The 115,343-nt window shown below is 42.4% G+C and carries 91 protein-coding genes, 2 tRNA genes, 1 other RNA gene and 1 riboswitch (2 of these 95 running past the window's edge); of the genes, 58 read left to right on the forward strand and 36 right to left on the reverse strand.

Going from position 1 to position 115,343, the window contains the following annotated elements:
• A protein-coding gene (locus tag QZ407_RS00710) for an MFS transporter (RefSeq protein ID WP_295767144.1) crosses the window boundary here: on the forward strand, positions 1 to 483 show its 3' end. Its footprint begins 834 nt before the window's first position; only the last 483 of its 1,317 coding nucleotides appear in the window; its start codon lies off the left edge, out of view; the stop codon is at positions 481 to 483.
• A 21-nt stretch (positions 484 to 504) separates the two neighbouring features.
• Here the strand turns inward: QZ407_RS00710 and QZ407_RS00715 are convergent, their stop codons facing one another.
• From QZ407_RS00715 to QZ407_RS00735, 5 genes are read right to left on the reverse strand one after another with little or no spacing between them, the layout of a single operon-like run.
• Positions 505 to 1,338 carry a glycosyltransferase gene (locus QZ407_RS00715; protein WP_295767145.1) on the reverse strand — a complete coding sequence of 278 codons (834 nt, stop codon included), beginning with the start codon at positions 1,336 to 1,338 and terminating at the stop codon, positions 505 to 507.
• Entirely contained in the window at positions 1,331 to 2,356 is a 1,026-nt protein-coding gene (locus QZ407_RS00720) for a glycosyltransferase (protein WP_295767146.1), read from the reverse strand. Before QZ407_RS00720 ends, QZ407_RS00715 begins: the two co-directional genes overlap by 8 nt.
• Positions 2,353 to 3,414, reverse strand: a complete 1,062-nt coding sequence (locus QZ407_RS00725; RefSeq protein WP_295767147.1) for a glycosyltransferase — start codon at positions 3,412 to 3,414, stop codon at positions 2,353 to 2,355. Before QZ407_RS00725 ends, QZ407_RS00720 begins: the two co-directional genes overlap by 4 nt.
• Positions 3,411 to 4,433: a glycosyltransferase gene (locus QZ407_RS00730; RefSeq protein WP_295767148.1), complete on the reverse strand. Its 1,023-nt coding sequence runs from the start codon at positions 4,431 to 4,433 to the stop codon at positions 3,411 to 3,413. Before QZ407_RS00730 ends, QZ407_RS00725 begins: the two co-directional genes overlap by 4 nt.
• 8 nt (positions 4,434 to 4,441) lie before the next feature.
• A complete protein-coding gene (locus QZ407_RS00735; protein ID WP_295767149.1) occupies positions 4,442 to 5,545 on the reverse strand; it encodes a glycosyltransferase in 1,104 nt (367 codons plus the stop codon).
• A gap of 322 nt (positions 5,546 to 5,867) precedes the next feature.
• Between QZ407_RS00735 and QZ407_RS00740 the strand changes: the two genes are divergently transcribed.
• Complete coding sequence (locus QZ407_RS00740) at positions 5,868 to 6,968, forward strand: formylglycine-generating enzyme family protein (RefSeq protein ID WP_295767150.1); 1,101 nt, start codon at positions 5,868 to 5,870, stop codon at positions 6,966 to 6,968.
• Positions 6,969 to 7,036: 68 nt separating this feature from the next.
• On the opposite strand, the gene QZ407_RS00745 is transcribed toward QZ407_RS00740, so the two are convergent.
• A complete protein-coding gene (locus tag QZ407_RS00745; protein WP_295767151.1) occupies positions 7,037 to 7,630 on the reverse strand; it encodes an RNA polymerase sigma-70 factor in 594 nt (197 codons plus the stop codon).
• 127 nt (positions 7,631 to 7,757) lie between these two features.
• Between QZ407_RS00745 and QZ407_RS00750 the strand changes: the two genes are divergently transcribed.
• The 19 genes from QZ407_RS00750 to QZ407_RS00840 all read left to right on the forward strand — a co-directional run bounded on the left by QZ407_RS00750 (position 7,758) and on the right by QZ407_RS00840 (position 34,216).
• Positions 7,758 to 8,897 (forward strand): FecR family protein, encoded by a 1,140-nt coding sequence (locus QZ407_RS00750; protein ID WP_295767152.1) that lies wholly within the window; start codon positions 7,758 to 7,760, stop codon positions 8,895 to 8,897.
• 184 nt (positions 8,898 to 9,081) lie between these two features.
• Entirely contained in the window at positions 9,082 to 9,411 is a 330-nt protein-coding gene (locus tag QZ407_RS00755) for an STN domain-containing protein (RefSeq protein ID WP_295767153.1), read from the forward strand.
• Complete coding sequence (locus QZ407_RS00760; RefSeq protein ID WP_295767154.1) at positions 9,386 to 9,523, forward strand: hypothetical protein; 138 nt, start codon at positions 9,386 to 9,388, stop codon at positions 9,521 to 9,523. The genes QZ407_RS00755 and QZ407_RS00760 overlap by 26 nt, the downstream gene beginning before the upstream one ends.
• Positions 9,524 to 9,559: 36 nt before the next feature.
• Positions 9,560 to 11,767, forward strand: a complete 2,208-nt coding sequence (locus tag QZ407_RS00765) for a GH92 family glycosyl hydrolase (RefSeq protein ID WP_295767155.1) — start codon at positions 9,560 to 9,562, stop codon at positions 11,765 to 11,767.
• Between the two features lie 13 nt (positions 11,768 to 11,780).
• Positions 11,781 to 12,485 (forward strand): SGNH/GDSL hydrolase family protein, encoded by a 705-nt coding sequence (locus QZ407_RS00770; RefSeq protein WP_295767156.1) that lies wholly within the window; start codon positions 11,781 to 11,783, stop codon positions 12,483 to 12,485.
• 5 nt (positions 12,486 to 12,490) lie between these two features.
• On the forward strand, positions 12,491 to 14,557 hold the full coding sequence (locus QZ407_RS00775) for a glycoside hydrolase family 97 protein (RefSeq protein WP_295767157.1): 2,067 nt from the start codon (positions 12,491 to 12,493) through the stop codon (positions 14,555 to 14,557).
• Positions 14,558 to 14,588: 31 nt separating this feature from the next.
• Complete coding sequence (locus QZ407_RS00780) at positions 14,589 to 15,371, forward strand: rhamnogalacturonan acetylesterase (RefSeq protein WP_295767158.1); 783 nt, start codon at positions 14,589 to 14,591, stop codon at positions 15,369 to 15,371.
• A 26-nt stretch (positions 15,372 to 15,397) separates the two neighbouring features.
• Positions 15,398 to 16,792 carry a glycosyl hydrolase family 28 protein gene (locus QZ407_RS00785; protein WP_295767159.1) on the forward strand — a complete coding sequence of 465 codons (1,395 nt, stop codon included), beginning with the start codon at positions 15,398 to 15,400 and terminating at the stop codon, positions 16,790 to 16,792.
• Positions 16,793 to 16,816: 24 nt separating this feature from the next.
• On the forward strand, positions 16,817 to 19,015 hold the full coding sequence (locus QZ407_RS00790) for a prolyl oligopeptidase family serine peptidase (protein ID WP_295767160.1): 2,199 nt from the start codon (positions 16,817 to 16,819) through the stop codon (positions 19,013 to 19,015).
• A 73-nt stretch (positions 19,016 to 19,088) separates the two neighbouring features.
• On the forward strand, positions 19,089 to 20,903 hold the full coding sequence (locus tag QZ407_RS00795) for a hypothetical protein (protein ID WP_295767161.1): 1,815 nt from the start codon (positions 19,089 to 19,091) through the stop codon (positions 20,901 to 20,903).
• Between the two features lie 184 nt (positions 20,904 to 21,087).
• Positions 21,088 to 22,359, forward strand: a complete 1,272-nt coding sequence (locus tag QZ407_RS00800; protein WP_295767162.1) for a sialate O-acetylesterase — start codon at positions 21,088 to 21,090, stop codon at positions 22,357 to 22,359.
• Between the two features lie 381 nt (positions 22,360 to 22,740).
• Positions 22,741 to 23,310 (forward strand): sigma-70 family RNA polymerase sigma factor, encoded by a 570-nt coding sequence (locus tag QZ407_RS00805; RefSeq protein ID WP_295767163.1) that lies wholly within the window; start codon positions 22,741 to 22,743, stop codon positions 23,308 to 23,310.
• Between the two features lie 315 nt (positions 23,311 to 23,625).
• The gene (locus tag QZ407_RS00810) at positions 23,626 to 24,765 is read left to right on the forward strand and encodes a FecR family protein (RefSeq protein ID WP_295767164.1); all 1,140 of its coding nucleotides are present in this window, start codon (positions 23,626 to 23,628) and stop codon (positions 24,763 to 24,765) included.
• 210 nt (positions 24,766 to 24,975) lie between these two features.
• The gene (locus QZ407_RS00815) at positions 24,976 to 28,311 is read left to right on the forward strand and encodes a TonB-dependent receptor (RefSeq protein WP_295767165.1); all 3,336 of its coding nucleotides are present in this window, start codon (positions 24,976 to 24,978) and stop codon (positions 28,309 to 28,311) included.
• Positions 28,312 to 28,321: 10 nt separating this feature from the next.
• A complete protein-coding gene (locus tag QZ407_RS00820) occupies positions 28,322 to 29,740 on the forward strand; it encodes a RagB/SusD family nutrient uptake outer membrane protein (protein WP_295767166.1) in 1,419 nt (472 codons plus the stop codon).
• Between the two features lie 18 nt (positions 29,741 to 29,758).
• Positions 29,759 to 30,241 carry a hypothetical protein gene (locus QZ407_RS00825; protein WP_295767167.1) on the forward strand — a complete coding sequence of 161 codons (483 nt, stop codon included), beginning with the start codon at positions 29,759 to 29,761 and terminating at the stop codon, positions 30,239 to 30,241.
• A 1-nt stretch (position 30,242) separates the two neighbouring features.
• On the forward strand, positions 30,243 to 32,255 hold the full coding sequence (locus QZ407_RS00830; RefSeq protein ID WP_295767168.1) for an FAD-dependent oxidoreductase: 2,013 nt from the start codon (positions 30,243 to 30,245) through the stop codon (positions 32,253 to 32,255).
• Positions 32,242 to 33,009 carry an SGNH/GDSL hydrolase family protein gene (locus QZ407_RS00835; RefSeq protein WP_295767169.1) on the forward strand — a complete coding sequence of 256 codons (768 nt, stop codon included), beginning with the start codon at positions 32,242 to 32,244 and terminating at the stop codon, positions 33,007 to 33,009. Before QZ407_RS00830 ends, QZ407_RS00835 begins: the two co-directional genes overlap by 14 nt.
• A gap of 115 nt (positions 33,010 to 33,124) precedes the next feature.
• On the forward strand, positions 33,125 to 34,216 hold the full coding sequence (locus QZ407_RS00840; RefSeq protein ID WP_295767170.1) for an SGNH/GDSL hydrolase family protein: 1,092 nt from the start codon (positions 33,125 to 33,127) through the stop codon (positions 34,214 to 34,216).
• A gap of 53 nt (positions 34,217 to 34,269) precedes the next feature.
• Here QZ407_RS00840 and QZ407_RS00845 read toward each other — a convergent pair whose 3' ends face one another.
• Entirely contained in the window at positions 34,270 to 35,217 is a 948-nt protein-coding gene (locus tag QZ407_RS00845) for an aldo/keto reductase (protein ID WP_295767171.1), read from the reverse strand.
• A 626-nt stretch (positions 35,218 to 35,843) separates the two neighbouring features.
• Here QZ407_RS00845 and QZ407_RS00850 point away from each other — a divergent pair.
• The 6 genes from QZ407_RS00850 (at position 35,844) to QZ407_RS00875 (ending at position 49,511) form a co-directional block, all read left to right on the forward strand.
• Complete coding sequence (locus QZ407_RS00850) at positions 35,844 to 37,199, forward strand: Gfo/Idh/MocA family oxidoreductase (protein WP_295767172.1); 1,356 nt, start codon at positions 35,844 to 35,846, stop codon at positions 37,197 to 37,199.
• Between the two features lie 569 nt (positions 37,200 to 37,768).
• On the forward strand, positions 37,769 to 41,086 hold the full coding sequence (locus tag QZ407_RS00855; RefSeq protein ID WP_295767173.1) for a TonB-dependent receptor: 3,318 nt from the start codon (positions 37,769 to 37,771) through the stop codon (positions 41,084 to 41,086).
• Between the two features lie 11 nt (positions 41,087 to 41,097).
• Positions 41,098 to 42,786: a RagB/SusD family nutrient uptake outer membrane protein gene (locus QZ407_RS00860; RefSeq protein WP_295767174.1), complete on the forward strand. Its 1,689-nt coding sequence runs from the start codon at positions 41,098 to 41,100 to the stop codon at positions 42,784 to 42,786.
• 43 nt (positions 42,787 to 42,829) lie between these two features.
• Positions 42,830 to 45,853, forward strand: coding sequence for a SusC/RagA family TonB-linked outer membrane protein (locus QZ407_RS00865; RefSeq protein WP_295767175.1), 3,024 nt, complete (start codon positions 42,830 to 42,832; stop codon positions 45,851 to 45,853).
• A gap of 26 nt (positions 45,854 to 45,879) precedes the next feature.
• Complete coding sequence (locus QZ407_RS00870) at positions 45,880 to 47,538, forward strand: RagB/SusD family nutrient uptake outer membrane protein (protein WP_295767176.1); 1,659 nt, start codon at positions 45,880 to 45,882, stop codon at positions 47,536 to 47,538.
• A gap of 407 nt (positions 47,539 to 47,945) precedes the next feature.
• Positions 47,946 to 49,511 (forward strand): family 43 glycosylhydrolase, encoded by a 1,566-nt coding sequence (locus tag QZ407_RS00875; RefSeq protein ID WP_295767177.1) that lies wholly within the window; start codon positions 47,946 to 47,948, stop codon positions 49,509 to 49,511.
• A gap of 113 nt (positions 49,512 to 49,624) precedes the next feature.
• On the opposite strand, the gene QZ407_RS00880 is transcribed toward QZ407_RS00875, so the two are convergent.
• From QZ407_RS00880 to QZ407_RS00890, 3 genes are all read right to left on the reverse strand, one after another.
• Complete coding sequence (locus QZ407_RS00880) at positions 49,625 to 50,779, reverse strand: glycoside hydrolase family 130 protein (RefSeq protein WP_295767178.1); 1,155 nt, start codon at positions 50,777 to 50,779, stop codon at positions 49,625 to 49,627.
• Positions 50,780 to 50,799: 20 nt separating this feature from the next.
• Positions 50,800 to 53,523 carry a glycoside hydrolase family 2 protein gene (locus tag QZ407_RS00885; protein ID WP_295767179.1) on the reverse strand — a complete coding sequence of 908 codons (2,724 nt, stop codon included), beginning with the start codon at positions 53,521 to 53,523 and terminating at the stop codon, positions 50,800 to 50,802.
• A gap of 135 nt (positions 53,524 to 53,658) precedes the next feature.
• A complete protein-coding gene (locus QZ407_RS00890) occupies positions 53,659 to 54,246 on the reverse strand; it encodes a sigma-70 family RNA polymerase sigma factor (RefSeq protein WP_295767180.1) in 588 nt (195 codons plus the stop codon).
• A gap of 242 nt (positions 54,247 to 54,488) precedes the next feature.
• Here QZ407_RS00890 and QZ407_RS00895 point away from each other — a divergent pair, with 242 nt between their 5' ends.
• The 4 genes from QZ407_RS00895 (at position 54,489) to QZ407_RS00910 (ending at position 61,941) form a co-directional block, all read left to right on the forward strand.
• Positions 54,489 to 55,646: a FecR family protein gene (locus QZ407_RS00895; RefSeq protein ID WP_295767181.1), complete on the forward strand. Its 1,158-nt coding sequence runs from the start codon at positions 54,489 to 54,491 to the stop codon at positions 55,644 to 55,646.
• Between the two features lie 141 nt (positions 55,647 to 55,787).
• Complete coding sequence (locus QZ407_RS00900; RefSeq protein WP_295767182.1) at positions 55,788 to 59,183, forward strand: TonB-dependent receptor; 3,396 nt, start codon at positions 55,788 to 55,790, stop codon at positions 59,181 to 59,183.
• A gap of 12 nt (positions 59,184 to 59,195) precedes the next feature.
• Complete coding sequence (locus tag QZ407_RS00905; protein ID WP_295767183.1) at positions 59,196 to 60,845, forward strand: RagB/SusD family nutrient uptake outer membrane protein; 1,650 nt, start codon at positions 59,196 to 59,198, stop codon at positions 60,843 to 60,845.
• 304 nt (positions 60,846 to 61,149) lie between these two features.
• Complete coding sequence (locus tag QZ407_RS00910) at positions 61,150 to 61,941, forward strand: DNA-binding response regulator (RefSeq protein WP_295767184.1); 792 nt, start codon at positions 61,150 to 61,152, stop codon at positions 61,939 to 61,941.
• A gap of 16 nt (positions 61,942 to 61,957) precedes the next feature.
• On the opposite strand, the gene QZ407_RS00915 is transcribed toward QZ407_RS00910, so the two are convergent.
• Positions 61,958 to 62,836 carry a sugar phosphate isomerase/epimerase gene (locus QZ407_RS00915; protein WP_295767185.1) on the reverse strand — a complete coding sequence of 293 codons (879 nt, stop codon included), beginning with the start codon at positions 62,834 to 62,836 and terminating at the stop codon, positions 61,958 to 61,960.
• A gap of 466 nt (positions 62,837 to 63,302) precedes the next feature.
• A riboswitch (SAM riboswitch) is annotated at positions 63,303 to 63,411 on the forward strand.
• Positions 63,412 to 63,511: 100 nt separating this feature from the next.
• Between QZ407_RS00915 and QZ407_RS00920 the strand changes: the two genes are divergently transcribed.
• From QZ407_RS00920 to QZ407_RS00985, 14 genes are all read left to right on the forward strand, one after another.
• Positions 63,512 to 64,123, forward strand: coding sequence for a TlpA disulfide reductase family protein (locus tag QZ407_RS00920; protein ID WP_295767186.1), 612 nt, complete (start codon positions 63,512 to 63,514; stop codon positions 64,121 to 64,123).
• Between the two features lie 7 nt (positions 64,124 to 64,130).
• Positions 64,131 to 64,202 (forward strand) — tRNA-Cys (locus QZ407_RS00925).
• Between the two features lie 276 nt (positions 64,203 to 64,478).
• On the forward strand, positions 64,479 to 66,707 hold the full coding sequence (locus tag QZ407_RS00930) for a transferrin receptor-like dimerization domain-containing protein (RefSeq protein WP_295767187.1): 2,229 nt from the start codon (positions 64,479 to 64,481) through the stop codon (positions 66,705 to 66,707).
• Positions 66,708 to 66,722: 15 nt separating this feature from the next.
• Positions 66,723 to 69,854 (forward strand): TonB-dependent receptor, encoded by a 3,132-nt coding sequence (locus QZ407_RS00935; protein ID WP_295767188.1) that lies wholly within the window; start codon positions 66,723 to 66,725, stop codon positions 69,852 to 69,854.
• Positions 69,855 to 69,866: 12 nt separating this feature from the next.
• Complete coding sequence (locus tag QZ407_RS00940; RefSeq protein ID WP_295767189.1) at positions 69,867 to 71,345, forward strand: RagB/SusD family nutrient uptake outer membrane protein; 1,479 nt, start codon at positions 69,867 to 69,869, stop codon at positions 71,343 to 71,345.
• Between the two features lie 523 nt (positions 71,346 to 71,868).
• Entirely contained in the window at positions 71,869 to 72,111 is a 243-nt protein-coding gene (locus QZ407_RS00945; protein ID WP_295767190.1) for a hypothetical protein, read from the forward strand.
• A gap of 492 nt (positions 72,112 to 72,603) precedes the next feature.
• Complete coding sequence (locus QZ407_RS00950; RefSeq protein WP_295767191.1) at positions 72,604 to 72,855, forward strand: hypothetical protein; 252 nt, start codon at positions 72,604 to 72,606, stop codon at positions 72,853 to 72,855.
• A 10-nt stretch (positions 72,856 to 72,865) separates the two neighbouring features.
• Entirely contained in the window at positions 72,866 to 73,129 is a 264-nt protein-coding gene (locus QZ407_RS00955; RefSeq protein WP_295767192.1) for a SemiSWEET transporter, read from the forward strand.
• Positions 73,130 to 73,147: 18 nt separating this feature from the next.
• Complete coding sequence (locus QZ407_RS00960) at positions 73,148 to 74,146, forward strand: TIGR03885 family FMN-dependent LLM class oxidoreductase (RefSeq protein WP_295767193.1); 999 nt, start codon at positions 73,148 to 73,150, stop codon at positions 74,144 to 74,146.
• Between the two features lie 25 nt (positions 74,147 to 74,171).
• Complete coding sequence (locus QZ407_RS00965; RefSeq protein ID WP_295767194.1) at positions 74,172 to 74,588, forward strand: DUF1810 domain-containing protein; 417 nt, start codon at positions 74,172 to 74,174, stop codon at positions 74,586 to 74,588.
• A gap of 175 nt (positions 74,589 to 74,763) precedes the next feature.
• Entirely contained in the window at positions 74,764 to 75,645 is an 882-nt protein-coding gene (locus QZ407_RS00970; protein WP_295767195.1) for a manganese catalase family protein, read from the forward strand.
• Positions 75,646 to 75,705: 60 nt separating this feature from the next.
• On the forward strand, positions 75,706 to 76,095 hold the full coding sequence (locus QZ407_RS00975) for a hypothetical protein (protein ID WP_295767196.1): 390 nt from the start codon (positions 75,706 to 75,708) through the stop codon (positions 76,093 to 76,095).
• A gap of 344 nt (positions 76,096 to 76,439) precedes the next feature.
• Positions 76,440 to 76,682 carry a hypothetical protein gene (locus QZ407_RS00980; RefSeq protein ID WP_295767197.1) on the forward strand — a complete coding sequence of 81 codons (243 nt, stop codon included), beginning with the start codon at positions 76,440 to 76,442 and terminating at the stop codon, positions 76,680 to 76,682.
• A gap of 125 nt (positions 76,683 to 76,807) precedes the next feature.
• A complete protein-coding gene (locus tag QZ407_RS00985; RefSeq protein WP_295767198.1) occupies positions 76,808 to 77,044 on the forward strand; it encodes a hypothetical protein in 237 nt (78 codons plus the stop codon).
• A 594-nt stretch (positions 77,045 to 77,638) separates the two neighbouring features.
• Here QZ407_RS00985 and QZ407_RS00990 read toward each other — a convergent pair.
• The 8 genes from QZ407_RS00990 to QZ407_RS01025 all read right to left on the reverse strand — a co-directional run bounded on the left by QZ407_RS00990 (position 77,639) and on the right by QZ407_RS01025 (position 83,828).
• A tRNA-Ser gene (locus QZ407_RS00990) sits at positions 77,639 to 77,723 on the reverse strand.
• Between the two features lie 104 nt (positions 77,724 to 77,827).
• On the reverse strand, positions 77,828 to 78,805 hold the full coding sequence (locus tag QZ407_RS00995) for a YihY/virulence factor BrkB family protein (protein WP_295767199.1): 978 nt from the start codon (positions 78,803 to 78,805) through the stop codon (positions 77,828 to 77,830).
• A 9-nt stretch (positions 78,806 to 78,814) separates the two neighbouring features.
• Complete coding sequence (locus QZ407_RS01000; protein WP_295767200.1) at positions 78,815 to 79,222, reverse strand: thioesterase family protein; 408 nt, start codon at positions 79,220 to 79,222, stop codon at positions 78,815 to 78,817.
• On the reverse strand, positions 79,222 to 80,277 hold the full coding sequence (gene mltG, locus QZ407_RS01005; RefSeq protein ID WP_295767201.1) for an endolytic transglycosylase MltG: 1,056 nt from the start codon (positions 80,275 to 80,277) through the stop codon (positions 79,222 to 79,224). The genes QZ407_RS01000 and mltG overlap by 1 nt, the downstream gene beginning before the upstream one ends.
• A gap of 19 nt (positions 80,278 to 80,296) precedes the next feature.
• Positions 80,297 to 80,629 (reverse strand): rhodanese-like domain-containing protein, encoded by a 333-nt coding sequence (locus QZ407_RS01010; protein ID WP_295767202.1) that lies wholly within the window; start codon positions 80,627 to 80,629, stop codon positions 80,297 to 80,299.
• Positions 80,592 to 81,401 (reverse strand): PASTA domain-containing protein, encoded by an 810-nt coding sequence (locus QZ407_RS01015; RefSeq protein ID WP_295767203.1) that lies wholly within the window; start codon positions 81,399 to 81,401, stop codon positions 80,592 to 80,594. The genes QZ407_RS01010 and QZ407_RS01015 overlap by 38 nt, the downstream gene beginning before the upstream one ends.
• Positions 81,402 to 81,571: 170 nt before the next feature.
• Positions 81,572 to 82,489: a methionyl-tRNA formyltransferase gene (fmt, locus tag QZ407_RS01020; protein WP_295767204.1), complete on the reverse strand. Its 918-nt coding sequence runs from the start codon at positions 82,487 to 82,489 to the stop codon at positions 81,572 to 81,574.
• A gap of 82 nt (positions 82,490 to 82,571) precedes the next feature.
• Positions 82,572 to 83,828, reverse strand: coding sequence for a DUF1343 domain-containing protein (locus QZ407_RS01025; protein ID WP_295767205.1), 1,257 nt, complete (start codon positions 83,826 to 83,828; stop codon positions 82,572 to 82,574).
• A gap of 89 nt (positions 83,829 to 83,917) precedes the next feature.
• Between QZ407_RS01025 and QZ407_RS01030 the strand changes: the two genes are divergently transcribed.
• Positions 83,918 to 85,138 (forward strand): FtsX-like permease family protein, encoded by a 1,221-nt coding sequence (locus tag QZ407_RS01030; RefSeq protein ID WP_295767206.1) that lies wholly within the window; start codon positions 83,918 to 83,920, stop codon positions 85,136 to 85,138.
• 5 nt (positions 85,139 to 85,143) lie between these two features.
• On the opposite strand, the gene QZ407_RS01035 is transcribed toward QZ407_RS01030, so the two are convergent.
• The 6 genes from QZ407_RS01035 to QZ407_RS01060 form a co-directional block, all read right to left on the reverse strand.
• A complete protein-coding gene (locus tag QZ407_RS01035; RefSeq protein WP_295767207.1) occupies positions 85,144 to 86,619 on the reverse strand; it encodes an outer membrane beta-barrel protein in 1,476 nt (491 codons plus the stop codon).
• Complete coding sequence (locus tag QZ407_RS01040) at positions 86,612 to 87,166, reverse strand: RNA polymerase sigma factor (protein ID WP_295767208.1); 555 nt, start codon at positions 87,164 to 87,166, stop codon at positions 86,612 to 86,614. Before QZ407_RS01040 ends, QZ407_RS01035 begins: the two co-directional genes overlap by 8 nt.
• A gap of 41 nt (positions 87,167 to 87,207) precedes the next feature.
• Positions 87,208 to 87,645: a hypothetical protein gene (locus QZ407_RS01045; protein ID WP_295767209.1), complete on the reverse strand. Its 438-nt coding sequence runs from the start codon at positions 87,643 to 87,645 to the stop codon at positions 87,208 to 87,210.
• Between the two features lie 68 nt (positions 87,646 to 87,713).
• Entirely contained in the window at positions 87,714 to 88,517 is an 804-nt protein-coding gene (gene mazG / locus QZ407_RS01050) for a nucleoside triphosphate pyrophosphohydrolase (RefSeq protein WP_295767210.1), read from the reverse strand.
• A 74-nt stretch (positions 88,518 to 88,591) separates the two neighbouring features.
• A complete protein-coding gene (gene mnmD, locus QZ407_RS01055; RefSeq protein ID WP_295767211.1) occupies positions 88,592 to 89,269 on the reverse strand; it encodes a tRNA (5-methylaminomethyl-2-thiouridine)(34)-methyltransferase MnmD in 678 nt (225 codons plus the stop codon).
• Positions 89,269 to 90,603 (reverse strand): rhodanese-like domain-containing protein, encoded by a 1,335-nt coding sequence (locus tag QZ407_RS01060; protein ID WP_295767212.1) that lies wholly within the window; start codon positions 90,601 to 90,603, stop codon positions 89,269 to 89,271. The genes mnmD and QZ407_RS01060 overlap by 1 nt, the downstream gene beginning before the upstream one ends.
• 169 nt (positions 90,604 to 90,772) lie before the next feature.
• Between QZ407_RS01060 and QZ407_RS01065 the strand changes: the two genes are divergently transcribed.
• Entirely contained in the window at positions 90,773 to 91,285 is a 513-nt protein-coding gene (locus tag QZ407_RS01065; protein WP_295767213.1) for a hypothetical protein, read from the forward strand.
• 87 nt (positions 91,286 to 91,372) lie between these two features.
• Positions 91,373 to 92,251: a DUF808 family protein gene (locus QZ407_RS01070; protein WP_295767214.1), complete on the forward strand. Its 879-nt coding sequence runs from the start codon at positions 91,373 to 91,375 to the stop codon at positions 92,249 to 92,251.
• Here the strand turns inward: QZ407_RS01070 and QZ407_RS01075 are convergent.
• Positions 92,244 to 92,636 carry a group III truncated hemoglobin gene (locus QZ407_RS01075; RefSeq protein WP_295767215.1) on the reverse strand — a complete coding sequence of 131 codons (393 nt, stop codon included), beginning with the start codon at positions 92,634 to 92,636 and terminating at the stop codon, positions 92,244 to 92,246. The two genes, QZ407_RS01070 and QZ407_RS01075, sit on opposite strands and share 8 nt — an antisense overlap.
• A gap of 141 nt (positions 92,637 to 92,777) precedes the next feature.
• On the opposite strand from QZ407_RS01075, the gene QZ407_RS01080 reads away from it, so the two are divergent.
• The gene (locus QZ407_RS01080; protein ID WP_295767216.1) at positions 92,778 to 93,317 is read left to right on the forward strand and encodes a DUF4142 domain-containing protein; all 540 of its coding nucleotides are present in this window, start codon (positions 92,778 to 92,780) and stop codon (positions 93,315 to 93,317) included.
• Positions 93,318 to 93,419: 102 nt separating this feature from the next.
• On the opposite strand, the gene QZ407_RS01085 is transcribed toward QZ407_RS01080, so the two are convergent.
• Positions 93,420 to 93,665 carry a hypothetical protein gene (locus QZ407_RS01085; RefSeq protein ID WP_295767217.1) on the reverse strand — a complete coding sequence of 82 codons (246 nt, stop codon included), beginning with the start codon at positions 93,663 to 93,665 and terminating at the stop codon, positions 93,420 to 93,422.
• An 81-nt stretch (positions 93,666 to 93,746) separates the two neighbouring features.
• On the opposite strand from QZ407_RS01085, the gene QZ407_RS01090 reads away from it, so the two are divergent.
• Both QZ407_RS01090 and QZ407_RS01095 read left to right on the forward strand, forming a co-directional pair.
• Positions 93,747 to 94,508: a helix-turn-helix transcriptional regulator gene (locus QZ407_RS01090; RefSeq protein ID WP_295767218.1), complete on the forward strand. Its 762-nt coding sequence runs from the start codon at positions 93,747 to 93,749 to the stop codon at positions 94,506 to 94,508.
• 95 nt (positions 94,509 to 94,603) lie between these two features.
• Positions 94,604 to 95,008, forward strand: a complete 405-nt coding sequence (locus tag QZ407_RS01095) for an energy transducer TonB (RefSeq protein WP_295767219.1) — start codon at positions 94,604 to 94,606, stop codon at positions 95,006 to 95,008.
• Positions 95,009 to 95,028: 20 nt separating this feature from the next.
• Here the strand turns inward: QZ407_RS01095 and QZ407_RS01100 are convergent, their stop codons facing one another.
• Positions 95,029 to 95,424, reverse strand: a complete 396-nt coding sequence (locus tag QZ407_RS01100; RefSeq protein WP_295767220.1) for a hypothetical protein — start codon at positions 95,422 to 95,424, stop codon at positions 95,029 to 95,031.
• Positions 95,425 to 95,650: 226 nt separating this feature from the next.
• Positions 95,651 to 97,717, reverse strand: a complete 2,067-nt coding sequence (locus QZ407_RS01105; protein WP_295767221.1) for a M13 family metallopeptidase — start codon at positions 97,715 to 97,717, stop codon at positions 95,651 to 95,653.
• 404 nt (positions 97,718 to 98,121) lie between these two features.
• Between QZ407_RS01105 and ssrA the strand changes: the two genes are divergently transcribed.
• Positions 98,122 to 98,489, forward strand: a transfer-messenger RNA (tmRNA) gene (gene ssrA, locus QZ407_RS01110).
• A 178-nt stretch (positions 98,490 to 98,667) separates the two neighbouring features.
• Here ssrA and QZ407_RS01115 read toward each other — a convergent pair.
• From QZ407_RS01115 to QZ407_RS01135, 5 genes are all read right to left on the reverse strand, one after another.
• The gene (locus tag QZ407_RS01115) at positions 98,668 to 101,862 is read right to left on the reverse strand and encodes an error-prone DNA polymerase (RefSeq protein WP_295767222.1); all 3,195 of its coding nucleotides are present in this window, start codon (positions 101,860 to 101,862) and stop codon (positions 98,668 to 98,670) included.
• Positions 101,863 to 101,874: 12 nt separating this feature from the next.
• Positions 101,875 to 103,359 (reverse strand): DNA polymerase Y family protein, encoded by a 1,485-nt coding sequence (locus QZ407_RS01120; RefSeq protein ID WP_295767223.1) that lies wholly within the window; start codon positions 103,357 to 103,359, stop codon positions 101,875 to 101,877.
• A gap of 19 nt (positions 103,360 to 103,378) precedes the next feature.
• Positions 103,379 to 104,113, reverse strand: a complete 735-nt coding sequence (locus QZ407_RS01125; protein WP_295767224.1) for an Error-prone repair protein ImuA — start codon at positions 104,111 to 104,113, stop codon at positions 103,379 to 103,381.
• A 16-nt stretch (positions 104,114 to 104,129) separates the two neighbouring features.
• Positions 104,130 to 104,507: a hypothetical protein gene (locus QZ407_RS01130; protein ID WP_295767225.1), complete on the reverse strand. Its 378-nt coding sequence runs from the start codon at positions 104,505 to 104,507 to the stop codon at positions 104,130 to 104,132.
• A 187-nt stretch (positions 104,508 to 104,694) separates the two neighbouring features.
• Positions 104,695 to 104,994, reverse strand: a complete 300-nt coding sequence (locus QZ407_RS01135) for a CHC2 zinc finger domain-containing protein (protein WP_295767226.1) — start codon at positions 104,992 to 104,994, stop codon at positions 104,695 to 104,697.
• A 190-nt stretch (positions 104,995 to 105,184) separates the two neighbouring features.
• Between QZ407_RS01135 and QZ407_RS01140 the strand changes: the two genes are divergently transcribed.
• From QZ407_RS01140 to QZ407_RS01150, 3 genes are all read left to right on the forward strand, one after another.
• Entirely contained in the window at positions 105,185 to 106,375 is a 1,191-nt protein-coding gene (locus tag QZ407_RS01140) for a PAS domain-containing sensor histidine kinase (protein WP_295767227.1), read from the forward strand.
• Positions 106,372 to 107,421 (forward strand): response regulator, encoded by a 1,050-nt coding sequence (locus QZ407_RS01145; protein ID WP_295767228.1) that lies wholly within the window; start codon positions 106,372 to 106,374, stop codon positions 107,419 to 107,421. Before QZ407_RS01140 ends, QZ407_RS01145 begins: the two co-directional genes overlap by 4 nt.
• Before the next feature lie 81 nt (positions 107,422 to 107,502).
• Entirely contained in the window at positions 107,503 to 107,943 is a 441-nt protein-coding gene (locus QZ407_RS01150; protein ID WP_295767229.1) for a lactate dehydrogenase, read from the forward strand.
• A gap of 130 nt (positions 107,944 to 108,073) precedes the next feature.
• On the opposite strand, the gene QZ407_RS01155 is transcribed toward QZ407_RS01150, so the two are convergent.
• A complete protein-coding gene (locus QZ407_RS01155; RefSeq protein WP_295767230.1) occupies positions 108,074 to 109,867 on the reverse strand; it encodes a hypothetical protein in 1,794 nt (597 codons plus the stop codon).
• 288 nt (positions 109,868 to 110,155) lie between these two features.
• Positions 110,156 to 110,281 (reverse strand): hypothetical protein, encoded by a 126-nt coding sequence (locus tag QZ407_RS01160; RefSeq protein ID WP_295767231.1) that lies wholly within the window; start codon positions 110,279 to 110,281, stop codon positions 110,156 to 110,158.
• A 48-nt stretch (positions 110,282 to 110,329) separates the two neighbouring features.
• Between QZ407_RS01160 and QZ407_RS01165 the strand changes: the two genes are divergently transcribed.
• The 3 genes from QZ407_RS01165 to QZ407_RS01175 all read left to right on the forward strand — a co-directional run.
• The gene (locus QZ407_RS01165; RefSeq protein ID WP_295767232.1) at positions 110,330 to 112,948 is read left to right on the forward strand and encodes a TonB-dependent receptor; all 2,619 of its coding nucleotides are present in this window, start codon (positions 110,330 to 110,332) and stop codon (positions 112,946 to 112,948) included.
• A 167-nt stretch (positions 112,949 to 113,115) separates the two neighbouring features.
• The gene (locus QZ407_RS01170; RefSeq protein WP_295767233.1) at positions 113,116 to 113,469 is read left to right on the forward strand and encodes a hypothetical protein; all 354 of its coding nucleotides are present in this window, start codon (positions 113,116 to 113,118) and stop codon (positions 113,467 to 113,469) included.
• 103 nt (positions 113,470 to 113,572) lie between these two features.
• Positions 113,573 to 115,343 carry the 5' end (the start) of a CusA/CzcA family heavy metal efflux RND transporter gene (locus QZ407_RS01175; RefSeq protein ID WP_295767234.1) on the forward strand. It continues 2,588 nt past the right edge of the window, so 1,771 of the gene's 4,359 nt are visible here — the first part of the coding sequence; it begins with the start codon at positions 113,573 to 113,575; its stop codon lies off the right edge, out of view.

A 115,343-nucleotide genomic window follows, 5' to 3' on the forward strand; every position in this document is an offset into this window, starting at 1 on the left:
TATTCAAACGCATTTGCCGTGGCAGATCTTACCGGCGGCATTGCAGGTATTTTATTGGGCGGATGGCTTATTGAACGCTTTGGCATCAAGCGTATGATTTACATCTATTTCTTTTTCATCTGCGCACAAACGTTACTGCTGAGTTCACTCAGCCAATACTGGAATGACTCGAATTACCTGTACAGCTATATTATTGTTTACCGTTGGGTGAACGCCTTTGCTAAAATTGGTGTATTTGCCATTGCCATGCAATGCTGCTCAAAGCGGGTATCTGCAAGTCAGTTTACATTTTACATGACTATTGGTGCAGTTGGTTCAATGGTTGGAGCGGCGTTGATTAGTCCGGCAAAAAATAATTTTAGCTGGGAAGTATCCTTTATGTTTTTTGCTGTTATGATGGTGTTATGCGCCATAAACCTTCGCGCTTTAAACATTAAAAAGTTAGAACACCAAATTGAAGAATTGGAGCACCAGCGTAATTAGCATTGCGCCAAAGTGGGCTTATTAATACGGATTTTGCGAAATGCTGTGTCTTAATTGCTCATCAGTGGGTTTTTGGATGACGGTAATTTTATCTGCCTGGTCTATATTGATTAAGCCCATTTTTTGAAACGCTTTAAGCCAGCGTTGCATGGGCAAAAAATTCCATTTTTGGCGGTACCGCCTGGCGTTTTCAATGATGGATTGAAAGTAATTTACAGGTGGGTCATACTTATCATGGTACTGGTGCAATACATAATCACCAGCAAAAAGTAGCTTAATGCCCTGCTGTTTAAACATCATGGCAAAATCAGTATCCTCGGCCCCATAACCCATAAAGGATTCATCAAAGCCTCCAATTTTTTTAAACGTTTGCTTTTGAATACCAAAAATCAACGACCAGAACTGCAGATGCTCAACCGGCTCGCCCACCGGTATATGTTCCCGGGCAGGGTGGCTTATTGCTTCCTGTTTTAGTGCTGCATAATTGCCTGTTTCCGGAACAAACGGCAAATATAAAGGATAAGCTGCAATAATATTTTGAGATTGTAGCTGCGCCAGCATGCTCTCAAATAAGGTTGGCGATACAATGCAGTCTACATCAATAAAAATAATATTGTCTGTTTTTGCAGCCTTTATGCCTGCATTGCGTGCGGCAGCTAATGGCAGCTTTTGCGAATTACCCATTACGTGAATACTCACATTTAAACCGGTAGGAGGTTTTATGTCATTAGCATTGTCCATACAAACAACCTGTACATCATAGGGTAGGAGCGTTGAGGCCTGTACAGAATGAAGCAGGTTAGCTAATTGCTTACGCCTTCCTTTAACAATAGTCACAATACTAAATTCAGGCATACCACTCTTTCATTTGTTGCGCTATCAATTGGGTCGATGATGTACTCGTTAGGTTTTTTTCAGGTTCGAAAGTTTTAGCTTTTGCTATTACTTCCTGCCACTGCTGTGCGCTAAAGATATCTTCAGCCAAAAGGGCAATACCCTTATTTGCTAAAACGCTGGCATGTACTGCCTGCTCATTGTAAGGCCGAGGTTCAGGCAGTAAAATCAAACGTTTGTTAAGCGACAGCAGTTCGGCAATGGTGTTTTGTCCGGCTGCAGTTACTACTACCTCTCCAACAATAGCTTCGCTGATATTATCCACTTTACCGAGCAGTGTGCAATTGTTACCTAAACTATAGTTTTGTTTATTGCCAATGATGGTAAAATGGGTGTTCTCATCTTGGGTGATGTTTTTAAGTATATGTTCGTTATAGTTATCGTAGCCTAATAGTACGGTCACATTACCAATTTCGGATAGTGAGTTTTGGTCTATATCACGTCCGGCATACTTTGAGATATATCCGCTGTAAAAAGTTTTAAATGCAAATTGATATTCTTCCTGTTCAATACATGAAGGGAAGTGAGCTATAATATGGTCTGCAAGTTGATGTGCAAACACCTGGGTGGGGTCGTTCATAATATCACCGTGCAAATGGACTAAGACAACGGGTACGCCCATGCCTCTTACCATAATGGCTAGCTCAGGAACGCCATCGCAATAAAATGCTTTTGGTCTATAACGTTCTATCGCTTCGGCAAGTGCTTTGGCACGCTGCGCGGGCTCAACAGCATAAGGTGTAACTTCAAACGCTTTGGAAAAGGTATGCTCAGGCATGATATAGTCATCGGGATATTTAGGGGGAAGCTCCAAAACTTTAACACTATGCATACAGCGAAGATAGCCGGTTATTTCATTGTTTGTGGTTACTGCTATTACTTCAAAAAATTCTAATAATGCAGGGTATAGCATATTGAACGTTGCCCTATGCCCGTTGCCGTGTGCATGTACAAAGTAAAATAGGGTAGGCTTGCTCATAATTGCGCCTCTTTCGTTAAGCGTTCGTAAACCCTAACATAGGCCGCGGTAGTTTTTGCCATATCAAATGATGCTGCGAAGTTTCTGCAGGCTTCATGAGTCGATTTTTTAGCAACCTCCAGCGGTTCTATCAAATCCTGCCAGTTGTGAGAATCAACAGTAACTGAAACTTGCGGATCTCGGAGTTCAGCTGGTATAGCAGTGCTGAACCCCACAACAGGTAAACCGCTGGCAAGCATCTCTATGGTGGCTAAACCAAACGGCTCTTCCCAGGTTGCGGTTGCTAAAAATGCAGAGGCACCAGCCACTAATTTACGTAACTGTTGCTGTGTAACATGAGATATGTATTCTACACGCTCATTCAACTGTGGTTTAACATACTCGTTAAAATAGCTTTGGTCAAAAATAGAGCCTACTATTTTAAGCGGCTGTTGTAAATGATTTGCTAGATGAATAGCGGCTTCAACATTCTTTTCTTTGGCGATACGCCCGCTCCAAAGTAAATACCCGTCGGTATTGCGGCCGTTTACCTTCCATTTTTCAAGTGGTATTCCATTCAATATCACCTCCACATCCTGACCCAAAGATGTTTTCCATCGTTGACTCATTCTGCCTGAAATTCCAATAGGTGTAACCGGAGCGTGCTTTATAAAAAACTTATACATCAATTCAAAACGTTCGGATGGGGGTAAATGCAGGGTAAGTACTGCCGGGGTTTTAAAAAGCGCCCCCATTGAGTAAATTTCAGGTATGTATGAGTTGTAATGGATAACATCATACCCGCTAACTTCAAATGCTCCGTATTGCAATGTTTGGTAGTTTTGCTGCCCGACCTCCTCATTGGTTGGCCTGTAAGAATCGTCTTTCATGCTGAGCGCACTTTCCCGAAATTCAATTACCTGGAAAAGATTTTTTTCATCGGCATCTTTTGCTATCACATCTACGGTATGGCCGGCACGCACCAATTCGTTGGCGTGTTCAACAATAAAGGCCTCGGTACCGCCGCTATATGGTTCGCGCAGCGAAATGAATGGCCCTGCAACTATGAGTATCTTCATATTAACTTCTCAAAGTAGTTTATATAGCGCTCAGCCATAGTAGTTAAAGAGAATTTTTGTGCGTGTTGCCGTACCATTTCGCTGTCAAGTAACATAGCCGCCTTTATTGCTTTTGTAAGAGACGCTACGTTCTTTTGATCGGCAACAACTCCGCTGTTGGTATCTACAAGTTCATGAAAGGCGCCGCGATTAAAACCCGCTACAGGTACCCCTGCCGACATGGCTTCGATATTTGTAAGTCCAAACGGCTCTTCCCATCGTACAGCATTCACCATTGCTGCTGCTCCCTTCATGTTTGATAGCGTATCTGCTTGTGTTAAATGCCCAAGGTACGTATCATCAGGGGTCATGCGTGGTTTAATTTGTTCGTCAAAATACTCCACATCGTCAACCGGCCCGCCAAACTTTAAGGGCATATTTAATTCGTGCGCGGCATCTAAAACTATATCAAGTCCTTTGGCATGTACAATTCTGCCGAACCAAAATAAGTAGTTGCTGCTAGTGCGTACAAGTGGCCATTTATCAAGGTCTACACCATTATAAATAACTGTTGAACCGTTATTAGTGTACGGCGCCCAGGTGCTTTGAAAAGATTTTGAAGGTAGAATAAAGTGCAAGTTTGCTGAATGCGATGATATTTTAATTGCAGCTTTCAGCTTACTGGTTGGAGGCGTATGTATAGTAGTAACTACCGGAATTTGAGCCTTTATGCCCCATATTACAGGTAACTCATGGGTGGAGTTATTATGAACGATGTCGAAGTTTTGTTGTTCAATATCTCTTAGTATGGATAAATACTCATCATTTTCGTAAAGCTCAAACTGCTTGTCTTCCCTGTGTTCACTACCGTAAAATGCTTTAACGTTTAATTCAGGGTCACTATCGGAATGAGCATACAAGGTTATATGGTGCCCCAACTTCATAAAAGCTTTACACAGTGAATGTGTAAATGCCTCCAAGCCGCCGCGAAAGGGTTCGGCAATGGGTAATCGGGTTTTAGCTATAATGGCAATTTTCATGAGCCAGCTTAATTTAAAGGTAGGGGTTGCTCAGAGGCAATTTGCGTCACGCTGTTGCCTGTAAAAACGTCTTCTATAAATACAGCTCCATTTAGCAATGCTTTATTATAGAGGTCGAGGTATTCAACCGTCATACTTTGAACATTCATGTTTGATGCAAATTCTCTACAAGCATCTGAACTGATGATTTGGCTTTGCTCAACCAACTCTGCCAGGTCTTGCCATTTAGGGGAAGCTGTGGTTAAAACGCTTTCATGTTTCCAGTTAGGCGGTACTGCGGTGGTAAAACCCACAACGGGTACGCCGCTTGCCAGCATTTCCAGCGCCGCCAGGCCAAAAGGCTCTTGCCAGGTGGCGGTGGCAAGGTAAGCTGTCGCATTTCTGGCTAAGCTGCTAAGTTCCAGTTGTGTTATATGTCCAACATATTGAATTTGACTGTTGAGATGAGGCTTAACCATTTCATCAAAGTAATGCTGATCCGTAATCCTTCCGGCAATAATGAGCGGTAGTTGCATATGTATTGCCAGGCTAATGGCAGCGGCAACGTTTTTTTCTTGATTAATACGGGCCGACCATAGCAGGTACTTGCCACCCCTTGCGCCATTTGCAGGCCATAAGTTTATATCTATACCATTAGATATCAGTGGTATATCAAGGCCAAGCGCATAATCCCATTGTTGTTTTACTCTTTCTGATATCGCAATAAATGTAATATAGCCAAATTCAGCCAGTTCCTGATACGCTGATACGCGTTTGTGGTCTGCCGGTGAGTGCAATGTTAAAAACAAAGGTTTGTTAAATTGCAACCCAGCAGTTATCAGGTGCGGGTAAAACATATTGTAATGCACAATATCATATTTATCAGTGTTCAGTCTTTCAAACTGACTTTTTTCTTCCGCAATTTTGTTGTATTCAGATTGCTTTGAAGTGGAGGCTGAAAACGGATTTACGAGTGTGAACTTTGCATCAGCATCGGCCTCTTCAGCAACAATATCAACATTATGCCCATCATCAATAAGCTGGTTGGCGAGTGAAACCATAAACGCTTCAATACCACTATTGTATGGCTCTTTGAGTGATATGCCAGGACCTGACACCAATAAAATATTCATATTAAAAAGCACCTATCTGTGTAGCTAATTAGTTATCCGTCATAAAAGGCTACATACAGAGGTCATCAAGACTGATGTGCGTGGCTTTTCAATAAGATTGATTTATATCCTATAAAAAATAAAAGGCTTAAATGTTTAAGTAATGAAAAATATAGATGAAAATATAAAGTTTAAAAGCAGTACAAACTTGTACTTACAGCGTGGCAAACCATGAATTATTTATTGCACCCACAGATACTTATAATGAAGTTGCAGTATATTGGCTTTTTCTCTCCGCTTACTATTAATTTAAATATCCTTTGAGCTTTGCTGAATCCACTGCATGAAGTTTTTGTATTGTAAATCTGAATTTTTTATAAGCTTTATTAGCGCTGTACTTTTGCTAGGCATATTTTCATGCCATAGTCCATCAAATCAAAATAACGAGACTGGTAATAAAGCAACTGAAAATGCAGTCGAGGTTGAACATGTAAAAGCAAATAGATATACAGCTTTTGAAAACATGGTACTTATACCAGCCGGTAGCTTCATGATGGGAGGTGATGGTAGTGAAGCAGCAGACGATGAGCTACCTAAGCATAAAGTCAATTTAAAAGCTTTTTGGATGGACGAACATGAGGTAACTAACGCGCAATTTGCCAAGTTTATCAGCGCAACGGGCTATATTACAACTGCCGAACGCAAACCTCAATGGAGCCAATTAAAACAACAATTACCGCCCGGAACTCCTGAGCCACCCGATAGCCTGCTTAATCCAGCATCCCTGGTATTTACACCGCCAAACCATGCAGTTAATTTGCAAGACTACGGCCAATGGTGGAGTTGGGTGCCCGGTGCCAGCTGGAAGCACCCTGATGGAAAAAATAGTAATATACAAGGGAAAGAGAACTACCCAGTAATACATATAAGCTGGGAAGATGCTGCAGCCTATTGCAAATGGGCAGGTAAACGCTTACCAACCGAGTCCGAGTGGGAGTATGCAGCACGTGGCGGTCTGCAAAATAATATATATCCGTGGGGTAACGAGCATATTGATGCGGGTAAGCCGAAAGCCAATACCTGGCAGGGGGCATTCCCAAATAACAATACCTTGAAAGACGGATTTTTTGGTCTAGCACCTGTCAAAAGATTTAAGCCGAATGGGTATAAGCTTTATGACATGGCAGGTAACGTTTGGGAATGGTGCGCTGATTGGTATAGTGCCGTTGCGTATAAAAATTTGCCTGCAGTAGTGAATAACCCTAAAGGACCTGTAAGTAGTTATGACCCCGAGGAGCCGTACGCAAAAAAGAAAGTGACCAGAGGCGGATCATTTATGTGCAATGATAGCTATTGCTCCGGTTACCGTTCGGCACGGCGCATGAAAAGCAGCTTTGACTCGGGTATGAGTAACTTAGGCTTCAGATGCGTACGCGACAAGTAAATGTCAAGAAGTTAAGATTTAGACAAAAGCATTGTGCTGCGTTGCATAGGCAGGCATCATCCACCGTTTTAAAATACAATGAGAGTAGCTAACAGTTGTATGTAAAGCAAGTCGGTAATTTCAATATGACTTTTCAAAAAACGTGTAGCCTGGCTTATTTGATTTTCAACTGTTCTCTTTGAGATTTTAAGGCGTTCTGCAATTTCATCGTTAGACAGATCCTCCTTTTTACTTAAAATAAAAATCTCTCTGCACCTGGCAGGAAGGGGCTTGAGGTATTGTTCAAGCTTATAAAACAGCTCGTCCTTGCCATAACGGTTAACAGCAATGTTTTCTACAACAGGTAACAAGTGATCTATATCATTTTCTGATGTATCAACCAAATGCGGTTTAGCGGCATTAATTTTTAAGTGTTTGTAGCAATTAAATCGTACTGCAGTAAGCAGGTAGGCCGGGAAAGATGTAATTACCAATTGGTGCCTGCGGTTCCAGAGCGTTATAAATATGTCATGCACTATTTCCAAACTGGTATGTTCGTCATCCAGGTACTTTATAGCGGTTTTAAAAAGTTTATACCAATACTTTTCAAAAAGCTCACGAAAAGCTTGATCATCGTCAGCTTGTATAGCCGACCACAATTCAGGATCAAATAGTTTGGACATATAATTGGTTATCCCAAATAACAAAAAATAATATGACTTTTCAAAAAAAGCTTTTCCAAAAAAATATTTTCAAAAGCGTGTGAGTCAGCCATATTGATTTGGTACTCATATAACAGAACCACACCAAATGGACCGGGAAGAATACCTAAAACTTGCAGCTAAATATTTAAACGGAAAGTGCACCCTAGAAGAAGAGGCTGCATTGATGTCTTATTCTGACGGCATAACATTAGATGACGATCAACCAGATGAGATACCGGCAAAGCATTTATTTGCCTATAAGCTGTTAAAAGAAAAAATAGACCATCACATACAAAAAACTAAGGTTAGCAACAGCAACAATATTCGCTATTTTAAATGGATAGGCGCTGCTGCAGCTATGTTAGTTTTTGCCTTTGGAGCATTATTGATTTTTGATTCTCCACGCCCTGCTGAAACTACACAAATAACATACAAGCCAAAAAATCCTGTTGCAAACAAAGGCACTGCACTCATATTAGCCAATGGCGAACAAGTGGATTTAACTATCATTAAATCACAAATTTTAAACTATAAATCAGCGCAAATTGAGCAGGTAACCAAAGGTCATATCAAATATCGCGGAGGCGTTGCAACTGATGAGCAACCATTAGTTTACCATACTGTTGCCACGCCTGTTGGTGAACATTACGAGTTAGAATTATCAGACGGTAGCAAAATTTGGCTTAATGCACAATCATCGGTAAAGTTTCCGGTATTATTTAACAAATCCCATCGCGATATTGAGATTAGCGGCGAGGCCTACTTTGAGGTAGCAAAAAATAAAGCTGCACCATTTACAGTATCTGTTAACGGAACTGCTATACGCGTTTTAGGCACTCATTTCAATGTTTCTGCCTATCCGGGCGAACATACGGTGAATACCACGCTACTTGAAGGTTCGGTTGAGTTGGTTGCGGGCAACCATAAAACCTTATTATCTCCCGGCAAAATTGGTATTGTTGACCCGGTTAAGCAAAGCTTTAAGGTGGAAGATGCAGACATAGATCAAACTATGGCATGGAAGGGTGGCCTGTTCGTTTTTCGTGATGAAAATATTTGCGAAGTAATGAAAATTGCAGCCCGCTGGTACGGTGTTGATATTGAAGTTTCAGATGATGTTAAAAATAAAACCTTTGGCGGTACCGTATCGCAAAATCGCAGCCTAACCGATTTTATGGAACTCATTAAACTAACAGGGGGCATTAATTACAAAATTACAGGAAGGAAGGTAACCGTCATGAAGTAATATCCTCCGGCGGTTGAAAAAATAAAAGCCGAAAGCGCTGCAACGCTCCCGGCATTCAAAATCAGCCGTAAATAAGAATGTAATCGACACAAACCAATTACCAAACCGATTAAACCAAATGTATGCAAATTTTACTGCAAAAATTTGCAGGTGCTATTCCTATGCGCAAAAACCTTTATTAATTATGAAACCTACTTGCGCGTTGCTGCTGCTTGCTCTTTTGGAAGTGAGCGCTACTGCCATAGCTCAAAAAGTAAGTATAAAACAACGCAATGCCACCCTAAAAGTGGTGTTGGAGGAAATAAGAAAGCAGAGCGGATACGAGATTTTGTATGAGGCCGAACTGATTAAGCAAGTTAGAAACATATCAATTACAGTAAAGAAGGTTAGTGTTGATGAGACACTTAAAAAATGTCTTGAAAATCAACCGCTTACTTACGTTATTAAAAATAAAACCATTACCATTATTCCTATCCGGCCCACTCAAAATGCACCGGGGCATCTTTACAAATAAAAGTACCGTTACCGACGAAGAAAAGAAACCATTTCCGGGTGTTAACATACAACGGGTGCTTTCTTGCTCCATGCGTAAGGTGCTGTTGCCCGGCCAGTTTTATGACGAATAAAAAACGCTGTAAAAAAATGCAGCAAGCTTAAATATCATGAGAAACCTTTTTTGCCTTTTGTTTTGTATTTGCGTTGGCAAGCTTGCTTTCCCGCAACAATCACAGGTTGTTAACTACGTTGACCCTTTCATTGGTACCGGTGGTACAGGTCACACTTATCCGGGGGCCACGGTTCCAAACGGCATGGTGCAGTTAAGCCCTGAAACCGGCTACGCCGGTTGGAACTACTGTGCCGGTTACCGGCATGAAGATAGTACCATTTTAGGCTTTTCGCACACCCACCTAAGCGGAACGGGAGCGTTAGACCTGGGCGATATCTTACTCATGCCATTTACCGGCAAAGTAACGCCCCAAGAGTATTATAAAAGTTCGTTCTCTCATCAAGACGAAAAAGCAAGTGCGGGTTACTACTCAGTAAAGCTGAAAACCTTCGATGTAAAGGCCGAACTTACCGCATCGGCTCACGTGGGTATGCACCGCTATAGTTACCCTGCTAAACAAGTTGCCAATCTACTGCTCGATCTGCGCCATGGCTTAGTGGGCGAATCTCCCGGTAACCTTGACAGGCATGTGATGGAGAGTAATTTTAAAATGGAGAACCGTACCACGCTTTCAGGATATACCATTACCAACGGATGGGCTGGCCGCAAACATGTGTATTTTGTAATGCAGCTTAATCAGCCTTTTAGCAGCTACACCTGGGTGTCTGACTCTACGGCAAAACGCAACCAACGGGTAGTGTTCCAATTTAACAAGCCCGACCGGTCGCAGGTAGTTGTTAAAGTGGGCATATCCAGCGTAAGTATTGAAAACGCCCGCCAAAATCTCAAGGAGGAGGCCGGCAACTTCGATTTTGATCAATTGCAGCAACGCGCCCGCCAACAATGGGAGCGGGAACTTGCCTGCGTAGATATTGACGCTTCAAAACCGCAGAAGCAAATTTTTTATACCGCCTTGTATCACGCCTTAGTAGCGCCTAACAACATTGCGGATGTTAACGGACAATATCGCGGTGCCGATAACAAAGTGTATACATCGCCCGGTAAGGCGTATTACTCTACCTTGTCGTTATGGGATACGTTCAGGGCGCTTAACCCCCTGTACACCATATTATATCCTCAAAAAACTAATGGCATTGTTGCCAGCATGATTGATCATTACAAGGTAGTTGGCTACCTGCCTATATGGACTTTGTGGGGGCATGAAAACTTTTGTATGATAGGCAACCACGCCGTGCCGGTTATTGCCGATGCTTACCTGAAAGGCATACGCAATTATGATACCGCCAAGGCTTACGAGGCCATACGCACCAGTCTTACCGCTAATCACCGCAATTCTCAATGGGATCTTTATAACAAATATGGTTACCTGCCATCTAACCTTTATAAAGTAGAGTCTGTATCTACCACGCTCGAGAATGGGGTAGACGACTGGAGCGCAGCGCAGGTAGCTAAAGCAATGGGCAAAACGGCCGATTACCAAATGTTTACCAAACGGGCTGGCTTTTATAAAAACCTGTTTGATCGGTCAACCAACTTAATGCGGGGCAAAAACAGCGATGGCACTTGGGTTAAACCTTTTGATGCGTTCAAGATATCACACGCTTCTACATCGGGAGGTGATTACACCGAAGGCAATGCCTGGCATTACAGCTGGCACGTTATGCAGGACGTAGACGGACTGATGAACCTTTACGGAGGTAAAAAACGTTTTGTATCAAAGCTGGATAGCCTGTTTGCGCTCGATTCAAAAGTTTATGGCGATGGTGCCACTGTTGACGTAAGCGGCCTTATTGGTCAGTACGTTCAGGGTAACGAACCCAGTCATCATGTGGCTTATTTATACACCTTGGCCGGCGCGCCTCACAAAACGCAGGAAAAGATAAATACGATAGTAAACACCTTATACAGCAACCAACCCGATGGCCTGAGCGGTAACGATGACTGCGGCCAAATGAGTGCCTGGTATATATTCAGCACATTAGGGTTTTACCCTGTAAATCCTGCTTCGGGGAAATACGTTTTTGGAGTACCTGCGTTTAAAAAAGCCACTTTAAAGCTAGGCGGTAAATCGTTTATTGTTGAAGCCAGGAATCTGAGCGACCGCAACCGTTACATAGGCCGCATACAACTCAACGGCAAGCCTTATACCTTGCCTTATATCACCCACGCCGCTATCATGAAAGGCGGGCAACTTACCTTCGAGATGACCGATAGGCCATCTATAGCTTCATTAAACAATTAAACATCACTGAACGATGAACAGGATTTTTAAAATGGTAATTGCTGCAGCGGGTTTGGCTGCGCTTACGTCATTTGTAAATTATAAACCTTTTAGGCTATTTGTACTTGGCGATAGTATATCACTCCAGTACGGCACTGATTTGGGTAAGTTTTTAGGCGATAGATACACTATTGAAAGAAAGACAGGTGACTCTGTAGCGTTTAAAAACCTTGACATCCCGGTAGGTTCTAACGGTGGCGACTCGCGCATGGTGCTCAAATATCTTAAAAGCAAAGTGAACGAGCCATCTTTTAATCCCGATCTATTTGTGCTTAACTGTGGTTTGCACGATGTAAAGAAGGATCCAAACACCGGTAAAATAGCAGTTGAGGAAGCGGATTACCGCAGCAACCTGGAACAGATATATAAACTCATCTCGCAAAAAAAGATTCCGATGATGTGGGTAAGAACCACTGGTGTCATTGATTCGATACATCGAAGAAATAAGGGCTTCAATCGCTTTAATAGAGACATCAAACGGTACAATAGCATAGCCGATGAAGTGTTCACCGCCCATCATGTTCCTGAAATTGACCTTTACGCCTTTACCGAAGCACAGGGTGACAACCGTTTTGTAGATCATGCGCACTACACACCTGAGGTGCGCAAGCTACAGGCTGCCTACATAGCCGGCTCCATAAGGTTATGGAAACAAACCTCAAACTTAAAAAACAAGTAAAACTCATGCAAAATATTACCCTTCATATAATTAAAAATCAATCAACTCAACTGCCGGAACGTGCTGGGCGTTTCGTGCACTATATGTCGTGCTGCTTAGTGGCTACGGCAATGTTGCTAACGTTTGGCTACGACGCACAGGCCCAAAGCGGTAAACACTACGAGCTAAAGTCACCCGATCAAAAGATATCCGTTGCAGTTGATGCTGGCAGTGCGTTGCAGTGGTCGGTTAAGCACAACAGCACGGAGGTAATTAAACCATCGGCAATAGCCGTGCAATTGCAAGGCATGCTTTTGGGCAGTAATGTAAAGGTGACCAGCGCAAAACAGCGTGATGTAAATAATGTTATTAAAACCACCTTGTACAAAAGGGCCGAAGTGAGCGACAAGTATCGCGAACTAGTGCTTGATTGCAAAGGCGGTTACCAGGTTCAGTTCAGGGTTTATAACGAAGGCGTTGCCTACCGGTTTGTACTCAACCAAAAAGATTCGGTTAACGTACTATCTGAGCTATCAACATTTGATTTTGCTGGCAATCCTACGGCCTACATCCCTTTTATTGACCCCAAGCGTAGCGCCGCCGACAAGTATCAAACATCATTTGAAAATATATACACTCATTTGCCGCTTGCCTCAGCAGCTAAGGATTCCCTGGCTTTTTTACCCTTGTTGGTTGAACTTGCTGATGGAAAGAAAGCAGTACTTTCAGAGGCCGATTTGGAAGATTACCCGGGCATGTATCTTAAAAGAGGTAATTCGCCTAATGCCCTTATTTCAGATATGGCGCCTGCACCTAAAAAGGAAAAGCGAGGAGGGTATAACAATGTACAATCGGTAGTTACCGAGCGTGAAAATTACATTGCTAAAACTAGCGGCAAACGCACTTTGCCATGGCGCTTAATAGCTATAAGCGAGCAGGACAAAGATTTGCTGGATAACGATTTGGTTTATAACCTGGCTTCTCCGTCGCGTGTAGCCAATACCGGCTGGATTAAACCGGGCAAAGTTGCGTGGGACTGGTGGAACGACTGGAATATATCAAAGGTTGATTTCAGGGCCGGCATTAATACCACAACCTACAAGTATTACATTGATTTTGCTGCTGCTAACAAGCTGGAGTACATCATGCTTGATGAAGGTTGGTCGGAAAAGGCCGATATAATGAAGGTGATACCTGATTTAAATCTGAAGGAAATTATTGACTACGGCCGCAGTAAAAATGTTGGTGTATGGCTATGGACAGGTATGTATACCCTGAACCAAAAGATGGATGAGGCTTACGACCATTACGCTAAAATGGGTATCAAAGGTTTCAAAATAGACTTTATAAACCGCGATGACCAAAAAATGGTGGGCTTTTATTACAGGGCGGCAAAAAAAGCTGCCGAACGGAATTTACTGGTAGACTTTCATGGAGCGTACAAGCCAACCGGTTTAAACAGAACGTACCCCAACGTACTGAATTTTGAAGGAGTTTTTGGTATTGAAAGCTTCAAAGCACTGCGTAAAGAGGTTGATTTTCCGGGTTATGAAACTCTAGTGCCGTACATTAGAATGCTGGCGGGCCCGCTGGACCATACACCCGGTGCTATGCGTAACGCTACCAAAAAGCAATATGTTACATCGTACAGTATGCCTATGAGCCAGGGTACCCGTTGCCACCAGGTAGCATTGTATATTACCTATGAGGCGCCGCTTAACATGCTATCTGATAATCCTACCATTTACATGAAGGAGCAGGAAACCACCGATTTTATTGCAGCCGTACCTACCGTTTTTGATGAAACTGTACCGCTTGGCGGCAAAGTTGGCGAGTACACCGTTTTGGCGCGCCGTAAAGGCAATCAGTGGTTTGTAGCCGCACTTAACAACTGGACGGCACGCGAAATAGAGGTCGATCTTTCGCCATTGGGTAAAACTGCTTTTAACGCCGTAATTATGAAAGACGGCATAAACGCCGACCGCGATGCCACCGACTATAAAAAGGAAAACGCAACTCTAAACACCGGTGCTAAAATTAAGGTAAGCCTTGCACCTGGTGGTGGCTGGGCAGCTCGTTTAACCGCTAAATAATAAACTCCGTCAATCAATTAAAACCTATAAAATGAAAAGAATTAATTTGTTACTATGCCTGTTAACTACCGGCTTGTGCTTTATACTCATCTCTTTTATTAAACCCGATAAACCTACCATATACCTGGTAGGCGACTCGACAGTTGCAGGCGGTTGGGGAAAGCTTATGTACCGTTACTTTGATACCACCAAAGTGAGCATTCAAAACAGGGCAATATCGGGTACCAGCAGCCGCACGTTTTACACAGGCATATTTCATGATCCATTGCAGGTTAAAAACGGTATGTGGAAGCCTGTTGCAAAGCAATTAAAACGCGGCGATGTGGTTTTTATTCAGTTTGGACACAATGACGACAGTCCTGTTAGTGATACCCTGCGTGCCAGAGGCAGCATGAGGGGAACAGGTAGCGACTCAACAGTTATTCAAAATCATTTTACTAAAAGTAAAGAGGTGGTGCATACTTATGGCTGGTATTTAACGCGCATGATTGATGAAGCCAAGTCCAAAGGTGCTACAGTGGTAATTTGTTCGCCGGTACCTAAAGACAAATGGAAAGATGGCAAAATAGACAGGGTTAATGAGAGCTATGGCAAATGGAGCAAGGAAGTAGCCGAGAAAAAGGCGGCTTTATTTTTGGATTTGAACAACATTATAGGCGACAGGTACGAGAAGCAAGGACAGGAAGCCACAGCCAAATACTTTGTTAACGATCACGTGCATCCAACCACCGAAGGGGCGCAGGTAGGCGCACTTACTGTAGTTGATTATATCAAAAACAGTAGCCTCAAAATCAAAGATTATTTAACGCAATAACTATCTGCATCCAATACACATTGGTCATGAATAAAAAAATAAAATACCTACTAATTATACTGGCTCTATTTGCTTCGGCTTATAACGCTTCGGCCAAAGATTACCTCATTACCGATTTTGGTGCCAAAGCCGATGCCAAAACTGACAACACTGCCGCTATACAAAAAGCAATTGATGAGTGCAGTGCCAAAGGCGGCGGCAAGGTTGTTGTGCCGGGGGGCGAGTTCGCCTCACGGATGATTTCCCTGAAATCAAACATTAACCTGCACCTGGAGGCCGGGGCAAAAATAAGCGCCATTGCCAACGGTGCTAAGTATACCAGCCTGGTAATGGGTAACGAAGTGCAAAACGTTTCGGTTACCGGTAGCGGTACGCTTTTTGGCAACGGCGGTAAATTTACCATTGGCGAAGAAGCCCCCAACCGCCCATATATCATATTCTTTAAAAACTGTAAAAATGTGTTGGTTGAGGATGTCCATCTTTTACAATCAGCATCATGGACGCTCCGCCTGTTTGGCAGCGAGCATGTGATAGTTAGGGGTGTGTCTATTTACTCGCATGCCAATTTAAATAATGATGGCATTGATATAGACGGTAAAGACATCATCATCACAGGTTGCCATATTGACTCGGGCGATGATGCCATTTGCCTTAAAAGCGAGGATTCAACCAAACGTGTTACTGAAAATATTACCATTACCAATTGTATAGCCGCATCAAACTGTAACCTTATTAAAATGGGTACAGGGTCAATTGGCGGCTTTAAAAATATATCTATCAGCAACTGCACATTGCGTAGGGCCACCGAGTCGCCTTTTCATAAATGGGCCGATAAGGCTGATCATTACATTGGTTTGCCTATCAGCGGCATATCAGGCATTGCCTTAGAAATTGTGGATGGAGGTGTACTTGACCAGGTAAGCATAACCAACATTACCATGACGGGGGTACAAACACCTATATTTATGCGTTTAGGCAGTCGTAAAAACCCTACCGGGAGCTTTAAAAATGTGATCATATCTAACGTTACGGCTACATGTCATAGCCGCATGTCGAGCATGATTGCCGGTGTGCCGGGGTTCAATATAGAAAATGTAACCCTACGGGATATTTTGATAAACAGCCAGGGCGGCGGCACCCGTGAAGATGCCGAGCGCAAAGTGCCCGAAAAAGAAAAGGATTATCCCGAAAACCGCATTTTTGGCTGGACTGTACCTGCCTCAAGTTTGTACGTACGACATGCTAATAATATCAATATTGATAACTTTCAGGTGAGGTTAGCCGCTCCTGATGCCCGCCCTGCATTATACCTTGATGATGTAAAGCAGCTTAAAGCAACAAACGTAAAAGTTAATGGCGAGTACATAACTGATAAAGCAGTGTACAAATCCAATGCTGTTGACACTTCTGTAAACCAGTAGCTTGAAATGGTAATATTAGGCTACATGCAAAAGGTAAAATTGCATTTACGCAGAAGCATACTCGTAATTATTTTACTACACATTACAAGCTTGCTTTGCCATGCACAGCCGGAGTTTGAGGGCATTGGCAGCACACGCAAGTTTATGGCCCATACCGATGCCGCTAATGCCATGTATCATTACTTTGCCAGGCAAGCATACGGATACTTGAATGACCGCTCAACGCAGATTGGCAAGCTTTCTACCTTAAATAATTGGCAGGCCAGGCAGCAATTGATGCGTAACAAATTAAAAAAGGCAGCTGGGGCTTTCCCTCAAAAGCAAGCGCTGAAAGCTACTATAACATCAACCATTAAAAGAATCGGTTACAGGGTAGAAAACGTGGTATACCAATCGCGGCCTAGGTTTTATGTTACAGCATCCATTTTTATACCTGTCAAAGCTCAGGAAAAAGGACCGTTACCTGCCGTAGTTTATTGCAGCGGCCACATATGGGAGGGCTACCGCTCGGCGGGTTATCAGACTGCTATTCTCAATCTGGTAAAAAAAGGATTTGTTGTACTGGCATATGATCCGTTAGGACAAGGCGAAAGGCTAGGGTATTTAGATTCAGCCACTCAGCGTTCCCGACTTGTATCGCCGTCGAGCGAGCATTCATACCCCGGTGCACAACTATTTATAACCGGTAATACGCTGGCTAACTATTTTATTTGGGACGGTATAAGGGCGGTTGACTACTTGCTTACCCGCAAAGAGGTTGACCCCAATCGTATCGGCATCACCGGTCGTTCGGGCGGGGGCACGCAAAGCGCTTTCATTGCTGCTTTTGATGACAGGATAAGGGCCGTAGCACCCGAAGATTATGTAACAAGCTTTAACCGGCTGTACCAATCATTAGGTCCGCAGGATGCTGAGCAGAATTTTATGTACGGCATTAGCAGCGGTATTGATATGGCTGATTTATTGGCAGTGCGTGCACCGAAGCCCACGTTGGTAATTGCCACCAGCAGAGATATGTTTCCTATACAGGGCACCCTGGAAACAGTAGCGGAAGTTAAACCTATATATAACCTATATGGCAAACCTGATGCGTTTGCCATGGTTACTGACGACGGAGGGCATGAATCGACTAAAAAGAACCGCGAGGCTATGTACGCTTTTTTTCAAAAGGCATTAAACAACCCTGGGCCGTCAACCGAAGAACAGATTGAACTCCTGACACCAAAACAGCTTCAAGCTACTAAAACCGGCCAGGTAGCTACCTCTTACAAGGCTGAAACTGTGTTTAGTCTTAATCGCAAAGATGCTGCCGGCAGAATCGAAGGACTGGATAAAAAGCGTAAAAACTCACCGGATTATTTAAAAAGCCTTTTGCCTGTAGCCAAACGTATTTCAGGCTTTCGTAAACCACTCAAAATACCTAAACCCGTTTTTACCGGGCGCATACCGCGCAATGGCTACGTAATTGAAAAGTACATGGTGAAAGGTGAAGGCGATTATGATATCCCATACCTGCTGTTTAAGCCTAACAATGCTGGCAGCCGGGCACTTCTCTATCTCGACCCGAAGGGTAAAGCCGTTTATGGCTCAAAATTGGGCGAGTTAGAATGGTTTGTAAAACGGGGAATTGCCGTGATGGTGCCAGACATGCTTGGCAACGGCGAATTGGGACCTGGCGTATTTCAGGGCGATTCTTACATCGATAGCGTTTCCTACAATAATTGGTTTTCTGCCATGCTCATTGGCCGGAGTATCACAGGTGTGCATGCTGGTGATATTGTAATGCTGTCGCGCGTATTGAAAGCGCAAATTGGGGCTAAAAAGGTATTGGGGTTAGCTTATAGTTCTTTATCACCGGCGTTGCTGCACGCAGCTGCTTTTAGTGATGATATAGACAGGGTTGCCATGATAGAGCCATATACCTCTTACCGGTCAATTGTTGAAAATGAAAACTACAAGCCGTCGTTTCTGCATAGTACAGTCGCCGGCTCAATAGGGCAATATGATTTGCCTGACCTTGCCGCAAGCTTAGCGCCTAAAAAGTTGCTGATAATTAATCCATGCGGGGCTGATGCCAAACCGGCAAGCGCGAAGGATATTGAAAGAGAGTATAGTGTTACCAGGAAAGCATTTTCGGTTCGTAACGCTACTGCTAATTTAAGCGTTGAGCATGGCTTAGGCACTAATAGCTCCAGCTTGTTCGAAAAATGGATTAAAGATTAAATCATTTATCGTGCGCCCTTAAGTCAATTAATACACCAACCTAAACCTTATCCAATTAATTAAACCTTATACTATGGCACATAAAATATTCAAGAAACCATGGGTAGTATTGTTATTGTTATGCCTGTTTTGCGAAGCTTTCGCGCAGGAAACAATCAACATTACATCGTTTGGCGGCAGCCCCAATAGTTACTCAGATGTTATTCCTGCAATAAACAGGGCTCTTGGTTACTGCAAAGGCAAAAAGAATATTACCATACAATTTCCTAAAGGCAGGTATGATTTTTTTCCGCGTGAGGGAAGTTCAAACACGGTTGGTATAAGCGTATATAAGCAAAACGGCGTAACTATTGATGGTGGCGATTCGGAGTTTATCTTTCACGGAAAGATGCAAATTGCCAATGTAGATTCCAGCACCAATATTGCGCTGCGGAACTTTACAGTTGATTGGGACCGCCCCTTTACGTCGCAATGCCAGGTGGTTGGTGTTACCGATACCTATCTCGACGTAAAAATTGACCGCGAAGCTTACCCTTATCAAATAGAAAAAGACACTATACTGTTTACCGGCGAAGGCTGGAAGTTGCCGGTTTTAAAGATGTACGGAACGCTTTATGATAAGTTGAATAAAGAGATAGTATACAATACCTGGGATGCACCTTTGGGTAACATCTTTCAAAACAAAGCGGAGCAGCTTGCAGGCGGCGTGGTAAGGTTTCATGGTAAGCCCAGTATAAAACCCGAGATAGGGACTTATGTAGCATTATTTCATATAAGGTATGGTAATGTTGGCATTCATATTCAAAACAGTAAGGATGTATTACTGCAGGATGTTAAAATCTACTATACGTTAGGTTTCGGGTTAAGAGGCGAACGGACCGAAAATATCACCATGAGAAACGCCTCAATATGTGTAAACGATCAAAAAGGCAGGGTATTTAGCTGTACTGCCGATGCCACCAACTTTGTAAATTGCAAAGGCGTTATAAAAGTTGAGAATTGTGCTCACACAGGTCAGGGCGACGATTTTATTAACATTCACGGGCGCAATATGGCTATCACTAAAATAGCTGGCCCAAATACCCTTGAGTTTAAGGATGCCCGGTTAACTACCGTGGGCGACAGTGTGTGGTTCATCAACAAAACCACGGCGCAAAGAGGTGAAATACGCGTGGTAAGCTCTGTTAAAAAAAACAAGGATAATTATGCATTGACTTTTACTAGTCCGGTACCTGCCAATGTTAACGCCGGCGACTTTGCCGAAAATAAGACCTGGACAGCCGGCTTAGAGTTACGGCGCTGTAAAATATTAAAGCGTAACCGCGCTCGTGGTTTGTTAGTAACAACGCCTAAACGCGTAGTAATAGAGGATAACTATTTCCGTAGCGCAGGTACGGCTATTTTAATAGAAGGTGACCTGAACTTTTGGTTTGAGGCTGGCGCCACTACTAACCTGCAGATAAAAAATAACGTGTTTGAGAACTGTCTTACCTCGGGTAATAAAAATGGCAACCGTGGCGAGTGGGGAGAGGCCGTAATTACTATTACACCATCACACCAACCGCAAAATTCAAGTACCGAACCTTATCATAAAAACATACGCATTACCAACAATCAGTTTAAAGTTTTCGATGCGCCGTTAGTGAGGGCGGTATCTGTAAAGGGTTTATACTTTGATAACAACCGTGTTATTAAAACAGACAAGTATGCGCCTTACACCTGGCAAAAATCGGCATTTCTTTTAGATGGATGCCGTGAAGTAGAAATCACCCGTAACAAGCTCGACGATAAATACACAACACGTGACATAGCGATAACACACATGGAAAACACGGATATTAAAGTACCCGACGGCCTATTTAAAGTTAACCCGAACGCCACACGGTAATCATTGTCAGCAAATGAAGCTATTTAACTTTTGTACAAAACTGCTACCTGCGCTATCATTGTTAATGCTTACAGCATTGTGCACTCACGGGCGCGTTATATTGCCCGCACTGGTCAGTTCCAACATGGTGCTGCAGCAAAAAGCTACAGTTAAGCTTGGGGGTAAAAGTACCTGAAGAGGAAGTGTGCAGATCGTTACATCATGGGATAGAAAGCAGTACAAAGCTGTTATAAATAATGATAGTACCTGGTTTATTAATGTTAATACGCCCGCTGCCGGAGGGCCATATAACATAACCTTTAATGATGGTGACAAGCTTACGCTCACTAATGTTTTGATTGGGGAGGTGTGGTTTTGTTCGGGGCAATCAAATATGGAAATGCCTGTGCGGGGATGGAAAAATCAGCCGGTTACAAATTCAGCGGAGCTTTTGCTAAATGCCGGTAATCACAATATACGTTTGTTTACTGTAGCTAGAAATCCATCTTTAGTGCCATTAAATAGCTGTAGAGGAAAATGGAAGCCGGCTGATATAGAAAGCGTGGGAAGCTTTAGCGCCGTGGCTTACCAGTTTGGCTTAATGCTGCAGCAACGCCTTAAAGTGCCGGTAGGGCTAATCTTCTCCTCATGGGGAGGCACTAAAATTGAAACGTGGATGGATAAAGCATCTATAATGCAACATCCCGATATTGAATTGCCAACGCAGCTTCCGCCCCTAACGGTAGACCGCCAGCCGCCTACCGCATTATACAATGGCATGGTATACCCCGTTACTAATTACGGCATTAAAGGCTTTATTTGGTATCAGGGCGAGGCCAATAAGGATGCGCCAGACCTGTATAAAAGTTTATTCCCGCAAATGGTAGCCACATGGCGTAAGCAGTGGGGCGGCGGCGAACTGCCGTTTTATTATGTACAAATAGCACCTTATCATTATGGCCGTGATAGCACCAACAAAGGCCCGCAACGCCTGCGTGAAGTGCAGTTGAACGCAATGAAAATGATACCCAATAGCGGTATGGCTGTTACTTTGGATATTGGAGCAGAACGCTTTATACACCCGCCCGATAAGATTACCGTTGGCAAACGTTTGGCACATTGGGCATTGGCCAATACCTATCATCTTAATACGCTAACTTTTTCATGCCCTGTATACCGGTCTAAAGAAATTAATAACGGGCGCCTTCAATTGTATTTTGATTACGCACCGTTAGGTTTAACTACTTACGGAAAAGAGTTGATCAACTTTAAAATAGCGGGCGCTGACAACGTTTTTCATACTGCAAAGGCGAAGATTACCAATGAAGGCATAGAAGTTTGGAGCGACAAGGTTAAAGAACCGCTAAACGCGCGATACGCTTTTAATGAATGGGTGATTGGTGAATTGTACAACGTTGAAGGTTTCCCTGCATCCTCATTCAGGACCGACAGTTTGATGATTTCCAACAAACCTTAATGAGGTGATAAAAGGGAGCATGTTTTGTAGCGTGTTCTTATCCGTTTTTTACCAAACGGCAACTCCCTTCAAGTGGCGTTTGCCTCAAGCGTGGCAATAAATAGGCATATAATTTTTGCTGCGTGCTGTGTCACCGTTTGCTATGACGGTAACTTAGGAAACACTTATTACACGTAACTAAGCATAAGGATGCTCGTCACCTTAAAATAAGGGTTGAACCCTGCAGGTAGATTGTATCATTCTTTTGTCGATTTGTATCAAATCTCCACTTTAAAGTTACTAACCATAGCAGTAGCCCGCTTGCCAGCATTCAGCACTTGTATTTTTTAGGAATTAAACTGTATGTTTACTCGACCAATTATTTACATGCAGCTAAATTCCTTGAGTGATTCCGACTTATGGTCTTTGATCATTGGCGATAATTATCGTGCTTTCTGTGAGCTATTTGACAGGTACTGGTTAAGACTATTCAAAACGGCACAGAGATATCTTGACTGCGAAACCGCTTGTGAAGAGGCTGTGCATGACCTTTTTTTAAATTTATGGAACCGACGGAAGTTTTTGGTGATCCTCAATGTTGAACATTATTTAAAAGCCTCTATCCGATATCAGGTCTTTAAGTATCAAAAAAAGACTAAAACAGAGATTATAGCTTTCAGCGAGAATCTTGAGAATAGGACCGAGTTGGTCAGCTACAATCAGGGTAGTGAAAGGTTACAATCCAGCGAGTTAGAGCGGCAACTTGAATCGTATTTGAATGCGCTTCCGCTACGTTGCCGGCAAATATTTTTACTTAGCAGGAGAGATTATCTTTCTAACGAAGAAATTGCCGCGATGTTGAAAATCTCAAAGCGCTCGGTAGAAAATCAAATTACTATAGCATTGAAACATCTGCGTTTCAACCTGAGGGAAATAATGATATTATTGATTTTATCTGCTCACAACCTTTAAGGTCAGTCTACAACACTCCGGTAACCAAGAATTCCCTTGTTTTATTTTAAAGTTATATCCAAATAATATCTCATCAGCACACCTTGATGCCATGTTTCTATTCCTTCCAATCATAACTAAGATCGTCTTACGATAGCTACTGCAGATTCTTGCTATATCAATCAAATGCAATGAGCCTTTATGTGATTAATATAATCCAGATAAGTATCTGTAGAGACAAAGTTATTCAAACCACAATTTTTAATAAAAGTTAGTGTGTGCGGCATTCAGAAGACACTCTATAATTTTAAAGGCTTGCATCAATAGCCTAAAATTATGAAACGAAGCGAGTACCTCATTCTTTTTGAAAAATTTTTAGCGGGGGAGGCCTCTGAAGAAGAAATCGCGAAAGTGATGTCTTACAAGGACGATCTCGAATTGGCTGAAGCTGACGAAATGAATGCAGAAGAGCGTGAACGCGGGGCTCGTATCTTGTCCGGGTTAAATGAGGCCACCGGTCATGGGGTCCGTTCTGTACGTTACCTTAATACTTGGTTATATGTAGCAGCAATAATACTTGTTCTGCTGGTTACAGGTGTTTATTTGTGGAGCAACATTTCAAGCCCTAAAGAAAACAACGCTTCATACGCTCTTAAAACTAATGACGTAAAGCCCGGCATTGATAAAGCAGTATTAAAATTGGCCAATGGTGAGGAGGTCGTTCTGTCTAAAAATACTAGCGGTACTTTAATTAATCAGGGAGGCATTACCGTAAGTAAAGATAAGAATGGATCATTGAATTACAACATATCTTCAGCAGGCAAGGCAAAGGCCACATCAGGTTATAATGTACTTACCACGCCACGTGGTGCCGAGTACCGCATTACGCTTGAAGATGGTACAAACGTTTGGCTTAATTCTGCATCAACACTAAAATTTCCTGTAGCTTTTACAAATAGTGAGCGTCGTGTGCAAATTACCGGCGAGGCTTACTTTGAGGTAGCTAAGAATAAGCATAAGCCTTTTAAAGTGGTTTTTAACGATCAGGAAATAGAGGTACTGGGCACGCATTTCGATGTTAATGCATATGATGACGAGCCTGATGCCAAAACTACGCTGCTGGAAGGGTCAGTAAAGGTAACCCGTAATGGAAAAAGACAGATATTGATCCCTGGGGAGCAAGCTGTAAGTACCCGTAATCAGCGTGGTTTTGCTGTAAATAAGGTAAATATTCAAGACGTTATAGCCTGGAAAAATGGCTTTTTTCAATTTCGTAACGCAAGCCTGGTCAGCATCATGCGTCAGGCATCACGCTGGTATGATGTAGATGTAATTTACGAAAAGGGCTTTTCGCCTGATGAATATGGCGGCCGCGTAACCAAGTACAAAAACATTTCTGAATTGTTAAATAACCTTGAACTTACAGGGACTGTTCACTTTAAAGTAGTCGGAAGGAGGATCATAGTTATGAAATAACGGTACCCGTTTTATAACTGCGTCCTAAAATGATCACCGGTTACATTGCCGCGTCCCCGGTGATCCCAGCCTTGAGAAGCTGGATCAGGTCCGCATTTTTAGTAGTTCAAAAAACCAATTATACACTAACCTAACATTCAAATGTATAAAAATTTTACTGCAATAATATGCAGGGCTTGCTCCTGCATTCCACCTAAATTTCTGAGAGTAATGAAATTAACCATCGTAATATGGGCATTAGCCCTGATTCAGGTTAACGCAGCAAGCTTTGCACAGAAAGTTAATATCCGCGTTGTAAATGCGTCAATGGACGACGTTCTTACCAATTTGAGCGTACAAACCGGCTATAACTTCATCTATAATTCGGCAATGATCAAGACAGCCAAGCCCGTGAGTTTAAATATAGCCGACGGGTCATTGACTGATGCCCTTAATAGTTGTTTTAAAGATCAGCCACTGAATTTTGTAATAAACGGCAATACGGTCGTCATCAAAAAGAAAGTCACGCCCGCACCGTCGGCTGCCACTATCGCTACTCGATCAGCTGCACCAATCGTTATCACCGGAACTGTTACCGACAATAAGGGGCAACCTTTAGCAGGGGTCAGTATCTCAATTAAAGGCACAACCACCGGAACGGCTACTAACGCTGATGGTAAGTTTACCCTAAGAGTACCAGATGATAACGGCACAATGGTATTCAACTTAATGGGTTTCACCACACAGGAAATCGCTTTAAAAGGGAAGAACATTATCAATGTTGTGATGGAAGAAACTCCATCGGCGTTAAACGAAGTTGTAGTGGTGGGCTACGGTACACAACAAAAGAAAGATGTAATTTCTGCAGTATCATCCATAAAGGGTAGGGATATTGAGAACTTACCTGTAGCAACTCCTCAATCTTTAATACAAGGCCGTGCCACTGGTGTTCAGGTGATACAAAACTCTGGTTCTCCGGGTAGCGGTGTTACCGTGCGCATAAGGGGAACTACTTCAATTAACGCGGGCAACGATCCTCTTTATATTATTGATGGCGTGCCGGTAGAATCAGGCAGCTTAAGTAGTATCAGCTTATCGGGCAGTCAGCCATCAGCGCTTGCTGCTATCAATGCCGATGATATTGAATCGATGGAGGTTTTGAAAGATGCGGGTGCGTTGGCTATTTACGGATCAAGGGCTGCCAATGGTGTAGTGCTAATTACTACCAAACATGGTAAAAAGGGTAGCACCGTATTCAACCTTAATTATTACACCGGTTTTCAGCAAGACAATCCTAACCGAAGGGTTAAGTTAATGAACAGTCAGCAAGCTATTGACCTTATACAAGAAGGGCGCGCCAATGCCTTGTCTGACGGTATAACCTCTTTGTACGGTTTTTTATTGCCTGCACCTGATGGTACAGTTTCAAACACCGACTGGCAAAATGCCTTGTTTCGCACTGCACCAATATCCAATTATGAGGTATCTGTACGTGGCGGAGAAAATAAACTGAGATTTTCGGTTAGTGGTAGTTATTTGGATCAGCAGGGTATTATTATAAAGTCGGGCTTTACCCGCGGTACAGGTCGTATTAACCTTGATTATGATGCATCAAATAAATTCAAATTTGGTACTAATTTGTCATTGTCAAGGTACACCAACAACAGGGTGTCTACCGACGATGGTGCCTCTTCGCTTATACAAGTAGCTTTAAAAAAATCACCCTCTTTACCTATCTATAATCCTGATGGTACCTTTTACCAGGGAGATGTGTCGGGCTTTATAAACCCGGTGGCGTTTGCCAATAAGCTCAAATACGTGAACCAGGTAAGCACGGTAAAAGGCAATATTTATGGCGAATACACAATCATACCAAAGCTTATATTACGAAGTACAGCAGGGCTTGACTATGATGCTGTCACCGATCAGTTTTTTCAACCATCTGATGCGGTGCGGAATGGTGTTGCGGTAGGAGAGGCATTCAATTCTAACGTAACCGGCTGGATCATTGAGAATACATTAAGTTACTCTCACGATGTAGGTAAACATCACTTAACCGGGCTTTTGGGTTACAGCCAGCAGGAGCGTAGCTCATTTGCCTTGAATGGAAGGGGTACGCCTTACTCAACCAATAATATCTATACGTTAAACGCCGCTACAACACCAACCAGTGTGTCGTCAAGCACGTCGGCTTATGGATTATCATCAGCCTTTGCACGCATAGGTTACGCTTATAATGATAAGTATCTGTTGGAGGCTTCGGCACGTCGCGATGGGTCATCAAGATTTGGGGCTAATAAACGTTACTCCATATTTCCAGCCCTCTCTGCTGCGTGGCGCGTATCAAATGAAGCATTCTGGAATAAGAGCTCTGTTATAAATGATTTGAAATTCAGAGCAAGTATTGGCAAAACGGGTAACCAAACCATTGGTGATTATGTAGCTCAGGGGCAGTACTCAACCGGAGCCAACTACATAGGTCAAAGCGGTATAGCACTCACCACGCTTCCTAATCCTGATCTTACCTGGGAGACCACCCTTCAATACAATGCCGGACTTGATGTCTCGCTCTTTTCATCAAGGTTAAGTTTTACTGTAGATGCCTACGTAAAGAATACGTCCAACCTGTTGCTGCAGGTGCCTTTACCTAACACCTCAGGTTTCAGCTCTGTCCTGCAAAATATTGGTGCCACACAAAATAAAGGCCTTGAGTTTGGGCTAAACACGATCAATATCGACAACAAGAACCTATCATGGCGCAGCAACTTCAATATATCTTTCAATCGTAACAAAGTAGTACAGCTATACAGTGGGGCGGCAAACATCATCCAAACTGTAGGGGCTGGTTTGTCAGGTTCGCTTACATCGTACAACATTTTGCAGGTTGGCAGCCCTATTGGCAGTTTATATGGCTGGAGGCAGTCGGGTGTGTACCGCAATTCAACTGATAACACATCAAAAATTACCAGCACAAGCTTTGGTACCAACGGGTATGTTTTCAAAGGTGGCGATATGATTTTTCAAGACCTGAACGGTAACGGCACAATTGATATTGACGACCGGATGATTATTGGTAATGCGCAGCCGAAATTTACAGGTGGCTTTAATAATACGGTAACCTGGCGCAATTTTGACCTCAACTTATTGATGACGTTTAGCTATGGCAACGATATTGTCAACGGAACGAGGTATGCTGCAGAATCGGCTACCGGTTTTAACGGATCAGTAACGCTATTGAACCGTTGGAGAAACGAAGGTGATATCACTAACATTCCACGCGCTAACTATGTAGATCCGGCTGGTAACAGGCGGTTTTCAAACCGCTGGATAGAGGACGGCTCATACTTAAGAGCAAAGAACCTGACAATTGGCTACAAACTGCCTGCAAGCTTACTTGGGAAAGTAAAAGTAAGATCATGCCGGCTGTACGCAACCGCTCAAAACCTCTTTACACTTACCAATTATACCGGTTATGACCCTGAGGCCAGTTCTATTCAATTGGGGGTTGATCAAGGCACCTATCCTCAATACCGTGCTTACATTTTTGGAATTAACGTTGGATTTTAAATCGAAAAAAATGAAGATCAATATAATTACTGCTATCATTATGTTTTGCCTTTTCTCGGTTTCCTGTACAAAGGTAACTGATCAGGTACCTGATAGCCAGATTACCCCAGCTAACTTTTACAAAACAGCGTCAGATGCCGATAATGCAATTAACGCTTGTTATGACGTGCTACAAAAACTTCCTGTAAATTTTGAACTTTGGGGAGACGGCCGCGCTGATATTCTTGCAGCTACAGACAGACCTTTAAGTGCAGATTTGCAGGTGGTTAATGGTAATATTTCGGCCAGTAACAGTTATGTAAACGGGTGGAACGCTTTATATAGTGGCATAAATCGCTGCAATAGCGTGCTTGCCAACGTTCCTAACATTACCGATCCGTCATTGGCGGGCCGTAAAGACAGGATTATAGGCGAGGCTTATTTCTTACGCGCGTTGTTTTACTTTTATCTGGCCAGAACCTTTGAAAACGTACCGCTTATTATAAAGCCTTATGAGGATTTGAGCAATGATTTTTTCCCTAAGAATAACGATCGTGCTACAATATTTGCCCAAATAGAAAAAGACCTTAAAGCTGCCGAGCCTTTAGTACCAGATCTGCCTTTTTCTACCACTATTGAGAACAAAGGAAAAACCACTAAAGCTGCCATACGCACAGCAATGGCCGATTTTTACTTATGGAATAAAAAGTACCAGGAAGCAGCAGATGCTGCGGCACTGGTGATAAGCAGTCCGGCAGGTTATTCGCTGCTTTCAGGCGCTAATTTTAGTAACATGTTCACATTGAAAAATCAATCCGAATCTATCCTCGAGATTCAGTACAACAACGCGAACCAGGAAGGTACACCGGGAACGAACGATGTTAACGGACTAACCGAGCAGTTTCTGCCTATAGGTGGCTCGTACACTGCCGGCAACTGGCGCTACCTGCCATCCAATAAATTGTTAACAGCATTACCCGCCACTGATCTACGGGCAGGCATTACTTACAAAAACACAGGCCCTACGCCGGCCCCGTTTCGTGATGCCAACAGAATTTACATAGCTAAGTACCCTGGCACACTGGTTGGGTCTGTGCTGTTCCAGGATTCTAACTTCATCATTTACAGGTTGGCTGAGGTTATTCTTTTCCGTGCGGAGGCGCTCAACGAGCTTGGCCAAACCAACCAGGCCATTACGCTTTTAAATCAAATCAGAACAAGAGCCGGGTTAAATGGCACCACGGCCACTTCACAAGGCGATGTCCGTTTAGCAATAGAAAACGAAAGATTTACAGAGCTGGCCTTTGAAGGGAAAAGGTACTATGACCTGGTACGCACGGGCAGGTATGCTGCCGTAACGGGCTTCAATGACGTTAACTACTTGCGATGGCCGATACCTGCTAATGAAATCATTAAAAACAGAAATTTAGTTCAAAACCAAGGTTATTAAATTTATAGCATGTTTAATATGAGTAATATAACTAGAAAATACTTGCTTTTTGCTTCATTATGCCTGATGATGCTTTTAAGCTGTAAAAAAGAAGAGACAACAGGAAACGTCGTAGATGCTGTGTACATTACATCCAATGCCAATACAGGTTCTGGTACCTCAGCATCTACAACCATCACCAATTCAGCATCTGGTAAAGTTTCGGTGTCACCTGCAGTGGCCCGGGTATATGTGAATACGTTAAAAGGCTTTGACGTTAATGTTACCTACACCTTGTCGGGCACTGCTGTTGCTGGTACTAATTATACGCCACCCGCAGCATTGGCAGTAACTATACCGGCAGGTAAGTGGTATACTGATATACAGATACCGGTGATCAATAGTCCACTAAGTGGTAATCGAACTATCATCATAACTATGACCACCGCATCAAACAATGTGCAGGTGGGCATGGGTTCTGACCGTAATTACAAGGCCTTCACTTACACCCTGACTAATTAAAATGAACAGGATATTTATATCACTAATACTGTTTTGTCTCAGTTTTGAATGGGCATACGCCCGGCCCCTGGCTGTGCCAAGGGCCGACGTATGTATTTACGGCGGAACGTCTGCCGGCGTTATTGCTGCTTATACAGCAGCGAAGTCTGGCAAAAGCGTAATACTGATCGAGCCTGGCAACAGGCTGGGCGGTCTCTCCAGCGGCGGCCTGGGCTTTACGGATATTGGTAACAAATACGTAGTAACCGGGCTTGCACGCGATTTCTATCGCCACATAGGCCAATATTACGGTAAACTGGAACAATGGACATTCGAACCTAAGGTAGCCGAGGCAGTGTTTTTAAAATACGCGAAGGAAAAAAGGATAACCATCTATTATAATTGGCGCCTTAACGCTGTCACTAAGGTCGGAACCGTTATCAAAAGCATTCGGTTAGAACAGAGCCAGCATCCGCATGCTGCAAAAAGATCAGTTATTGCCAAGCAGTTCATTGATTGCTCATACGAGGGCGATCTTATGGCAAAAGCAGGTGTGAGCTATACCATAGGCCGCGAAGACAATTCGCTTTATAATGAAACGGTAAGTGGCGTACAATTAAAGAACGAACACCAATTCCCGGATAATATTGATCCGTACAAAGTTCCGGGAGACCCTAAAAGCGGTTTGCTTTGGGGCATAAGCAATGCCAAACTTGAACCCAACGGTACAGGCGATAAAAAGATACAGGCTTACAATTTTCGTATATGCCTGAGTAATGACCCTGCTAACCGCATACCCATTACCAAGCCCGAAAGGTATGATTCAAGCAAGTATGAGTTACTGCTCAGATACCTTGCTGCCAAACCGAGTAAAGATCTGTGGGCATTTTTGAAAATGAGCTTGATGCCTAACCACAAAACCGACATCAACAACAACGGGCCATTTTCCACCGATATGATTGGCATGAATTACGAATATCCAGAGGGCAGCTATCAAACCCGTGAGGCTATCCTTACTGCTCATGAGGACTACACCAAAGGCCTGTTATATTTTGCCGGTCATGATTCGCGAATGCCCGAGCATTTGCGCAACCAAATGCTGGAGTGGGGTTACCCTAAGGATGAGTATTTGGAAAGCGGGCACTTTACCAAACAATTATACGTGCGCGAAGCACGGCGGATGATAGGAGCCTATGTAATGACGCAGGCTAACTGCGAACGGAAGGTTGTAGTGCCTGATGGTGTTGGCATGGGCGCTTATAATATGGATTCGCACAATGCACAACGGTTGGTGGTAAATGGTATGGTTAAGAATGAAGGTGATGTGCAATTGCGTGGAATCAGCCCATACCCAATAGCCTATCGCTCCATTACGCCAAAGCAAAGTGAATGCAGTAATCTCACCGTTCCGGTCTGTCTTTCAGCAAGCCACATGGCTTATGGTTCTATTCGTATGGAACCGGTTTTTATGGTGCTAGGGCAATCATCGGCGGTGGCGGCTTGCCAGGCCATTGATGGCCGTTGCGCTGTACAACAAATTGATGTGACCAAATTACAAAACGAATTAAAGACCAACCCGTTGGCAGATCATAGTTTGGCAGAGGTACTGATTGACAATGATGATACACAAAACGTAACAGTAACAGGCAAGTGGGATAAGGAGAAAATTGGAGGATATGGGCCATCATTTTTAAAAGCTTCATCGGCTGGGAGTTCGGCAGTAAAATTTAGTGCCGCTATTGCCAAGCCGGGTAAGTACCAGATATATGCCTACTTTTCTAAAGTACCCAACGCGTCTGATGTTACTACGGTAAAGATTTTTAATGGTAATCAGCTTACAACCAGAAATGTAAAAAAGGATGAGATACAAATAGTTGGGCAAGCCTCGGGTGAATGGGTGGCTTTAGGATCTGCCGATTTTCAGCTTAAAAGGCGTGGCTACGTTGAGATATCAACTGAGGGCGCTAATGGTGTGGTAGTGGCCGATGCTGTATTGTTTGTGCCACAAAAAGTTAAGACTAATGAGCATCAATAGAAGACGAATGATTAAAGGAGCCGGAGCAGGTTTGGCTTTCATGACGTTATCGACACACTTACGCGCAAGCGATGAAGCTAGATTAGAAGGTGCCGATAAAGGTGATATAAATATCATCAATGCAGGTATTGGTGGCAATAACACTGCTGAAATGCTTGCGCGTATACAAAAGGATTGCCTGGCTCACAAGCCTAAGCTTACAATTTTAATGGCCGGAACCAATGATATGAATAGTGTAAAGCATATCCCGCTGGAACAATATGAGCAAAATATGCATGAGCTTTCACGACTCATTACTAAAAGTGGCAGTAAGCTGCTAATTATGACTATTTTGCCTTTGTATGAACCTTACCTGCTTACCAGGCATCCGGCATCATTTTATCAGCCGGAAGGAGTAGATTCGCGCCGCAGGCAAGTGAATGAGGTAATCAAAAAAGTAGCAAAAGCACACCATGCGCATTTGCTTGACATAGGTATGCGCTTTGAAGCCATTGGTAAGGTGGGTTTAGACAAAGATTCACTGATACAGAACGAAGCTAATACAAACAAGACCGACGGTATACATCCTACGGCCAACGGCTACCGTTTCATTGGTCTCTCGGTATATGAATACATTATAGCACATAAACTTCCTACCCAACAGATTGTATGTTTTGGCGATAGCATTACAAAAGGCGACGGTTCTAACAATAACAACAGTTATCCGGGCTTTTTATATAAACTTTTAACTGTCAACTCTAATGACCAATCATAGTAACCTGCGGCAGCTGTTATCATACCGTCAGATATTAATGCTGAATGCTTTCAACGCAGAAATATCTAAATCCCGATCACACATTAAAATAATCTTTTAAAGGACGGTAAACTCAATGAATAGGTTGATAAATTTTAGTTGCAATGTTGTATTGCTGTTATGTTTAGCATTTGTTAGTAAAGCGCAGCAATCAATAAAGTTAAATTATACCAACGCGCATGGACTCACCATGATTGGTAAGGCCGAAAAAAGTACAATGTTTTTTCATAGGCTGGATACTTCAGCTCATAAATCCATACCTCGTGTTATAAGGTCTCTGGCCACTAACTCGGCAGGGCTTGCTATAAGCTTTACTACCAACAGCTCATCTATATCTGCTAAATGGTGCACTAGCAAGCAAGCCACTGCAAATAATATGACGGGTATAGCATATGAAGGGATGGACCTTTATATAAAGCGAGACGGTCGCTGGCAGTATGCCGGGGTGGCTCGGCCTGTATCACATGACTGCTCGGAGGCAATGATTGTTGAAAATATGATGCCGGGGGAAAAGGAGTGCCTGCTTTTTCTTCCTACTTATGATGAGGTGCTTTCATTAAGTGTAGGCGTTGATCAGGGGGCCGAGCTACGCCCCGGCAATAACCCTTTCAAAAAGCAGATACTGGTATATGGGTCAAGCATCGTTCAGGGGGCATCTGCAAGCCGCCCCGGGCTTGCTTATCCGGCCAAACTCTCAAGAGAAAGTGGATATAATTTTATAAACCTTGGTTTTAGTGGTAACGCAAAACTGGAAGCATCTGTTGCTGATATGATTGCAGCTATGCCCATGGATGCCATTATATTGGATTGCGTACCCAACCCTTCGCCTGAGGAGCTTTTGGCACGAACCAATTACCTGATCAGCACAATACGCCGATTGCATCCAAAAATACCTATTGTTTGTATACAGAGCGTGGCCAGAGAGAAGGCGAACTTTGACACCGTGGTTGCGGCAAGAGTAGCCCTAAAAGATAAATACTTTAAACAAGAGGTAAATAAGCTGCAAAAGCAGGACAAAGACCTGTACCTGATTGAAGCCGACGGCCTTTTAGGAAAAGACCAGGAAGGAACAACCGACGGTATTCATCCAAATGACCTTGGGTTTGACAGGATGTTGCAAAAAATAAAACCCCGAATACTGGAAATATTGAAGCTTTACCAGATTTAATAGCATTGTTTCCCCAAGTAAGAAATGGCCAGTAAAGCAACAACGCCGAAATTCTATGTCCACTCCGGAAATTGAGAAGTATTCAGATCTAACGTTGATATTGCTTTCATTTCAGACTCACTAAGTTTAAAGTCAAAAATATTCAAATTCTCAATCATATTTGCTTTTTGAACAGTTCTGGGTATAGCAACAATACCACGCTGATAATGCCACCTTAAACTCACCTGAGCAGTGCTTTTATTGTGCTTTTTTCCAATATCAGCTAACGTTTGGTTGGTGAAAAGTCCATTCCTGCCTTCGGCAAATGGTGCCCAGGCTTCAGTTTGTACGCCGTTTTGTTTAAAATAATTATATGACTCCACCTCTTGAAAGAAAGCATGAGTTTCAATTTGGTTTACTGCGGGTTTGATTTTCGCCGCTAGCATCAATTCCTTATATTGAGCTGGAGTGAAGTTACTTATTCCTATTGCTTTAATTCTACCCTCTTTATAAAGCTCTTCCATCATCCTCCATGAGCCTTTAAAGTCTCCTCTTGGCCGGTGAATCAGATATAAATCCAAATAATCGGTATCCAGTTTTTTTAAAGAGGTTTCGAACGCTGTTTTTGTCTTTTCGTACCCAGAATCATCTACCCAAATTTTTGAGGTTATAAAAAGGTCTTTTCTATTTATTCCACTTTCTTTAATTCCCAAGCCCACAAATGTTTCGTTTGCATATCTACTTGCCGTATCTAAAAGGCGATATCCTACAGAAATAGCTTCAGCCACAGAACGTTTACATACGTTATCTCTTAATGAGTAGGTGCCAAAGCCAATGGTTGGCATAAGTAAATTGTTATTCAGTTTAACGGTTGGAATCGAACCATTACCTTTCACAGAGTTTGAGGCACTGTATGCACTATTAGCCAAAAAGGGTAAAACGACTGCTGAAGTTGCAAATACTGCACTTTTCTGTAAAAAATTTCGGCGGTTAATCTGGTTCTGTTGGTTCTTGGTTTTCATAATTTAATTGGTTAATTCAAACTTATGCATTTAAAATAATTTCCGACCACCATATGGCTACTTTGAACGTTACTGAAATAAAAGTATTTACAATAATAATCTGACTATTAAGTACTTAAACTAAATTTAGTGTTATATGTAAACTGAATTCGATACAATTAAACAAGTAAATGAGACGATTAGTGGGGTGTATCATTTCAAGACAGATATCGTAACAAATCCATTTATATATCAGTAAATACCGAGTGAATCAAGCTGCTTCTTTAAACGGTAAGCATATCTAATTAACAACTATCTATTTTGATAACCTGTGTGAGTTTAAGCTGAAATGTATCTCTAAGTACATATAAACCTTTATTAAGCCTTTTATGAGAATACCTTCAGTTTTTATGCTGGCTCATGTTAGTTGCTGCAACATAGTCTTTGCTAAAAATACGAAATGGAACAACTGGTCTATCGTCCGCGAATAGGACAAAAGTTGGTGTTGGTATGTTCAGTATCTAACCCAGCAAGTTAGAATTACTATTCGCTATAAAAATGCTTTTCGGCCCACGTTTCACAACCATCTTGAGCTTAAACTATTGTAATTATACTTCACAAATACTAACCATATATCCCTATCAACAATGGAAAAAAGAAGAGACTTTATGAAAAAAGTAGTTATTGCTACCGGAAGCTTTGCTATTGGTAACCAATCTTTTGGATTTACCGCTAAAAGTTATAACCGAATTATTGGTGCTAATGACCGTATTAACGTTTCAATAATAGGCCTTAACGGAAGAGGCGGCAGTATGTGTACCACCTTTGCAAAACAGGACAAATGTTTAGTTACCAGCGTTTGTGATGTTGACTCGCGCACTATTCCAACTACGCAAAAAAAGATTCAGAATGCAACCGGCACTACCGATGTACCTAAAGGTGAAAAGGATTTTAGAAATGTTTTACGTGATAAAGATGTCGATGCCATCTACATTGCTACTCCCGACCACTGGCATGCCCCAATGACCATTTTAGGGTGCCAGGCAGGCAAACATGTTTACGTTGAAAAACCGCTTAGCCACAATCCGCGCGAGGGCGAACTGGCTGTTGAGGCAGCGCTTAAATACAAAAGGGTAGTTCAAATGGGTGCACAACGCCGTTCATCACCCTTGGCCATACAGTGTATGGACGAATTACACAATGGCGTTATTGGCCGTATTTATTTTGCCAAATGCTGGTATACTAACGCACGCAAAGCCATGCAGTTAAAACCAGCGCCCATACCAGACTGGTTAAATTACGACCTTTGGCAAGGCCCGGCTCCGCGCCAACCTTATCAAGACGGTTTAGTACACTACAACTGGCACTGGCTTTGGGCATATGGTACCGGCGAGGCGCTTAATAACGGTACGCATGAGGTAGACTTGGCACGTTGGGGTTTAGGGGTTGATTTGCCTACACGGGTAACTTCGGTTGGCGGACGTTACCAGTTTAAGGATGCCTGGCAAACGCCCGACACGCAAATTGTTTGTATGGATTATCCGGGGCGTATATCATTGATGTGGGAGAACCGTAGTTCAAACGGACGGAAAATAGAGGGTGCAGATCGTGGAGTTATTTTTTATGGCGACAACGGAAGTTTAGATACAGACGGTGAAGATTATACCGTGTATGATTTAAACGGCAAAGTAGTAAAGCAGGTAAAAAAACAAAGCGCAGCAGAAAATGCTGCTTTGCAAGGCCGCAATACTGCCAGCCCAAGCCTGGGTTTAGATAGCCTGCATGTTGCCAACTTTTTGCAGGCCATACGCGAAAATAAAAAACCAAACAGCGACGTAGTGCAAGGACATAAAAGCGTTTTAGCTATGCAACTGGGTAATATTGCATGGAGGGTAGGGCGCGATCTGCACATCAATCCGTCGAACGGTCACATCATTAACGACCCGGAGGCTCAGAAGTTATGGAGCCGGGCCTACGAACCGGGATGGGAGCCAAAAGTTTAAAATCGTTTTGAAGATTATTGAGTTGGAAATATTTTCAGCTAGCGCATTCAAAACAGCATACTATCGATCTATAAGCTTTTGAGCATCTCCTCAATCATCTGCAGGCTCATTTACAAAAAGTACAATATTAAAATTCTCTCAGTTAGGTCCCTCATCCATGTTAATTAATTACCTGATAATACAATTATAGAAATGGTAACTAGTATTGGATGGGGGTTTTAAATCATTGTTAGTGGGCTTACTCATTGTGATTAATTGAGACACATTGGTAAGAAATTGAACAAATCGGTAGCTCTATGCGCCTAACTTTACTTCGTTGCTTAACAGGTATCAGTTCTGAGCAATAATAAAGTTATAAACCAAATTTTAAAATCTTAATGTTAAAAGGCAGCAGTACTGTGCCGGCATTTTTTAAATGCTGGGGCATGTTATGTACAGTCTTGTTTTAAATAAACGCCAATGAAATAAACTTTTACTAAACCTTAGGAAGTAACCACTGCTTCCATCGCAACCCTTTCTGTGGTAACATATTACCACTTCAATTTCCTAACCAATCAAAGCTGTAAATTATGAAAAAAGGACTTACTCAACCAGTCCATGCTATAACCCTGCGCGTTGAATTTTCTAAGTTAATTAATTATTTAAGTCTTATTATACTTGAGTTTCTCCTCATTACGCCAGTAACTGCATACTCCGTAAGCACTAAAGTTAGTTCAAAGTTTAATGGCACTTCAACCCCCGAATTATTAAGAACAAACCCCGCTTTTTACAATTACGTTGATATATATGTAAAAGGTGTGGTGGTTGATGAAAAGGGAGAACCTATACCCGGCGTAACAATTAAAGTAAAGGGAACGCAACGTGGTATAACTACCGCAGCCGACGGAACATTTAAAATTATGGTGCCAACCGGGGCGGTTTTGGTGGCGTCAATTATTGGCTATGCTACACAAGAAGTAGCTGCATCACCAAACTTAACCATCAAACTTTTAAGTTCGGCCAATAACTTGGGAGAGGTTGTTGTGTTAGGATTTGGCTCTACCCAAAAACGTAGCGAGCAAACAGCTGCTTACAGTACGTTATCCGGCAAAGAACTTATTAAATCACCGGTAAGTGATATTACCAACGCCTTAATAGGTAAAATACCTGGCGTAGTTACGCGGCAAGGTGATGGTTTACCAGGTAACAGCGCCGCTGATATCTTTATAAGGGGGCGGTCATCTGCCAATTCTTCGGCACTAATTATTGTTGATGGAGTAGAGCGAACATCATTCGGTAACATAGATCCTAATGAAGTAGAATCCATCAGTGTGTTAAAGGATGCATCTGCAACCGCTTTGTATGGTATAAAAGCGGGAAATGGCGTGATTGTGATTACCACCAAAATTGGTAAAGAAGGGCCAATCAGGATTTCCTATTCAGGTGGGGCCGGTTTGGTTAGCTTAACAGGATTGCCGCAAACGGTTAACGCATTTGATGCTGCCACCTATCAAACAGAAGGTGAAAATAATATGATTGCAGCTGGTTTGTATACACCGGCGCAGCGCACCTTTCAGGATGCAGACCTCATTAAGTTTAAGGACGGATCCGATCCTTTGCGTTTTCCTGACGTAAACTGGTATAAAACCGTTACAAAAAACAATTGGTTACGTACGCAGCACAACCTTACGTTTAGCGGCGGAAGTAAATTTGCTACCTTTTTTGTGTCGCTGGGGTACTTATTTGAGGATGGGATGTATAAAAATTTTCATCCCATTAACGGTTACAAAACATCAAATTCATTTACTCGCTATAACTTCCGCAGCAATTTAGATTTTAAGTTAACCAAGTCCACGGTGTTCAGCATTAAGTTTGGCGGAAGGCTTGAAGACACTTACGGCATTCGTGGCGGAACAGCAGGTACGGGTGATTTAGGCGGCACCACTGGTTTAATAAGCAGGATGCTTGCTATACCGGCGTGGGCTATTCCGTTTTACCCCGAGTACACCAGCCGTGCAACGCCCGAATTGGCGGCTCTTGATGATAAGTTTAATAACATTGAAAACCCCCGTATTGGAGTAAACACTTTTAACCCATACTCACAACTTACGCGCAACGGTTATTTTGATAATATCAACAATACGATTGAAACCGTATTTGTGCTTAATCAAAGGCTTGATTTAATTACCAAAGGGTTAAGCTTTAAAAGTACCCTGGGTCTTGATGCATTTATTACCGGCGTTAGGGCACAATCGGGCAGTTATGCCAAATATCAGGTTGACGCAACAACCGGAACTCTGGTGCCCTTTCCAGGTTTTTACAATGACAATTTGGGCTCTGTATTTACAAGCCGCGACGGTTATAATAAATCAAACATCCAGTTAGGATTCAATTATGACCGGTTATTTAAAGACCATCAAGTATCTGTGCTGGCGCTTGCGCAAAGAGAGGTACGCGGCGTTGCGCGCAATGTGGCCAACGCACCTTTTGCTAATCAGGGCTTGGTTTTAAGTACCAAATACAATTATAAAGGTAAGTACTTTGTTGAATTTAACGGTGCATACAATGGGTCAGAAAACTTTGCAGCCGGTAACAGATACGGTTTCTTTCCATCGGTTTCGGCGGGCTACAACCTGAGTGAAGAAACTTTCTTCAAGAATATTGAATGGCTGTCGTTTTTAAAGCTAAGGGGCTCATGGGGCAAAACCGGCTATTCAAATCCGGCGGTAACCGGAGAGACGCGCTTTTTATACAACAGTAATTTCACCAACGGCGGAGGTTCGGTAAGCGCCAATGGTGGTGCATCGTCTCCCAACAACCTGGTTTATTTTGGTAACGGAACCAGCGCAACCAGTAACCAGGTAGTTTATCAAAGCCAGTTTGGTAATCCGGATATTACATGGGAAAATTCTGTAAAACGAAATATTGGCTTTGAAGCTAACCTGTTTAAAAGCAAGCTAAAACTAACGGCTGATTTGTATGACGAAAAGCGAACCGATATAGCCTTGCGTCGTACAAACTCGGCGCCGGTAATTTACGGTGCTACGCTTCCTATTGTCAATTATGGTGCAAATTATAACCGGGGTTATGAGGTAGAGCTATCTTACAATACCCAAAATCGTGATTTTAATTATGGTATAGATATTCAGTATTCACATTACCGCAATAAAATTGAAATAGCCGATCAAGCTGTACGCCTGCCAGATTACCAGAGCCTGATAGGTACACGTTTGGGTCAATACGTGGGTTATAAATTTATAGGATTTTACCAGGATGCAGCAGACATTGCGGCAAGCCCGGTAAATAATGCCAGTGGAAACAAAGTTATACCCGGCGATTTAAAGTACCAGGATACCAACGCAGACGGTGTAATAGATGTACAAGACAGGTTAGCAATAGGTGAAACCGATATTCCTCAAACTGTATTGGGTGTGCAGCCAAGAGTAAGCTACAAGGGAGTTTCATTATCGGCCCTTTTTCAAGGTGCCTTCGATGTAAACTCTAACGTTTTGCCATTGGAAAGTGGACGTTTCCAGGTATATACTCCTATGCTTGGCAGGTGGCAGTCACCGGCCGATAACAACACCGCTACCTGGCCTGTGGCAAAACCCTCAAATTATGCCAACAACCCAAGTTATTCGCTAAACTCTTTTTTACTGCAAAACTCAAGTTATGTAAAGTTGAGAAATATAGAGGTTGCTTATCAATTACCAGCACAAATTGCAAAAAGCTTGAGAGTACAGAATATCAGGCTTTCCTTAACCGGGCAGAATTTGTACACCTGGACAAAATTTAAAGGGGGACTTGACCCGGAGATTGCAAATAATACTACGGTTAACGGAGTGGCATACTCCAATATTTACCCTTTATCTAAGGTGTATAACTTAAGTATCAACGTACAATTCTAAGCTAAACCGTTATGAGATATAAAATATTTACTTGCTGCCTGTTGCTGATTTTAATTAGCCAGGCCGGATGCAAAAAAGACTTTTTGCAGCTGGATTTTGGCACTACGCTGCCGGAAGATAAGGTTTTTTCAGACCCATTGTTAACCGTTAGGTTTGCCGATAACGCTTATAATTTCATGATTGATGATTATGCACGTTTGCAGGACGGTTATAAAGGAACAACCGGGCAGCTGACCGACGAAGCTACGGGCGCTGTTGTAGCCCTTGCCCCAATATGGTCAGGCAATTATTTGGGTGCTAACCCCGATATCATAACAACCTACTCGCGCATGTATCAGGGTATCAGAATCATCAATACCGTGTTAACCAAGCTTGACCAGGTGCCCTGGACCGGCAGCATCTATAACCCGCAAATTGTAAAAGCACAAATGCTTTTTCTGCGGGGTATGTTTTATTTTGAATTGGTCAAAAGGTACGGTGGCGTCATATTAGCCGACAGGCCTTTTACACCAACCGAAGACATCGATTTGCCCCGGAACAGCTATGAACAAACTGTTGCATTTATCCTGAAGGATTTAAGAGAAGCTGAGGATATTTTAAAAGTAGAATCTTCATTTAATTATTCACCTGTTAATGAGTGGGATGCAGGTAACTACGGGCGTCCAACCGTTGGTGCGGTTAAGGCGTTACGGGCCCGTTTACTAATGTTGGATGCAAGCCCTTTACACAATCCATCAGGAGACGCTGCAAAATGGAACGCTGCTGCATTGGCCTCCAAAGAGATTATTGATATGAATAAGTACGCTTTGCAATCTGATTACGCAAGCTTGCTTAACGTAAACACATCTCCCGAATACATCATGATTAAGGTTCGGGCACCCCGGCAACTCGGTGGCTTAATGGGCGATTTTATTATGTCTGTAGGTTCGGGTGGGGCGCAGGGCATTCTTAACCCAACTCAAAACCATGTGGATCTTTACGAGGCGGTTAAACGTGCTACGCCGTCAGGTCCAATTATCAGCAGCTCGCCAATAGCAGCTGCCGGGTCGGGTTATAACCCGCAGGATCCGTACGCTAACCGCGATCCAAGATTTTATTCCAACATCATTTACAACAATATGACTTGGCAAGGACGCCAGATACAGATGTATGAAGGTGGAACCGATTTTCAGATCGGCCCCATTTCTTACACCCGTACCCGTTATTACTGTCGTAAGCTGTGGCCCGAAATTTATAAGGCCGGGGCTACTGCGCGTTCGCTTATCAATTATATCTATTTCCGATACGCAGAAGTGCTACTCAATTATGCCGAGGCGCAAAATGAGAGTAATGGTCCTACAGCAGAAGTGTATCAATATATCAATCAAGTTAGGGCCAGGGCGGGTATGCCTGGTTTGCCTGCAGGTTTAAGTAAAACAGATATGCGCCTTAGAATACAGAATGAACGGGGCGTAGAGTTTGCTTTTGAAGACATGCGGTGGTGGGATATTATGCGGTGGAAAAAAGGCCCTGAACTGGTTTCTCAAACCCTAACTGCAATGAACGTTGTAAAAAACGGTAGCGGGTTTACCTACAATGTTGTACCGGTAGAGGCAGCTTACCAACGGAATCCATTTCAGGAGCGGCAATATCTCTACCCAATTCCACTGGTAGAAATTAATAAGTCTAGAGGGGTTCTGGTGCAAAATCCCGGCTGGTAATCTCACAGTGTCTTGTTTAATCAATAATTTCAAATTCAGTCATATGAAATTTTTTAGCAAATATTTATTGCTATGTCCTGTGCTATGTATTTTCTTCATAACCAAGGTGTTTTCCCAGCAAAATGAAGTAATTGCCGGTAGCGTTGTTTACCATGGAACTGTTGTAGACGATCAGCAGAAGCCGCTGCCTGGTGTAAGCGTTTTTATTCAGGAAAGGAGAGGGCAAACGCAAACCAATAAGAAAGGCGAATTCAATATAAAAGGAAGTAAAAATGATGTACTCGTTGTAAAGATGCCGGGGTATTTCACATCGCAAGTGGTATTGTCTATCGGCGACTCATTACGTGTTACCCTTCATTCGGCACCCGCAGATGCAGGCGAAGATGATAATGCAAACATTCCGTTTGCTGTGAGAAAGAAGCGCGAGCTTTCGGCCGCCGTTACCGTATTAAACAGCGATGCCATACCTCAATTGCCAACCAATGATTTGCGTAACCTGTTTTCGGGCCGTGTATCAGGTCTTTATCAGGCGCAGGTAGGTACGGCTCCGGGAACTACGGCTACCACCGTTATGGTTCGAAGCATGAATTCGTTATCAATAAACAACGCACGGATATTTGTTGACGGAACAGAAAGGGATTACGCCGATATGGACCTCAGCGAAATTGCCAGTGTAACTGTACTGAAAGATGCTGCTACGCTTTCATGGTATGGTTTGCGCGGTGGTAACGGCGTTGTATTGGTAAATACAAAAAAGGGTGATCCAACAAGATCATACATTCGTTTTGACTCACAGGTAGGCTTGCAGGAAGCTGTAAATCTAATAAAGCCGCTAAACTCTTATGATTATGCAAGGCTTTATAACGAAGCCGTAGTAAATGATGGAGGAACGGCGCCCTATAGCCAGACGGTGTTGGATGCTTATCGTAATGGTACATCGCCTTACCTATACCCTAATAATAATTTTGTGGCAGATTATCTTCGCAAAACCAGCCCGGTTCAGCGATATGCCTTCTCGATGGGTGGAGGTAAAAGAACCGTACGTTATTTTGCTTCGGTAAGCTATTTAAACCAAAAGGGGTTTTTAAATCATACGGAGACCCCCAGCTATAACTCCAACATCAGTTACAAAAAGTACAATTTTAGGGGTAATATTGACTTTGAAGCTAGTAAATATTTAACTGTAAGCCTTAATGCGGGTGTAAGGATTGAAAACCGGATAACACCCGGAACCGGCCTTACAGACGTAATGAACACAATTTTTAACACGCCGCCTAATGCATTTCCGGTACTTAACGCAGACGGCAGCCTTGGCGGAGCATCGCAGTTTACTAAAAACCCGCTTGGGCTGCTGCAGCAAAGCGGCTATGTAAGTGACCAGAACCGGGTTTTGCTTGCAACTTTAAACATTAAGCAGAAGTTAGATTTTTGGGTTCCGGGTTTATCTTTCAACGTGTTAGCATCATATGATGGCGTGGGTAACTACATTTCAGGCCTTTCGCAGCAATACACCGTTTCTGATCAAACACTGGCCACGCCGCAAAACTACCTTACAGCCAGCCCGGTTGGATACCGTACAACTACTTATGGCAATAATGCCTTGCAAAACGAGTTTTGGGCTGGTTTTGATTATGATAAAGAGTTTGGCAGCCACTCGCTTAAAGTGTCATTACGTGGGCAACGTTTTGCCGATAAGGCGCCCGAGCGTCTTGATTTCCGTAATCAAGGTTTGGCCGGCCGTGCAGATTATAGTTATAAGCAACGTTACTTTGCTGGTTTTACCGCCGGTTATTCTGGTTCAGAAAATTTTGCGCCCGGCAAGCGTTATGGCTTTTTCCCTGCGGGTTCTGCGGGATGGGTAATGTCCGAAGAAGACTTCCTGAAGAAACTTCCTGTAATTAGTTACCTAAAAGCCCGCGCATCGTACGGTCTTGCCGGAAACGGTGATATAGACGGGGACCGTTTTCCGTTTGAAAGTTTCTACAGCCGTAATTTAACAGGCGGAGGTTACAGCTTTGGTTCAACGCCGGCAGCTACCAACTCTGCCACCGAACTAAACCTGGGCAATCCTAATCTTACCTGGGAAACCATACGAATGCTGAATGCCGGTTTTGATGCCCGCTTTTTCAATAACACTTTAGGGCTATCGGCCGACTATTATTACACGCGTAGAAGCAACATATTAACAGGTAGCGTTTATCCAAGTCTGATTGGGCAGAGCGCAGGTCTTATTAACCTCGGTTCGGTACAAAGCAGGGGAGTGGAGATGTCAGCTTCATATACCAGGAGGATAAATAAACTCACCATTGGCCTCAATGGAAACATACTGATTTCTAAAAGCAAGGTTTTGTCTGACCGATTGGTAGGCGTGCCAACATACCAGCAAACGGTAGGGCATATTGCCGGTTCAACGCTCGTGTTCTTATCCGACGGACTTTTCCAATCACAAGCCGAGATTGACAATAGCCCAAGGCAAACGCTTTCGGGCAAAGCGGCCCCTGGTGATATAAAATACAAGGATATAGGCGGGCCTAACGGCGTTCCGGATGGCATTATTGATAATAATGATCAAGTCCGGATCGACAAATCCACTCTTCCAAACACTTACTATGGATTTGGTGGCAACTTTCGATATGGAATCTTTGACCTGGCTTTTCAATTTCAAGGTGTAATTGGTAGAACAGTCAACATACAGGGTTTGGTAAACAGCGGTCCAAGTTCTTTCAATCAATTAAGTTTAAGGCGTTTTATCCCTGAGAATGCGGCTAACGCAGAATTTCCAAGACTGGGCATAGCCGACCGCGGTAATAATACAGCAGCGTCTGACTTCTGGCTGCGATCTGGCAACTATCTTAAACTGAAAACAGCTGAAATAGGTGTGAATTTGCCTAATAACCTGTGTACAAAGTTTGGGCTAAACAATGCACGCTTTTATATAGGTGGTTTAAACCTTTTTACCACCAATGATTTGGGTATAGGGGTTGACCCGGAGATTCAAATTGCCGGTAGAGGAACCACCTATCCATATTCCAAAATTTACACACTGGGTTTGAGCGTTAATTTTTAACAATTGTAACCGGAAGATTTATAACGATGAAAACTTTAATTAGAAAATCACTCATCTTACTTTCAGTACTGATGATTTCGGTAGGCTGTAAAAAAGACTACCTGAGTTTTGACTATACAGATGGCAACATAAGAGCCGATGACGTTTGGAACTCAGATCGCAACAGCCGCGGCTTTTTAAATACAACTTATGCCGGTCTCATTAATGCATACAATGTTGACAATGACGGGGCGTTGCTTGCATCAGCATCTGACGAGGCTGTAAATTCCAATGCTAATTCATCTATCAACATTATCAACAACGGAACTTGGGGCCCTTTGCGTACTATCGACGATCAGTACGGTGCTATGTATACCGCCATACGCAGAACCAATTTGTTTTTGGAAAACAGTACTACTAGTGCTATAACGCCGGCAACAGATATTCCGAGGCTGAGAGGGGAGGCTTACTTTTTGCGTGCAATGTATCACTTCGAATTGATGAAAAGGTACGGTGCAATCATCCTGTCTACCCGGTCGTACACCACCACTGACAATCTTGATGTGCCAAGGAACACCGTAGAAGAGGTGGTAGCACAAATTGTAGCTGATTGCGACGAAGCGTTTAAAGTTTTGCCTGCTTCTCATGCAGAATGGGGCGCAGCAGACAAGGGCCGAGCCACGGGCACTGCAGCACTTGCGTTAAAGTCAAGGGTTTTGCTTTACGCAGCAAGCCCGCTTTACAACGCAACCGGCAATATTGCGAAATGGAACGCTGCAGCAACCGCCGCTAAACAACTGATTGACCTTAACAAGCATTCGTTGCTAACGCTGGCGCAGTTGGCTAACCTGTGGGACTTTTCGGTTGCTGCGTCAAATTACAGTCCGGAATTGATATTTGCCACCAGTGTAACCGCTGGTAACACAATTGAACGTAATAATGCGCCTATAAGCTATGAAGGAAAAGGCCGTACAAATCCCACCGAAGAATTAGTTAATGCGTTTGAGATGCGAGTGAGCGGCAAGCCAATAAATGATGTTACATCCGGATATTCGGCAGCTAACCCTTACTCTACAACAGGGGCAACAGCTCGCGACCCGCGCCTAGCTCTTTTTGTAATTTATAACGGCCAAAATTTTAAATCTAAGGCAGTGGAAACCTTTGTTAGCGGAAAGGATAACGTACCAACCAATGTTGATAACACCAAGACCGGGTATTATTTGCGCAAATTCTTATCAGAGAGTGCTGCCTGGGCTACCGGAACAACGGCAGTAAACCGTAACCGTCCTTGGATACTTTTCAGGTATGCCGAAACTTTGTTGAACTATGCAGAAGCACTGAACGAAGTAAACGGGCCTACGGCTGATGTATACACCTATGTTAACCAGGTGAGGCAGCGGGCCGGAATGCCAGGCTTACCGGCCGGCCTCAGTCAAGATGAAATGCGTGCCCGAATTCAAAACGAACGCAGAGTTGAGCTGTGTTTTGAGGGGCACCGGTTTTTTGATGTAAGACGATGGAAAAAGGGAGCTGAGTTTTTTAACAAGCCCGTGTCTGGTATACAAATTGTGAAAACCGGAACAAATTTCACTTACAATAAATTTACTGTCGAAAACCGGATATTCACAGATAAGAATTATTTATACCCTTTTCCACAGATAGAAATGAACAAGCTGAAGAATCTGGCACAAAATCCTGGATATTAAAATGTTTCGTTTCTTATAACATGGCAGCTTTACCGCAATACTGGGAACAAAGTAAATGCCGGGAAAAGGAAAGAAATACCATTTAAAAACATCGGGGTTTAAATCATAACGCATCCCGATGTTTTTTAGTGGTTAAGCAATCAATCGCAATTACGGCTCTGTAATTACTTCCTTTATTTTGATACAAAACCGTATGAAATTGAGATGAAAATATTTTGTTTCTTCTCTATTTTGTTTTCACCAATAGTAGCCGTGCCCATCCTTCCCCTAAGGACTCTCTATACCATTTAACGTAGCAAATTAACGTTACAAGTACTTGTTGCGTGCAATTTTCAATTTTCTATCAAGCTAAATTTAAACAGCTTACCAATAACCAATTATATTTTTTTCACTAAAAATCATTTATTATGAAAATGAAAATCTTTAATGTACTCGCGGGAGTAGCCGTTTTAAGCACGGCCTGTTTTAAAGACCGGGCGCTTGACAGCGTACCAGATGGTGCTGCAACAGCAGGTAATTATCAAATTAATGCTGCTCCGGCGCTTGGTACCCTGGTTGATAGCGGTATCTATCGTTTACGTGGCAGCGCATCTTTACCCTCAGGGCCTGTTGTCGAAGTTACGGGCAATTCAAGCGCCGAAAATCAGCAAATTCAGCAATGGAACTGGTTTCCAAACGGAGGGCAAAAGTGGAGGCTAATTAAAACAGATGCCACATACTATAAATTGGTAAACATTACCAGCAGTAAGTGCCTTAAATCGCCCGATGCAACATCAGGTTCAATATTACAGCAAGGCACAGATGACGGTACGGATTCGCAGCGATGGTTGGTTACCTATGCCGGTAGCGGAAATTTGTACACGCTTACTAACAAGGCAACAGGTATGAAGATGGTAATTGATCCGGAAACTAGTACTCCAGGATCCAAGATCAGGCAAAAAAGTACCTCAACCGGTACTCAGGACAAATTTGAGTTTCATAATTTAGAATTTCAAAATCCGGTTATCAATGCCAGTAGACCTGACCCTTACGTAACGCAAAAGGATGGAAACTACTACTTTTTATACACCAAGGGCAACAAAATTGCCATAAGCAAAACTAAGAATATGTCGTTACTGGCAAACGCCGGTGAAACTACCGTATGGACCCCACCTACTGGTACAGACCACTCTGTAAATATATGGGCCCCTGAATTATTCTTTCTTTCAGGCAAATGGTATATTTATTTTGCTGCTGCCGAGGCGGGTGTGAATGATAGCCATCACATGTTTGTTTTAGAGAATCCAAACTCAGACCCCACAACAGGAACCTGGACGTTTAAAGGCCGGATACACGATACTGATGATCAATGGGCAATTGATGGCACTGTGCTTACCATTGGAACCAGCAATTACTTTGTTTGGTCGGGTTGGGAAAGTACAGCATCAAAATATAAACAATATTTATACTTAGCTCCTATGTCTGATCCCTGGACAATTTCCGGCACGAGGGTGAAAATTTCATCGCCTACAAACAACTGGGAACGGTACGAGCCTAGCGGAAACTTGGGTGCTGGTGTAAATGAAGGGCCCGAAGCTTTGAGTAAGGATGCTAACAGCCCCGTTTTCATTATATATTCTGCCAGCAGGTATACCAGCGATAACTATTGCCTTGCGCAAATACAACTTAAAAGTGGCGGTAACCCAACTGTTGCAAGTGACTGGATAAACAAAAAGCAGGTTTTTGTTAGAAATGATGCAAATTCGGTATATGCTCCGGGGCATAACGGGTTTTTTACAAGTAGTTATACTGATGGTAATGGCAACTTCAAATCTGAAAATTGGTTTATTTACCATGCCCGAAGTGTAGCAAATACCTCTAACGGCGGACGTATGCCACGAATGCAAAAGTTGAGTTGGAATAGCGATGGCTCGCCAAATTTTGGTGTAGCGGTAGCTTTAGGTACTAAGTTAGGTGTGCCAATTGGCGAATAACTATAAGTAATAAAAAAGGTTCTTGCCGTTTATACCGGCAAGAACCTTTTTTATTAAGATTTACATGATTTTTTATCCAATACGGCGTTTGTCTTTCAAATAATCATTTGGATTTAATTAGTAATTGGGTCTGGTGGAGTTGGTTTTTTAGGATCGTAAACAGCTACGCAAACTCTTGAATCGGCACTGCCATAATACAAGTACCATTTGTGTTTAAACCAAACCAATCCTTCAATAAAAACGGTGCCGCTGGCATATTGCCCTTTTCTTTCAAATGGTTCCATTGGGCGGAAAAATGGAACGTCTAAGCGTTCAAGTAATTTTGTTGGGTCGGCTTTGTCAAACAACATTTGCCCGGCCGAGTATGTGCCACCATTAAATCTTTTGTCGCCCCTTTCTCCATTGTTGTTTCTGCCGTTATATAACAGTACAATGCCTTTTTCGGTCATAACTGCGGGAGGGCCGCACTCCGTAAAGTCGCTGTCAAAATATCCCTTTCTTGGAGCTGCCAACACAAGTAATTTTCCTTGAGCATCCACAAGCGGCGTCCAATCTACCAGGTTGGCAGATGTTGCTGCATACACATTCCTTTCACCCCAGTACATAAAATACTGACCATTTAATTTTACTATTACTTGCTTGTTGTTTTTTACCTGGGTTAAAATAGATGCTGATTTTGTGGGCATGTTTAAAAATCTGCCCTCATAAGCATCTTGAAATATAGGGCCATGTTTTTTCCAGTGAATCATGTCTTTTGAGGTAGCGGCACCTAGACGTGGAACTTTGCGGTTCCACTGTGTGTATAAAACAACGTACGTACCATCTTCAGTAACTGCAGCGCGCGGATCTTCGCAACCACCAGGCCATTCAAATTCCTTTTGATCATCATTATCAGGATAAAGAACAGGTTGGGTTTTTCGTTTAAAATGCAGGCCGTCTTTGCTTATTGCATAGCCTAATCTCGATGTGCGTGTACTGATCTTAACGCCACTTCTATCTTCTGATCGGTATAAAAGAATCACCTTCCCGTTTTTAACCACGGCCGCAGGATTAAAGGTGTCATTATCTTCCCATCGGGTTTTTTTGCCCGACATGGGATCAAGGAATAAAGAATTTGTATCAGGGGCAATAATTGGATTTATATTAGCTGGCCTTACAAACCCTCCCAGTGCCCATTCTGGAAGCGAGTTTTTTGTTTGAGCCTTTAATGTTTCATTAACAAAAAAGGAGAATAGCAAGGCAAATAATAAACGATAAGCATTTTTCATAATTGTAAATAATGGGCTTGCTAGTTTGAAACAGGTGTAACAGACTCAATTGAGTTAAGTGCCGAGCTCACTAATACCAGTTTGGTTTTATTGGCCGATTCGGGAATTTCAATAGTTACTGATTTCTCTTCTCCTGGTAACAGTGAAAAGAAATTGTCGGAGTAATATACAGGCGCGTAGGTTTGGCCGTTTACTCCCCGCAACTGTAACTGGGTAAAAAATGCCAGGTTTTCAGATGGATTTTTTACCACTACCTTAGCTAATTGTTTACCTGCAGTTGCCTGCTTTTTTGCCGATATACTCAAACTGGCTTTAGGTAATTGATTAATATCCTTAAATCCCGATACTGCAGGCCCGGTCAAAGTCCATGCGCCTTTATAAGTATCTTTCGAGCGCCAATAAAAGGCATCGTTTACCAGTTTGCCATCTGCGTTAAGCAACCTCAGTTTAACAAAGTGAATTTGACTGATACTTGGAGGGAAGCTGATGGTTATCGCATCTTTAACTACTCCATCTTCAGGAATGTCTACTGTGGCAGACTTTGTCCATACAGGTTTACTGTTGAAATCGTAAACGGTTGCCTCTACGCGGTAACCCTTAAACGCTTTGCGGTAATCGTTGTAAACAGATACCGTATTTTTTAAATAATCAAATTGAGCATGTAACGGCGCAAGTCCGTTTTGCGAATAGTAAAGTGCTGCAGTTGGTTCCAAATACCAATCATACATTCTAGATGCAGTTTGAGGCAACGGACTGTTATGATACCAAAATAAAAACCCTGATGCCCAACGGTCGCCATAGTTAAACTTATTATAGTTCCATACTTCCCATATGGCTCTGAAATTAAGCGCTCCAACAAGCTGCGCTTTTTGAGCATACTCTTTTATAGATGATGACCGGCCAAATTCATTTACCGCCTGATTGTATTTGCCGGTTACTCCATGAAACCCGTTTCCATCAAGATAGTTCCAAACCGAATCATTAATAGGCCATAAGTCTTTGGCGGGCATCATTTTTTGTAACGACGATAGAACCGGCGTTGATAATGTACCATATTCCGGATTAAAGCCATCAACACGGCTTCCCCGGGGCGATGCCGTGTTTTCGAAGTACTGCATCGGGTTTTCGTATTTATACGGGCTGCCATCGTGTACACCACAGCATTCAGATTGTTCCTGGTAGCCGCGTGTAGGGTCTAGCTGATTAATTAGAATGCCAGTACCCGGAACCTCTTTACCTTCATTGGCATCAACGTAATAAGCCAGCGAGGCATGGTTGCGAATACGCTTAACAGTGCTCACCACGTTTTTAAAATAAAGTGCCGTATCTGTCGGTAACTTAGTGTCGGCAGTTACCCAAAATTCGGTCCACACCAAAATTCCGTATTCATCACACAACTGATAGAAGTAGTCTGATTCGGCTATCCCTCCACCCCAAAGGCGTAAGAAATTAAGGCCGGATTGCCTAGTGTATCGCAGTTCGGCTTTTGTCCTTGCTTCGCTGTTTTTCAGCATCGCTTCCGGAATCCAGTTAGTTCCCCTTATAAATATGGGAACTCCGTTAACCAGAAACCGCCGGGATTTGTCGGGCGTATTTTGATCTGAAGTTATTTCACGGATGCCGAATTTGGCATCAAGCGAATGCGTTACTACGTTTTTTGATGTAACAAATTTTAATGACAGCGTGTAAAGTGCTTGGTTTCCCTTGTTAATTGGCCACCAAAGCTTAGGGCGGCTAATATTTAACGCAGCGTATTCGGCAGGTGAAAAAGTTACCGTCTTGGTTTCATGAGGCAATAAGGTGAGGCTTTTTTTAAATGTCTTTCTGGTTTCGTTTATTGTGCCTAAAATGTAACCGGTTTGTTTAGTGTCAGATGCATTTTTTACCTCCACACTTACCGTTTCTTTGGCGGTTGTGGTATCGGGCAGTGGGAGCTTGGTTTTTATAAAAGCGTTTTCTAAAGTTACATCACCGGTAGCAAAAAGTTCAACATCTCGCCAAATGCCGGTATTGCGGTCGCGAATGCCGTCGTGAGTGGTAAAATCCCAGCCTACACTCATTAGCATGGTTACATCTTTACCAATTTCACCATCGCCTCCGTTATGATTTTCACCCACGGCACCAGTTTTGGTTTTGCCCGGTTTAAAGGTAGAACCCGGATGGTCAACAGGTTCAATATTCACTGCGAGAACATTGTTGCCACTTAAATTTACAATTTTACTGATGTCAAAACTTTCACTGTTAAACATGCCTTTCATCTGCCCTAAACGCCTACCGTTAAGCCAAATGGTGCTATGGTAATTAATGCCGTGAAACTTTAACCACAGCCGCTTTCCTTTAAAAGATGCGGGAACTTTAAAACCTGTACGGAACCAATAGTGGTAAAACTCTCTTCCCGCATCGCTGATGTCCGGTATCAGTTTACGTGTTTTGCGGTTGTTATCGCTATAATAAGGCTCGGGGTAAACCTTATTGGCAACAAGGCTTGTTAATACAGTTCCAGGCACTATTGCAGCTTTCCAATTTGTTGCATGGTATGCTGATGTTGAAATGATGTTTCCGTCAGTGCCTGCCTCTGAGGCTTTAATCATTTGCCAGTTGTAAGCGCCCTGATGGTTTTTTAGAGAGCGCAGAAAAACTGAATTTACGGATGATGGTGATGCCAAAGAGGCGTTTTTGTTTTGAGCCGAAGTTATATTACAAAACGCAATACCGGCCAGCATTAATAGGAAAAATATTCTCATTAGGTTTAACAATTGGCTTATATACTCCTAGAGTGCAACTGTTAGCCTGAACGCACATATGTTACGATAATAAAAATGAATACAATACGCAAATTGCACTTGCCGGCGCTTTCAGGGTGCAACAAAAAAGCATATTTACTGTAAAAGGAAGGTTGCCAAAATACTCAGCGCAATATTTTTAGAGTTTTGTTGAACAAACCTTTGAGCAATAGATATTTGGTTTTCAACAGTTCTTTTAGAAATAGAAAGCTTTTCAGCTATTTCAGTATTGGTAAGGTTGCCCAGCCGACTTAATAAAAAGATTTCACGGCAACGGGCAGGCAGGGCTGATAAGAGGGCCTCAATCTCGCTTTGCAAATTCAGGTACCTGATTTTTTCTTCCCCTGTATTAACTGATACATTTACCGGTGATAGGTTTTCGTGATCGGCCACGTATGCAAGTTTAAGTGCTTTTTTGGCTTTAAGTACCTTGTAAACATGGTAGCGTGCGCTAGTTGTAAGATAGCTTTTAAAAGTGCCTATATCCAATACGTGCTTTTTTTGCCATATATTAAGGAAGGTGTCATTTGCAATTTCCATTGCTATTTCTTTATCCCGAAGGTAGGAAAATGCGGTTGTATAAACAGCCTCCCAGTACCGTTTTACCAGAATTTCGAACGCAGGAATACTTTCAGATTTTATGGCTCGCCACAAATCATCATCAGGGGAATTTTTATCAAGCATATAATTGGTTTCATAAAATTAGAATTTTTATTGCTATATAAAAACTTCTAACAGCTCAAAATTTGCTGAGTAACTTATTTGCGAGGATAAAAGATAGTTAATATGTAGGTTTCAAACAATCATTTGTGCTTGTAAAAAAAAACTTTTTTTATTGTATGCGTTGAGGCCGGTAAAAAGTCTCTATGTTGATAGAACCAGTTATAGTTGAGCTTAGCCAATTATTGTCGTAACCGACTATTTTAATGACTAATGATGAATTTTTAGCACTTTATGAAAAGTGCCAAACGGGGAAATGTACAGCTGAAGATATTCAACGGCTGGAACATTATAAAGATGAATTTGAACTTAAGGAGTTGCCATGGTTACCAGAGATGGGTGACCGGGACGAGGTGAGAACTGAACTTTTGAATACCCTTCGCTCAAGGATAACACCTGATGACATAAGCCCTAGGAAATTTCCGTTCAGATGGGTTATTGCTGCATCTTTACTCGTCTTTCTTTCGGTTGGCCTTGTTGTGCTATTTAACAAAGAACAGAAGCAGGTTACCGTGGCCGATCATTTTGCCCAGAAGACGGCTGTTAAAACTGCTATTACACCGGGAAGTAATAAGGCTATACTCATACTAGCCAATGGCAACATGGTTGATTTAGATGGTTCTGACAAAGGGTTGGTGTCAAAGCAAGGCGCGGCAGAAGTCAGGAAACTGTCTAAAGGAAAATTAGTATACAATGCCGAACCAAAAGCCAAAAACGGAAGCCAGGTTGCATACAATACGATAGCTACCCCACGTGGAGGACAATACCAACTCACTTTGGCAGACGGTACAATGGTTTGGCTTAATGCAGCATCGTCTTTAAAATTCCCAACCACTTTTAGCGGCAAGGAACGATTGGTTGAGTTAACCGGGGAAGCTTATTTTGAAGTAGCCAAAAATAAGAGCATGCCATTTAAAGTAGTGGCTAATGGAGTTAACGTAAATGTTTTAGGTACACATTTTAATGTAATGGCCTATCAGGATGAAAGTGTTGTTAAAACCACTCTTTTAGAGGGATCTGTAAGGCTTGAAAAAGACGAAATCACAGCTATGCTCATTCCGGGCGAACAGGGGCTGATTAAGCAGGGGGGGAATGCCTTTAAAGTCCGCGAGGTTAAGGTTGATGATATTGTAGCATGGAAAAACGGATTGTTCAGCTTTGAGAATGAAAATATACGAACCATTATGCGACAAGTGTCCAGATGGTATGATGTAGATATTGACTACGAAGGTCAGCTAAGTAAACAAAACTTTGGCGGTTCGGTATCCAGGTTTAAAGATATTTCCTACCTATTAAAAACCTTGGAATTAACCGGAACGGTTCATTTTAAAGTTAATGGGAGGAGGATAACCGTTATGCCGTGACTTCTACAATAAATAGCCAATTGGATTTGTAAAATGAACGATAACCAGGAGCGTTGGAGCGCCCCCGGTAATCTGCCGTTAGGCCATAAGCAATCCAATTAATCGTAGCAACAATCAATTATAAATTAACTCATTAACCAAATGTATAAATTTTCCCATGCATTTTCATGCAGGAAACTTTCCTGTGTACCTTATAAAATCAGTCGAATAGTGAAACTTGTGGTTATTCTTATTGTAGCCTGCTTTATGCAGGTAAGCGCGGCAACATTTGCACAGATGGTCAGCATTTCAGTCAAGAATACTCCTCTTAACAAAGTGTTTGACAAACTAAAGCAGCAAACCGGGTACAATTTTGTTTATAACTCTGATATGCTCAGCGAGGCAAAGCCGGTTACGCTATATGTAAAAGAGGTTGAGCTTAAAGATGCACTCAATGAAATATTTGCTAATGAGCCGCTCACTTATGTAATTTATCAGAAAACAGTAGTTGTTCAAAAAAAGAATATTGTAGCTGTACCCAATGTTATAACGGTAACAGGCACGGTTAAAGATACCAAGGGCCAGCCATTACCCGGTATAACCGTGAGCATAAAAGGAGCTAACGGTGGTACTATTACCAGCCCGAACGGAACTTATTCACTTAAACTACCGGATGGTAATCAAACCCTTGTGTTTACGGCAATTGGATATGAATTGCTTGAAGTGCCGGTAAACAACCAAACCAAAATTGACGTAACGCTTAAAGAAAAAGTATCTGCCATGAACGAAGTGGTTGTGGTTGGTTATGGTTCGCAAAAAAAGGCTGATGTAACCGGTTCCATAGCTTCGGTAAATGAAGAAGCATTGAAGAGTGTGCCGGTAAGCAACCTGGTAAGTGCGTTGCAAGGCCAGGCTCCCGGCCTGGATATTCAAAAAAGCGGTGGTAACAGTCATCCGGGTTCAACACCTTCTATTGCCATACGCGGGCAACGTTCCTTACAGGGAGGTGCAACCAACGATGTGCTTTACGTTGTTGATGGCATTCCTTACAACGGAACTTACATTAATGACCTTAACCAGGATGATGTAGTATCTGTTCAAATACTAAAAGATGCTTCGGCAACGGCAATTTACGGATCAAGGGGCGCCAATGGTGTTATCTTAATTTCAACGAGGCGTGGTAAAACCGGCGCACCGGTTATCTCCTACAGCGGCTACGCCGGGGTAATGAAACCTTTGGGTTATTACGATGTAATGCAACCACAGGAGTATGAGGTATATAAAAAATGGGGAAGTTATAATGCAAATAACCCCAATGTTATAAACGCGCCTAACCCATATAGCGGAATTGACGATCCGCGGTTTTATACCGATGGCATTACCTTTTTGCCGGCTGAGCTTGCCGGCAGGCAAAACGGAACCAATACCAACTGGCAAAAGTTAATCTTTAAAAACGGTTTACGAACCAATCACCAGTTAGGTGTTTCGGGTGGTACCGAACAAACCAAGTATGCAATTTCTGCAGGTTATTTTAATGAAACCGGTGTATTTCCCGGGCTTTCTTTTCAGCGCTATAGCTTTAAAATAAGTGTAGACCAGCAATTGGGCAAAATTTTCAAAGTTGGAGTAAGCTCTCTTAATTCGGTGAGCAGAACCAACGGCGAAGGAATTAACCCGGTTTCTCAGGCGTTACAATCAAGCCCGTTAACCGTTCCGTATGATGCTGCAGGTAACTTAATCCCCTTTCCTGGTGGTGGATCACTAATATATAATCCGTTGGCTAACCTGGTTCCGGGGGCAGTGGTACAAAACCGTACCCGTTACAATACGTTTACCACCGCTTACGCAGAAGCGCAATTTACGCCGCATTTAAAGTACCGGTTTAATGGTGGTGTTGAGTTAACGCCGGAAACCTATGGCGACTTCTTCGGGAGCGCAACCTTCCAGAATTTAAGCGGACCGTCGACAGCCAGAAACACCAATTATGATTACCGGAACTTTACATTGGAAAATCTTATTGTTTACGAAAATACTTTCGCTAAAAACCATCATGTTACAGGTACAGGGCTGTTTAGTTACCAGCAGGATAACAAGTATTCTACAACCTTAACTTACAATAACATACTGGCCGATTATGTGCAGTACTACAACCCCGAGCTAGGCGCTAATTTTAAAGGAACCGGAAGTTATTCCAAGTTTTCAATAGTGTCATTTATGGGGCGCGTTAATTACGATTATAAAAGTAAATACCTGCTTACAGTTACTATGCGCTCTGACGGATCTTCTACGCTTGCTCCCGGAAATAAGTATCATTTATTCCCGAGTGCCGCCGTTGGCTGGAACATTTCTGAAGAAAACTTCATGAAAAGTATCAACGCCGTATCCAGTTTAAAACTTCGCCTCGGTTATGGTTCTGTAGGTAATGCAGCTGTTAGCCCTTACCAAACACTTGGAGGCCTTACCATATTCAATTATAACTATGGCACAACTAATGTAACGGGTACTTATCCTAACAGCGTGCCTAATCCGCAACTTGGCTGGGAGTACACCTCTACGTTAAATATTGGATTAGATTTTGGCTTGTTTAAAGACCGTATAACCGGTACGGTTGATGTTTATCATCAAAAAACCAATGATCTCATACTTCCTCAAAATTTGCCAATTACTACCGGCTATACCTCGCAGTTTTTGGCCAACGTTGGAAAAACCGAGAACAAAGGTTTGGAGATAACTATAAGCTCAGTTAACGTTAAGGCAAAAACCCGGAAAGATTTTGGCTGGACCAGCAACGTCAATGTATCATTTAACCGTAACAAAATAACCGCTTTGCAAAATGGTGTTACGCAAGACGTTGGTAGTAACAGGTTTGTGGGCTCGCCAATCAACGCTTTGTATAACTATCAACAAGTGGGCATATGGCAAAACACTAAAGCCGATTCGGCCGAAGCCAAACGACTTAACCTGACGATGACAGGGGCCGGCTCAGTTATAGGTACCATCAGAGTAGCAGACTTAAATGGTGATGGCGTCATCAATTCTAACGACCGTGCCGTTATAGGTAGCAGGCAGCCCAAATTCTTTGGCGGTTTTACCAACCGCTTCAGTTACCGCGGCATTGATCTGGCCGTGGTTGCATCATACCGGGTAGGGGGAACGCAAATAGCCACATGGTTGCAGCCAAGCAGTAACGTAAACGTATTAAACGGAAAGGCAAACAACCTTAATGTTAACTACTGGACTCCATATAACAATGCCAACAAATATCCAAAACCCAATTTCAACGTTGGGTCGCCTGCCTTTGGTGATTTGTTAGGTTACTATAACGCATCCTATTTGAAAATCCGGACAATTAGCCTGGGTTATACGTTCCCTTCGGCAATAGCAACAAAAATCAAGGCAAAGTCTTTAAGGCTTCATGCTTCTTTAAACGATGCCATTATTTTATTCTCTCCGTTGCATAACCAGTTCAATGGAGCTGACCCTGAATCGGCAGGGACACTGGGCGTTGATACGCCGCCGGTTAAATCATTATTGTTCGGTTTAAATGTTTCCTTTTAATTGATTATAAAAATGAAATCATATTTATATCAAATCATCATACTGGCTTCAGTTGCCATTGTTACTTCGGGTTGCAGTAAGCAACTGATCGAAGAACCAAAATCATCCCTTACTCCACAGTTTTTTAATACAGCTCAAGGTTTTCAATCCGGACTGGATGCTGCCTATGCTGGTAACCGTAATTTGTGGGGAACCGAAAACCTGATGACCATGACCGTTCCCGGAACCGATGAATTTAAATCCGGCGGAGGTGGCAATTCCAACTTTAATATCTACGCGAGTAGTTATGATGCCAGCAGCGGATTTTTATCCGGCGTTTGGAATCCATGCTATACCTTCATCAATACCTGTAACGGCGTAATTGATAATGGCGCTACGGTAACCGGTCTTGACGCCAACACGGTTAAGCAAAAGGTTGCCGAAGCTAAATTCCTTCGTGCCAACTATTATTTTTTATTGGTGAGGTTTTTTGGGCCGGTAACGCTAAGTAAGAACTTTATTAGCGAACCCAGCACCAGCGCCAGTAGAGCACCCATTGCCGAGGTGTATGATTTTATCGTGCAGGATTTGAAGGATGCCATTGCCGGATTGCCGGCAAGCCCAACTCAAACCGGTGTATTACCAGGTAAAGCAACAGCAGCAGCGGCATCGCACCTGTTGGCAAAAGTTTATCTTACCCGTGCTTACTCTTCGGCGAAGCAACCAGATGATTTTCAAAACGCTTACAATACGGCAAAGGGAGTAATTGATAACGCAGGAACATGGAATATTGGTTTGCTGCCTGATTTTGCTTCGGTATACGCCGAAGGCAACGAAGCCAACAAAGAAGTGCTTTGGAGCGTTCAACACACACCCAATTTAACGTACAATGCTGTTAGCAACGAACTTAACTTTCATTACGTAATGGGGTATGAAAATTTCCCGGGCCTGGTTAGGTCTATGGCATACGGCAGACCTTACGCAAGGGTGCAATTAACCAGTTGGTTAGGGAACGTTTGTTTTGCCGATAAAACAAACGATACCCGCTACTACAAAACATTCCAGTCTGTATGGTTATCCAACTCTGCCGACAAAATACCTAAGGTGAACGGCGTACCTAAATACGCTTTAGGCGATACAGCCATTTACATGCCGGGTGTAGATGTTACCAATGCCAAAATCAATGCATCCCGGTATTTACTGGTGCCGCCACGTAATTATACGCTGCAATTGTTTCCTACCATGACCAAATATCAGGATACTAAAAGGGCCGGTATCAATGATCCGTCGGTAAGGCCAATTATTGTATACAGGCTGGCGGAAACTTATTTAATTGCTGCCGAAGCTGCCTTAAATTTGAATGATAATTTTAACGCTGCAAAATATATTAACGTAGTGCGCCAGCGGGCCGCCTTTCCAACCGGCAATGCTGATGCGATGATTATAACACCGGCTCAGGTTACGCTCGACTATATTTTAGATGAACGTGCCCGTGAATTATGCGGAGAGCAAACCAGGTGGCTTGACCTGGTAAGGACAAATAAACTTGTAGAGCGCGTAAAACTTTACAACCCCGACGCTGCAAACAACATACAAGACAGGCATATTTTAAGGCCTATACCGCAAAGTCAGATAGATCGGATTATTACTGGACCTAAGTACCCTCAAAACCTTGGTTTTTAATGTGCGCCAAAACAGCAATAAGGGTGTACATACTTGTGCACTTTTATTGCTGTTTGTTGTAGCAATGGGCTATCGTATATAAGTTCATCTAACAATTATATTATAAAAAATGCGCTAAGTAAGGTTAACGGCTTAAGCGTATTTACCTGCTTCTGGAAACAAATATTGAAACCGACACTTGGGGTGGGCGGTCGTAGCGCAATTTTTAACGTTGCTATACCAGTGGGCACGTCTGTGTTTTTTTTGCAGCGGCCATGATCATGAGCTTTAGTTTATCATTTGTGAAATGAAATTTTAAAAAGATATGATTGACAGTGTTTTAATTATCGACGATAACGAAGATATTTTAGAGTTTTTATCGGAAGTGTTAAGCGATACTTACACCGTATATATTGCCGAAAGCGGCGAAAAGGCTCAGGAAATATTGGCTACAAAGACCGTTAGCCTCATCGTTTCGGATATTATGATGCCTGGTATTGATGGCTTTGAGCTCTGCGCACTCCTGAAATCAGACGTTGCTTACTGCCATATACCTATTATTCTTCTTACTGCTAAAAATACTCAGAATGCGTTTATAGAAGGGTTGGAGGTAGGGGCTGATGCTTATGTGCAAAAGCCGTTTTCACCTGAGCTGCTCCAGCTCCATATTGCCAATTTGCTCAAGAACAGAATGAAAATAAAAGTTCACTTTTCTAGCTCGCCATTTGAAGATTTCCGGGTAAACGCACAATCTAAAACAGAAGAAGCATTTCTTAAAAAACTCAGTGACTATATTCAAAAAAACCTGAATGATCCGCATTTGGATATTGATAACCTTGCTGACTATATGAATATGAGCCGGCCAACTTTTTATCGTAAAATCAAGTCCATTTCTTCGTTATCACCCAAAGAGCTTATTGATACTACACGTGTTAAAAGTGCGGCAAGACTTATAGGTGAAGATTTATACAGATTCTCGGAGATAGCAAGAATAGTTGGATACAATACACCCGGCTTATTTAGCCGAAATTTTAAAAAATATTTTAAAATGACGCCTATCGAGTATCGTAATAGCCTGCATAAAAAGCAAACCGGAAGTGCGCCTGTTGAACAATAGTGAGCAAGCTGAAAATTTATTGTTTTAAAGATTGCAGATATTCAATGCTTCGCGGTATCTGTTCAACCGCAAACTGGCTTTCATCTTCAAGATAATAGTGTTTGATTTTTGCACGCTTGGCAGCTTTAATAACGGCTGGAATGTTAATTTGTCCCTGCCCCAGTACCACATTGTTATTATGATCGGTTTTGCCCGAATTGTTCGTAGCGATGCCTTTTTTAAGATCTTTTACATGTAGCGCCTTAATTCGTGCAGGGTATTTGTCAGTTAACTGAGCCGGATCATGACCCGGCAAAAATGCCCATAGGATATCTAACTCAAAGCTTACATATTTGGGGTTCGTGCGCTGAATTAGATAATCGTAAAGCGTACCATTCTCATAAGGCACAAACTCTACACCATGGTTATGGCAAAGTAATTCAAGTCCGTACTCGTCTTTTAAAATTTTACCAACCCTGTTCAATTCCGCAACAGCAAATTCTGCATCCTGTAAAGTAAACGTTTTGCCAGCTTGCGGAACACTGCCCAAATGTATAAAGTGTGCGCCGAGTGCTTTGGCGGCATTTGCAACCTCGGCAGTTTTATGCATAATATTATTCCACCCCGTCCCAAATGAAGAACATTGTAAACTTCGTTCATCAAGTAATTTGCGGAGAGCTTCAGGGCTCAAATTAAATAAGCTCGAAAACTCAATATCCTTAATGCCATTATCTTTTATCAAATTTAAAGTTGCCGGCACATCCTTCGAAAAATTAGTCCGATAAGTGTATGACTCAATCCCCGGAGCATAAGGAAATAGCAACTTTTTGCTTTGTGCAAAAGCTACCGCAAATGCAAAATTTAAAGCAAATATTGAACAGCTGGTAAATATTAATTTATTGAGGAAATTTTTCATTTACTTATTGAAGATGGTTTATTATCTATTTATGATTGAGCGCTATTTTCCGCGCCTCGGTTCGGCTGAGGTGGTCTTAAAGTGATTTTATAAGTAGCGGGGGGTAAATTTCTTCTCTCATAAATTGATGAGTTATGGCGTTAAAAATTGATGATTAAAAAGGCCGATAAAATTTATAGATAATTGCTTCGCTACTGAACAAAGTAAACGGTTACGCATCATAAAATGCTATCATTTTCTGGCCGATTTGTATCAATTACTAGGGAAGACGCTCATTGTTTAGAGACATCTAAGTTCGATTTGCTAATAGTCGAAGTTTTGTATTTTCTTTACTGCTGTTACTTCGATGACATACAACGTCCAGGATCATATAAATCCTAACTTAATTTAAATTAATCTACTAAATCTATAGACTTTATAAAATATATCTTTTATATTTGTACTGTTTAATAAATGTTCTTTGTGATATTTATCCAGAAAGACTGAGGGAAAGGCCCTGTGAAGTCTTAGCAACCTATACTACTCTTAAGGTAAAAGGTGCTAATTCCTGCTCCAAATATGGAGAAAGATAATACGGCAAGTTCTGCTTGCTCAACAAGGCCTTCTAACTTCTTTCCGGTATAAGTATTTCAAAAAATCAAATTAGTAATACAATTGAACTCAACTTATACGCTCATGAAAAGCAACACATTACTCAATTTTTCGAAAGCTTTATTTGCTGCTGCAGTTATTGTAGCTGCCTCAAGTTCATCAAATGCACAAACACAAACCGCGGCGCCAAATGCAGCTATAGCCAAAGTTGCCGATGCTGACCGTGGTTACTTAGTTAAGGTTGGTGACCAGGCACCCGATGATTTTGAATTGGTGTTGGATAATGGACAAAAAACATCCTTAAAGCAACTAAGGGGCAAAGTAGTGGTTTTACAGTTCACCGCCAGCTGGTGCAGCGTATGCCGTAAAGAAATGCCCCACCTGGAAACTGACGTTTGGAAAGCTTATCAAAATAAAAATGTGGTGCTGATAGGGGTAGACCGGGATGAGCCGCTTGAAAAAGTTCAAAAATTCCGTCAGGATATACAAGTAACTTACCCGCTGGCCTTAGACCCGGGTGCCGAAATATTTGGCAAGTTTGCTAACAAAAAAGCCGGTGTAACCCGCAACGTGGTTATTGATGCTAACGGCAAAATTGTTTACCTCACCCGATTGTATGATGTAAACGAATTTAACGAAATGGTAAAAGTAATTGATGGCCTGGCAAGTAAAGCTTCGTTAAAGGCATCGCTTTAAAAGCATTGGTGGAGTGGCCGAGTGGTTAGGTGAAGGTACGCAAAACCTTTTACGGTGGTTCGAATCCATCCTCCCGCCTCAACTGACCTTAATAAAATAGCAAATTAACTTGGCTAACCGGTGGCCGTTTTAATTTGCATACTTTACCCTTAACATGAACTATATCTGCAACTAAATGAAACTGGAAACTTACTTTAAAATGCTTTTGTCCAACTTACCTTGGCTGGGTGCTACGCGCCACCAATCAGTCTTCGTATGGTGTTGTTGCTAGTTTAGCGCCTCAAATTATAGTAGTCGCGGCACGTCTGCATGCCGGTTTACTACCCCAACTTTTATTGAAAACTAAAATTTCTTTATGAAAAAAATAGAGATACTGGCTGTGCTGTGCCTGGCTGGTTATACAACATCATATGCACAAAATGCGGCTGTTAAGGGGTTTACGACTGAAACGGCCACCAAACAATTACAAACCGAAAAAGAGTTTGACAAGCACCTGAGCAATGTGCGCGTTGGTCAAAATATAAAAGAACTGGCCGCTCGTCCGCATCATTTAGGTTCGCCCGGAGGTAAGGCGGTTGCACAAGCTGTATTGCAAAAGTTTAAAGAGTACGGCTGGGACGCCCAAATTGAAACCTACCAAGTGCTATTCCCTACACCTAAAGCACGTTTGCTGGAGCTTACTTATCCAACCCGGTACGTGGCCAAGCTAAAAGAGCCTGCTTTTGCCGAGGATGCCACATCAGGGCAGGATGGGCAGTTGCCAACTTATAATGCCTGGGGTGCCGATGGCGATGTTACCGGCGAATTGGTATTTGTAAACTACGGTTTGCCTGATGATTATACACAGCTCGAAAAACTGGGCATCGATGTAAAAGGCAAAATAGTGATAGCCAAATACGGCCGTTCGTGGCGTGGAATTAAACCCAAGGTAGCCTATGAGCATGGCGCTATTGGCTGCATAATTTATTCTGATCCAAAAGATGATGGCTTCTACCAGGGCGAAGTATACCCCAAAGGTCCTTACAAGAATGACCAAACGGTGCAGCGTGGGTCAGTAATGGATATGGTAATTTACCCGGGCGACCCACTAACCCCCAACGTTGGGGCAACAGCTAAAGCGAAACGTTTGGATAGGAGTGAGGCGCAAACCATCTTGAAAATCCCGGTGCTGCCTATTAGTTATGGCGATGCCCAGCCCCTGCTGGCTGCCTTAGGGGGTCCGGTGGCTCCGGCCGAGTGGCGCGGTGCGCTGCCCATCACTTACCATGTTGGCCCGGGTAAGGCTAAAGTGCATTTAAAAATTGAACATAACTGGGATTTGGTTCCGGCTTATAACGTAATAGCTAAAATAAAAGGCAGCCAATACCCTAACCAATGGGTAGTACGCGGCAATCATCATGATGCCTGGGTGAACGGCGCAGACGACCCGGTAAGCGGTTTGGCTGCCCAGTTAGAGGAGGCAAGGGCTATTGGCTTGCTGGTAAAAGCAGGTTACAAACCTAAGCGTACGTTAGTTTATGCCGCCTGGGATGGCGAAGAGCCTTCTTTATTAGGTTCGACAGAATGGGTAGAAGACCATGCCGCCGAGCTGAAAGAAAAAGCGGTTGCTTACATCAATTCTGATGGTAACAGTCGTGGCTTTTTAGGTGCGGGAGGTTCGCACGCGCTTGAAGTGTTTACCAGTGAGATTGCCAAAAACGTTATTGACCCGCTAACGGGTGTAAGTGTTTTTGAACGCAAAAGAGCTAATGATGCCGTAAAAGCGGCATCGGCCAAATCACAAAGAGCAATACTTAAACAGGATACCCTGTCACTCGGGGCGTTAGGTACTGGGTCTGATTACTCTGCCTTTCTGCAGCACTTAGGCATTCCCACCCTTAATTTAGGTTACGGTGGCGAAGATGGTGGCGGCGATTATCATTCTATTTACGATTCGTATGATGATTATGTGCGGTTTAAAGATAGCAGCTTTGTTTACGGAGTAGCGTTAGCGCAAACTGCAGGTCGTGCCGTATTGCGTTTGGCTAACGCCGATGTGCTTCCATTTGATTTTGCAAGCTTGGGCAAAGTAATAAACCAGTACCAAACGGAAGTAAAACAACTGGCCGATGGGTTGCGCGAAAAATACAATGCCGAAAACCAACTTATTAAAAGCAACAGCTATAAACTGGCTGCCGACCCAAAAGACAAATTCATTGCAACGGCTTTAAAACCTGAGGTGCCTGCGTTTGACTTTGCCGGGTTTGATAAAGCTATACAGCGACTCAAGCAATGCGCAGCGGCACTAAATGGCATAAGCGCTAAAGCTTTGACTAATTTCAAACTTGCGGCAAAATTCAACAACGCCGTTTACCAGGCCGAAAAGAGCTTGTTGATTGCGGAAGGTTTGCCTAAACGCCCATGGTATCGACATAGTATATATGCGCCGGGCTTTTATACCGGGTATGGCGTAAAAACTTTGCCGGGTGTACGCGAGGCTATTGAGCAAAACAACTGGGACGAAGCCCGTCAGCAAATAACCATAGCCACCAAAGCTGTGGACCAATTAAGCACACAACTTGAAAACATAACACAAGGACAATAACCACCTCATCATTTTATGAAATTCAGATTTTTACTATTCCTGTTTTTAACGGGCTGGATAGCCCTTGCCCATGCACAGGAACGCAAGGTAACCGGAACAGTTACCCAGGAGGGTAGCACAACGGCCTTGCCCGGCGTAAACGTTAACATTAAAGGACAACGAAAAAGCACTCAAACCGACCCCGACGGTAAGTTTAGTATCACCCTTCAAGGAGCCGAAAATACACTGGTATTTACTTACGTAGGGTTTGAAGCTAAAGAAGTACCGGTGAGCGGTAACACCTTGTCGGTACAATTAAAGGCCGCCAATAACAACCTTAACGAGGTGGTTGTGGTGGCTTACGGTACTGCTAACAAGGCTACCTACACAGGTTCGGCATCGGTGGTAAACGCTGCCGATTTGGAAAAACGCCAGGTGTCAAATATTAGCCGTACGCTGCAAGGTGTAGTACCGGGTGTTCAATCGGTAGCACCAGCCGGGCAGCCAGGTAGTGAGGCCAGCATTCGCATTAGGGGTATTGGTTCTGTTAATGCATCGAGCGATCCGCTTTATGTGGTTGATGGTATTCCGTTTTCGGGTAATATCAATGCTATCAATACGGCCGATGTCGAGTCTATCTCAGTATTAAAAGATGCTTCGGCGAGTGCGCTTTATGGATCGCGTGGTGCAAATGGTGTAATTATTATCACTACAAAGCGCGGTAAGTATAACGCTAAGCCTACGGTAACATTAAACTCTAACATAGGATATTCATCACGTGCGGTTAAAGATTATGATTTTGTAAGCACCAATGATTATTTCCAGCTACAATGGGAAGCCTTGCGCAACAACCGGCTCGATCAGGGCAACACTGCAGCACAGGCTGCGCAATATGCCACCAGCGAACTGGTAAGCAACCTAAAAATCAATCCTTATGGTTCTGCGTTCCCAAACCCGGTTGGGTTAGATGGCAAATTGGTAGCCGGCGCAACCCCGCTTTGGGATGATGACTGGAGCAAATCATTAAGTCGTACCGGTGTGCGCCAGCAGGTAGATTTAGGTATAAGTGGAGGCGGCGCCGACTCGCGTTACTTTGTATCGGGCGGGTATTTGGATGATAAAGGCTTCATCATCGGATCACACTTTCGCCGCTATAATACGCGTGTTAATTATAATACTAAGGTTAACAAGTGGTTTGAGGCAGGTGTAAACGTAGCTGCATCAAGCACCAGTCAGGATTCACCACCACAAACCGATAGCAGCCAGGGTAACTTCGCCAACTTCGGTCGTTTGGTGTCAGACATTTACCCGGTGTATGAGCGTAACGCTGATGGTACCCTTAAATTAGATGCCAGCGGCAACCGTGTTTACGATTTTGGTAACTACCGCCCAAGCGCTGCCGCGACAGGCAACAACCTGCTGGGCATAGCCGAGCTGAACAAGTACAGCAACAAGCAAGACGCATTAATACTGCGCGGAAACATACAAATAAACATACTTGACGGGCTTAAACTTAAAAGCAGCGTTAACACCGATTATAACAATCGTAGTGGTTTGTCATACACGAATCCAACCTTCGGCTCGGGCGTAACAGGTAGTGGGTCGGTTAGTAAAAATTCATCGCGCACGGTGGGTTATACCATTAACAATCTGTTAGATTATACTTTTAATGTAGCCAACGTCCACCACTTTAATATACTGGCAGGGCAGGAGGTTTACGTGCTTAACATTTCCAGCCTATCGGGAAGCCGGAGTAATTTCGGTTTTTCGGACAAGATTGAGCCGGCGGCGGCATCGCTACTCAATAGCTTTACCGGTAATGCCGATGAATACAAACTAGCCAGCTTTTTAGGGAAAATAGATTATAACTTTAATCAGAAGTACTACTTGTCGGCAAGTTTTCGTAGAGATGGATCATCCCGTTTTAGCCCGGAGTCGCGATGGGGCAACTTCTGGTCGGTTGGTGCATCGTGGAATGCCAAGTCAGAATCTTTTTTAAAGGATGTATCATGGTTGAACAGCTTAACCGTACGTAGTAGCTACGGTGCACAGGGGAACGATAACCTGGGTAGCTACTATGCGTACCAGGATTTGTATTCTATTTATAATAGCTTAGGCCAGGCTGGTTTGGTTACTTCAAGACTGCCAACGTCTGGTCTAAAGTGGGAAACCAACCTCAATTTTAATTCGGGTGTAGACTTTGCCATTCTTGATAACCGCATCAGCGGCAGCTTTGAGGTGTATCAGCGCCGTTCAAAAGATTTGTTATTCAGCCGTCCGCTGGCACCATCATTGGGTTATACAGCCATTGACGACAATATTGGGTCGATGCGTAACAATGGTTACGAAGGCCAGATTAACCTGGTGCCTGTTGTAAGCAAAGATGTAAAATGGACGCTTGGCTTCAACTTTGGTCACTACAACAACAAGATTACCAAGCTTCCGCAAAAAGAAATCATCGCCGGAAATGTGGGCCAGTTAGGTTCAACCAAAAAAATGATCGTGGGTAGCTCGGTATATGATTTTTATATACGCGAATGGGCAGGTGTTGAGCAGGCAAATGGTAAACCATTATGGTACAAAAATATTTATGCTGTTGATGCTGCTGGCAACCGTACCATTACAGGGCGTACCACAACCAGCGTATACGCTGAGGCCGATCAGTATTTTCAAGGCAGTGCTTTGCCAAAGCTCTATGGCGGCGCTAACACCACCATTAAGTACAAACAGTTTGAATTGTATGCTTTAGTGGCTTACAACATTGGCGGTAAAATTTTGGACTTAGACGAGGTGATGATTTTGCACACCGGCGAAAATACGGGCCGGACCTGGGGTACCGAAATACTGAACCGCTGGACTCCGCAAAACACCATTACAGATGTGCCGCGCTTAACTACAACCACTACCAACTGGAACAGCATATCTACACGGTTTTTACATGATGCCACTTATGCACGTTTAAAAAACGTGAGTTTAACGTACAATTTGCCTAGCCAATGGGCAAGCCGTATAGGCCTCAAAAATGTAAGGGTTTACGGCCGCGGCGAGAACCTGTTTACCTGGTATAACCACAAGGGTATGGACCCCGAGCAGGCAGTTGATGGTGTTACGTTTTACCGTTACCCGGCCCAAAAAACTTACACCTTCGGTTTCGACCTTTCATTTTAATAAGCAACCGTCATGAAATTTAAATACACAACCATAAAAATACTTTTTGTAGCCATCGTATTAAGCCTATCGGCTTGCAAGGATGATTTTTTTGAAACCTCGCCATCGGGCGATCTTACCGGCAGCGAAACCTATTCGTCAACCAAAAACATTGATGCTTTAGTTAATGGTACCCTGCGTTACCTGATGGAAACCAGCACTTCGCAGGATAATCCAGGCTTGTCGGCCATTACCCTCACGCAGGAGGTAATGGGCGAGGATGCCATAGCCCGCGATGGTGTGTATGGCTTTCGCGATTCGTACCCGTATAAAGACCCGTTTGACAATACCACTCGCAGGGCTTTGTTTTTTTGGAGCTTTCAGTATAAGGTAATTGATAATTGCAACAATATTTTGGCCAACGTTGATAACGCCAGCGGTACCGATGCGGAACGCCGCTACTTAAAAGGTCAGGCGTTGGCATTAAGAGGCTTTGTATACCTAAACTTAGTAAGGCAATACCAGTTTACTTATGCTAAGGATAAAAACGCAAAAGCGGTGCCTATGTATACCGAACCAACCAGCCCAGCATCTGTACCTAAAGCGCGTGCCACGGTTGAGGAGGTGTACAACCAGGCTATTGGCGACTTAACCCAAGCCGAAACACTACTTGCAGGCTTTGTACGCAAGGTTAAAAACCGGCCCGACGCCAATGTAGTTAAAGGCTTACTAGCAAGAGCCTATTTAACACAGGAAAACTGGACACTGGCAGCTACCAAAGCCCGCGAAGCCCGTACCGGTTACAACATTATGGAAGCCGCGCAATACACCCAGGGTTTTAACGACGTAAGCAACGTAGAATGGATTTGGGGGCACCCGCAGCAGGCCGACCAGAATTTGGGCGGAGCATCGTACTTTGCTTACATTGATGTTACCCCGGCGGCAGGCTACCGCTCTATTATGCCCGACCCATACTTTAAGCAGTTGTTTGCCGATGGCGACATCCGCAAAACACTGTTTGAGACCGTAACCACCTCAACCGACCCAATGTACCGCTGGATTAAGTACAAAAAATTCGTCAACAAAGCTGATCAATCGGGCCATATTGTGCTCATGCGTTCATCGGAAATGGCGTTGATAGAGGCCGAAAGCAAAGCCCGCTTAAACGATTTAACCGGAGCCATAGCCGCGCTTAATGAGGTGAGGGTTAAACGCAATTTGCCCGTAGCTGTAGTTGCTAATTTTACCCAAGCCACACTAATTGAGGAGATACTAACCGAACGCCGCCGCGAGCTATGGGGGGAGGGTTTCAGGCTGTACGATTTGCTGCGCCTGCAACGCGCCCCGGTACGTAAAGAATCAGTTGAGACTATACGTGTTGGCAATGCCGATTTGCTTATCAAAGGTCATTACGTGCTCAAGTTTCCTGACAATAGCAATTTGGTGCCTAACAGTGTGTACTACCTGTTTCCAATCCCGGTTAACGAGGTTAACACAAATCCCAATTTGTAGCGAATAACCTGCAAGCAAATGTAAATCAATTTGCAAATGATAATTTAAAAGAAGCGTTTTCAAAGCCTTACATTGAAAGCGCTTCTTTCCATTATTATTGGCTCGATGCTGCAAAGAAACTACGTTCTATAATTCAATATTCAATTACCTTCTCAAAGGACTATCCACCATTGGCGTATCAGCCATTGCAGGCGAATCAATCGTATTGCTATCTACTTTAATCGTAGTATCGATGGTGCTCGAATCCGCTTCAGTGCTTGATGAATTAGAGCCTTTACAGGCAAATAAAGAGGATGATATCGCTAACGCAACTATGCCAGTCTTAATTGAATTTTTCATAAACTAATAATCCCCATTAAATGAAATTGTTTTAACTATTAAGTAATTAATGCGCTGCAAGTACTAAGTTTTGTTAGTATTTATGTAATTCAAATTCATTTAAAACATAATGTCGAATTGTTGTATTTAATTATTGGTTAATATATGTGGCGTTAATTATCAGTAATCGTTAAAATTAAATAACATGGCAGAACAAAATGAAAGCATGGCTCCGGGGCAACAAAACTATCCGTCAGAAAATGAGCCGCAAGGTAATTCACACGCATTATCTGGGAACGAGATAAGAGAGGGTGCTAATGAAGAAGATCAACTTGATGAGCTGAAAGAAAATTCGACTGATGTGGATGAAGATAAAAAATCAGGCGCAGCCCCAACGGCTTATCAGTATGAGCGCAAAATTACTGATAGTCAAAATAAAAGCAGTTGAAAGGTAATCTTATAACCTAAACTAATATCGCGCAATAAGCGTTACAACCAGCCTGTGCATGCTACCTTATATTTAAATCATTTGGTAGTTTAATAACGTTCGTTATAAAATCAGAACCTACCATGCCTTGCGAGATGCTCAAAAGATTGAGTTTCCGTAGGGTGTGGTATGTATTTTTTAAGCCTTGGGGTTATTGCCATTTTAAGATCTGGTTTCCAATCCAAGCATATGTCCAAAATCAATATCTACTGATTTTTGCTGCAACCCCGATATTAATAAGGTGATTGCTGAAAATACGCTACGTAGGCAATTATATCTATTTATTCACAACCAATCATTTCAAATAAAGCGTAGCACTCGTATTCTCTTAAAATCTTCAAAAGAATTTCTAAATATAGCTTTCAGGAATAAAACCTATCTATTAATTAATGGTTAAATATGTATATTAATAATAAATTTAATCGATAAGCCAAATCAACAATTTAGTCAATTATGAAGATAGGAAAAGAGCTACAAAAAATACTTGACAAAAGCTATGAACCTCACACTACTATCGAACGGAGCATGGGCCGGTACGATCTCCGGTTTGATACTGACCAGATAGGAAGACCGGTATTACTTTTTATGGGTAAGGCTAACGCACAAGGCCGTATCACGGGAGAACGTTTTACACGGCGAATAGTGACTAACGAAGTTGGCGACGTGATCAAAGATCATTGGGATAATCAAGGCAAGATATTTTAATGTTGTAAGTATGGATGTATTGGAAATATTGGGTTTGGTTGCCGGAATTTGTACATCAACTGCAAGCCTGCCTCAAATTATTAGTACTATAAAAACTAAAAAGGCATCTGAGGTTTCGCCATTTATGTTTATAGTACTCCTCGCAGGTAATGTATTGTGGACCTGGTACGGACTTCAAAAAAATGACTTACCCATTATTGCAACAAATGTACTTGCAGTAATACTCGACTTGGTTATGCTTTATTTGCGTTTCCGCTATCGTAAAAATAAATAATCACACACACAAATTTATATGCGCATAGGATATCAAGCCTCTCACGAGCAATTTTCTCCCGGTAGTTTGCTTAGGCTCGCTAAGTTGGCCGAAGAGGCCGGCTTTGATTTTATTAATTCATCTGATCATTTCAAACCATGGAATGAAAATCAGGGCCATAGCGGTTTTTCTTTCGCCTGGCTTGGTGCGGCTATGCAATGTACATCGTTACCCTTTAGTATGGTATGCGCCCCTGGTCAGCGTTATCATCCTGCTATCGTAGCTCAGGCCATCGCAACTCTTGCTGAGATGTTTCCTGGTAGGTTTGAAGTAGCCCTGGGTAGTGGAGAAGCTATCAATGAACAAGTAACCGGAGGCATATGGCCGGCAAAACCTGAGCGTAATCAACGATTGCTGGAATGCGCGCAAATTATCAAACGATTGTTACGTGGAGAGACAATAAATCATGATGGAGTGGTAAAAGTACGCGATGCCCGCCTGTATACTCTACCTCAAATACAGCCGCCATTATACTGTGCCGCACTTTCGCCCGAAACAGCTGCATGGGCCGGGCGATGGGCTGATGGCTTGCTGACAGCACACCAGCCTATAGAGCATTTAAAAAAAGTAATACACGCGTTCAGAAGTAATGGTGGCAAAGCGAAGCCTATTATATTAAAAGTTCAATTGTCTTATGCTTCTACCGAGCAACAAGCGCTTGCAGGGGCATGTGAGCAGTGGAGTACTAATATTTTTGACAGCCATGTATTAAGTGATACGCGCACACCTGCAGATTTTGAACAGATGGCATTACACGTAAAACCACAGGATATGTATGACCATGTGCACATATCAGCCCACAAGGATGAATTCATCAAAATCATACGGAGTTATAGTGAACTTGATGTTAGTGATCTAATTCTACATAACGTAAACCTTGGTCAGGAGCGTTTTATTGAAGATTTTGGCAGATATATTATACCTGAACTGAAAGAAGGTTTTAAAGTTGAAAACCTCAGTCATGCTAAACATCAATGATTTAACAGTAATATAATTAGAAAATATGGAACTTGAACGGTTTATAAAAGTACAGGAGCAAGACTACGAAACCGCTTTGTCAGAAATTAAGCAAGGACGAAAGCGAAGCCATTGGATGTGGTACATTTTTCCGCAATTAAAAGGGTTAGGCAGTAGTGAATTAGCAAACTATTATGGCATTAAAAACCTGGAAGAAGCAAAAGACTATTTAAAACACCCCGAGCTAGGGGCCCGTTTAATTGAAATTAGTAAGGCTCTGCTGGGCACACCTTCAAATGATGCTAATTACGTAATGGGCAGCCCTGATGATATAAAACTACGCTCATCAATGACTTTATTTGCGTTCGTTCCTGATGGTGATAAAGTGTTCCAGGACGTTTTAAATAAATTTTATTCGGGCCGAAAAGATGAATTAACAGTTGAAAAGCTATCTGTAGATTAAATGTTTAATGTATGGTGTTTGATATTAATTATTAGTTAAAACTAATTTCGAATTCACTGGTTCTCATTATATAATTGCTTCTGCTTCCTACCGCCTGATGTGTCTTTCAGGCCACCAACATACTTGCCGATCGTCAGGAAGAAAACACTAATGTTTTATAAATAACGCAAAAAGTATGTTTTACCACGACCGTAAGCTACAGTACGAAGTACGCGTAGAAAAACCAAATCCGGCATTTGCCAAACTACTTCAACAGGCCATTGGCGGCATTGAAGGAGAAATCAGAGTTTGTTTGCAATACCTGTTTCAAGCCTGGGGAGCTAGAGGCCCTAGCAAGTACCGTGACATGCTATTGGATACCGGCACTGAGGAAATCTCGCACATTGAAATGTTGAGCACCGCCGTTGCGCTTAATCTGGAGGGCGCTACCAATGAATTAAGGGATAAAGTTGTAGGAGAGAATCCTATAGTTGGAAGCATTTTAGGTGGAATGGACCCAAGACATGTGCTATCATCGGGCCTTGCTGCTATGGCTGTTGATAGTAACGGTGTGCCGTTTAATGGCTCATGGGTAGTGGGCAGCGGAAACATTGCAGCCGATATGTATGCTAACGTAATGGCCGAATCAACCGGCCGTGTTTTAGCTACCCGCCTGTGGGAATTAACCGATGATGCTGGAATGAAAGATATGCTTGCATTTTTAATAGCCCGTGATACCATGCATCAAAATCAGTGGCTTGCTGTAATTGAAGATTTGGGAGGCGTGAAAGAGAATTTGCCTATTCCTAATACATTCCCAATGAGCGACCAGATCAGGCAGTTTGAATACCAGTTTGTTTCTACAAATATTGAAAAACCGGCACCGCCAGATGCACGCTGGACAAGCGGACCATCAATTGATGGCAAAGGCGAGTTCAGCTTTGTGCACGCTCGCCCGTACGGACAGGAGCCGGTTTTAGGTCCGCCGGATGTAAAAGGCTATGCCCAAAGCCAGCAAATGGTTGACGGCAACGATAAGGGCATACTTGAAAATATCAAAGATACCATACTTCCGTAGGTTTATGTTTTATTGGTTGGGTGCCGGTACCGCTTACCGGCGCCCTTGTTTATTTTTCCTATGAAAACTTTTGTTCCTATAAACTTTCATGCAGTTCTTGATTACATTGGCGGCATTTTAATAACCGCATCTCCTTGGATATTTGGTTTTTACCGTTTTGGAGGGGCTGCGCTATTTCTGCCTTTATTGCTTGGATCAATGCAGCTGCTCATGACCGTTTTTACTAATCATCAAGGCGGTTTAATAAAAGTATTTCCGTTGCAACTACATTTGTTTTTAGATATGGTTGTTGGCTTTATACTCATTGTATCGCCGTTCTTGTACAAGTTTTATGTAGACGTTTACCTGCCACACTTACTCTTAGGACTACTTTCCTTCGGTGCTGCTTTATTTACCAGACGCAGCCCCTTTATTGATCAGCTTGAACTACTTGATGCACGGGGAATATGACGCATTTAATGTTAGGTCATAAATAATTATACCATACCAAAACGGAGGAATTGCTTTGGGCAGCACAATCAGTAACCTATGACCCATAGAGCATCAACAGTTTTTTGAAAGGCTACGTTAAATCTATCCAGAAACAAATGCATAAAGACGGATTCCCGACTGCTGATAGCAGTGATGCGAAGTAGGCCGTTCATCGCTAATTACCAACTAGTTTCAAAACCATGTTTGTACCATTTTTAGTAACATCCGGAATTATTTTTATCGCATTTGCGCTTTGGCTTATTATACGTAAAAGCAAAGGCAACGAAGAAAAGCGTAATCATTAAATCACAAAAACTTCCAGCATGAAAAGACTAAGTATCGTGTTAGCCGTTATTGGTATAATTTTACTGATAGGAGGCAACTTCATTTATAAACAGAAATCAAACCCTGTCGATTCGCATGGCTCGGAAAGGCATAGCGAGACGTTGAATGGTGAATGGGGAACCAAAATACCAGTGTTTGCAGGCGGCGTACTTATTGCGTTGAGTCTTGTTTTTTATTTCGCCGACAGGAGCAAGCAGCCTAAGAACGTAAATCCTCATTAAGTGATATTATCTGTTCTTAGCTCAGATCTTGAATGTATATAAATTGTGAGCAGATCAATCAATTTCCGCTCTCTAACTTCATCTATAAACGCTCTGTTATTCTTTTAAACCAAATTATAAAAGTTATGCAAACCAACGAACAAAATCACCCTGGATATAGCTCAAAGGGACAGGCTGACCCGACAAATGTTGAGCAAACAGCAAGCGGAGTGGAGGACACTTCTGATGCCAATAAAATTAACACCGATGATAGACCAGTTAAAAATTATAATGCTAACGCCGCTGATGACCAGCCTTGGGTTGAAACTGAAACGCAAGCAAGCAGTAATGATGTAGACGTAAACGACGAGCAGCAACCTTAATAAAATGAAAGTTTCATAAGTAATGATGCTTCAGTCGCCATGCCCTCATTGAGTAGATACATAAAAAATCAGTTGCAAACATAGCAGCGCTATTTACAAACTGACATCAAAGGTATCGGTTCTTTCCTCTTTAAGCTACTTGAAGCTTTACATATAGTTTTTATTATAGCCTAAGTTTGTCAATTTGCCACGCCGAGCTATTTACCTCAATGTTTAAGCTTTATTAATATCGCTAATAACCGCTATAAAGTCTTTATGTAGATGTGTGAGTTAATACTTTTAAACTAAAGTCCACACATCTCGGTTAGTTGTACTAAAGTTTACGCTTGCATCGATTATAAGCCAGTTAGCAATACTAACTCAATTATGCGGTCCATTCACAATATTGACCTTATTACAGGTTAATGTGATTTTCTTTATAGAATTATGCTGAGTTAAATAGAGGAAATGAAGTCTTTGCTCTGCTTTGTGAAAGCGGTGTTTATACAAAACTTAAAGCATTAAAATTATAATAGATGTAAGATTAGTTTCGTGGGATTTATACCTATTAAAAAAGCCCTGTAAATTTAGCATTTACAGGGCTTTTTAGTTTTGCGGAGAGTTAGGGATTCGAACCCCAGGACCTGTTACAGTCAACAGTTTTCAAGACTGCCGCAATCGACCACTCTGCCAACTCTCCGGGGACAAAAGTACAAATCCGGACCGAATTGACAAATTGAAAATGCAATATTTTCATGTTTTCGAGCGTTTTGTTTGTAACCCATTTATTATCAATTCAATAATTTATTGTAAATGCCTGTTTCGGGGCCCGCGGAATGTGTTTTGGCGCGGTTTTACAATTTTAATGCTCCGTTTAGAGAGGTCAACAGAGGCATTTAACTCGAAACCAATCAAAATAATTAGTGAATTTATGTACAACCATATCATCATTACTATAAGCGTGCCTATAGAACCGTAAACTTTATTGTATGATGAAAAGTTATTGATATAGTAAGAAAATCCAATTGATGTCAACACGGCTAATCCCGTAGCTAATATTGATCCCGGACTAAAAAATCTCCACCGGCGTTTATGGGCCGGGCCGTATTTATACAGGATTGACACTACAGTAAAAAATACCATCACTACAATAAACCAGCTACTTAATGAAAGCAGCCAACGCCATAAATGCCAGCTTTTAAAAAAGTGTGATTTAAGGAAGCCAATCAATGCTTGACCGGCTATAAGTACGGCTATAGCAAATACCAGCGAAAAACTGATGAGTATAGTTAAGTAAACTGATACCAGCCTGCGCCTTAAAATGCTACGGGTTTCATGTATTAAAGATGATTTATTGAATGATTGCATGAGCTTATAAACGCCGTTCGAAGCAAAATATAAGGCTGATGCAAAACCAACTGAAAGCAGTTTGCCGTTTTGGTTTTTTATGATGTCGGTTAGCGTGCTTTTAAAGGCCTCGAATGCATTACTGGGTAAAATAACCTCTATAAGGGCAAATAAGGTCTCCTGGAAGTGCTTAATGGGCACAAAGGGTATAAGCGTAAACAAAAAGATGGTGGCAGGAAAAAATGCCAGCATAAAGCTGTAAGCCAAAGAAGACGCTTTATTAACCAGCGAACTTTTTTGTAATTCACCGATAAAGAAAACTGCAACGGTATAAAGCGGCAGCGGACGAAAGCCGGGCAAAATAACCCCTTTTGTCCACTCTAAAAAAGCTCGGTAAATGCTTGTTTTGAGTAGTAACCTGTGCAGCCAGTCCATTAATCAAATCTACTCAAAAAATGGTTTGAGTTTGTCTAAAAATTCCTGTTGTGGCAGGCTGGGGCGGTTAGTTTTCATGTTTATGAAAGCCAGCAGCGTTTCGCCAATATGAATGAGTTCCTGCTTTTCGTTAAACAGCTCATAACTGAAATGTATTTTTACACCGGGCATTTTGTCCATAGTTACCTTGATGCTTATTTCCTCATCATAAAGTGCAGGCTTTAAATAACGGCATTTCATTTCAAGCACGGGCATCATGATGCCGGTTTCTTCCATCCACTTGTAGGTAAGCCCTAAGCTGCGGAGCATTTCTACACGGCCCACCTCAAAAAATTCGGCGTAGTTTCCGTAGTACATATAACCCATTTGGTCGGTTTCGCCATAACGAACCCGCACTTTGGTAGTATAGGTGAACATTAACGCTTTATTCCCCTTTCATCAAGCGCTTTTTGAAAACGGCGGGCGTTAGCCATATGCTCAGCTACCGTACTGGCAAAGTTGTGGTAGCCTTTAAAATCTTCTTTAGCGCACATATAAATATAATTGTGCTCCCTAGGGCTAAGCACTGCTTTAACAGCATTAACTGATGGCATCATGATAGGGCCGGGAGGTAAACCGGTAACCTTGTAAGTGTTGTAAGGCGATGGCGTAGACAGATACCTGCGCAATACACGCTTAATGGTAAAATCGCCCGTGGCGTAAATAACGGTTGGGTCAGCTTCTAGCTTTATACCGCGTTTAAGGCGGTTAAGGTACAAGCCTGCAATCATGGGCATTTCATCATCATGCAAAGCTTCAGCATCAACAATAGAGGCTAATATAGACACCTGGATAGGAGTAAGGTTAAGAGCGGCTGCCTGTTGCTTTCTGGTTGCCGTCCAAAACTTTTCATACTCCTTGTGCATTTTCTCAAAAAACTGCCCTGCTGATGTATTCCAATACATTTCATAGGTATTCGGCATAAACATGGTGTACACGTTTTCGGTACTAAAGCCATATTTTTCAACAAACCTAGTTGAATCAAGCAGGCCGAGCAGGGCAACTGAATCTGCCTCAATTTGTTTAGCAATATGCCCTGCAAATTGTTGCTTTAAGCGCCACCCCTTAAACTTCAGTTTAACCGGCTCCTGTGTGCCCGAAGCTAGCATATTAATCAACTTGCGGTTGCTGGTGCCTTCTGTTAGTTTGTAGCGTCCGGGTTTAACACGGTCTACATAGTGCATGTTATGGGCAGCCCACAAAAATGTAGTGGTGTCTTTAACAATGCCTTGCTCGCGTATAGTTTCATAAACTTCATTGAAACCGGCTCCCGTACGTATGTAAAGGTACTCTTGCTTATTGGTAACGTTGGGGCCAAACCACCGCAAGTAATAAACCAAACCGGTTATGCCAAGCGCAAGTACTACAATGGCTACCAAAGCCACAATAAATTTTTTAAATGTACCGCCCGATGACGGTTTTTGAGTATCCATATTTTATTTGATATAGATGTTAACTTTTTAAGCGTTGTAAAGCGGTAAGTCCGCCGGTTAAATTGCGGGTGTTGATATAACCGTTTTGTTGCAAAATTGATTGCGCAGTACGGCTCCTTACGCCGGCCTTGCAAACCAGAATTATTTCGTCATCTTCATTCCATTCCAGTTCGTCCAACCTGTCCATCAGAGTACCAACAGATATATTGGTGCCGCCAATGTTATAAGTATGGTATTCAATTGGCTCCCTTACATCAAGCACTTTCAAAGCTTCACCAAGTTTCAGCCTATCCAGCAGCTCGTTTGCTTTAATATCAGGGTTCTTGCTGTTGTTGTTGAGGCTCTGGCTCATTTGTTGATTTACCTTGGGTAACAGTTAAGTTTACACGTGTACCAATACTTGTTTTGGAAGTTGAATCGGTTTTAGCCGGAAACTGGCTCACTACAATAAGGTTGGTTGAATCGGTAATAGTTCCTTCATAGGTTATATTGCCAATGCTCAGCCCTGCACCTCTAATAGCAAAACGTGCTGCATCAAGGTCCTGATTTACTAAATCAGGTATATCAACCTCGTTTGCACCGGCACCATCTCCTAACACCAAATCAACAATTGAACCTTTAGGTAGCTTTTGCCCGGTTTTTATCACCTGTCCGCCAAAACGCACTTCAAGTATGCGGTCGCGGGCAATATCTGAGCGGTAAGTGGTATCTCCAATCTTTAAACCGTTGTTTGATAATATAGCCACAGCTTCGCGGTAAGTGCTCTGCTCTAAATCGGGCAAATTAACGGGTGGTGCCTGAGTGGTTACCATGGTTAAGTATATGGTACGGTTTTCTTTAACCTTAGTGCCGGCATCAGGGTCTTGTTCAATGATGGTGCCCGGCGGTTGATCCTGAACGTAAACCGAATCAATTTTATACTCAAAGCCCTGCTCTTCTAATAATTGCGTAGCGCGGTCAACAGTAAGCCCTTTAAGTTGAGGTACCGGTATGCCCTCACCGTGGCGTGTGTAAAAGCCCAAACTCAGGTAAGCAATAAACACAACGGCCACCACTGTACCAATAGCACCTAAAATATGAAATCGAAAATCTTTTGTTTTTAAGTAAGTCCAGAATTGCTTCATCTGAGGCTGTGATTGTTTTTGCTTGTAACTGCTCTATCAAACATAACTTAATATATCGGCACTTTATACCTCAAAGCCAAGTTGAGTGGCAATTGGCAAAGGTAGGAAAAAAGATGCCGTGCCCAAATTGTCTTGCTTCATCAATATTTAAGCACATTTTTTTGTGATACTTACAATTTCACGCCGCGCAAAAACTCCTCAATTCCCATACGTTTTTTACCCTCTAATTGTACCTCGGTTACATTTATGTAGCCGTTATTGCAGGCAAATTTGAGGTAAGTCTTGTTATCGGTTTTAAATGTGCCCGGTGTTTCTGAAGGTGTTTCGGTGTTTTTTTGAGCTTTGTATATCTTAAAGGTTTTGCCATTCAACTCGGTAAACGCAGCAGGGTAAGGGCTGAGGCCTCTTATGCGGTTGTACACGGTTTCAACCGGTTCATTCCAGTTTATACGACAATCTTCTTTAAAGATTTTAGGGGCATGTTTAAGTTCGCGTCCATCAGTAAGTTGCTCCTGCGGTTGCTCGGTATAACGCCCGCTTTCAATAGCTTTTACGGTTTTAACCAGTAAACCTGCACCTTTAATCATTAGGCGGTCATGATATTCTCCGGCAGTAACATCGTCATCTATGCTTATTTTTTCTACGAACAGTACTGCGCCGGTGTCAATTTCCTGCTTGATGAAAAACGTAGTAGCGCCGCTTTCTTTTTCGCCGTTTATAATAGCCCAGTTAATTGGTGCCGCGCCCCGGTATTGCGGCAGTAGCGAAGCATGAAGGTTAATGGTACCTTTTGGCGGCATGTTCCAAACCACCTCGGGCAACATTCTGAACGCCACAACAACATGCAAATCGGCTTTTAATGCTCTTAATTCATTCAAAAATTCAGGATCGCGTAGCTTTTCGGGTTGTAAAACTTTAAGGCCCTGCGCTACCGCAAATTGTTTAACTGCCGATTCGGAAAGCTTTTGCCCACGGCCGGCGGGCTTATCGGGTGCGGTAACTACGGCCACAATATTGCTTCCGGCTTCAAGTAATGCCTGCAACGATGCAACTGCAAAGTCGGGCGTGCCCATAAAAATTATTCTCATAGATGTTTAGTTCACAGGTGACAGTTTGGGTTAAATGTTACAGTCGACGAATAACAGGCGCATTCATAAACCATAAACAAAGTTAATTATACAGCAGATATTTTTTTCTTGTTTCCTTAAATCGGCTTAGTTCAGGTTCCCAGCTATCGCGTATTTGCTTTTCGGTTTGCCCGGCTTCTATTTGTTTTTGCAGCTTGTTTGTGCCCGCCAGTTTGGTGAAGTAAGCGTTAAAAAACTTCGCTTTCTCCGGAAAGTTTTGATAGAACGAAATAAGCCAGTTTAAATTCAGGCGTCTCTCGTTACGAATAGTATCAGTATTGTAGTTGCGGTAATCTGTTCCGTAGCATTCCACGTTTTTTTGAGGCGGATTGTCGCTTACGCCGGGTATACTTTTAGGGGTGAATGAAAAGCTGTATTTACCCTTTAATGCCGGGTGCCCAACAACTTGAAACGGATATGCCGTACCGCGGCCCAGGCTCAGCGTAGTTCCTTCAAAAAAACAAATGCCGGGATATAGTAAAATCGATTGGGCAGAATTTAAATTAGGAGATGGATTTACAGGGAGTACATAAGGCATTGCGTGGTTGTAATTAGCTATCTTAATCAGTTTAAGCTTACACTTAGCTTTGCCTTTAAGCCATCCTTCGCCATTAATCATTTGCGCGTACTCGGCAATGGTCATGCCGTGTACCACCGGTATGGGGTGCATACCCACAAAAGAGCGGAATGCAGTGTCAAGCACAGGGCCATCAACATAAAACCCGTTAGGGTTGGGCCTGTCAAGCACCATAAGTTCAATGTTATTTTGAGCACAAGCCTCCATTATGTAATGCAGCGTTGATATATAGGTGTAAAACCTCGCACCAACATCCTGAATGTCAAATATCATCAAATCAATGCCTTTCAAATCGGCGGGCGTTGGTTTGGTTTTACTTCCGTACAGAGAAATAACCGGAATGCCTGTTTTTGCGTCCACTGCATTGTTAACTTTTGCGCCATCGCTGGCATCGCCACGAAAACCATGCTCGGGTCCAAATATTTTTTTTATGCTGATGCCGCGTTTCAAGAGGCTGTCAACCAAGGTGGTTTTATTGTTGCCGATGATAGAAGTTGGATTAACCACCATACCAACCTTGCGGTTTTTAAGGTAGCCAATGTATGCTGCAGTTTGATCGGCACCGGTAATAATTTCGTTTTGTGCGGCCTGCGGCAATCTTTGTTGTTTGGTTTGGACGCTTTTGTTTTTTTGCGTTACATGCACGGGCGCCTTGGCCGTGCCACATGATGTTGCCAGGTTAAGCAGCAAACAGCCAATACTAAAGCCAATATGTTTTATCATGTGAAAAATGTATGAGGTATGATGTAATGCACATGCCAATTACGGCACTAAATCTGCATATTTGCGAAAGTACAAAAAAACTGTTTGCCTTGAATTTTTCATCTTTTATTGCTTCGCGGCTTACGTTTAACAGCAAGCGCACATTTTCAAAACTCATTGTGCGTATTGCCATAGTTGGCATTATGCTGGGTTTGGGCGTAATGATTCTGTCGATAGCCATTGTTAAAGGGTTTAAACGCGAAATTCAGGAAAAGGTGCGTGGTTTTGCCGGCGATATTCAGGTAACTAAGTTTGATAATAACTTTTCGTATGAAAATTCGCCGTTTATGATTGATACGGCCTTTGTACGTAAAGTTAAAGCCAGTTCACTTGTAAGGGGCATTGTACCGTATGCCACCAAACCGGCTATTATAAAAGCTAACGGCGAAATTGAAGGTGTTGTACTCAAAGGCGTTGATAAGAACTACGACTGGAATACGTTTAAAACCGCTATGATAAGTGGCAAAATCATCAACTTTAAAGATTCGGCAGCAGCGCAAAACCAGGTAATGCTGTCAAGCCGCATTGCATCACGCCTTAAGCTCAAGGTAGGAGATGATTTGCTGATGTATTTTATACAGGAACCCATGCGTAAGCGAAAGCTTGATATTGTTGGTATTTACAGCGTAGGAGTGGAAGACGTTGACAAAACGTTTGTTATTGGCAATATGGCGGTTATACAGCGATTAAATGGATGGACACCGCGCGAGGCCGGAGGCTTTGAGGTTCAGGTAAAGAACTTTGATGACCTTGCACTGGCTAATGCTGAGCTTAATGATGTTTTGCCTACCTACCTGCGTTCATATACCATTGACGAAACATACCCGGCTATTTTTGAATGGCTTAGCCTTCTTGATGTTAATACGCAGGTAATGTTGATATTAATGGTTATTGTAGCCACTATTAACATGATTTCGGCCCTGCTTATTATGATACTGGAACGCACCGCAATGATTGGCATGTTTAAAGCCCTGGGAGCTACCAACTGGAGTATACAAGCAGTGTTTTTATACAACGCAGCATACCTTGTAGGAGTGGGCTTATTACTTGGTAACTTATTTGGTTGCGGTATAAGCTGGTTTCAACAGCAAACGCACTTTTTTAAGCTTGATCAGGCCTCGTATTACATGAACTTTGTACCTATTGAGCTAAAACTGGCCGATGTAGTTTGGTTAAACATCGGCACATTATTCATTTGCCTTTTAGTGCTGCTGTTACCATCAATGCTGGTTAGTCGCATTCAACCGGTTAAAGCTATACGTTTTAAATAAGCTGCTTATTTTTTTGATCCCTGAAATTTAAACTGAAGATTCACCCCTCCCGAACCAAATCGTATTTGCTGCGAGCCTAAGCCACCCAACGGATACTTAAAGAACGGTTCAATAACCAGGCGATTGTGCCTACTTAGCTGGTAACCCACTCCCATTGACAAGTTAAGCGTACGCGCGAAATTAAAGCCGGTAAAGCTTTTGCTTGAGGTGGCATCGGGTATGGATGATGTATTTGATGTGGCAATACCATCCCTGATGTTGCTATCAAACTTATATCTGAAGTTTTCGCTTATGAAAGTGCCCGAACTTAAACCGGCAGATATATAAGCATCTGACCTTTGCGGGTTAAATTCATACTTGATGTTTACGGGAACATCAAGCCCGGTAAGGCTTATATTATAAGCCGATATTGTTGGACTCGCCGCAACCCTTAGGGGCGTAAATCCTAACTGGTTGAGGTTTGATATAGGAATAACTTCAACTTTGGCAAAGTTGCTTGCATAGGCTGCGTCTGATTGCAGACTTGCAGAAACGGGCTGGTTTTCGTAGCTCAGCGTATTGCGGCCAATGGCAACCCCTGTTGAGAGTTTAAAGTTTTTGCTCAGGCGTATATCAGTACTGAAACCAGCTCCTGCATTTACCTGGCTTTTACTACCCTCGGCGTAATTAAAATATGTAGCTGCGTAAACGCCATACATTACTTTCTTATCAAGATTTGCCTTTTCGCCTGTTTTTTTACCTCTATCAAGCGCATCTTCCTTTTTTTGTTCGTTGGCTAAGAATGCCGCCATGCGCGACTGGCCCGCCTCAACAGCAGCCGAATCTTTTTTAACTGCAATTATACTTTTGTGTTGATCAGGTGCAACAGACTTTTGCTGCACAATCATTGCCTGGCTATTTGTTTGAGCACTATCAGCACCATAGCTTGCTATGCCTTTGTTTTGCATTAGAACACTGCCTGAATTTGCCGCCAATTTTGATTGGCTGATAACACTGCCGGCAATGCTATTTTCCAAAGGCAAGGCTTGAGTATTGGGAACAACACTAGAATTTCCAACCTTAGCAGATAACCCAGTGCTACCCTCAATGCTATGGTTTGTTGCCGGAAGCTGATTTATTGATGGCTGCTTTTGTTTGTTGTTGCCGGCTGCTAAACTGTTTGGTGCTACAATTTCAGGTGATACCGTTTTTTGAGAATCACGGTTTGGTACAATGCGTTTAATTGTGGTTTTAACCACAGATTGTCCTGAATTTTCAGTTGTTTTGCCGGGCTGCTGATAAAACCAAATGGCAAACACGCTCAAAATTAATAACATGGCAGCTGTTGCCATCCACCATAGAGGTATTATGCGTTTTGATTTATTTTCTGGAAATTTTTGGCGCAGCATTGCCCATCCTTCTTCTGAAGGAGCGGTGTCTTCATAGTTTTCAAACACCTCGCTTATGCGCTTTCTCAACTCATTATCCAACTGTTCACTCATGAGTATGTGCCTCCGTTGTTAATGCTTTTCTTAGTTTTTCTTTAGCCCGGCTTAAATACACCCGTGATGAGCTTGAAGGTATGCTAAGCATATCTGCAATCTCATCATGATTGTATCCGTCAATCTCATACATGTTAAATATGGTGCGCTGTATAGCGGGCAAATCGTCCATTAATTTTAAAATATCTTTTGCGTTAAGCTGTGATACGGCTGTGTGGTTATGGCCAATATGGTGTGCGTTTTCCATATCGGTGTGTAATTGATATTTAAGATCCTTACGGCGGCGGTCAATTGCCGTGTTAATTATAATCCGGCGTAGCCATGCCTTAAATGAGCGCTCGGCATTAAAGGTTTCAATAGTGCCAAAAACCTTTATAAAAGCATCATTTACTACCTCCAAACTATCGTCACGACTAGCGCAATAACGCAGGCCTACACCCATAGCATAGCCATAGAACTGCTTGTACAACTGTTCCTGGTGCTTTAGTGAGCCTAATTTACAGCGCTGTATAAGTTCCTGTTCAGCGCTGCTGGGGTTATCGTGCATTCAAAAAATACCGTAGGTGTTTTTTACTTTATCAATAAACTTTATTGCTTTTTTAATGCATATACGTATTTTACAGTATCAGCATAGTCTGACGCAGAAAAACTAAAATTTGAACCATCAAAATGATAGGCAAACTGGCCGTGCAAGTGGTAGGGGGGCAGATTAAGGTTTGCCGCTGTAGTTATGGTATTATCATACCACACTATAAACTGGCGGTTATACTCAAAAGCACCGTTGCTTGCGGCGTGCCTTTCATCTGTATTAATTACCTCATACTTATTACCGGTTAGTTTTAACTGTATGTTTAGCTTTACAGTGTCGCGTTTGTTATTCAACGCGTTACGGTGAATTTTGGTAAACTGTCCTGCAAAGTTTCCCTGCGGTTGTATAGCAGGTGTACTATCAGGCTCGGGGCCCTTTAAACAACTACTCAAACCCATCGCTGCACTTAATAAAACATAAACTAAATGCTTCCTCATATCAATAAAACAATTACGTATGCCCTTACGTGCGTAAGGTTACAAACGTAACAGCAGCATTAAAATAATTACATTTTCTTGGCCTCGTTCCAGTAAACATCCATTTCGGCTAAGGTCATATCTTGTAATTGCTTGCCGTTCTCCTGTGCCTTTTTTTCAAGGTGCTGAAAGCGTTTAATAAATTTCCTGTTAGTTTTTTCAAGAGCATCCTCGGGGTTAATGTTAATGAAGCGTGCGTAATTGATGAGTGAAAACATGAGGTCGCCAAATTCGCTTTCCGCCCGATCCCTGTCAATCATGGTGTCATCTTCGGCATTAAATTCTTCTCTGAATTCCTGCATCTCTTCTTCAACCTTTTCCCAAACCTGGCTTTTGTTTTCCCAATCGAAGCCAATGCCACGCGCTTTTTCCTGTATGCGCGATGCCTTAACCAGTGCAGGTAAAGATGCAGGTACGCCGCCCAAAACTGATTTGTTGCCTTCCTTTAACTTGATTTTTTCCCAATTGCGTTTAACGTCGGCTTCGTCATTAACTTCAGTATCACTGTAAATGTGCGGGTGGCGGGTAATCAGTTTATCGCAAATACCATTCAATACATCGGTAATGGTAAAGGCATTGGTTTCAGACGCTATGCGGGCATAAAAGACAAGGTGTAACATTACATCACCCAATTCCTTCCTGATTTCATTTAAATCGTTACTTAAAATTGCGTCCGATAGTTCGTACGTTTCCTCAATGGTAAGATGGCGTAAGCTTTCGAGGGTTTGCTTCTTATCCCACGGACAATTTTCACGCAGGTCGTCCATTATTTTAAGTAAACGGGTAAATGCAGTATCAGGAGCCTGGGCCGCAGCCGGAGGAGTTAAAGCCATAGTTTATTTTTTTAACAAAAGTAAGCAATGCTTGCTTAAGCTAAAAACTATGGTTTTCAGGCCTAAAATCGAAATTATAACAGCGGTTTGGTAGCGCGCAGCATTTCTCGTTTACCCGGAGCACCGGGTGCTTTTTCAACTATAAGCCCTAATGATTTAAGCATGCGTTTAAGGTTGCCCGTAATGGCATAAGTTACAAATAAGCCTCCAGGAGCCAGAAACTTGATGGTATGACCTATAGCGGCTTCGTTCCACATGTGTGGTTGATGGATAGCTGCGAATGCATCGAAATAAATTACATCAAACAACTTATTGGCTTCAAAGCGGAGCAGTTCAGTATGAGCGATCTGTATCTCAATAAATTCATTAATTGCAACCTGTTGTTGTAAAGCCTGCGTATAATTATCTTGAAATGCAGACCATATTAAAGGCTCTACATATTCATTATAACCAGTTTGAGTAATCAAATCATTGTTAAGAGGAAACGCCTCAATGCCGGTATAGTGAAGATTGAGCTTTTCGGTTGTACAGTAATCAGCAGTGAGCAAAAAGTTAAGCCCGGTACCAAAACCTACTTCCAGTATAGATACCTCATTAGATGGCTTGTGATTGAGGAAATGCTTTAAACCTGCGTTTAAGAACACATGCTTGCTTTCCTGTAAAGCACCGTGTTTGGAATGATAATTTTCGCCTACCTCTGCGTTATAGATACTCCTTGAGCCGTCGGCCGTTGTAACGATAGATAGGTTCATTATTTAAATTCCGTTATTGCCTCGCCTAAATCATATACTGGTACGTTGCTTATTTGCGCTGCGATTATACTGCGTGCCGCCGCCGACCGGTAACCTGCTGCGCAATGCACTACAATAGGCTTGTTTGCTGGTATTTCGGTTATGCGTTTACGTAATTCGGGCAACGGTATGGTTAAAGCGCCTTCAAATATTAGTCCTGTATTTATTTCATTCCAATTGCGTGTTTCAACAATTGTATAATTTCCGGGATGGATCTTGAAATCGTTTAGGTCGAGTTCTGCAGATTGGTTAACCGCTTGCTCCGGGTTTAGCAAAGCTCCTTTAATCTGCAACTCATATCCAATTTTGGCGGCTCTGCTAATGGCTAATTCCAACTTATCCTCATCAGCGCCTACTAAATAAAACGCCTCCTTGGGTTCAACAATGGCGCCAAGCCAGGTTTCAAATTTGCCTTGCAGTTGTATGTTAATGGCATTACGTACATGCCCGTTGTTAAACTCAGCTTTGGCGCGGGTATCAACTACCAAAATGTTTTCGTCCAAAATAGCATTGGCAGCTAAACGTTCAATAGCTTTTATTGATTGCTGGTAAGCAGGAGCACCTGTTTTATTAAGCTCCACATCATATCCAAAATATGTTGGGGCAAAAGGCTGATCAGATGTTAACTCTTTGACAAATTTTAACTCATCCATTAACTGCAAAGCATAGTTTTCGCGCAGTTCGCGCCCAATGGTGCTTTGAAGGTCGGGACTAAGGTTTTTGCCGCATAATGAGCCGGGGCCGTGCGCAGGGTAAACGGCTACACTTTCGGGCAAGGTCATTAGCTTTTGGCGGGTGCTTTGATACATCTGGCGCGCCAGGTCTTCTTTTTTTGCGGTAATGTTACCGGCTTCCTCGCGCAAATCGGGACGGCCCACATCGCCAACAAAAAGGGTATCGCCACTAAAAAGAGTGGTGGTTTGGCCGTTCTCATCTTCTACCAGCACACAAATAGAATCGGGCGAATGGCCGGGAGTATTCAATGCTTTTAATTTGATATCAGCCAGTTCAATTTCATCACCTTCATCAAAGGTTTGATGCGGATAAGCAGCACCAAGTAAACGGCTTACGTAAATGGTGGCACCGGTTTGCTCATGTATTTCAAGGTGCGAGCTTACAAAGTCGGCATGGGGGTGAGTCTCAATTACGCCTGTAATTTCAGCTTCGTGCAATGTTGCAAAATCATAATAAGGCTGCGGATTGCGGGCGGGATCAATAACAATAAGCTTTCCTGCGCGCAATATTGCGTACGATGCATGGGAAAGGTCGGTATCGTAAAACTGGTGTATTAACATGAGTGCTGCAAAGATAAGCTTTTGCCCAAAGCAGGCAAACGCGTGCTTGTCAGCCAACTGCCATCATGCGTTGGGCTTTGCCGCATTTGCACAAACACAAAAGAGCCAAAGGCGTTTAATGTGTTGTTATAACAGTAGCTAAACAGCTACACTAAGTATCAATATAAAGATGATAAAATATATTATTGCGGCTGCTTGTATTGCCTCGGCCTTATTTACCTCGTGCGGCCAGCAGATGAAAATGGTACAAACCGCTAAAACCGATTCACTAGCCGTTGAGGCTGTTTGGAAGCAATATGTACGTGGCTTAAGCAGCAAAAATGCCAAGGTGCTTAAAAAACTGTCATTAAAGCAGGTGTATTGCCAGCCCTGCGCTATACAGGCAGGTACGGGTGATTTGATAACAGCCGATGCATTCATTCAAACCATGTTTACTACCTTACCTAAAACGCAACTATGGCAAGCGGTGAAAACATCAAGGCACTTAATTGTGACCGAACAAATTAAAAATTACAAACCGCTTAACCTTAACGTTACTACTGATGCTTTGCTTGTACATGATGTGTGGTTTGTTACCCGCCAGCCCGATAAAGTTAAGGGATTTGAAAGCCAGCGTTATGCATTTCAATTTGTAAAAGATGCCGGGCAGTATAAGTTTTTTGGTTTAACCGCTGTAAATTAACAGCAGACGTAGCAGCGTTCAAAATTTACCATTTCATAAAATTGAGCAAAAGTTAAACTAATATTGCGCCCCTTAGTTGAGTAGTATATGGCATCAGGTTTTTTTGCAGTTTTAGATGATATAGCCGCCTTAATGGACGATGTAGCGGTAACAACCAAACTTGCGGCGCGTAAAACCGCCGGCATTTTAGGTGATGACCTGGCCGTTAACGCCGAAAAGGCTACCGGGTTTTTATCGTCAAGGGAACTGCCGGTGTTGTGGGCCATTACCAAGGGCTCATTTATAAACAAGCTTATAATTGTCCCAATAGCGCTGCTGTTAAGCGCATTTTATCCTCCGGCTATAAAAGTCATTTTATTGTTGGGTGGCTTGTACCTTGCTTATGAAGGTGTTGAAAAAATTATAGAATTTTTGTTTCACCGCGAAAAGATGGGGCATGAGGTGGTTAAAGAAGTGCAGGAAGAGGGTAATGATGCCGAGAAAACTAAAATAAAATCGGCTGTTGCCACTGATTTCATTCTTTCTATAGAAATTGTGATTATAGCGCTGGGCAGTGTGGCCAATGAGCCTTTGGTAACCCAAATACTTACCGTGTCGGCCGTGGCTATATTGGCTACTGTAGGTGTTTACGGCATAGTAGCATTAATTGTGCGCATGGACGACGCCGGCTTTAACTTAATTAAGCGGTCAAACGATAAAGGTTTTTTTGCGGCATTAGGACAGCTTTTAGTGAAAGCCTTGCCTGTAATTATTAAAATACTGGGTGTGGTAGGTACCATTGCACTTATTTTGGTAGCCGGAGGTATCTTTGTACATAATATTGAATACCTGCATCACCTTTTAACAGGTATTCCGGCCATAGTATCTGAGTTTGCCGCAGGGCTGGTTTTTGGGTTAATTGCCATTCCTGTTTTTGCGGGCGGAAAGAAGTTACTTTCGTTAGTTAAGGGCAAGCAGCTTACATAATAGCACCGCTATTGCCCTGAAAATGGGCAACTTTTATTTCAAACATTTTAGCAATGTTTTGCGCACGTTGTTTTGCTTCGTTGGCTTTGGTGCCGGTGAAATGTTCATCAATAGTAGCGTTAAAAATAGCTTTCCATCGTTCAAAATGCTGGTGTTCAACCGGCAATGTAGCATGGGGCGGAAACGGTCTGCCGTTGTACGTGTGTTGATCTAACAACAGCGTTTGCCAAAACTTATACATCTTTTCAAGATGCTCTGGCCAGCGGTTTTCTATGCGCGCATTAAACACCGGTCCAAGCAGCTCATCATGGCGTACACTTTCATAAAACCCGTCAACAAGAACTTTAATGTCTTGCAAGTTCAAAATTTCCCGCTTACTTTCCATACTACAAAGCTATAGCTTAAACGGCTTAACTGCGTCATCAAAAAAGAGACTTCATATAAATTTTTTTTAAGCTTAATGTTCTCTTACTCAAACAAGTTGTTGTATTAATAGTTTAAAAGTTTAACTACAAAAACAAACACCATGAATAACACAACTGAAAACTCACGTCGCAGCTTTTTAGCGCAATCATTTAAAGGTGCCATGATGATGGGTGCCGGAGCAACTTTTGCCGGTAGCCTATTACAATCATCTACTGTGTTTGCACAAACCGGAGCAGCGGCTCTGCAATCAAAAATTGCAATGCTTGGTACAGCATCTTTACAAACCAGCCAACTGGCTTTGACCAAGGCATCAAACGCACAAGTTAAATTGTTTGCCAAGTTTGAAGCTGCTGAGCAGGAAACAATGGGTAAAATACTGAAAGATATGAAAACCACTGTGCCTGCACCAACCCCGGAAGTGAAAGCAATGCTTACCAAATTACAAAGCTTAAGCGGTGCCGCGTTCGATAGGGCGTTTATGCAGGGCCAGGTTGAAACTCACCAGAAACTTCACGCAGCTGTTTCGGCATTAAATGCCGCCAGTTCAGATTTGCATGTTAAACATGTAACCAGCCTTGCGTTGGCTACTATAACAGAACATACCGAAAGAGGCAAAATGCTGCTGAGCCAATTAGGTTAACATTTATTCGCCAAATAGTTCACCAACGCCCCGATAAAATTGGGGCGTTTTGCTTTTAGGTATTTTTGCTGCTTTGATGGAAAAGGTGTGACAGCGGTCGTCTTAGGCATCAATTTTCTCGTTTCGCATTTTCAACTCTTCTTTTATAGCGTTGTAAGCTGAAAATACCGGCCACGCGCAAATAAATGGTATGGCAAACTGTATGGCAAAGCCCGGTTTCATTTTGAGGTAAATGAAGGTAAGCATCATTAATACCCATGCGCCAAACAGGCCCATTATTACTCCTTTTAAGGTTGATTGCCGTTTGCTCAGCTGAGCTAAGCTCATTTCAGATAGTTTCTTTTTCATGCTAAAGGTGAGGATTTATACAAAAATGTGTAGCTGCCATTTTTATTAAACTACACTATAGTGTAATTTAGGCATTATAGAATGAAAAACAATATCCATTCATCGCTCATAACCCGTAGCAAGCTGAACAATGCACCGCAATCCGATAGCACACCGCAGCAACATTACCTTGATGCTGTAAAGGCATTTGCAAGGCTTACGTACGAAAGTATTTATGTGATCAATTACGAGGATATGTCGTTTGATTATGTTTCTGATAATCCCTTGTTTTTGTGCGGTTATACAGCTAACGAGGTTTTAGAAATGGGGTATGATTTTTACTTTAACAACGTACCCGAAGCCGACCTGAAACTTTTGACGCTAATCAACACAGCCGGTTTCAATTTTTACGATAAACTTGCTGCCGAAGAAAGACAACAGTATAGCATTACGTACGACTTTCATTTAGTTAACAAGGATGGAAGCCGTGTACTGGTTAATCATAAGCTTACACCATTATTTTTAACGCCCGATGTAAAGATATGGAAAGCTATATGCATTGTATCAATTGCGCACCGCAAAACAGCAGGTAACGCATTTATTTACAAACAAGGTGATAATACAAGCTGGCAGCTTGATATGGAAACCGGCGTTTGGTGCAAAAACACAAAACCCACGCTTAGTCCTCGTGAGATTGAAATTTTACGCCTGTATGCTCAGGGACTAACCATAAATCAAATTGCAAAAAAGATTTTTGTAGCACCCGATACCGTAAAATATCACCGCCGCCATATTTTTGAGGAGCTTAACGTAAAGAATATGACCGAAGCACTGAGCTACGCTGTAAGCAGTAGAATAATTTAACCGTTTGAGAGCATGTTTAAATTGATAATAAACCAGTAAGCGCGGTTAACTAATTATAAGTTCGCTTTTGTATTTTGCAACACACATAAATAATTATGAAATTTATTATCACGCTTTCCATTGCGCTTTGCTGCGCTACTTTTGCCAGTGCTCAAACCTCAAAGCAAACGGCAGAAAGCAACCAGGTTTACAGTGTAGCTCAAAAAATGCCTGTATTTATGGGTGGTAACGGGGCGTTTGAAAAGTATATTGCCAAAAACCTGCGCTACCCCAAAAAGGCTAAGGATAAAAAGATACAGGGTAAGGTATACGTAAGCATGATTATTGAAAAAGACGGCTCGGTAAAAAATGTACAGGTAGCCCGTGGTACGTCTTCGCCCGAACTTAATGCCGAAGCCGTTCGCGTTTTAGCCGCATCGCCCAAATGGACTCCGGGCCAGCAAAACGGAAAGGTGGTTAGGGTATATCAAATGGTGCCTGTTGAGTTTAGTTTATTGTAGGTGGTTATTAGGATCTATGTTTAAGTTATTGAATTGATCCAAATATCAGATACTGATACCGGTTTATTATATAACTCGGGACCGAGCCTGTCAACTAATTCCTGATCGTAGTCTATTAAAAGTTCTTCTGAGCCTAACGAACTTACTGTTATAGTAACGAGAAACGGGCATTGGTGTAATATACTTTCGAATAAATCGGCCACATTTGAGGTTATAAGTAATAGGGGAGACTTACACCATACCCAACCTATGTTTGCGTTACTTAATCCAATCGCTGCCCAGTTTTCTACTCCATCCTCAAAGGAGGCGATCATGTTTTCTTTTTCGGCCATTTCTATGAACAGGTATAACTCGTTAACCCGCCAGGCAACGTTGGTGTTAATGGCTTGATAAATTTGCTGGGTTATATTCCTCATTTTAAATAAATTGATAGATAGATTGATAACTTAAAAATGCCCTTTGCTATCCAAAGTTTTCAACTGCCGATATATGTGACTACAAGGAGTGACAACCAAATTGTTATCTGATTTTTTGACTTTAGAAGCTTATACCCAATTTCCCAAATGCCAAACCAACAAAAAATCCCGTCCTCATGAGAACGGGATTCGGGATTTAAAACTTAAGACCTGAAGCTCTTGCAGCTTACCAAATCTTAATGCGCTCCTCGGGCTTTTTGTACATTTTGTTGCCCGGTTGTATGTTAAATGCTTTGTACCATGCATCCATATTGGTAATAGGAGCATTGGTGCGGAATTGCTCAGGTGAGTGCGGGTCGGTCATAATCTGTTGCATTGAAGCCTCAGGACGTTTTTTGCCTCTCCAAACTTGTGCCCAAGATAAGAAAAATCGTTGATCAGGAGTAAAGCCGTCAATTTTGGTATTTGATTTTCCTTGTTTGGTTTTCTTGAATGCATCATAAGCTACACTTAAACCGCCTAAGTCGGCCAGGTTTTCACCTAAAGTAAGCTTGCCGTTTACGTGTACGGTATCTAACACGGTAAAGGCATTGTACTGGTTTACCACTAAATCGGCACGGCTTTTAAATTTGTCTGCGTCTTCTTTTTTCCACCAGTCGCGCAGTGTACCATCAGCATCATACTGGCGGCCCTGGTCGTCAAAACCGTGGGTCATTTCGTGACCTATTACCGCACCAATACCACCATAGTTAATGGCATCATCGGCCTTAAAGTCAAAGAAAGGGAACTGCAATATACCTGCAGGAAACACAATTTCATTATTTACCGGGCTGTAGTAAGCGTTAACGGTAGGAGGGGTCATTCCCCATTCAGTTTTATCAACCGGTTTGCCAAGGCGGCCAACCATATCGTTATAGCTCCAAACGTTAATGCGGCGCAGGTTGCCAAAGTAATCATTACGGTCAATGTTTAAGCCGTTATAGGTTTCCCATTTGTCGGTATAACCAATTTTAACGGTAAAGGCGTTCAGTTTTTTCATTGCACGGGCCTTAGTGTCAGCCGTCATCCAATCTAAACGTTGTATACGCTCACCTAAAGTTACCTTAAGGTTATTTACCAAACCTACCATGTAAGCTTTTGCGGCAGGAGTAAAGTATTTTGCTACATAAAGCTGGCCCAGCAACTCGCCAAGGCTGCCATCAACTAAACCGGTCATGCGCTCATAACGTGGTGCCTGCACCTGCTGTCCGCTAAGTACGCTGCTGAATTTAAACTGGCTTTTTACAAACGGAGAGCTTAATGAACCAGCCGAACCACGTAAAATGCCCCATTTTAAATAAGTTTTCCAATCTTCAACCGGTACCGAAGCTAATAGGCCATCGGCAGTGGTTAAAAATGATGGTGATGATACCAATACTGAATCAGGAGCACCCACTTTAAGTTTAGGCAAAATTTCTACCCAGTTTAAGTGAGGTGTAGTTTTGGCTAAAGCAGGAGTAGCAAATTTGTTATAAGTTTTATTAGGATCGCGCATGGCCACACGGGTCATTTGTGCTTCGGCAAGTTTGCTTTCAATGCCCCAAATGGTAGCTGCATTTTTAGCGGCAGTTTCGGCATTGCTACCCGTAAGGGTAAACAAATCTACTATGTATTGCTTATAAGCATCCTGAATGCGCTTGGTACGTGCATCACTTTTAAGGTAGTAATCACGATCAGGTAAACTCGTACCACCCTGACCAAAACCTACAATGTATTTGGTTGGGTTTTTTGAATCTTGCCTTACGCCAAAGCTAAATAGTGGACTGCCTAAGGCGTTAACGCGTTCAAATACAATCTCGTTAATAACTCCATCAAGGTTTTGAATAGCATCAATACGTTGTAAATCGGCCTGAATAGGGGTGTAGCCTCTTTTTTCGATAGCCATGGTATCCATACCGCTAGCATATAAATCACCTACACGTTGCTCAATGCTTCCTTTTGGCGCGTTAGTTTTTGCGCTAACCTCGGTAACAATGCCCTGAAGTTTTTTCTTGTTATCGTCGTTAAGGATGTTGAAACTTCCCCAGCGTGTTTCTTTTGCCGGAATTTCGTTTGCCTTCAACCAGCCTCCGTTAGCATACTCAAAAAAGTTGTCGCCTGGTTTTACCGACTTGTCCATATTAGCCGGATCAATAAATTTCTTAGGGGGATCGGCCTTAGCCTTCTTGTTTTTTCCACCATCGCCGGCCTGTACATTAGCCGAAAGGCAAAGAGCTGCTGCGGCCAGCATCCAATTTCCAAAATTATATTTCATGCACTTAAACAAATAAGGTTTTAAAAGTAAGCAATTTAAGCATTTATGCAATAGTTAGCCGCTACAATTGTTACATTAAGTAATATAAAATTTGGTTGCATGTTAAAAGTTAGTTCAATATTGAAGTAACTGGCAAGCGATAACATGTAAGAAGTTGAGCATGCAAAAGCTTGAGATTAAGTTTTGGGTGATGCTACTGATATATTCAAAAGGTCTTTTTGTTATGAACTTTTAACCGAAAATTAAGAGCAAGTGAAAACAGGTAATAACGGGGTAATTTTGGAAAAGCACGTTAAGATAAGCACGAGATACGAACAGTAAAAACTATAAAAAGGTGAGCATTTTTGTCATGTTTTTAACTATGGCCTTAAATTTGTATGTTTGTGATTGCTTATCAAAAATCAGGGGTCGACCGGAATTGACAGGATGGAGATAAGTAAGTAAGCATGCAGCGCGTTGTGTGAATTAGCGCTTAAATCTGAACGCTCAAACTTACAAATGGCGAAAATAACTACGCCTTAGCTGCCTAATTTAGAATTAGCATAGCTTTTGTCCCGCCGGTTTTCCGTTTCATCGGATCGGCATACGGGGCATCGAAAGATGAAACTGGCCTGCTTAGGGTGTGATAAGCGGGTAAGATAAAGCACCTAAGGAAGATGGTATAGGTGAGTTACTGACCTTCCCCTTCCCGACAAATTAACAGAACTAAGCATGTAGAAAGCTTACCTTATACCATGTTTGGACGAGGGTTCGAATCCCTCCGGCTCCACCAAGCAGTTAAAAAAGACGGTTATAAAATAATAACCGTCTTTTTTTATGATCTTAATTCCATACTGATAGATCATATTTTATTCTTCTTTGCATTTATATTAAAGTTTCTAATCTAGATGCAATGCTGTTTATTAAAATGATTGTTCCTGAAGCGTAATACAGCAACCGAGCTGCAGTCATTACCTGAAATTACGAGCTTTGGGTATGGCGCTTTTAGCAGGGTTCTCTTTTGATAAAGTATTTTCTGCTGTGTTTAAAGCTCTTTGTTCAAATGCTGATTGTTTAGATTCATTTACAACGCCGTTTAATATTGGGGTTAAATCATGAAAACTTTTAATGACAATGTGCTGTACTATGCCTTCGCGTTGTATCCAGCCTTGTGCCATAAGTAGTCTTGCGGTGAGTATTTCTTTACGGTATGTTTCAAAAATTTTTTCAAAGGCTACCAGGTTTAATACGCCGGTTTCATCCTCTATAGTAATAAAGCATATGCCATGTGCAGTGCCGGGGCGCTGACGAATGGTTACCAAACCGGCAACCTTAATTTTTGTACCTACAGCAATATGAGCTGTTTCTTCACTGCTTACTATGCCCAGCTGTTTTAGTTTGGGGCGTGTGAGGCTTACCGGGTGAGCTTTTAATGACAGCGAGGTAGAAGTATAATCGCGAATTACATGTTCGGCCAGGCTCATTAAGGGGAGTTGCATCTGTTTAGAGTCTGGATTTTTAACCACCTGATCTTTAAATATTCCTTTAGGTGCGTCTGCCAGGGCCGAAATTTCCCAAAGAGCCTGACGGCGATCTAAACCCATTGAGCGGAAGGCATCTGCATCGGCTAAACGTTCCAAAGCATCGGGTGTTATACCTGTGTTCAGCAGTTCTATAATATGCTCGTAAGGTTTTGTGCGGCTAGCCACAATTAATAAAGCATCGTCTTCACGTAAGCCTTTGGCATTTCTGAAGCCTAATCTTAACGGGTTGTAATATTTGGTACGTTCTTCTAAAATATTGTCCCATTCTGAGTAGTTTACATCAATAGGCCTAACCTCAACATGATGATTTTTAGCATCAGTAATAAGTTGTGATGGTTGATAAAAGCCCATGGGCTGACTGTTTAATATAGCTGCCGCAAAAACATCAGGATAATAGCATTTAAGCCATGATGAAACATAAACTAATAAGGCAAAACTCGCAGCATGACTTTCAGGGAAACCGTAACTGCCAAATCCTTCAAGCTGTTTAAATATGCGTGATGCAAACTCGCGGGTATACCCGCGCTCCATCATACCTTCGGTTAGTTTTTTTTGAAATGCATTTACCTGACCTTTTACTTTAAATGTAGCCATGCTTCTGCGTAATTCATCGGCTTCGGCAGGGGTAAAGCCTGCAGCAACCATAGCAATTTTCATAGCCTGCTCCTGAAACAACGGAACACCTAAAGTGCGTTTCAAAATTTCCTCAAGTTCTTTTGATGGATAGGTTACTTCTTCTTCTTTATTCCGACGTTTTAAATAAGGATGCACCATATCACCCTGTATAGGGCCGGGACGTACTATGGCTACTTCTATAACCAAATCATAAAAGCATTCAGGACGCAGCCGTGGCAACATTGATTGCTGTGCACGACTTTCAATTTGAAACACACCAATGGTGTCAGCAAGGCTTATCATCTGGTAAACAACTTTATCGTCCTGCGGTATGTTAGCAAGGGTTAGCTCAATGCCATAATGTTGTTTAACCAGGTCAAAGGCTTTACGTATGCAGGTTAACATGCCTAATGCTAAAACGTCAACCTTTAAAAAGCCTAAAGTGTCAATATCATCTTTATTCCATTCAATATTGGTACGGTCTTCCATACGGGCATTAATGATAGGGCATAAGTCGGTAAGTTTGCCCTGAGTTACAACAAAACCACCCGTATGTTGCCCTAACTGACGTGGAAAGCCAATCATTTGAGATGTTAAACTCAATACTTTAACCAAAAGCTTATCCTTAGGGTTAAGGCCTTGTTCTTCCAACTGCTTGGCATCAAACCAGTCACTGCTATAATTCCAAATACCTGCTGCAAGGCGGTCAATCACATCCTGCGAAAGCCCCATTACCTTGCCTACATCTCGTATGGCGCCTTTTTGGCGTTGTTGTGTTACCGTAGCAACAATGGCTGCCCGGTCTCGCCCGTATTTATCATAGATGTACTGAATAATCTCTTCCCGGCGTTCGTGCTCAAAATCCACGTCAATATCAGGAGGCTCATTCCGGGCAGAAGAAATAAAGCGTTCAAAAAGTAAATCAAACTTTGTAGGGTCAACAGAGGTGATGCCGAGGCAATAGCAAACAGCTGAATTAGCTGCTGAACCACGTCCCTGGCATAGAATGCCACGGTGCCTGGCTTCTCTTACAATATCATGCACAAATAAAAAGTAGTTGGCATAATCCATTTGCTCTATAAAGCCAAGCTCATGGTTAATGGTGTTTATAAGCTTTTCAGTTGGCTCATTATTAAACATCTCTTTTATACCTTCATTAACCAGATGTTTGAGTTCCTCCATTGGTGTGCGGCTGCTGTGGTATATTTCTTCAGGATAAACGTATTTTAGCTCATCAAGTGAAAAGGTACAGGCATTGGATATTTCAACAGTATGCGCTAAAGCATCGGGGTAGGAGCGAAATAGCCTTTCAATCTCATTAATGGGTTTTAAATACCTTTCGGCGTTTACGTGCAATTTGAAACCGGCATTATGTATAGTACATTTTTCGCGTACGCAGGTAAGCACGTCTTGCAGCTCGCGCCTGCTTTGTTCATGGTAGTGCACGTTATTGGTAGCAACAACTTTAATGTTGTTTTTAAGCCCTAACTCATGAATGCGAAATAATCTTTTATGATCATTGTTTTGATAGGTTCTGCTGGCGGCTAAATACAGGTTATCTATGTTTTCTTTATACTCGGTTACATCGGCAATAAACTGATTGTCAAACTCAAAAAACTCATTCAGGTTTTCGGGAGGAATAATGAGCAGGATAAGATCAGTAGCAGCTGCGTAAACATCTTTTTTATACAAATAACACTTGCCTTTTTCGGCCCGCTGGTTGCCCAGGGTAAGCAGGGTTGATAAACGGCTGTAAGCGTGTTTATTGGTTGGGTATGCCAATAGGCTGGGACCATCAAGCAAATCAAGCCGGCATGCAGGTATGATGCTGATGTTTTGCTTTTTTGCTTCGGCATGGGCCCTTACCAGGCCTGCAAATGAGTTGTGATCTGTAATGGCAATACGCTGATAGCCTAGTTGAGCTGCATACTTAACCAATTCTTCAGGGTGCGATGCTCCCCTTAAAAAACTGAAGTTAGTAGTAACCTGTAGTTCAACGTAACGCATAATTTATTTAATTTATGCAAAATGGCCATGCAAATACCATTCAGGTGTTGCTTTATCATAATGCCCCGAACGAAATATCCAGTAACGATATCCGTTTTGATCTTCTACGATGTAGTAATCTCTGTGTTCACCTTCATCAAGCCACCACTCTCGCTCAATGCGTTCGGGGCCGTCAGACCGTTTAACATGGTGTACTTCGCCTTTGTACCTGAAAAGCATAGGAGCATAATCGGGTATGGGTGCTGAAACCTGTATAGGCTGGGGATATTTTAAAAGATTTACCGGACGCTTTAAATCAGTACGCCAGGGTGTTTGCTTTATATCCTTTATATTCTGACTGTTTTTAATTGCTCGCTCGGGCCAGTAGTTTTCCTGGGGTAAATACCTGTAAATGGCCTGTATACCTATTTTGCCCGCAACTTTGTCTAGCAATTGAATAATCCCATTATCATCAACATTTATTTTGCCCTTCCAAATGGCTTGCTGTTTTATATCAACCTTGTCAATTTTAGGTATTTGCAAAACAAACAATTCAATACCCATGCCCGGCTTTATGTCGCTTAAACGAAGCTCAAACAGTTTAAATAAATGCGCTAAATCATACGTGGCTTTGTTAGTGCCAATAGTTAAATGCTGAATTTTACCATCGGTACGGTAAGTGCTTAATATTGCAGTACGAACGCCATTGCCTTCTGCAGTTAAGCGTTCACAAATTTTTTTTAATAACTTTTGTACGGCAATATCAATCCCAGTGCGTGTTTTAATAAGTTCAGGGGTATGCAGTCGCTCCTGATAAGGTTCTGGTTCTTTAATTAGTTTAAGGTACTCTTCAACATCGCCAAGTGCCTGTAATATTCTTAAAATTAAATCACCACCAAAGCGCCGGCGCAACTCTTTAAGCGGAATTTTTAATACAGATTCAATGTTTAAAAAACCAAGTTTGTCAAGTTTTTCAATAGTTACGGCATCTAAGCGTAAAGCAGCCGGCGGCAGGTTGCATAAAGCAGCCCTTTGCTGTTTCGGTTCAACAATACAATAGTTTTCAGTATACCTTGATAGTGCCCAGGCGGTGCCAATAGTATCAGCAACAGCAGCTTTTACAACGTAACCTTTGCTTTTAAACCTGCTGATTATATCAGCCACATATCCGGCTTCGTTGCCCCATAAATGGGTGCAACCAGTAATGTTTAGCAAAAGACCGTCCGGTAGGTTAAGTGCAACAAGCGGCGTATAGCGTATGCACCATTCGGCAATGCTTTTAAGTAATTTTTCTTCACGTGCAGGCTTATCCTCCAGTACTTCTATTGATGGTAAAATAGCTTTTGCATCGGCCAGGCGCATTCCGGGTAATACACCTCCTTGCTGTGCAATATTATTTGCTGCAGTAATCATAACACAGTTATGATCAGGAAGTGAAAAAACAAAAGGTATATCTGTAAGTTCGGGTTTGCGAATGGTTATCCAATCGGTTTTTAAATAACAAAACCACAAAGCCATAAAACGTTGTTGCATGTCATTACCCTGCCTTTCTTACCGAAGTATTTATATTGCCGCTCTCGGTTTCATAAACCGGTAAAAACTTGCCTCCTTGCCATTCAAACTCCCAGGCACCTGGCTGGCCGTTGCGTACTTTCAAAAGTTCAACTTTCCAGCGTGGAAAGCCTACGCCGGGTAGCCCCCCTTGTAAATGGCTGGGCAGGGGAGTAATTTGCCAACGTGCAACCGTGGCGGTTGGATTGATTTTGGTATCATCGGTACGTAGCACTAAACCGGTAACCTTACTTTGTTCTACAGCCAGTTGTAAACGTAACGACTGGCTAAAACTAAGCTCTTTAATTTCGGTTATTACGGCAGCAAATCCGTCACATTTTAGCGCTTCTTCGGTTACCCATAATAAATCTTTTTCCTTAGCAACATCTACAAATATGAGCTGGTCGGGTTCAATACCAAATTCTTTCAATGCCGGTGCATATATCGTGCGTTGCATGCTTACCCAAATGCACATGCCCTTATTGCCGGTTAACGAGTTTAGTAAGCCGCTAATAAAACCCCGGCAGGCCGACGCATGTTCATCACGGTTGCTAATAAATTCATGTATCATTCCGGTTGGAAATACGCCATTTGGAAAGTTGGCTTCAACTTGTTGTAAACCACTAATTTTCAAAGTATCTGCTGATGCCGGTTTGTAGCCTTGCTTAAGCAAAATATCCTTTTTCAACTGTTCAATAACATTTTTATTAATCTGGGCCATAATAATATGTTTAAAATCAGTTTAAAGTTGGGTTGCGAAATGCCGGGACGAGTAAACCCAAATAAGCGGTAAGATAAACCACCATATGCCTTGATATAGCAGCGCCAATATCCTGTAGTTCAGGAGCGCTTAACGGACAATGATAGTTTGGAGGGCAACTATCAACTGCATTGAGGTGCTGTTTAATTTCCTCATCCTCAGCTAGGCGTAAATTACGATCATACCAGGTTCCGTGTTCAAATTGTAAGGTGAGGGTTATAAATTCGTTTTGATGATAGAACTCCACAATAAATTGCGGAATGAACGGGAAATCCCACTGATGTGAGGGTACTTCATCTACCTGTATTCTGGTAAGTCCGCGGTTTAACTGTATGTCAATATAAAACTCGTCCATAAATCTAAGTACAAATGTATGCTAAAAAAGTTAGCAAATTGTACTTTGATTTTAAACAATTTTTTGTGGAAAACTAAATTTGTAAGTAAAGGATGAATGCGCTACCTATACATGGTGCACATATAACAATTAGTAATTTAAACCAGATACAGACTTGAATATCAATTATATGAACCAGAGATTTGCATTATGCGGTTTGGGTAATATTTAACCCTCCGGCAAGTAACTCAATGCTTTTCTCAATAGAAATATTGCCAATGCGCGAAATGAATTCAGCAGGTCCGCCTTCTTCACCACAACCAAAACATTTAAAAATGTTTTTTTCGGCGCTTACCATTAATGAATTAGTTTGATCGGCGTGGAACGGGCAGTTACCTCTCATGCCTCGCCTGCTGGGTTGCAATAATAAATAAGATGAGATAATGGAAACTATAGGCGCCTTTTGTTGCACCTGAGCATGTAAGGTTTTTAAATCAGGGGAAATCATAATTACCCGATAAAAATAGGTATTGCCTTAAATGATGCCAAATTGCTTGTTGTATTGTTGAAAAGTTTAGTTTTATTAACTAACCGTTGCAAGCAAAAATTACTAAAAATGACCATGGTCACATTTTGGCGTGATGGTGGTTGTAATTTTAAAAGAGCTTAATCACTACTTTTACGCAATAGATAAGTTTATGGATAATGCCGCTTTGCTGAATGCTATTATAGAAAATGCCATTGATGGTATAATTACTATCAGCCAACGCGGAGTAGTAGAATCAATAAACCCTTCGGCATGTAAGCTTTTTGGGTATATCCCTGATGAGGTTATAGGCCACAACATATCTATGCTGATGCCTCAGCCTGATAAGGCAAAGCATGATGGTTATATTGAACGGTACCAGCATACCGGCCATGCACATATTATTGGCATCGGCCGCGAGGTAACAGGATTGCGTAAAGATGGTTCCGTGTTCCCCTTCAGGTTGGCAGTGAGTGAAGTAGCAGTTTCAGGCCGAAAAATTTATACCGGCTTTATACATGATCTGAGTCGTGCTAAAGAAGCCGAGGACCGCTTAAAAGAACATGCGGCCCGGTTAGAAGAATTAGTGGAGGAACGCACCAGCTCTTTAAAAGAAACAGTGCAGGCTCTGGAGTTTGCAAAAGAGGAGGTAAGTGTATCGCTTGAAAAGGAAAAGGAGCTCAACCAGCTTAAAAGTCGTTTTGTATCTATGGCATCACATGAGTTCAGAACACCATTGAGCGCAATCCAGCTATCGGCCGTGCTTATTGAAAAATATGCTCAACAAGCCGAAAGTAGCAACATTAAAAAGCATGTTACTAAAATTAAGGCGGGGGTAAACAACCTGACTTCCATACTCAACGATTTCCTTTCGCTTGAAAAACTGGAAGCCGGTAAAACACATGCTGTTAGCTCCACCTTTGATGTTTTAAAGTTTGGAGAAGAAATTACCGAAGAAATGCAGTTGGTTGCCAAGCAAGATCAAAATATAATATACCAGCACACCGGCACCGGTAATACCGTAACACTTGATCGGTCATTGCTCAAAAACTGCGTAGTAAACCTGATTGGCAATGCCATCAAATACTCGGGCGAAAACACATTCATTGAATTTAATACCGAGCTTTCTGTAAGTGAATTTACCATAACTGTAAAGGATAATGGCATTGGTATTCCGCCTGAAGATCAAAAGCATCTTTTTGAAGCTTTTTTTAGAGCGCATAACACCGGCAACATCCCGGGTACGGGCCTTGGACTTAACATTGTAACCCGGCATGTGGCTTTAATGGATGGGCAAATTCATTTTAAAAGTGACGTAAACCAAGGTACTTCGTTCGTTTTAACATTTCCCTTATCATCATGAAAACCATTTTAATTATTGAAGATAACGCAGATATACGCGAAGGTACTGCCGAGATACTGGGCTTATCAGGTTATAGGGTAATTGAGGCTGATAATGGCAAAACCGGCGTAGAACTGGCTATTGCGCATCAGCCTGATTTAATATTGTGCGATATTATGATGCCCGAACTGGATGGTTATGGCGTATTGTTGCGTTTGAGCAAAAACTTGCATACACAAGCTATTCCATTTATTTTCTTAACCGCTAAGGCTGAGCGTGTTGATCACCGTAAAGGTATGGAACTTGGCGCTGATGATTATTTAACCAAACCATTTGACGATGTAGAGTTGCTGAACGCCATTGAAAGCCGTTTGCAAAAGAAGCAAAAACTGGAAATTTATTACAGCCGTTCACTGGAAAACCTTGAGCGTTTGGCCGAAGGTAATGGTAAGGGAATAAAGGAGCTTAAAAGCATGATTGCCGGACGTAAGATACGGCAGATTAAAAAAAAGCAGACACTGTTTTATGACGGCGATCAACCTCAGGGGCTTTACCTGGTTATTGAAGGTAACATTAAAACCACTAAAATGGCGCCAGATGGCAGGGAATTAATTACCGGCATTTATCAGGCTGATGATTACCTGGGCCTGCACGGGCTGTTATTGGAAGCTGACCATGCCGAGACTGCTGAAGCATTAGATGACTCGGCAGTGTGCCTGTTGCCAAAAGATATGGTTACCGAGCTGCTATATAAGTATCCTGATTTAGGCAGGCAGTTTTTTAAAATACTGGCCAACAACATTAGGGAAAAAGAGGATCAGTTGATTGAACTGGCTTACTTATCTGTCAGAAAACGGATGGCCAATGTTTTACTAAGGCTAAACAAATATGCGGGTGGACAGCAGCAAATATCAGCTTCCAGAGAAGAGCTGGCCTCAATGGCCGGTATAGCCAGCGAAACCGTTAGCCGTACCCTTACTGATTTTAAGGAGGAAGGCATTATTGAAAAGAAAGGCAGCCTGATACAAATATTGTCTATTGAACGGTTGGAGAAAATGAAAAACTGATAACAATCACTTTTGTGTTTGACAGCGCTCACGCTTTAAGCTTTAAGCGTAAAGTAGCTTTGCTTTAATAAATACATATTTATGAAAGTGGTAGCATACAATGCCGAATTTTATGAGAAAGAATACCTGGCCCGGGCAAATCAGAAAAAACACGATATAACATTAATATCAAACCAGTTAGGGCCCGATACCGCCATTTATGCAGAGGGGAAGGAAGCTGTAATTATTTTAGCAGGTTACCAGCCCTCGCATGAAGTAATGACCCAATTAAATAATATGGGCATCAAGTATTTGGCCACACGTGCCGAAACGCCTGACCATGTGCTATCACTCCAAAAACCTATGTACAACCTTAAGCTAGCAAAAATTTCAGCTACCGACCGTAATGACCCGAATCGCTTACAAAGTGTGGCTAATGAAATCATTGATTTGCTTGACCGTTGGCAAGGTAAAAAGTGTGTAGGCAAAGCGTGTATTTGCGCAAGGAAATGCCGTTCAATAAAAGAGAGCGTAAGTGTTTGATGATTTCAAGCACCATTGCTGATGCAATCTTAAAACTTAATATACCCCTGGTTAACTATCAAATTCTTGCTTATACCAAAAGCGGCTCAATACACTTGAGCCGCTTTTGGTGATTAAAACAAAAATAGCTTTAAACAGCCATAAGGCCTAAATCAAGAGCTTCAAGGTGCGCTTCTGAAATTAGCAGCTCCTTATACATTTTATTCAAATATTCCTGCGTTTGTCCGGTAAGTTCGGGTAGCAATTGTTTATAGTAGTTTATACCATCTTGTAACTGGTTTTTAAATTTAAGCAGGTAATTTTCCCGCTTTCCATTCCAATTTTGTAAATGGCCGCTTATCTCTTTTCGTAGATAATCAATGTATAAATTAAGCTCGTTAACAAACAGGTTAGGCCGTTCTATATTTTGTAAGAGATTTACCTGGCCGTATATATGTTTAACCATGTCACCTAACGTATAAGTACTTTTAAAGTAAGCAAGGTTTGGCCCCGGGCAAACAGCTACAGCTCTGCTTTCACGTGGCTTAAGCATATCATTTTTTATGTAGGCCGATGTGCATAAGCCTTCGCATAGGCATATCTTTTCGGTTACTGCATCCACTTGTTGCTGGTAGTCTTTTTGCGGCAGGTTAAGCTCTTGCAACTGCGCTATTTTAAGCATTTGGTATTGGCGCGATGCCGTGCAAATTGGCTCGTGGGTAAACTCCGTATTACTTACTAAAAACTTTTTAACGCAAGGGCTTCCGGGTACACCGTTTTCAATGCGTTGCAGGCGCTGTTGCTCCATTGTGCTGCCCTTAAAATTATTAAATAATACACCAAGGGGAGAGGAGTTGCTGATGTAAAAGTCATCTTTACCAGCATTGGCCAAACTTTGCAAGGTGTCAGGATCAACGTTGGTTACCTCTGGTACCAGCAAAAACGGGCTCCCCCAACCAGTTGCACACAGCTGATAATGCTTCATTAAAAATGTATTTTCATAAGCAGTTCCAATGCCCCCCTGTACACTTACTTTTAATTTAGGCTTATGAGCGGTTATACCTTTTGTTGCTAAAGCTGCCAAGTACATTTGTGTAAGCTCATTGGTCATTTGTAGCCTTTTTTGTTTGAACTCTTCCAATATCGGTCCTAACAGCAGGCCATCAGTAGCAAAGGCATGTCCGCCGCAGTTCAGACCCGATTCTATCCTGAACTCTGATACCCACAATCCTTTTTTAGCTAAAAATTTGGCCTGTATTAATGCCGAACGGTAATCGCTAACCTTCAAAATTATTTTTTTGCTGAGCTTTCCGTTTTTATCAGGGTAAAAGTCTGCAAAGTTTTCAAGGTAACTGTATAAGCGCGGGTTCATACCGGCTGATAGAATAATTGATGACTGGAGGTTGCTTTGGGCAAAGCCCTTTAAGGCGGCCAGCGCATCTGAATTTTCTTCGCCGGCAGGGTTGCCTTCTGCCGTGTAATTCATTTTATCAACTTTCGACATAATATTTACATCAATAGCCCCCAGATGCATACGTGAACGTAATAATGACTGAAAAATGCGCTTACTGTCACTCTCCGGGTATTCGGACATCAGCTCATAGCCATGTTTTAATTCCGACCCCGGTGGTAAAAGTTCAAAGTAGCGATCAATATCAGAACATTGATTAAAAGGCAACTTGCGCAACTCTTCAAATTGTTCATTTATTAGTTTATGCAGCAAATTTAAATAAGCAGTTATACGCTTGGTTCTGCTTTCGGGTTCGGTTTTGTTGATAGGAGTAAAGGGTAGCGCATTTTGCTCACAGTGATATTTACGCATGCGTTCTAAAAGTTCATCATCAACTATTGAAACTGTTGATGATATGCCATAGCGTGCAACTTTAAGCGGAGTATCAACCGAAAATGCTAAGCCCAATACAGGGATATGAAAAGTGTGACTCATGTTATATAAGTGAATTTAATGGCATTAAACCATCGGTGTACAACTTGAGCAAATCAATCGCTCAACTACAAAAGTGACCGGATATGTACTTTCCGAAGATGACCGTCGTCACTCAAGTAGGTGATTTGCGTCAAGTAGATAAAAGGATGAGCAATTAATATTAAAAACTATTTTGTCTATAGATTTGGTAGATTAAATTTGATGTACTATAATTGCATAACGAATGAAAACCTTAAAAGAAATCAACAACAACGCTTTATGCCTGGGTGTAAACTCAACTCCTCAAAGTTATTGTACTGTCGCAAAGTACGCTTGTTGTTGCTGTAGATAATCTTCTTCATCCAATCCCATAATTTTCTTGCTGTATAATAAGGCATCCTCAGGCAGGCCAATAGCATAGCTATGCTTCGTCACGATGCTGCAATCAAAATATTTTTAGACGTAAACCATATAACACAACTCATGAAAAAGGAATTACTCACATTTACCTTCTTTTTGTTTACGGCAAGCTTTGTGTTTGCTCAAAGCAAAATCACAGGTATTGTAAAACGAACCGACGGTAGCGCCATTGCACGTGCAACCGTTGCTATACGCGGTACCAAAACAGCGGTAAGTGCTGATGATAACGGCGCTTTTACTATTGAAACTAAACAACAACCCCCGTTTTATTTGCAAATAAGCGCCGTGGGTTTCAAACCACAGGATTTTCAAATTCTTCAAATTCAAGAAGCGCCGATAGACCTGGTACTGGTTGAAAATGCACTGCTTGACCAGATTGTAGTAACATCGCGCAGAAGGGTAGAGGTGGTGCAGGATGTGCCTATACCTATTTCGGTTGTGGGTGGATCACAAATTGACCAGGCCGGCGCATTTAACGTAAACCGTGTTAAGGAAATCATACCCTCAGTGCAGTTATACTCTTCGAATCCGCGAAACACCGGAATTAATATACGTGGTATCGGGTCGCCGTTTGGATTAACCAATGATGGTCTTGACCCCGGCGTTGGATTTTATGTTGATGGTGTTTACTATGCACGTCCGGCTGCTGCCACGCTCGACTTTTTAGATATTGACCGTATTGAAGTTTTACGCGGTCCGCAGGGAACGCTTTTTGGTAAAAACACCAGCGCAGGCGCTATCAATATAACTACCCGCAAAGCCAGTTTTACGCCCGAAGCTACGTTTGAAACCAGTTATGGTAATTATGGCTACATACAGGCAAAGGCATCCGTGTCTGGTCCGTTAAGTAAAAAAATTGCAGCTCGTTTGTCATTTTCAGGTACCCAGCGTAATGGCCTGGTTGATAACATACGTACCGGCAGGGCAACAAATGATATAAATAACCTGGGTGGCCGTGCACAGTTGCTATACAAACCAACCGATGATATAGCACTTACACTTGCCGGCGATATAACTGATCAAAAACCTGATGGCTATGCACAGGTTGTTGCAGGGGTTGTTCCCACCAAACGTGCCGCTTACCGGCAGTTCAACAACATCATTGCCGATTTAAATTATAAGCTACCAAGTCTTAATGCTTTTGACCGTGTTATTGATCATGACACTCCATGGAGATCAGGTAACCAATTAGGAGGTGCTTCTTTAAATGCTGACTTTAAAATAGGGCACGGTACGCTAACATCAACAACTGCATGGCGCTACTGGAACTGGGATCCATCAAATGACCGCGATTTTACAGGCTTGCCGGTGCTGGCCAAGTCACAAAACCCGGCAAAGCATAAAAGCTGGTCGCAGGAGGTACGCTATGCCGGCCAGTTAACCGAAAAGTTGAGTGGTGTAATTGGCTTATTTTATATTGACCAAAAAGTTGATATTACAGGTACTGAAGAATCTGGTTCGGCGCAGGCGCGTTTTGCCAAAAGCACTACGGGTAACAATGCTAATACGCCGGGTACCACTAATGACCAATTATGGGCTACGCCCGGTTTGTTAGAAGGCTATGGTATTTATACCGATGCTTCAATTAAATCACAAAGTGCGGCAGCCTTTGCCAGCATTGACCTGGAGGTATTTAAAGGCTTTCATATTTTGCCGGGGGCACGCATAAATTATGATAATAAAGACGTGTACTATAATCGCGCTGCCCGTGGCGGTCTTGATATTGCCAATAGCAATTACAGTGCAGCTGTAAAATCTGAATTGCAAAAAATTAAAAATCTGGTTTACAGTAGTCAGCAATATGATGCCAGTGCCGATGAAAAAAACTTTACCTACTCGATTACCGCCGCCTATAAACCAGGTAAACGCATTAACGCCTTTGCCACTTATTCAACCAGCTTTAAACCAGTAGGTGTTAACGTTGCCGGTTTGCCAAGTGTTGTAGGCGGTACTACTGCCGATTTGAGCTTGGCCGTTATTAAACCCGAAAATACAAAGCACTACGAAATAGGCGTTAAAACCACACCACTTAACAACCTTATTTTAAATCTTAATTATCATAACTCTGATATTAAAAATTACCAAACCAATGTACAATCACCTGAGCTTGGCGTAAACCGTGGTTACATAGCTAATGCTGATAAAGTAAACGTTAAGGGCTTGGAGTTTGACGGTAACTTCAGAGCAAGCCAAAACTTTTCAGTTTACGGAGCCGCTGCTTATACTGATGCCAAATATGTAAAGTTTACCAATGCGCCGCTTCCGTTAGAAGAAACCGGACTTACAGTGAACGGACAACAAGTTGCCTTTAAAGATATTTCAGGCGGCAGGCTGCCAGGTATCTCAAAATGGGCCGGCTCATTAGGTGGTGAGTTCAGTATTGTGGCCAAATACATTAACAAAGACACCCGTTTCTTCATTGCTGCCGATGGTTTCTTTCGGTCAAAGTTCTCTTCAAGTCCATCTCCTTCCGGTTACTTAAACATAGGTGGGTATAGCATACTGAATGCACGGGCCGGTTTCAGGGCCATCAAAGGCATTTCAGCCTATATTTGGAGCCGCAACCTGCTTAACAAAAACTACTTTGAGCAGCTGTTGCCAGCCGGTGGCAATGCGGGCCAGTACGCTGCTGTGCTTGGCGATCAAAGAACCTTTGGTGTGACTTTGCGCTACGCTTTATAAAACTTACTTGTTAAACTATAATTAAACTCCTGAGCGGTCACAAAGAGCAATCTTTGTGGCCGTTTTTTGTTTAATACTTGCTGAAAGGTTAAACTGCAATTATTTAAAAGCGCATCTTTAATATAATTTATAAATTTGCACCATTGAAAAAGTTGTGCATATACTTAATGCTTGTACTGCTTGCAGCAGATACAACCGAACTGCACCAGCTGTTGAAGCTGCCTGTGCTGTTTGAGCATTTTGCCGAGCACAAGGAGCGGGACAAGAGCGTTAGTTTTGCAACTTTTATTTCAATGCATTACTGGGGCAACGATTTAAATGATAACGATGATGATCGTGATATGCAGCTTCCGTTTAAAAAGCTCGACGTGCATCCCACACATGTGCTTTTTTTGCCAACTGTACGCACGGTACTAAATTTAACCCCCGAAAAACACATACTTACAAACTACCCTGTTTATCAGCATCAGTACTTTCCTAATCCGGCTTTAGCATCTCCGTTCAGGCCTCCCTGCGTGTGATAATAGCTTATTTATTTTTTAATTAATTGTAATCTGTAAAGCTTCACCTCAAGGGCGGGAGTGTATACAGTTGCATTTTCTTTTCAGCAATTTAAGCACTTACATGCTCAATAAAATAATTCAGTTTTCGGTTAATAATAAACTGGTAATTGGAGCTTTGATGCTGCTGTGGATCATCTACGGTGTTTTTGAAGTTACCCGTTTACCAATTGACGCTGTACCTGATATAACTAATAACCAGGTGCAAATAATAACAACCGCGCCATCACTTGGAGCGCAGGATGTTGAACGTTTAATCACTTTTCCTATTGAACAGGCCATCAGTAATATTCCGGGTATTAAGGAAAGCCGCAGTATGTCGCGGTTCGGACTATCGGTAATCACAGTTGTAATTGCTGATGATGCCGATATTTACTGGGCCCGGCAACAGGTTACAGAAAGGCTTTCGCAGGTTGAAATTGATGAAAACGCCAATAAGCCCGAGCTGGCGCCAGTTACCACAGGTTTGGGCGAAATTTATCAGTATGTGTTAAGACCTAAACCGGGCTATGAAGGCCGATACAGCCTGGCCGATTTACGCACAACTCAAGACTGGATAGTACGCAGGCAACTTTTGGGTACAAAAGGCGTGGCGGATGTATCAACCTTTGGCGGTGAGTTAAAGCAATATGAAGTAGCTGTGAATCCGGCACGACTTAAATCGGTAAACCTTAGCATTACTGATGTATTTAACGCGCTACATACCAATAACGAAAACACAGGAGGCGCTTACATTGAAAAAGGACCAACTGTATTATACATACGCAGCGAAGGCCTTGCAGCCAACATAGCCGATATTGAAAATATAGTGGTAAAAAACACACCTGATGGAACCCCTGTACTAATTAAGCATGTGGCCGATGTAAGTACGGGCGCCGCCATTAGGTATGGTGCACTTAACTACAGCCCGGTGGGTGAAGTTGCAGGTGCAATAGTGATGATGCTCAAGGGCGAAAACTCATCAGAAGTTATCAAGAACGTAAAAGAGCGTATTTCTCAAATCCAAAAAACGCTTCCTGAAGGACTGGTGATTGATCCGTTTTTGGACAGAACCAAAATGGTTAATAATGCCATTGGCACAGTTAAGAATAATTTACTTGAAGGAGCGCTTATAGTAATATTTGTTTTGGTAGTATTCTTAGGCAACTTAAGGGCTGGCTTAATAGTGGCATCAGTTATACCGCTGGCCATGTTGTTTGCTATTATAATGATGAACACCTTTGGCGTTAGTGGCAACCTTATGAGTTTGGGGGCGCTTGATTTTGGGCTAATAGTTGATGGCGCTGTAATTATTGTTGAAGCCATTTTGCATCATCTGCATTTTTCAAAAAAGTATGCTGGCATAAATCAGCTATCGCAGCAAGAGATGAACGATGAGGTTGCCGGCTCCGCCTCAAGGATGATGAACGCGGCAGTTTTTGGTCAAATAATCATTCTAATTGTATACTTGCCAATTTTATCATTATCTGGCATAGAGGGTAAAATGTTTAAGCCTATGGCACAAACTGTGGCCTTTGCTATTTTAGGTGCGTTCATTTTATCGCTTACTTATGTCCCAATGATTAGCTCATTGCTTATCAGCAAAACGGTATTGCATAAAGCCAACTGGTCTGACAGGGTAATGAATAAGCTCGAAGTGTTTTATCAACGCTGGCTTTTAAAGGCCATGAAAGTGCGAAAGGTATTGGTGGCTGCAGCTTTTGGATTATTTGCCATTGCTGTAATATTATTTACACGCATGGGAGGAGAGTTTATTCCACAGTTGGAAGAAGGCGATTTTGCGGTGGAGACAAGGCTACTGGTAGGTACTAACCTTAGTACAACTATAGCAACGT

Source organism: uncultured Mucilaginibacter sp., from assembly GCF_913773635.1.
Taxonomy (GTDB): domain Bacteria; phylum Bacteroidota; class Bacteroidia; order Sphingobacteriales; family Sphingobacteriaceae; genus Mucilaginibacter.

Coding starts and splice junctions, on each gene's coding strand:
- QZ407_RS00895 (WP_295767181.1), top strand. CDS start 54,489: ATGACTAATGATGAATTTTTAGCACTTTATGAAAAGTGCCAAACGGGG.
- QZ407_RS00820 (WP_295767166.1), top strand. CDS start 28,322: ATGAAGATCAATATAATTACTGCTATCATTATGTTTTGCCTTTTCTCG.
- QZ407_RS01145 (WP_295767228.1), top strand. CDS start 106,372: ATGAAAACCATTTTAATTATTGAAGATAACGCAGATATACGCGAAGGT.
- QZ407_RS00940 (WP_295767189.1), top strand. CDS start 69,867: ATGAAATTTAAATACACAACCATAAAAATACTTTTTGTAGCCATCGTA.
- QZ407_RS00960 (WP_295767193.1), top strand. CDS start 73,148: ATGCGCATAGGATATCAAGCCTCTCACGAGCAATTTTCTCCCGGTAGT.
- QZ407_RS01125 (WP_295767224.1), bottom strand. CDS start 104,113: ATGGCCCAGATTAATAAAAATGTTATTGAACAGTTGAAAAAGGATATT.
- QZ407_RS00930 (WP_295767187.1), top strand. CDS start 64,479: ATGAAAAAAATAGAGATACTGGCTGTGCTGTGCCTGGCTGGTTATACA.
- mazG (WP_295767210.1), bottom strand. CDS start 88,517: ATGGCTTTAACTCCTCCGGCTGCGGCCCAGGCTCCTGATACTGCATTT.
- QZ407_RS00715 (WP_295767145.1), bottom strand. CDS start 1,338: ATGCCTGAATTTAGTATTGTGACTATTGTTAAAGGAAGGCGTAAGCAA.
- QZ407_RS00855 (WP_295767173.1), top strand. CDS start 37,769: ATGAAAAAAGGACTTACTCAACCAGTCCATGCTATAACCCTGCGCGTT.
- QZ407_RS00835 (WP_295767169.1), top strand. CDS start 32,242: ATGAGCATCAATAGAAGACGAATGATTAAAGGAGCCGGAGCAGGTTTG.
- QZ407_RS01060 (WP_295767212.1), bottom strand. CDS start 90,603: ATGTTAATACACCAGTTTTACGATACCGACCTTTCCCATGCATCGTAC.
- QZ407_RS00730 (WP_295767148.1), bottom strand. CDS start 4,433: ATGAAAATTGCCATTATAGCTAAAACCCGATTACCCATTGCCGAACCC.
- QZ407_RS01085 (WP_295767217.1), bottom strand. CDS start 93,665: ATGAAAAAGAAACTATCTGAAATGAGCTTAGCTCAGCTGAGCAAACGG.
- fmt (WP_295767204.1), bottom strand. CDS start 82,489: ATGAGAATAATTTTTATGGGCACGCCCGACTTTGCAGTTGCATCGTTG.
- QZ407_RS00795 (WP_295767161.1), top strand. CDS start 19,089: ATGGCACATAAAATATTCAAGAAACCATGGGTAGTATTGTTATTGTTA.
- QZ407_RS00850 (WP_295767172.1), top strand. CDS start 35,844: ATGGAAAAAAGAAGAGACTTTATGAAAAAAGTAGTTATTGCTACCGGA.
- QZ407_RS00750 (WP_295767152.1), top strand. CDS start 7,758: ATGGACCGGGAAGAATACCTAAAACTTGCAGCTAAATATTTAAACGGA.
- QZ407_RS01130 (WP_295767225.1), bottom strand. CDS start 104,507: ATGGACGAGTTTTATATTGACATACAGTTAAACCGCGGACTTACCAGA.
- QZ407_RS01150 (WP_295767229.1), top strand. CDS start 107,503: ATGAAAGTGGTAGCATACAATGCCGAATTTTATGAGAAAGAATACCTG.
- QZ407_RS00970 (WP_295767195.1), top strand. CDS start 74,764: ATGTTTTACCACGACCGTAAGCTACAGTACGAAGTACGCGTAGAAAAA.
- QZ407_RS01170 (WP_295767233.1), top strand. CDS start 113,116: ATGCTTGTACTGCTTGCAGCAGATACAACCGAACTGCACCAGCTGTTG.
- QZ407_RS01105 (WP_295767221.1), bottom strand. CDS start 97,717: ATGAAATATAATTTTGGAAATTGGATGCTGGCCGCAGCAGCTCTTTGC.
- QZ407_RS00985 (WP_295767198.1), top strand. CDS start 76,808: ATGCAAACCAACGAACAAAATCACCCTGGATATAGCTCAAAGGGACAG.
- QZ407_RS00900 (WP_295767182.1), top strand. CDS start 55,788: ATGTATAAATTTTCCCATGCATTTTCATGCAGGAAACTTTCCTGTGTA.
- QZ407_RS00865 (WP_295767175.1), top strand. CDS start 42,830: ATGAAATTTTTTAGCAAATATTTATTGCTATGTCCTGTGCTATGTATT.
- QZ407_RS01155 (WP_295767230.1), bottom strand. CDS start 109,867: ATGAGTCACACTTTTCATATCCCTGTATTGGGCTTAGCATTTTCGGTT.
- QZ407_RS00770 (WP_295767156.1), top strand. CDS start 11,781: ATGAACAGGATTTTTAAAATGGTAATTGCTGCAGCGGGTTTGGCTGCG.
- QZ407_RS00815 (WP_295767165.1), top strand. CDS start 24,976: ATGAAATTAACCATCGTAATATGGGCATTAGCCCTGATTCAGGTTAAC.
- QZ407_RS00870 (WP_295767176.1), top strand. CDS start 45,880: ATGAAAACTTTAATTAGAAAATCACTCATCTTACTTTCAGTACTGATG.
- QZ407_RS01135 (WP_295767226.1), bottom strand. CDS start 104,994: ATGATTTCCCCTGATTTAAAAACCTTACATGCTCAGGTGCAACAAAAG.
- QZ407_RS00775 (WP_295767157.1), top strand. CDS start 12,491: ATGCAAAATATTACCCTTCATATAATTAAAAATCAATCAACTCAACTG.
- QZ407_RS01010 (WP_295767202.1), bottom strand. CDS start 80,629: ATGAGCCAGAGCCTCAACAACAACAGCAAGAACCCTGATATTAAAGCA.
- QZ407_RS01000 (WP_295767200.1), bottom strand. CDS start 79,222: ATGTTCACCTATACTACCAAAGTGCGGGTTCGTTATGGCGAAACCGAC.
- QZ407_RS00785 (WP_295767159.1), top strand. CDS start 15,398: ATGAATAAAAAAATAAAATACCTACTAATTATACTGGCTCTATTTGCT.
- QZ407_RS01140 (WP_295767227.1), top strand. CDS start 105,185: ATGGATAATGCCGCTTTGCTGAATGCTATTATAGAAAATGCCATTGAT.
- QZ407_RS00910 (WP_295767184.1), top strand. CDS start 61,150: ATGATTGACAGTGTTTTAATTATCGACGATAACGAAGATATTTTAGAG.
- QZ407_RS00830 (WP_295767168.1), top strand. CDS start 30,243: ATGAACAGGATATTTATATCACTAATACTGTTTTGTCTCAGTTTTGAA.
- QZ407_RS01025 (WP_295767205.1), bottom strand. CDS start 83,828: ATGATAAAACATATTGGCTTTAGTATTGGCTGTTTGCTGCTTAACCTG.
- QZ407_RS00995 (WP_295767199.1), bottom strand. CDS start 78,805: ATGGACTGGCTGCACAGGTTACTACTCAAAACAAGCATTTACCGAGCT.
- QZ407_RS01045 (WP_295767209.1), bottom strand. CDS start 87,645: ATGAGGAAGCATTTAGTTTATGTTTTATTAAGTGCAGCGATGGGTTTG.
- QZ407_RS00840 (WP_295767170.1), top strand. CDS start 33,125: ATGAATAGGTTGATAAATTTTAGTTGCAATGTTGTATTGCTGTTATGT.
- QZ407_RS00810 (WP_295767164.1), top strand. CDS start 23,626: ATGAAACGAAGCGAGTACCTCATTCTTTTTGAAAAATTTTTAGCGGGG.
- QZ407_RS00860 (WP_295767174.1), top strand. CDS start 41,098: ATGAGATATAAAATATTTACTTGCTGCCTGTTGCTGATTTTAATTAGC.
- QZ407_RS00950 (WP_295767191.1), top strand. CDS start 72,604: ATGAAGATAGGAAAAGAGCTACAAAAAATACTTGACAAAAGCTATGAA.
- QZ407_RS00765 (WP_295767155.1), top strand. CDS start 9,560: ATGAGAAACCTTTTTTGCCTTTTGTTTTGTATTTGCGTTGGCAAGCTT.
- QZ407_RS00905 (WP_295767183.1), top strand. CDS start 59,196: ATGAAATCATATTTATATCAAATCATCATACTGGCTTCAGTTGCCATT.
- QZ407_RS00880 (WP_295767178.1), bottom strand. CDS start 50,779: ATGAAAAATGCTTATCGTTTATTATTTGCCTTGCTATTCTCCTTTTTT.
- QZ407_RS01015 (WP_295767203.1), bottom strand. CDS start 81,401: ATGAAGCAATTCTGGACTTACTTAAAAACAAAAGATTTTCGATTTCAT.
- QZ407_RS00720 (WP_295767146.1), bottom strand. CDS start 2,356: ATGAGCAAGCCTACCCTATTTTACTTTGTACATGCACACGGCAACGGG.
- QZ407_RS00740 (WP_295767150.1), top strand. CDS start 5,868: ATGAAGTTTTTGTATTGTAAATCTGAATTTTTTATAAGCTTTATTAGC.
- QZ407_RS00725 (WP_295767147.1), bottom strand. CDS start 3,414: ATGAAGATACTCATAGTTGCAGGGCCATTCATTTCGCTGCGCGAACCA.
- QZ407_RS01100 (WP_295767220.1), bottom strand. CDS start 95,424: ATGAGGAATATAACCCAGCAAATTTATCAAGCCATTAACACCAACGTT.
- QZ407_RS01040 (WP_295767208.1), bottom strand. CDS start 87,166: ATGCACGATAACCCCAGCAGCGCTGAACAGGAACTTATACAGCGCTGT.
- QZ407_RS00915 (WP_295767185.1), bottom strand. CDS start 62,836: ATGAAAAATTTCCTCAATAAATTAATATTTACCAGCTGTTCAATATTT.
- QZ407_RS01090 (WP_295767218.1), top strand. CDS start 93,747: ATGAAAAACAATATCCATTCATCGCTCATAACCCGTAGCAAGCTGAAC.
- QZ407_RS01115 (WP_295767222.1), bottom strand. CDS start 101,862: ATGCGTTACGTTGAACTACAGGTTACTACTAACTTCAGTTTTTTAAGG.
- QZ407_RS00735 (WP_295767149.1), bottom strand. CDS start 5,545: ATGAATATTTTATTGGTGTCAGGTCCTGGCATATCACTCAAAGAGCCA.
- QZ407_RS01080 (WP_295767216.1), top strand. CDS start 92,778: ATGAATAACACAACTGAAAACTCACGTCGCAGCTTTTTAGCGCAATCA.
- mnmD (WP_295767211.1), bottom strand. CDS start 89,269: ATGAACCTATCTATCGTTACAACGGCCGACGGCTCAAGGAGTATCTAT.
- QZ407_RS00780 (WP_295767158.1), top strand. CDS start 14,589: ATGAAAAGAATTAATTTGTTACTATGCCTGTTAACTACCGGCTTGTGC.
- QZ407_RS01075 (WP_295767215.1), bottom strand. CDS start 92,636: ATGGAAAGTAAGCGGGAAATTTTGAACTTGCAAGACATTAAAGTTCTT.
- mltG (WP_295767201.1), bottom strand. CDS start 80,277: ATGGATACTCAAAAACCGTCATCGGGCGGTACATTTAAAAAATTTATT.
- QZ407_RS00935 (WP_295767188.1), top strand. CDS start 66,723: ATGAAATTCAGATTTTTACTATTCCTGTTTTTAACGGGCTGGATAGCC.
- QZ407_RS01035 (WP_295767207.1), bottom strand. CDS start 86,619: ATGAGTGAACAGTTGGATAATGAGTTGAGAAAGCGCATAAGCGAGGTG.
- QZ407_RS00890 (WP_295767180.1), bottom strand. CDS start 54,246: ATGCTTGATAAAAATTCCCCTGATGATGATTTGTGGCGAGCCATAAAA.
- QZ407_RS01070 (WP_295767214.1), top strand. CDS start 91,373: ATGGCATCAGGTTTTTTTGCAGTTTTAGATGATATAGCCGCCTTAATG.
- QZ407_RS00945 (WP_295767190.1), top strand. CDS start 71,869: ATGGCAGAACAAAATGAAAGCATGGCTCCGGGGCAACAAAACTATCCG.
- QZ407_RS01165 (WP_295767232.1), top strand. CDS start 110,330: ATGAAAAAGGAATTACTCACATTTACCTTCTTTTTGTTTACGGCAAGC.
- QZ407_RS00755 (WP_295767153.1), top strand. CDS start 9,082: ATGAAACCTACTTGCGCGTTGCTGCTGCTTGCTCTTTTGGAAGTGAGC.
- QZ407_RS00920 (WP_295767186.1), top strand. CDS start 63,512: ATGAAAAGCAACACATTACTCAATTTTTCGAAAGCTTTATTTGCTGCT.
- QZ407_RS00965 (WP_295767194.1), top strand. CDS start 74,172: ATGGAACTTGAACGGTTTATAAAAGTACAGGAGCAAGACTACGAAACC.
- QZ407_RS00760 (WP_295767154.1), top strand. CDS start 9,386: ATGCACCGGGGCATCTTTACAAATAAAAGTACCGTTACCGACGAAGAA.
- QZ407_RS00790 (WP_295767160.1), top strand. CDS start 16,817: ATGCAAAAGGTAAAATTGCATTTACGCAGAAGCATACTCGTAATTATT.
- QZ407_RS00975 (WP_295767196.1), top strand. CDS start 75,706: ATGAAAACTTTTGTTCCTATAAACTTTCATGCAGTTCTTGATTACATT.
- QZ407_RS00845 (WP_295767171.1), bottom strand. CDS start 35,217: ATGAAAACCAAGAACCAACAGAACCAGATTAACCGCCGAAATTTTTTA.
- QZ407_RS01065 (WP_295767213.1), top strand. CDS start 90,773: ATGATAAAATATATTATTGCGGCTGCTTGTATTGCCTCGGCCTTATTT.
- QZ407_RS00885 (WP_295767179.1), bottom strand. CDS start 53,523: ATGAGAATATTTTTCCTATTAATGCTGGCCGGTATTGCGTTTTGTAAT.
- QZ407_RS00875 (WP_295767177.1), top strand. CDS start 47,946: ATGAAAATGAAAATCTTTAATGTACTCGCGGGAGTAGCCGTTTTAAGC.
- QZ407_RS01095 (WP_295767219.1), top strand. CDS start 94,604: ATGAAATTTATTATCACGCTTTCCATTGCGCTTTGCTGCGCTACTTTT.
- QZ407_RS00825 (WP_295767167.1), top strand. CDS start 29,759: ATGAGTAATATAACTAGAAAATACTTGCTTTTTGCTTCATTATGCCTG.
- QZ407_RS01120 (WP_295767223.1), bottom strand. CDS start 103,359: ATGGCTTTGTGGTTTTGTTATTTAAAAACCGATTGGATAACCATTCGC.
- QZ407_RS00980 (WP_295767197.1), top strand. CDS start 76,440: ATGAAAAGACTAAGTATCGTGTTAGCCGTTATTGGTATAATTTTACTG.
- QZ407_RS00955 (WP_295767192.1), top strand. CDS start 72,866: ATGGATGTATTGGAAATATTGGGTTTGGTTGCCGGAATTTGTACATCA.
- QZ407_RS00745 (WP_295767151.1), bottom strand. CDS start 7,630: ATGTCCAAACTATTTGATCCTGAATTGTGGTCGGCTATACAAGCTGAC.